We start from the raw sequence: 112,474 nt of genomic DNA on the forward strand, positions 1-112,474 counted from the left end.
CGCGCAATTCCTGCGCACGTACCCCAGCCTCGCAATCTCGCCGATCGAACAGGTCGAAGCGCTCGAACAACTGCGCGCGATGTGGCACGGCGAGCGCATCGCGGTGCTCGTCACGCACGACGTGCCGCTGCCCGGTGTCGACACACCCGCCGATCTCGCGCGCGTGCAGGCTTTATTCGGGTCTTGAGCGGAAAAACCCATGGCATAATCGGACGGTTGTGCGCGCCTCCCGCTACACGCGAGAGTCAGGGTTTGCCCGGTCGCGCCGTCGCCGTCTTGCAGCGCCGTCGTCTTCGACGTGCAGCGCGAGACCTGGAACGGCAGCCGATGCGGGTCCCCTCGACGCATCGTGGGACGTCCGCAGCGCCACCAAAGAATTCACATAGATCTGGAGATATCACATGCGTTTGATCCTTTTGGGTGCGCCCGGCGCGGGCAAGGGCACTCAGGCGACCTTCATCAAGGAAAAGTTCGGCATTCCGCAAATTTCCACTGGCGACATGCTGCGCGCGGCCGTCAAGGCAGGCACGCCGCTCGGCCTTGAAGCCAAGCGCTTCATGGATGCCGGCGAACTGGTCACGGACGAACTGATCATCAACCTGGTGAAAGAGCGTCTGCAGCAGCCGGACTGCGCGAACGGCTATCTGTTCGACGGTTTTCCGCGCACCATTCCGCAAGCTGAAGCCATGAAGCAGGCCGGCGTTCCGATCGACTACGTGCTGGAAATCGACGTGCCGTTCGACGAGATCATCGTGCGCATGAGCGGCCGCCGCTCGCACGCGGCGTCGGGCCGTACGTATCACGTCAAGTTCAATCCGCCGAAGGTCGAAGGCGTGGACGACGTGACCGGCGAACCGCTGATCCAGCGCGACGACGACAAGGAAGAAACCGTCAAGAAGCGTCTGGAAGTGTACGAGGCGCAAACCAAACCGCTGATCGAGTACTACAACACCTGGGCGAAGAACGGCGATTCGTCGACCCCGTTGACCGCGCCGCAGTATCGGCGCATTTCAGGCCTCGGCAGCGTCGACGAAATTCGTGACCGTGCGTTCGAGGCGTTGAAGTAAGCTCGTTTGCGTCTGTCTGTGATCGCTTCTGAAAAAACCCGCCCCTTGCCGGCGGGTTTTTTTATGCAACGCGTGGCGCGAGTGCGGTGCTTCCTCTATCCGGCCGCGCTCCGTATTAATTAGCCATCCGTAACGGTTTGCTCTGCCTGCGCCCGCTGACAGCGCGTGAATCGGGCGCCTGCCGCTTCGCTTTCCGCATTGCAGCATAGCCGTTACAATCGATCATCGAAAAGATATTCGATCTAGACATTACTGAACCGTAGCAAAGGAGAAGACATGGAGATTCGTGACAACGTTTTCCTGATCACCGGTGGTGCATCGGGTCTAGGCGCAGCCACGGCGCGCCTGTTCGTCGAAAACGGCGGCAAAGTCGTGCTCGCCGATCTGAATGTGGATGCCGGCGAGGCGCTCGCGAAAGAACTCGGCGGCGTCTTCGTCAAATGCGATGTAAGCCGCGAAGACGACGCCACCCAAGCCGTCGAAGCCGCCACCAAGCTCGGCACGCTGCGCGGCCTCGTCAATTGCGCGGGCGTCGCGCCGGCCGTCAAAACGGTCGGCAAGGACGGCCCCCATCCGCTCGACTCGTTCGCGCGCACCGTCTCGATCAATCTGATCGGCACCTTCAACATGATCCGGCTCGCCGCCGCGGCTATGTCGAAGAACGAGCCGAACGCGAATGGCGAGCGCGGCGTGATCATCAACACGGCGTCGGTGGCCGCGTATGACGGCCAGATCGGCCAGGCGGCTTATGCAGCGTCCAAGGCCGGCGTGGTCGGCATGACGCTGCCGATCGCACGCGACCTGTCGCGCAACGCGATCCGCGTGATGACGATCGCACCGGGCATTTTCGAAACGCCCATGCTGCTCGGCATGCCGCAGGAAGTGCAGGACGCCTTGGGCGCGATGGTGCCGTTCCCGCCGCGTCTCGGCAAACCGGCGGAGTACGCGATGCTCGCCAAGCAGATCTTCGACAATCCGATGCTCAATGGCGAAGTGATTCGTCTGGACGGCGCGATTCGGATGCAGCCGAAGTAAGCCTGTGTGCGGCGCGGGGTTTCGTATAGCCCGCGCCAATGAAAAACGCCTGCACATGATCATCATGTGCAGGCGTTTTCTTTTGCGTGGTTCTGGCACGACGCGTGGCCGCTTGCTCGTTTACTCGCGGTCGTCGTGCTGTGTCCGCTGACGCAGCTCGTGCAATTGCGACTCCACCACGGTCGCGTCCTCGGCATCCGGCCGGTCGCCGAGATAGCGCTCGAGATCTTCGAGCGCGGGCCGCAGGTAATCGAGCCGCGCATAAGCGAAGCCACGATCGCGCACTTCCTCGATACTCTCCGGCAGCAGGATCACGAGACGCTGCTGCACCGCCAGCAGACGCTGCCAACGTTCCGTCTGAAGATACGTGGACTTCAGATTGCGCAGCATTCGCGCGATGATCTCGCGGCGCGTGGCCGGTTGCAGCAGCATGCGCAGCGCCCTGCTCACCGATTCGCCCGCCGACGCCACATACGGCTCCAGCATCTCCACCATCTCCGATTCGGACAGCGAGTGTCCGCTGGTCGGATCGAGCATGACGTCGCCGTCAGGCGTCGTCACGCGCAAAAGGAAGTGGCCGGGAAACGACACGCCGCGCGCTGGAACGCCGATCTGTTCGGCCATTTCCAGATACAGCACCGCCAGCGAAATCGGAATGCCGCGACGGCGCTTGAGCACCGCGTTCAGATGGCTGTTGTCGGGGTCGTAATAATCGTTGAGATTGCTGGCGAAGCCCAGCTCGCGAAAGAAGAACCGGTTCAGAATGCCGACCTTCTGCTTGATGTCGGCATCGTCCGGCATGCGACGCTGCAGGCGCACCACCAGTTCGTCGATCTCCGCGAGCGTGCCTTGCAGATCGAGATCGGGATAGGCGTCCTGCGCGAGCGAGAGCGCCGCCTCGGTCAGCGGAAGACTGTCGTCTTCGGCGACGAGCGTGCTGAAATAGTCGAGAACTCGCGTCATCGTGATCACTTCACTCGCCTTTTGAAATACGCGTACTTGAAGCCCATCAGCCAAAGCATACCGAAATATAGCGCGGCGAACAGAACGAGGCACGCTGCGAGCAACACCATGCGGTCGACCGGGCGGCTATGCATGCCGATCCAGTCGAAGCTGATGGCCAGCCAGTGCATCGTGCCGGCCAGCACCAGACAGGCGCCGAACAACTGCACAAAGAATTTGAGCCAGCCGCTCGACGGTCTATAGATGCCGCGCTTGCGCAGACCGAGAAACAGCAGCAGCGCATTACCGCAAGCGCCGAGCCCGACGCTCAGCGTCAAGCCCGCATGCGCGAAAATCGGCACGAACAGATAGTTGCTCAACTGCGTGAGGATCAGCACGCCGACCCCGATCTTCACCGGCGTCTTGATGTCCTGCTTCGCGTAGAAACCCGGCGCGAGGATCTTGATGAGGATCAGGCCGATCAGGCCGACGCCATACGCCGACAGCGCGCGGGAGACCATCACCACCGAATTGCCGTCGAACTTGCCGTAATGGAACAGCGTGGCGGTCAGCGGCTGCGCGAAGAAAAACAGCGCGACGGCGCTCGGCGCGGCCAGCAGGAAGGTGACGCGCAAGCCCCAGTCGAGCAGCGACGAGTATTCGTGCGGATCGGCATCGACGTGCGCCTTGGAGAGGCTCGGCAGCAGGATCGTGCCGAGCGCGACGCCCAGCAGCGCGGTCGGAAACTCCATCAGCCGGTCGGCGTAGTTGATCCACGACACGGCGCCCGGCCCGATGCGCGACGCGATATTCGTGTTGATGATCAGGCTGATCTGCGCGACCGAGACGGCGAACATCGCGGGCACCATCTTGGACAGCACGCGCTTGACGCCGCGATGCGCGAGCGCCTTCACCGGATTCAGGCCGATGCGCGGAATCATGTCGATCTTCTTCAGCCCCGGCAGCTGCACGATGAATTGCAGCACGCCGCCGGCGATCACCGCCCACGCGAGCGCATAAACCGGCGTTTGCAGACGCGGCGCGACGAACACCGCCGCGACGATGAACGCGACGTTCAGCAGAACCGGCGCGAACGCGGGCAGCGAGAAGTTCTTGTACGTGTTCAGCACGCCCGACGCCAGCGACGTCAGCGAAATGAAAATGATGTACGGGAACATGATGCGCGTCATGGTGACCGCGAGGGCATACGCTTGACCTTCATGCGCGAGGCCCGAGGCGACGATGAACACGACGCCCGACGCGCCCACCACGCCGATCAGCGAGAGGATTGCGAGCGCCCAGGCGAGCACCGTCGACGTGGCGTCGACCAGCGCTTTGGTGGCGTCGTGGCCTTGCTGGTTCTTGAATTCGGCGAGGATCGGCACGAAGGCCTGCGAGAACGCGCCCTCGGCGGAGATACGGCGCAGCAGGTTCGGAATGCGGAAGGCGACGTAGAACGCGTCAGTGTATTGACTGGCACCGAACGCGCGTGCGATCAGCGTTTCGCGGGCCAGTCCGGTCACGCGCGACAGCAGCGTGAAGCCGCTGACCGTCAGCAGGGCTCGGAATAGATTCATGGGGCGCTTATTATACGGGTGCCGCGAGTGCGGACGACGAGCCGGAACGCGATTCGGACCGATTTGCCGCGCGTACGTTCGATCCGATGAGTGGATCGGCGCGTTTTTTGTGGCTCGGCCGCGCCGTCCTGGGACCGCTGGACTCGCCCCGCGCCCGCCTTGTCCCCGGGGGGCGACACGCTCGCGCCCGCTGTGCTGCCGACTGGGGCGCAGGTCTTTACGCAACACGGCGGCGCAGCGTCATAGCGCTTTCCCGTTGCCACGTGCCTGATTTTGTTGCTATAATCGCCGGTTTCGAAGCTCGCTCAACTTTCGGACGGGGTTTGGAGCGGCGCCACAGCGCCTGCCAAGACCCTCGCACACCCCGAAAACACAGGCCTGCCTTCGCGTAGTCCGATCGATTTTTTTCGACACTTTTGCGCTCTTGGGCAATCGCTTCCAAGAGTTCGATCTAAAAGCAGCACCTCACCACTTGAAGGTCAGGTACTGGAAACAGGAACAGGATAAGGAACCGTCATGGCTAACTCCGCACAAGCACGCAAGCGCGCCCGCCAGGCCGCCAAGGCAAACTCGCACAACTCGGCACTGCGCTCGAAGTTCCGCACGGCTATCAAGGCTGTCCGCAAGGCGATCGACGCCGGCGACAAGGCCAAGGCCGCTGAGATCTTCCAGGCATCGTCGAAGACCATCGACATCATCGCCGACAAGAAAATCGTTCACAAGAACAAGGCTGCTCGCCATAAGAGCCGTCTCGCTGCAGCCATCAAGGGTCTGCAAGCGTCCGCAGCGCAGTAATTCCGGTCAGCCCGCTTCGGTGGGCTACCTCCTGTTTCCGCTGCACAGAAAAGCCCGCCTCGGCGGGCTTTTTTGCTTCGGACCGACAGATCCGCACTGTCTCGTGCAATTCGTCGCGCGCATGACTAACGGACTGCCCATAAAAAAACCCGCTGCCAGCGGGTTTTTGCTTTTTGCCTTCGCCAATCAAGCAAGTTCGCGCTAGATCACGTGTCTTTTCTCTTGCGGCGCGGCGTGCTCAAGTTGCAACTCGCACGCCTCGGTCACGACCAGGTCGTTGTCTTTCGCGAAGTTAAGGACGAAGTCGAAAGCCATGGGCTCGATGTCGCGCAAGCGCGAATCGAGAATCACGCACTTGAGGTCGCCGATCATGGTCGGCCGGACATACAGCGAGTACTGCAAATAGGCGTTCGGCCCCTTCCTTGCGCCGGGGCCGAAACAGGCCATGACGCCTGCGAGACGCTCCGACCAGTCGCTCGGCCGAAACTTTTTTCCCGTCGACGTGATGCCCTGAATGAAATATTCGGTTGGAGCTGCTTCGGCCATGTAGGAATACCTGTGTGACTGCCCAGCGGGATGACGGCAAAGCGGACGACGAAACGGCTCTGAATTGCCTGGGACTCGCCGACCGTGCCACGATGGCGAGCCGCATTGCCAGAAACCGCGAAGAGCCGGCCAAGCCGCCTTGTCGCTCGTCATGACGGCGCACCGCAAGCAGGTTGTTCCGAACCGCGCGAGCCGTGTCCCACAAGCGGAATACCGGCCTGCTGGGCTTTGGGATAACCCGTAGATTATAGCGCAGCGGACCTTTTTCCGCAGCGCACACAAGACATATGCGACGGTTCCAGGAGCGTTCCACAAGGCTTTCAGACAGCTTTCCCGGCCTTTTGGCCGACTCGTCAAACCGGGCGAAATCCTTTATGCTGCTTTGAGTTACCACAAACGACGGCGGCGCCGTCCGGCAATCCTGCCGGGTGAGACCGCCGTATTTGTTTCATGACCGCCAAGAAAATTCGCCACTACCTGCAGTTCAAGGATTTCTCGCTGGAAGACTACGAGTACGTGCTGGAACGCGCGCGCATTCTGAAACGCAAGTTCAAGAACTACGAGACCTACCATCCGCTGCACGATCGCACGCTGGCGATGATCTTCGAAAAGAATTCGACACGCACGCGCCTGTCGTTCGAAGCCGGCATCTTCCAGTTGGGCGGCCACGCCGTTTTCATGAGCACGCGTGACACGCAGCTCGGCCGCGGTGAACCGATCGAAGACGCAGCGCAAGTGATCTCGCGCATGGTCGACATCATCATGATCCGCACGTTCGGCCAGGACATACTCCAGCGCTTTTCCGAGAACTCGCGTGTGCCGGTGATCAACGGGCTGACCAACGAATATCACCCGTGCCAGGTGCTGGCGGATATCTTCACGTACTTCGAGCATCGCGGACCGATTCGCGGCAAGACGGTCGCGTGGGTCGGCGACGCCAACAACATGCTGTACACGTGGATCGAAGCCGCGCAGATTCTCGGCTTCAAGCTGCGCCTGTCCACGCCGCCGGGCTACAAGCTCGACCGCGCCATGGTCGCCACCGAAAGCGCGCCGTTCTACGAAGAATTCGACGATCCGAACGAGGCCTGCTCCGGCGCCGACCTCGTGACCACGGACGTCTGGACCAGCATGGGCTTCGAAGCCGAAAACGAAGCGCGCAAGAAAGCCTTCGCCGACTGGTGCGTCGACGCCGACATGATGGCGCGTGCCAATGCCGATGCGCTCTTCATGCACTGCCTGCCAGCCCACCGCGGCGAGGAAGTGAGCGCGGAAGTGATCGACGGCCCGCAAAGCGTCGTGTGGGACGAGGCGGAAAATCGTCTGCACGTGCAAAAGGCCTTGATGGAATACCTGCTGCTCGGCAAGCTGAATCACTGAGCGAGCCGCTGGCCGGCACGTTGAGCAGCATCTGCGTGAAGCGCGACGGGGCCTTGAATACGAGGCAAGGCATCCACGTTTAGCGCCACGCATCGAGCCGGCGTCCGAGGCGATAAGCGGACCCGGCTTGAATACCGCACTGTCCCAAAAACGCGGGCACCCTGCGGTTTAGTGTCAAAATAGTGGTTTTCCGCGCTCCGGGACCGCCGGCGCGCCTTGTTTTCCCGCTTCTCCAGCTACGAGTTCACCATGAGCGATATCAAGAAAGTCGTGCTCGCCTATTCGGGCGGCCTCGACACCTCCGTCATCCTGAAGTGGTTGCAGGACAATTACGACGCCGAAGTCGTCACGTTCACGGCCGACATCGGCCAGGGCGAAGAGCTGGAACCGGCGCGCAAGAAAGCCCTGCAACTCGGCATCAAGCAGGACAACATCTTTATCGAAGACCTGCGCGAAGAATTCGTGCGTGACTTCGTGTTCCCGATGTTCCGCGCCAACACGATCTATGAAGGCGAGTACCTGCTGGGCACGTCGATCGCGCGTCCGCTGATCGCCAAGCGTCAGATCGAAATCGCCCGCGCCAGCGGCGCACAGGCGGTGTCGCACGGCGCAACCGGCAAGGGCAACGACCAGGTTCGCTTCGAACTCGGTTACTACGCGCTGGAACCGGGCATCAAGGTGATCGCACCGTGGCGTGAATGGGACCTGCTGTCGCGCGAAAAGCTGCTCGCGTACGCGGAAAAGGCCGGCATTCCGATCGAAATGAAGCACAAGCAAGGCGGCGCGCCGTATTCGATGGACGCGAACCTGCTGCACATCTCATTCGAAGGCCGTCACCTGGAAGACCCGAAGGCGGAAGCCGAAGCCGATATGTGGCGTTGGACCGTGTCGCCGGAACAGGCGCCGGACCAGGCTGAATACATCGACATCGAATACGAGCACGGCGATCCGGTTGCGATCAACGGCAAGCGTCTGTCGGCTGCGGAAATGCTCACCGAACTGAACCGTTTGGGCGGCAAGCACGGCATCGGCCGTCTGGATCTGGTGGAAAACCGTTACGTCGGCATGAAGTCGCGCGGCTGTTATGAAACGCCGGGCGGCACGATCATGCTGAAGGCGCACCGCGGCATCGAGTCGATCACGCTCGACCGTGAAGTCGCTCACCTGAAAGACGACCTGATGGCTCGTTACGCGTCGCTGATTTATAACGGCTACTGGTGGAGCCCGGAGCGCCGCGCGATTCAGGTGCTGATCGACCATACGCAGGAGAAGGTCAACGGCTGGGTGCGTGTGAAGCTGTACAAGGGCAGCGTATCGGTGGTCGCGCGCGATTCGAAGGAAACGCTATTCGACAAGACCATCGCCACGTTCGACGACGACGGCGGCGCTTATAACCAGGCCGACGCTGGCGGGTTCATCAAGCTGAACGCGCTGCGTATGCGGATTGCGGAGAATGCGCGTCGTCAGCGCGGTTGACGGCGAGCGTTTTGGTGAAGGCTAACTTCGCGCAAGCGAAGTTAAGCGCCGCGAGGCTTGGCTGAAGCCAAAACGCAAATGCAAAAAAGGCGCCGGGAGGCAACTCCCGGCGCCTTTTTTATCATCAGCCAATCGTCACAAACAAACCGGCTCCGCCTCCAGCGCAACCCCAAACCGCTCCAGCACATCGCGCTGAATCGCTTTCGCAAGCGCCAGCACTTCCGCCCCGCTCGCGCCGCCGCGATTGACCAGCACCAGCGCCTGCCGCTCATGCACCGCCGCCGCGCCCATCGCGCGGCCTTTCCAGCCGCATCGATCGATCAGCCAGCCCGCGGCAAGTTTCACCCGCCCATCCGGCTGAGCGTACGACACGACGTCCGGCTCCCTGGCCTTCAGCGCGTCGAACTGCGCCGCGTCGATCACCGGGTTCTTGAAGAAGCTGCCGGCATTGCCGAGCTTCAGCGGATCAGGCAGCTTGGCGCGCCGCACCGCCACCACCGCATCGAAAATGGCCTGCGCGGTCGGCGGCGTCTCGGCATGGCCGTTGGCGGCCAGTTCGCGAGCGAGATCCGCGTAGCCGGCGCGCGGCTGCCACACCTTCGGCAAACGGAACGTCACCGACATAATCACGAACCGGTCGCGCCCTTCCCGCTTGAAAAAACTGTCGCGATAGCCGAAGCGGCACGCCTGCGCATCCATTTCGATCACGTCACCGGAAGCCAGCTCCACGGCCCGCAGCGACGCGAAGCGCTCGCACATCTCCAACCCGTACGCGCCGATGTTCTGAATCGGCGCCGCGCCCACCGTCCCCGGAATCAACGCGAGGTTTTCGAGCCCCGGCAGACCTTGCGACAAAGTCCAGCCGACGAACTCATGCCACGGCTCGCCACCGGCGGCCTCGACGTACCATGCGTCATCGTCCTCGCGCACGACGCGGCGGCCTTGCAGCGCGATCAGCAGCACCACACCGCCAAAGTCGCCGGTCAGCACGACATTGCTGCCGCCGCCCAGCACGAGCCGCGGCAAGCCGGCGGCGCGCGGGTCGCGCACCGCGGCCATCAGTTGCTCTTCACGCTCGATGCGGCACGCAAACTGCGCACGAACGTCGAAGCCGAAAGTGTTGTGCGCCTTCAGCGGATAACCGGCAATGAACGCGGCGGAGTCGGATTGGGACATCGGAATGAGAACAGTGAACGACCAATGAGACAACGAATAAAGCAGCCGATGAAACCGGCTTCGGGCCCCGGCCGGGCGACAATGCGCGGCGGCCTTGGGCAAAAGGGAGCGGCGTCGGTAAAATGACGTCCGGTCCGTGATTATAGCGAGTGCCCCGTGAGCAGCCGCCCGGTTGCGTCACGCACCGCAGCACTATTGGGAGAAAAAAATGCCATCGTTTGACGTCGTCTGCGAAGCGAACATGATCGAAGTCAAGAACGCGATCGAGCAGTCCAACAAGGAAATTTCAACGCGCTTCGACTTCAAAGGGTCGGACGCGCGCGTGGAACACAAGGAAAACGAGATCACGGCCTACGCGGACGATGATTTCAAACTCGGCCAGGTGAAAGACGTGCTGCTGTCGAAAATGGCCAAGCGCAACGTGGACGTGCGCTTTCTCGACTACGGCAAGATCGAGAAGATCGGCGGCGACAAGGTCAAGCAGGTCATCAAGATCAAGAAAGGCGTGTCGGGCGATCTGTCGAAGAAAATCGTGCGCCTCGTGAAGGACAGCAAGATCAAAGTCCAGGCGAGCATTCAAGGCGACGCGGTGCGCATCACCGGCGGCAAGCGCGACGACCTGCAAAACGTGATCGCCATGCTGCGCAAAGACGTGACGGACACGCCGCTCGACTTCAACAACTTCCGCGACTGATCTGCCGGGCGCGCGCTCCCGTCAAACGCGCGCGCGGCGATCCGAGCACGCGGCAGGCGGCGGGCGGCACCGCGCATGACGGGCGGACTGGCACACCGCGCACCGGAAGCACTGAAGCACCAGACCTCAAAGATCGCTGCCACCCGCCGCCTTCGCCGCCGCATCCGCCTTCTTCTTATCCCCGATGCGACTTTCCTGCCCGCGCATCAGCTTGGCGATGTTGCCGCGATGGCGCCACACCAGCAGCGAACTCATCACGACGATCGCCAGCGCGATGACATGCGGCCCGAACAGGAAACCGTCGAAGATCGGCGCGAACACCGCCGCGGCCAATGCCGCCAGCGACGAATAGCGCGTAAAGAACGCCACGATCAGCCACGTCAGCAAGGTCGCCACGCCGAGAATCGGGTTGATCGCGAGCAGAACGCCGGCCGCGGTCGCCACGCCCTTGCCGCCCTTGAAGCGGAAGAAAACCGGATACAGGTGGCCGAGAAACACGGCGACCGACGCAATCGCCACCGACGTCTCGTCGAGCCCGTAGCGCGCGCCGTAGTGCACGACGAACCACACCGGCAGCCAGCCCTTGAATGCGTCGCCGATCAGCGTGAGAATCGCGGCCTTCTTGCTGCCGCTGCGCAGCACGTTGGTGGCGCCCGGGTTGCCCGAGCCGTACGAGCGCGGGTCGTCGAGGCCCATTGCGGCGCTCACGATCACGGCGAACGACACCGAACCGATCAGGTAGGCAACCACAGCAACGATCAGGTTTTGCATCTGGGACTCTTATAAGGATCGGCGGTCTGAAACTCGATACCCCAACCGCAACAGGGCGCGCAACTCGGAACGAGGCGGCGCACATTCTACCGAACCCGCGCGCCCGCAAAACATTCAGGCAAACGTCAATCGACGCTCGCGCACTGCACCGCCTTCGCCGCCAGCAATTCCGTCAGCACCTTGGGGTCGATGCTGACCAGAAACCCGCGCCGGCCGCCGTTCAGCCAGATCTTGTCCATCTCCAGAATGCTCGACTCGACGTACACCGGCATCTGCTTCTTCGTGCCGAACGGCGAGGTGCCGCCGATCAGGTAGCCGGAATGGCGGTTCGCCACCTCGGGCTTGCACGGTTCGACGCGCTTCGCGCCGATCTGCCGCGCGAGGTTCTTGGTGCTGACGGTGCGGTCGCCGTGCATCAGCACGATCAGCGGCTTGGCGTGCTCGTCTTCCATCACCAGCGTCTTCACGACGTGATGTTCGTCCACGCCGAGCTGGCGCGCCGATTCCCCGGTGCCGCCGTGCTCGACATAATCATAAGGATGTTCGCCGAAAGTGACGCCGTGGCGGCGCAGAAACTGCGTGGCCGGCGTTTCGGAGACGTGTCTGGATTTGCTCATCGGCGCATTGTAATGGCGACTTTGCACAACGGCTATTTGCCGAATGGCCAATTGTGCGGGTCTGGCGATTGTGGCACGATCGTTCGAATATCTTCCGGCGCAACGCACGCCGGGCACCGCATTGTTCTTGCAAACTTGCATGGGACCGGAGTAAGGCGCCAAAGCGCCAACTCCGGTCGACAAAGGAGACAGCCTTGAGCTTCGATTCATCCGCCCGTTCCGCGATCGACATTCCCGCGCTGCTGGCTGCCCTGCCCGCGCGCATCGCCGACATTCCAGCGCTGGCCGCAGCCCGCGATCCGCAGCACGTCGCCTTGATCGAGGATGCGCGCCGCCTGACCAGCGCGCAACTGCTGGAGGCCGTCGACGCCGCCACCGCGCTGCTGCGCGAATGGGGCGTGCGCGGCGGCGATCGCGTGATGATCGTCGCGGAAAACAGCATCGTGCAGATCGTACTGCTGTTCGCGACCGCCCGACTCGACGCGTGGGCGCTGGTGTCGAACGCGCGCCTGTCCGCGGCCGAACTCGACTCGATCCGCGCGCACGCGCGGCCTCGCGTGGTCGCCTACGCCACAGACAGCTCGAGCGATGCCAAGCAGCACGCGCAGCGGCATCAAGCCACGGCAGCGCCGGCTATCACGCCGGCCATCGGCGCCTGGTCGTACACCGTGGACAGCGCGGCAATAGCCGAGCCCGTGGAAGCCGCAAACGACCGCCAATGCGCCGCGCTGATTTACACCACCGGCACCACCGGTGCGCCGAAGGGCGTGATGCTGTCGCATCGCAATCTGCTGTTCATTGCCGCGATCTCGAGCCGCTTGCGCAAAGTCGGCCCGGACGACGTCGTCTATGCCGTGCTGCCGATCTCGCACGTGTACGGCTTCGCGTCGGTGTGCCTGGGCAGCCTGCAGGCGGGCGCGACCTTGCGGCTCGTGCCGCGCTTCGCGCCGGAAGCCGTGCGCCGCGCCCTCGCTGAGGAACGCGTGTCGATCTTCCAGGGCGTGCCGGCCATGCACGCCAAACTGCTCGAACATCTGCAGACGCACGGCCACTCGTGGTCCGCGCCGCAATTGCGCTTCGCCTATTCAGGCGGCTCGCCGCTCGACGCCGCCTTGAAAGCGCAGGTGGAAAGCGTCTACGGTCTGCCGCTGCACAACGGCTATGGCATGACCGAGAGCAGCCCGACCGTGTCGCACACCATGCTCGATGCGCCGCGCAGCGATTGTTCCGTCGGCGACGTTATTCCGGGTATCGAGGTGCGCTTCGTCGGACTGGACGGCATTGACGCCGCGAAGGGCGAAATCGGCGAACTATGGGTGCGCGGTCCGAACGTGATGCTCGGCTACTACCGCAGCCCTGAGCAGACACGTGCGGTCGTAACCGAAGACGGCTGGCTCAAGACCGGCGATCTCGCGCGACAGGACGCGGACGGCGCGTTGCATATCGTCGGGCGCAGCAAGGAATTGATCATCCGCTCGGGCTTCAACGTGTACCCGGCCGAGGTCGAACATGTGCTGAACGCGCATCCGCAGGTCGTGCAGTCTGCGGTAATCGGGCGCGCGGTGGAAGGTAACGAGGAAGTGGTCGCGTTCGTCGAGTTGGTTGCGGGCGCGACGGTGACAGCCGCCGAATTGATCGACTGGTGCGGCGAGCGTCTGGCGCCGTACAAGCGGCCGGCCGAAGTCAAAGTGCTCGCCGCGCTGCCGGCTGCATCGACCGGCAAGATTCTCAAGCATCGGCTGCGTGAGTTTCTCTGACGGACGCGCAATCGCAAACCCAGCATCAGCCTCGCGGATGATGCTGCGCATGCAGCGACTTCAACCGTTCACGGGCCACGTGCGTGTAGATCTGCGTGGTCGAAATATCCGTGTGGCCGAGCAGCAGTTGCACGACACGCAGGTCGGCGCCGTGATTGAGCAGATGCGTCGCGAATGCGTGCCGCAATGTATGCGGCGAAAGAGGCGCATTCACGCCGGCCGCCGTCGCGTGACGCTTGATGATGTTCCAGAACTGCTGGCGCGTCATGCCTTCGGCGCGGCTCGTCACGAATAGCGCGTCTGTCGCGCGCGCGCCGAGCAACGCCGGCCGCGCTTCGCGCAGATAGCGCTCGATCCAGCTATGCGCTTCCTCGCCGAACGGAATCAGGCGCTCCTTCGAGCCCTTGCCCATGACGCGCACCACACCTTCGTTCAGGCCCACTTCCACCGTCTTCAACGTGACAAGCTCGGTCACGCGCAAACCGCTCGCGTACATCAACTCCAACATCGTGCGATCGCGCAGCCCTAAAGCCGTATCGACGTCGGGCGCGCCGAGCAGCGCTTCGACTTGCGCCTCGCTGAGCGTCGACGGAAAACGCGGCGGCTGTTTTGCCGAGCGGATGCGCACCGTCGGGTCGACCTTCGCGCGATGCTCACGCACGGCCCACCCGTAATAGCGGCGAAACACCGAGAGCCGCCGGTTCGCCGATGTCGATTTGTCTTTCTGGCGCACCGCGCTATACGCGTTCAGATCGGCTTCGCTCGCGGTGTCCAGTGAAGCCTTGCGGCTCTGCGCGAGCCATTCGCAAAAGAGACGCAGGTCGCGGCGGTACGCGTCGAGCGTGTTGCGCGACAGGCCGTGTTCGAGCCACAGCGCGTCGCAGAATGCATCGATCGACGCCGAACTGGCGACGAACAGAGGTGACGCGGCGGCCGCGTCGTCGATCAACGTATCGCTCATGCGTAGGGAATGCCTTCATGCGCCAGCAGCCAGCGCTTGATGTTGCGGAAGAAACCCTCTTCGGCGTGATTCGCGAAACCGCCGATGCCGCTCGAACTCACCACCCGATGACATGGAATCACAATCGGAAAGTAGTTGGCGCCGCACGCCTGACCGACCGCGCGCGGCGCGCTGCCGAGTTGTCTTGCCAATTGACCGTAGGTCCGCACGACGCCCGGCGGAATGTCGCTGATGGCCTGCCACACGCGCTTCTGAAACGCGGTGCCGACCGAAGCCAGCGGCAACTCGAACTTCGCGGACGCGCGCTCGAAATATCGCTCGATCTGTTCGGCGGCCTGTTTCGCCAACGGCGTGTCGGGCTCGATGTTTTGCATCGAATCCGGCAGATAGACGATCTCGCGCACGGCTGCGCCTTCAAGGCGGATGCCGACCTTGCCGAACGGCGCATCGATCACTGCATTGAACATGATTGCCTGCTCCTCACTGGCGCGGCGTTGCAACGCATCGCCAAGTTTGCCGCTACTTTACGCCGCTTCCAAAGCCCATTCCACATGCTCGCGCACGACGGCGGAAGCGTCATCGACCCGCATTCTCAGCGCCTGCACGATCGCCTCGCGCGCCGGCTCGCTCAAACTATCGGACGACGTACGCAGCGCGTTGCCCATGCCCACCGCGAGATTGCGCAGCCAGCACTCGTAGCCGATGCGGCGAATCGCGCTGCCCTGCATGCGCGTATCGAACTCGTCCGCGCTCCACGCGAACAACTCGACGAGCGACGCGCGATCCAGCCCGTGCCGCACGTCGAAATCGGCGACCGGCGCGGCCTGCGCGAACTTGTTCCATGGACACACGAGCTGGCAATCGTCGCAGCCATACACACGATTACCGATTAGCGGCCGCATTTCCAGGGGAATACTGCCCTTCAATTCGATCGTGAGATAGGAAATACAGAGGCGCGCATCAACCTTGTAAGGCGCGACGATCGCGCCGGTCGGACAGGCGCCGATACAGCGCGTGCAACTCCCGCAATGCGAGCCCGGCGTCTCGGGCGCGGCCTCGGGCAAGGTCTCGGTGTCGGTCGGCAAGGGCACATCGACATAGATTTCGCCGAGAAAAAACAGCGAACCCGCGTCGCGTTGCAGCAGCAACGTGTGCTTGCCGCGCCAGCCGATGCCGGCCTTCTGCGCAAGTTCTACTTCCAGCACTGGCGCCGAATCGGTAAATACGCGGTAGCCGAATGCGCCGATCTCGGCCTCGATCTTCTCGGCCAGATGTTGCAAACGGTTACGCATCACCTTGTGATAATCGCGGCCTCGCGCATAGACCGACACGACCGCCGCCGACGGGTCCGCGAGCCGCGCATGCTCGGCTGCGCGCCATTCTTGCGTGAGCGGACCGTCCTGCAAAGCGCTTTCGTGCGCCTTTCCGCTCAATGTCTGCGCGGGCAAATAAGCGATGCGCGCCGTAATCACACGTCGCGTGCCGGCCACAAGCTCGGCGGGCCGCGCGCGTTTCATGCCGTGTTTCGCCATATAATCCATCTCGCCGTGGCAACCCGCTTCCAGCCAGGCTGCAAGCGGCGCTTCGGCGGCGGAGAGATCGGTGTCGCTAATGCCGATCGCTCCGAAACCCAGTTCACGGCCCCACGTTTTGATGTTCAGCGCGAGCGCGTGCAGCGCCGCTTCATCGAAATGACGCTCGGCACGCGCATCGTCGTTAGACGCAGGCGTGCAGGAAACAGGGGACTCCGGACTTCGGTTCATCACGCCATTTTACGAGAATGCCTGTCAATCCCGATCTCGCGATCCAACCGCCCGCCAGTGTCCTGTTCGAACGCACCTTCGCGCTCGCGGACGAAGCCGCCACCATGGCCTTCGGCGAGCGCTTCGCGCAGGCGATCGAAAGCGTGCGCGAGGCCGCGCGGCACGCGCCTGGCGCGGACGGCGACAAGGCGTTCTACGGACTGCAAGTCCAACTCGTCGGCGATCTCGGCGCCGGCAAAACCACCCTCGTGCGCGCAACTTTGCGCGGCCTCGGCCACACCGGCCGCGTGCGCAGCCCCACTTACACTCTCGTCGAACCCTACGTGCTCGAGCGGCCCGCCGGGGAACTCGCGCTCTATCACTTCGATCTGTATAGATTCACCGATCCGGCCGAATGGGCCGACGCCGGCTTTCGCGAGTACTTCGACAGCGGCGCCGTCTGCCTCGTCGAATGGCCGCAACGCGCGGGGCGTCTCCTGGGCGTGCCGGATCTTGTCTTCTCGCTCGACCTCGACAACGACAATGATGGCGAGAACGAAGGCGACGGCCGTGTCCTCGTCGCACGGGCATACAGCGAATCAGGAAAGGCATGTCTCGAAAGATGTTGATCAAACCGTTCCGCTCGATCGAATCGGCGGCTACCGCAACGCATAACTGGCGGCGCCGGCAGATTCTGCGCGCGGGCGCGTCCACGCTCGTGCTCGGCCTCGTCGCGCCGCGTCTCGCGTGGGCAAGCTCGGTGCTCGGCGTGCGGGTCTGGCCGGCGCGCGACTACACGCGCGTGACGATCGAATCCGATCAGCCGCTGCAGAACGCCCAGCAGTTGCTGCAGGGACCGGACCGGCTGGTGGTCGACCTGAGCGGCCTCGATCTGGACCAGGCCTTGAAAGACCTCGTCTCGAAGATCACGCCGAACGATCCGCAGATCCAGTCGGTGCGGGTCGGGCAATATCAGCCGCATGTGGTGCGCATGGTGTTCGACCTGAAGGGTTCGGTGAAGCCGCAGGTGTTCACGCTGCCGCCGGTCGGCGCGTACAAGTACCGGCTGGTGTTCGACCTGTATCCCGCCGTCGCGCCTGATCCGTTGATGGATCTGCTCGCGCAGACGGAACACAAGCAGCAGACGTTGAACGAAGAGAACGCCGCGCCGCCGCCCGCCACGCTGAGCGGTCCGGGCACCACGCCGCCCACCGCCGATAACAGTGAGGCGTTCTTCGAGCGTTACGCGCAAAACAGCGGTAGCGGGTCCGCGCCGAGCGTGCCGCGTCCGCCGGTGCATGTCGCGCCCACACCCGTTCCGCCGATCCTCGGCAAGCCCGCCACGCCCGCTGCGCCGGTGGCGCCGCCCACGGCCATCGCCCGCAACAAGGGCAGCAGCGCCAGCACGCTGGGCGCGGACGATGCCGGCAGCGACGATACCTACGCCTTCACCAATCCCAAGTCCGGCAAGAGCAACACGGTGCGTCTGTTGACCGTCGCGATCGATCCGGGCCACGGCGGCGAAGACCCGGGCGCGATCGGCGGTTCGGGCACGTACGAGAAGCATGTCGCGCTCGACATCGCGAAGAAGCTGCGCGCCAAGATCGACGCGCAACCGAACATGCGCGCCATGATGACGCGCGACGCCGACTTCTTCGTGCCGCTGAACGTGCGCGTGCAGAAGGCGCGGCGCGTCGGCGCGGACCTGTTCGTGTCGATCCACGCCGACGCGTTCACCACGCCCGACGCGAAGGGTTCGTCGGTGTTCGCGCTGTCCGAGCATGGCGCCTCGAGTGCGGCGGCGCGCTGGATGGCGAACAAGGAGAACTCGTCGGATCAGATCGGCGGGATCAACATCAAGTCCGCCGACGCCACCGTGAACCGCGCGCTGTTCGATATGTCGACCACCGCGCAGATTCGCGACTCGATGCGTTACGGCAACTTCGTGCTGAAGGAAATCGGCGGCATCAACAAGCTGCACAAGGGCTCGGTCGAACAGGCCGGGTTCGCGGTGCTGAAGGCGCCGGACATTCCGTCGATCCTCGTGGAAACTGCCTTCATCAGCAACCCGGACGAAGAGCGCCGCCTGAACGACGACGCGTATCGCGAGAAGATGGCCGATGCGATCATGACCGGCATCAAGCGCTATTTCGCGGCGAATCCACCGCTTGCGAAGAATCGCATGACGTGATGCTCGCGTCTGCTTTGATGCAATGAAGAACGGCCGCTCGATGAGCGGCCGTTTTTTCGTCTTCATGCTCGTCCGCGTTTTTGTTCTCACTCGGACGTGCCGGTCGCGCGACGCGCGGGTGACAACCGTTGGACGACCCAGCCGCCGAACACGTTCACGGCCAAGCCCGCCATCACCAGCAAAGCGCCGGCGATCTGCGCCGCGGACAGTTGCTCGTCGAGAAACAGCGACGCCGACGCCAGGCCAACAATCGGCACCAGCAGCGAAAACGGCGCGACCTGACTCGCCGGATAGCGCGACAGCAGACGGCTCCACAACCCATAGCCGATCAGCGTGGCAATGAACGCGAGATACACGATGGCGAAGATCGACATCGCGCTGATGCCGGAAAGCGCGGCGACGATCCGCTGCGGACCCTCGAACGCGTACGACAGCGCGAAAAACGGCAGCGGCGGGATCAGGCTGCCCCACACCACCAGTCCGACGAGGTCGACCTGGCCGACCTTCTTCGTGACGATGTTGCCGAGCGCCCACGAACACGAGGCGCACAAGGTAAGGACAAAGCCGGCCAGCGTCATGGCGTGGCCGCCTTGCATGCCGATCACGGCAAGTCCGCCCGCCGCGATCAGCAAACCCACGACATTCGGCAAACGAAACCGCTCATGCAGGAACATCGCCGCGAAAATCAGCGTGAAAAACGCCTGCGCCTGCAACACCAGCGAGGCGAGTCCAGCCGGCATGCCGACATACATGGCGGAGAACAGAAACGCGAACTGCCCCAGCGAAATGGTCGCGCCGTACGCGATCAGCCAGCGCCACGGCAGGTTGGGCCGTTTGATGAAAAACACCGCCGGCACGGCGGCGAGCGTGAAGCGCAGCGCGCCGAGCAGCATCGGCGGCACGCCATGCAGACCCACCTTGATCACGACGAAGTTGACGCCCCACGCAACGACCACGACCAGCGCGAGCAGCAAATCCCTGGGCGACATCCCAGTCTCCAATTGATTGTTCGATCCGGCAGTTTAGCGGAGCCGGCAGCACGCGGTGACGGCCCGCGCTACGGAATCCCGGAGGTTGCCGGAGCGTCGACGTGTCGCCGAGCCGTCGTCATTGCGCCCACCGCAGTAGAATCGTCTATTAAGCCAAAATCCCCACCCACACTCCAGCCGAGCCTGCCCATGTCCTCCTCGATCAAAGCAGTCCTCAAACCGCATCTGCGCGACGTCGGCAGTCTGACCGTGCGGCGCGTGCTGCCGGCCATGGCGGCGCGCCTGATCGGCCCGTTCATCTTCTTCGACCACATGGGCCCGGCCATGCTTGAACCCGGCGTCGGCCTCGACGTGCGGCCGCATCCGCATATCGGCCTCGCCACGGTGACGTATCTGTTCGAAGGCGCGATCATGCATCGCGACAGCCTCGGCTCGGAGCAGAAAATCGTCCCCGGCGACGTCAACTGGATGACGGCCGGGCGCGGCATCGTCCACTCCGAGCGCACCCCGGACGAGGATCGCGCGAGCGGCCAGAGCATGCACGGCATTCAGACGTGGGTCGCGCTGCCGCTCGAAGACGAAGAGATCGAGCCGTCGTTCGCGCATCACGCGGCCGAAACGCTGCCGGCGGTCGAGCGCAACGGCGTCACGCTGCGGGTGATCGCGGGCACGGCGTTCGGCGAAACCTCGCCGGTCGCGACGTTTTCCGGCACGCTGTATGTGGCCGGCGAATTCGCGCCGGGCGGCGCCTTCGCGCTCGAACCGGAACACGAGGAACGCGGCGTCTATCTCGTCGACGGCGATCTGGAGATCGACGGCACGCCGCTCGAAGTCGGCCAGATGGCGGTGCTCGCGCTCGACGAAACGGTGACGCTGGCGAGCACCCACGGCGCGCGCGTCATGCTGCTCGGCGGCGAAAAACTGGATGGCGAACGCTTTATCGAGTGGAATTTCGTCGCCAGTTCGCGCGAGAAAATCGAAGCCGCGAAGCTCGCGTGGACCAATCAGGAAATGGGCAAGGTGCCGGGCGAAACCGAATGGATTCCGCTGCCCCAGCGCAAATAAGCACAGATGAGCGCAAGCGGCTTCGGGCGGCATTGATTCCGCAGTGTTCGGCCCCAAATAGTCAACAGACCGTTTTATCGACGAGGACGCAATGGACACCACTCTGGCCACTTTTGAACAGGACGTCATCGCGGCGTCGACACTGGCCCCCGTGCTGGTCGATTTCTGGGCGCCCTGGTGCGGCCCCTGCAAGACCCTCGGCCCGATGCTGGAAAAGCTCGAAGCCGAAGCCGCCGGCAAGTGGAAGCTCGTGAAGGTGAACGTGGACGAGAACCAGGAACTGGCCGCGCACTTCCAGGTGCGCAGCATTCCGCACGTCATGGCCTTTGCCGACGGACGGCCGGTCGATCAGTTCGTCGGCGTGCTGCCTGAAGGCCAGTTGCGCGAGTTTCTCGAACGGCTGGTGCCGCAAGGCGCGGACGCCGCGCGTCTCGAAGCGCACACCGCGCTGGACGAAGGCCGTCGCGAAGATGCGTACGACGCGCTGCAAGCCGCCCTCGCCTACGACCCGGGTTTCGACGAAGCGCGCATGGACCGCATTGAAATGCTGCTCGAAGACAATCGTATCGACGAAGCGCGCAACGAAGTCGATCTGCTGTCGCCGAAAACGACGCAAGGCATCGACGCGCGATTCAACGCGATCAAGACTCGCCTCGACGCGGTGGACGCCGCAGCCGACCTGCCGCCCACGGATGCGCTGGAGGCAAAGGTCGCCGCCGACCCGGCCGATCTCGAAGCGCGTTTCGATCTGGCTAGCGCGTTCATCGCCCGCCGCAAATACGCGGAAGCGCTCGAACATCTGCTCGCGATCGTGCAACGCGACCGCACGTTCCGCGACGATATCGGCCGCAAGACGATGCTGTCGGTGTTCGATCTGGCTGCGCATCAGCCGGAGCTGGTATCGCAATGGCGGCGCAAGCTGAGCGCTTCGTTGTTCTGATCTGATTGGCTCAATCGATATTCAGGCGCGGCGTCCCGGCAGCGCCTGAATGCGCCGCGGCATCCACCGCGGCGTGAATCACTTCAAACCGTCGCCTGCTTCGCCAACGCCCGCAACACATGCGCGGCCGCGGCAAAACCGAAGCTCGCCGTCACGCATACGCTCGAACCAAAACCCGCACAGTTCAAACCGACCGGCCCCGTGTGGCCCGGCGACGTGGTGACGTGCTCGGCTTCCTCGTCGATATCGCAGACCGCCGCTTCCGGGTAGATCAACGGTTCGTCGGAGTACACCGCGCTCACCTTGAACTTCGCTTTCGGGCCACGCGGAAAACCGTGCTGTTTGCGCAGTTGGCCGCGCACTTTCGACAGCAACGGGTCCTGGATCGTCAGCGCGAGATCGTCGATGCGAATGCGCGTCGGGTCCAGCTGGCCACCCGCGCCGCCGACCGTGATCAACGGCTGTTTCTTCTCCACGCACCATGCGATCAACGCGGTCTTGGTGCGCACGCTGTCGATCGCATCGATCACGTAATCGAAGCCGCCGCCGAGCGTCGCGTCGAAGTTGTCCGGCTCGACGAAGTCCTCGATCAAGCGCACGTCGCAAAACGGATTGATCGCCGCGATGCGTTCGGCCATGGCTTCGACCTTCGGTTTTCCGTAGTTGCCGTCGAGCGCGTGGATCTGCCGGTTCGTGTTGCTCTCGGCGACGTTGTCGAGATCGATCAGCGTCAACTTGCCGACCGCGCTGCGCGCCAGCGCCTCCGCCACCCACGACCCCACTCCGCCGATGCCGATCACCGCGACGTGCGCGCCTTCGAACGCGGCCAGCGCCGGCGCGCCGTACAGACGCGCGATGCCGCCGAAGCGCCGCGCGCGGTCGGCGGTTTCTTTCCCGTCGAGGCTGGTAGTAAGATCGGATTGCGCGGTGGTGCTGGACATGATGGCAGGGCTCGTTGGTCGGGCTAAAACACGAAGTGGCGACGCAAAGGCGTACGTAACCTCGTATTCTGCCTGAACGCGTCGAGTTGCATCGCCGCGAACAGCGCCACGCCGAGGGGCCACGCACGGGCCGGCATGCATGCAAGCACCGCGCGAGACCTTGACGTGGCCGCGGGCAAAAAATCAGCGCCTTAGCTATACTGATTGAACTGTAGCGTTCGCATAAGAACATGACCTCACTCGCCGAACTTCGAAAAAACTATTCGCTGGGTTCTTTGGACGTTGCCGATATCAACCGCAACCCGTTTCGTCAGTTCGATACGTGGTTTCAACAAGCGGTCGACGCCAAACTGCCCGAGCCGAATACCATGACGCTGGCCACGGTCGACTCGCGTGGCCGGCCGTCGGCGCGCATCGTGCTGATCAAGGGCGTCGACGAGCGTGGCTTCGTGTTCTTCACCAATTACGAAAGCCGTAAAGGCCGCGAACTGGCCGCCAATCCCTACGCCAGCCTGCTGTTCTACTGGATCGAACTGGAACGGCAGGTGCGCGTGGAAGGCCGCATCGTCAAAACCAGCGCGGAAGAAAGCGACGCGTATTTCGCGTCGCGCCCGCTCGATTCACGCATCGGTGCGTGGGCTTCGAATCAGAGTCAGCTAATTGAAAGCCGTTCGCAGCTCGAAACACGCGAACGCGAAATCAGACTGCAATACGGCGACCAGCCACCGCGTCCACCGCACTGGGGCGGTTATCGTTTGGTGCCCGAAGCAATCGAATTCTGGCAGGGCCGGCCGTCGCGATTGCACGACCGTTTGCTCTACACGCGTTCAGGCGAACACAGCGATTGGCAAATCTCCCGCCTATCGCCTTGAATCGGAATACAACGCCGCCACCGCGTTGCCAACGCAGCAGCGCGCGGCGGCCGGATGGCATCTCGCGGCATGGGAGTCGCGCCGCATTGAGTTGCGATCCACACAGGCTTTGCTTTAATTCAACGGACACGGAGAGATCACATGTTCTGGGAGAAGAAGCTGGCGCAGTGGGTGGAAGATGTAAAAACCAGGGCTAACGTTCCTGCACGCCTCGTGCTGTGGGATGGTCAGCAACATGACTTCGGGCAGTTCGCCGCGCCTCAGGTCACGCTACATGTCAAAAGCGCCACGGCGCTGCCCTATCTGCTCGAACCGAGCCTCGACAATCTCGGCGAGGCGTACGTGAAGGGCAAGATCGACATCGAGGGCAAGCTGTCGGACATCATCAATATCGGCTACCAGCTGGCGCGCAATACCGTCACGAGCGCGGGCAAGCTGGCGCGCGTGCGGCGCTACTTCAATCATTCGAAAGCGTCGGACAAGAAGGCGATCCAGTATCACTACGACGTCTCGAACGAGTTCTACAAACTGTGGCTCGACGAGAACATGGTGTACTCGTGCGCGTACTTCGAGAACGGCAACGAAGATCTCGCCACCGCGCAGATCAAGAAGATCGACCACATCCTCACCAAGATCCAGTTGCAGCCGGGACAGCGCCTGCTCGATATCGGCTGCGGCTGGGGCGCGCTCGTCCTGCGCGCGGCGCAGAAATTCGGCGCGAAGTGCGTGGGCGTGACGCTCTCGCAGAACCAGTTCGACCTCGCCACCGCGCGCGTCAAAGCGGCGGGGCTGGAAGGCCAGATCGAGATTCGTCTGCAGGATTACCGCGACGTCGAAGGGCAATTCGATCGCATCACGAGTGTCGGCATGTTCGAGCACGTGGGCCGCAAGAATCTGCCGGGCTACTTCGAGAAGATCCGCGACCTGCTGGTCGACGACGGCATCGCCATGAATCACGGCATTACGTCGAGCGATGCGGACAGCGGCGAGACCGCGCTCGGCGGCGGCGAATTCATCGACCGCTATGTGTTTCCGGACGGCGAGCTGCCGCATATCAGCCTTGCGCTCGAATCGATGCAGCGCGGCGGGCTCGAAGCGGTTGACGTCGAAAGCCTGCGCCGTCACTATGCGCACACGCTGGACATTTGGGCGGAGAATTTCGAAGCGCACGCGGAGGAAGCCCGCAAGCTCGTCGACGACGAAAAATTCCGCATCTGGCGCGTGTACCTCGCCGGTTGCGCCTACGCGTTCGAAAACGACGACGTGTCGATCTACCAGGTGGTGTGCCGCAGAGCCGGCCGCAGCGCGAAAACCTTGCCGTGGTCGCGCCGCTTCATGTACGACAAACCGCTGTGATATGGTTGCGCCGCGGCGCCGTGCATGAGCGGGCGACGCGGTGCAACCTTTGAACAGCAGGTCGAACACCGATGGACCAGAGCGGGACAAGCGAAGTTGATCAGCCGGTAGAAGGCGAGTCTCGCGCCGATGGCGAAGCCGTGCAGTTCGATCTGTTCGGGATGCCGGTGGAAGCCTCGGCGAAGGGCGATGGCGGTGTGAAGTTACCGCGTGGGACGGCTGGGGCAGATGCTGACACTGGTCAGCATCCAATGGAGCGGGCAACCTCGCCCGCTGATACAGCCGCCGCATCCGCAGCCGCGACACAGCCCGAGCGCCGGCGTCAGCCGCGCGCGAAGAACACCGCAAGCGCCGGTTCTCTGTGGCAGGAAGACGAAGCGGCGGCGCCAGAAGACGCCGTCACCGCACCCGAAGCCAACACCGCGCCCGCCGCCGACGCCCCCAAAAAACGCCGCACCCGCGAAATCCTCGCGGCCCCGCCCTCGCCGGAACTGCTCGCGCTTGCGGCGCAACTGCCGCCGCAGATCCACCTCGGCACCTCGACGTGGTCGTTTCCGGGCTGGAACGGCATCGTCTACGGCGACGAGTACAGCAACAGCAAACTGTCGCGCGAAGGTCTCACGGCCTACGGCGCGCATCCGCTACTGAAGACGGTCAGCATCGACCGGTCGTTTTATCAGGCGCTCACGGTCACCGAGTATTTGCGCTACGCGCAGCAAGTGCCCGAACACTTCCGCTTCATCGTCAAAGCGCCGATGACGATCACTGACGCCACCGTGCGTGCCGAACGCGGCGAGCCGGTCTCGATGAATCCGTGTTTTCTGAACGCGCAAATGGCGATCGACGATTTCGTCACGCCGTGTCTCGAAGGACTCGGCGCCAAGGCTGGCGCGCTGGTGTTCCAGCTTTCGCCGCTGCCGGATCAGATGCTTGCGCAGCCGGCGGTATTCATCGAACGGCTGGCTGAATTTTTGATGGCCTTGCCGAAGCTGCCGGACAGCGCCTGCTACGCGATTGAAATCCGTGACGCAAGCCTGCTCACGCCGCGCTTCATCCGCACGCTGAAAATGGCGGGCGTGCGTTATTGCGTCGGGATTCATGCGCGTATGCCCGATCCGCTGCGTCAGGCCGCGGCGCTCGCGTTGCTGGACGGCGAACCGGCTGGGCCGCTGATCGTGCGCTGGAGCCTGCACGGCGGCTTCAAATACGAACAGGCGAAGGCCAAGTACGAACCGTTCAACCAGTTGGTCGACCACGACCCGGCGACCCGCGCGTCGCTCGCCGAACTGGCCGCGCGCTACGCGCTGGCCGGCCAGCCGGTGGTGATCGCGATCAACAATAAAGCGGAAGGATCAGCGCCGCTCAGCTGCTTGGAGCTGGCGCGGGCGATTATCGAGGCGTATGCGCGACTCGCTCATGAGCATGAGCACGACAGTGAACCTCCGCCATCCGACGAAAACGGGCAGCCGCCTGACTCCGCCGTTTGAGCCACGCGCCAAGCAGCCGCTCATCCCATTAGCTCGCCTTGATCCGGTGAGCAAACTTCTGACGAAACTTCGCCACCTTCGGCGCCACTACGAACGAGCAGTACCCCTGATTCGGGTGCTGCGCAAAATAGTTCTGGTGATAAGCCTCGGCCGGCCAGTAATTGCCGTCGAGCGGCAGCACTTGCGTAACGATCTGAGCGTCGTAAATGCGCTGTTCGCCGATCTCGCGAATCGCCTGCAACGCCGTTTCCCGCTGCGCATCCGAATGGGTGAAGACCACCGAGCGGTATTGCGTGCCGACGTCATTGCCCTGCCGGTTCAACTGCGTCGGATCGTGGATCGCGAAGAAGATATCGAGAATCTCGCGATAGCTGATCCTCGCCGGATCGAAGTCGACCTTCACGACTTCGGCGTGGCCCGTCACGCCGTCGCACACCTGCTCGTAGGTCGGGCGCTGGGTCTGGCCGCCCGCATAGCCCGACTCCACCGCGCTCACGCCGTCGACGCCCAGGTACACCGCTTCGAGGCACCAGAAACACCCGCCACCGAGGGTGGCGACTTCGCCTGTCTGACTCATGCTGCTCGCTCCTTGAAACTCATAGTCGGCCGATGCCGGTCCACGGTTCACCGCAACGCTCATGCCACCATCCGAGCTTTCCAGCTTAGCGGCTTTTTCATGCGTCGGCTGGGGTCGCGGCCAATCCGCCGCGATTGCAGTTAAAATTGGGACAAATCGACGATTTTCACTATGACTTTCGAATCATTTGTTTCCAGCCGTGCGCGCGACGGGTTCAGTCCGGGATTCACCCGGTTTGCGCCAGGGGCTTGCGCCCGATGAAGCGCGCCAGCCCGCCTAATTTCGACCAGAACGCCTTCAAGCAGGCGCTCAGCCAATTTGCCACCGGCGTCACCGTCATTACAACGCGCGCGTCGTCCGGCCAGTTGATCGGCATCACGGCCAGCTCATTTAATTCAGTTTCGCTCAACCCGCCGTTGGTGTTGTGGAGTCTGGCCACGCGCTCGGCATCGATGCCGGTGTTCCGCGCCAACAGTCACTACGTGGTCAATGTGCTGGCCGCGTCGCAGCTCGAACTGTGCAAGCGCTTTGCGACCGTGAAGGGCGATCGCTTCGAAGGCGTGTCGCACGCGGAAGGCGACACCGGCATGCCGGTGCTCGACGGCGCGCTCGCCTGGTTCGAGTGCCATAACCGCAGCCGTTACGAAGAAGGCGACCACGTGATTTTCGTCGGTGAAGTGGAGCGCTGCGGCGTGCACGAAAATGCCGCGGAGACTTCGCCGCTGGTTTTTCAGAACGGTCGGTTTCACGGACTCAAACCGCTTTGAACGCGGTGCCGCGGTTGGATTCGGCGCGGGCGGTTCGAGCGGTTCAAGTGGTTTGGGAATGACGGGCGGCGCGAGGAATTCGCCGTCTAAAACAAATGCCCGCGCCCTTCTGCCGGCGCGGCCGTCCTCTCGGTCAGCGATCGTTATGCGCGGCGCTATGCCCACCGGTTTTCTTCACTAACGAAACCGGCACGCCCGAATCTTCCTTGAGCGTCTGCAGCACGATATTCGAACGAATATCCATCACACCCGGCGCCTTGTAGAGACGCTGCAGCACGAAATCCGAATAATGTTTGAGGTTGTGCGCGAGGACTCGCAGCAGATAGTGCGTTTCGCCGGTCACGACAAACGCGCCGACCACTTCCGGCCAGTCGCGCACCGCTTCCGCGAAGCGTTCGTGCCAATTCTCCTGGTCGTTGCGCATAGACACCTGCACGAACGCTTCCAGTTCGAAACCCAGCACTTCGCGGTTAAGACACGCGCGGTAATGTTCGATGACGCCCTGCTCCTCAAGCAGGCGCAGGCGTCGTAGACAGGCTGACGGCGAGAGCGAAATGCGCTCCGCGAGGTCGAGATTGCTGATCCGTCCTTCTTGCTGAAGCACCGTCAAGATACGGCAATCGGTGGCGTCGAGCGAGATCGCGTTCATATTCGGTCTCCCTTTCCCGTTTGTCTCAAATTATGTTCCAAGACACGGCTCAGAAGGAGATTTTTTCGCAATCACATTTCGCGGCAAGCCACCTATCATTCCCGGATAGACAATAAACTGCCGATGCGACTATGCCAACACTTTGGGACATCACCCCCGCCGTCGATACCGCCACGCCCGTCTGGCCGGGCGACACGCCGGTGGGCATCGAGCGCGTGTGGCGCATGGAGGCGGGCTCGCCCGTCAACGTCGCGCGGCTGACGCTGTCGCCGCACACCGGTGCGCACACCGACGCCCCGCTGCACTACGACGCCGAAGGCGCCGCCATCGGCGAAGTGCCGCTCGACGCGTACCTCGGCCGATGCCGCGTGATTCATTGCATCGGCGCATCGCCTGTTGTGACGCCACAACACCTCGTCGGCTCGCTCGACGACTTGCCGCCGCGAGTCTTACTGCGCACTTACAGAAACGCGCCGACCACCGCATGGGACAGTGCGTTCTGCGCGGTCGCGCCGGATACCATCGACCTACTGGCCGCGCGCGGCGTGAAGCTGATCGGCATCGACACGCCGTCGCTCGATCCGCAGGAGTCGAAGACGATGGACGCTCACCACCGGATTCGCGCGCATCGCATGGCGATTCTCGAAGGCATCGTGCTCGACGAAGTCGCGCCCGGCGACTACGAACTGATCGCGCTGCCGCTCAAGCTGACCACACTCGATGCAAGCCCGGTGCGCGCGATCCTGCGCGCGCTGCCCGAGTCTCAATGAACATTTCTGATCTGACTGACGGAATCACCATGAACCACCGTGACGAAGCACTGGCGCTCGACAGCGCCGACCCCCTCGCGACGTTGCGCGACCAGTTCGCGCTGTCGTCGACCACCATTTATCTCGACGGCAATTCCTTGGGCGTGCCGCCCGCGGCCGCCGCGCAGCGCGCACAGACCGTGATCGGCGCCGAATGGGGCGAAGGCCTGATCCGTAGCTGGAACACCGCCGGCTGGTTCGAGCTGCCGCGCCGCCTCGGCAACAAGCTCGCGCCGCTGATCGGCGCGGCGGAAAACGAAGTGGTCGTCACCGATACGATTTCGATCAATCTGTTCAAGCTGCTGTCGGCGGCCGTGCGGGTCGCGAATGCGCGTGATCCTAAACGTCGCGTGATCGTTTCCGAGCGCTCGAATTTCCCGACGGATCTGTACATCGCGCAGGGATTGATCGAGCAACTCGACCGCGGCTATGAACTGCGCCTCGTCGACGATCCTTCCGAACTGCCTGCCGCGATCGGCGACGACACCGCCATCGTGATGATCACGCATGTCAACTACCGCACCGGCTACATGCACGACATGGCCGCGCTCACGAAGCTGATCCACGACAAAGGCGCGCTCGCGCTGTGGGATCTGGCGCATTCGGCGGGCGCGGTGCCGGTCGATCTGAACGGCGTCGGCGCGGACTATGCGGTTGGCTGCACGTACAAGTATCTGAATGGCGGCCCGGGTTCGCCCGCGTTCGTGTGGGTGCCCAAGCGCCATCAAAATGACTTCGCGCAACCGCTGTCCGGCTGGTGGGGACATCGCGCGCCGTTCAAGATGGATCCGACGTATCAGCCGGATGACGGTATCGGACGCTTTCTGTGCGGCACGCAGCCGATGGTGTCGATGTCGCTCGTCGAGTGCGGGCTCGATGTGTTTTTGCAAACCGATATGCAGGCGGTTCGCCAGAAGTCGCTGGCGTTGACCGATCTGTTCATCGAACTGGTCGAAGCGCGTTGCAGCGAATTTCCGTTGAAGCTCGTTACGCCGCGTGAGCATGCGCAGCGTGGGTCGCATGCGAGTTTTGAACATCCGCATGGATACGAGGTGATGCAGGCGCTGATCGCGCGTGGGGTGATCGGCGATTATCGTGAGCCGCATGTGTTGCGGTTTGGATTTACGCCGCTGTATACGCGCTTTGTCGATGTGTGGGATGCGGTGGAAACGTTGCGCGAGGTGCTCGTGAAGGAGACCTGGCGGGCACCCGAATTCGCCGCACGCGGCGCCGTGACCTGAGGAGCGCGCGATGACCGATCACATGCAAACGCCGGGCCTGCCGGAAGAGAAGCCGGCGCAGGGATGTCCGTTTGGGCATGGGAGTGTTGCGGCTCCAGCGGCCTCCCCTGCCGCTGATTCCGGCGATGGCTGGCATGACGCTCAGCTCGATTTTTCGGAGTCGATGAGTTACGGCGATTATCTGTCGCTGGGGACGGTGCTGGATGCGCAGCATCCTTTGTCGCCGGATCACAACGAGATGCTGTTTATTATTCAGCATCAGACCAGCGAGTTGTGGATGAAGCTTGCGCTGTATGAGTTGCGCGCGGCGTTGCAGGCTGTGCATCGTGATGAATTGCCGCCGGCGTTCAAGATGCTTGCGCGTGTGTCGCGGATTATGGAGCAGCTCGTGCAGGCCTGGAGCGTTCTCGCGACGATGACGCCGTCTGAGTACACGGCGATGCGGCCTTATCTGGGAAGTTCTTCCGGGTTTCAGTCGTATCAGTATCGGCAGATTGAGTTTTTGCTTGGGAATAAGAATGAGCAGATGCTGAAGCCGCATGCACATCGGGCTGATGTACTTGCTGAGGTTAAGGCTTCGTTGGAAGCGCCTTCTTTTTATGATGAAGTTGTGCGGTTGCTCGCTCGGCGGGGGTTTGCGATTTCACCTTCTCGGTTGGAGCGGGATTGGAGTCAGCCTACTGTGCATGATGCTTCCGTTGAAGCGGCCTGGTTGGAGGTTTATCGGAATCCTTCTCAACATTGGGAGCTCTATGAGATGGCTGAGGAGCTTGTCGATCTCGAGGATGCTTTTCGGCAGTGGCGGTTCAGGCATGTCACTACCGTTGAGAGGATTATTGGGTTTAAGCAAGGGACTGGTGGCACCAGTGGGGCGACTTATCTTCGGAAGATGTTGGATGTGGTTTTGTTTCCGGAGCTTTGGCATGTGCGGACTATGCTGTAGATAGGTTTTTTTTGCCTGCGCGGCGCTTTCTTTTTCTGTGCTCTTTGGGTGTTGGCCTTTTCTTGATTTCTTATCGGTCTATTAGCGTTGCCCCTGTGCGGGGCGGCACCTACTTTCTTTGCCGCCGCAAAGAAAGTAGGCAAAGAAAGCGGCTTCACACCGCCAGCTTATAAGCGGGTCCCCCGCACAGTCGCAGTAGTGGCGCATCTGGAATCTGTGTTCTCGCACATTCCGCGCGAGTGACAAGGGCGTCATACTTCCCGCCTCGCGCTGCGCGCTCGCCGGAACGGTCCGCGTAAAACCCGCGGGTGCATGGCCCGGGCGGTTCTGTATCCCTCTCGCTGCGCCAATACGTTCGCGGCTTTCTGACGCCGTCCGCGTGGCCTTCACCAGTAGGTCCGTTGCATGGCGGCAGACCGGCGCGTAGTACCAGAAACCGGCGAGCCGTGAGGCTCCCCCACCAAGGCCCGCCCATCGGAGAAAGGCGCGCAAAGGCAGCCGCACATCTGCTTGCACAAACGTACGGGATACCACGCTCAACAGGCTGCTATACCTGTTTGCCGTGAAGCACACGACAAGAATGACTTTAATCACATCACCCCGCGAGTTATCACCTGACCAAGCTAAAACGCGCAAGCGATACTCTATTCTGAAATTTCCCACACACTCGCTTGAATAAAAGGCTACAGCGCCAAAGAAGTATCAGCGCTAAAACGCATTCATTGATGAGTAGCGTGACTGGCCATTTCGTGCGCGTGACGGTTCAGCTGAGCGCAACATCAATCCACCGCCAAGGACGCCTATGAAACGGCGTCTGCGGCATCGCCGAGGCGAAGCCGACGGCCCCGACGGCCCACGACCGAAGCCACTGGGCATAAGCAGACCGTTCCGGCGAGCGCGCAGCGCGAGGCGGGAAGTATGACGCCCTTGTCACTCGCGCCGAATGTGCGAAAACACAGATTCCAGATGCGCCACTACCGCGACTGTGCGGGGGGTCCGCTTATAAGCTGGCGGTGTGAAGCCGCTTTCTTTGCCTACTTTCTTTGCGGCGGCAAAGAAAGTAGGTGCCGCCCCGCACAGGGGCAACGCTAATAGACCGATAAGAAATCAAGAAAAGGCCAACACCTTAGGATCACAGACAAATCAGCAGCCGCACAGGCAAAAAACCTTACCTAGCCGTATACCCCCCATCAATAGCCAAACAAACCCCACTAATCATAGAAGCCGCATCACTCAACAAGAACAAAATCGGCGCAGCGACTTCAGCAGACTCAGCAAACCGCTGTAAAGGAATAGCCTTAAGCGCCGGCTCCCGCTTAACCGGATCACTCCAGGCCATCACCGCCATCGGCGTCAACGTAACCGTAGGATTAACACTATTAACCCGAATCCCAAACGGCCCCAACTCAACACACAAAGCCCGCGTGACAGCATCAAGCGCGGCCTTGGAAGCCGAATAACTCAAATGATCATCCAACGCAACGAGCGCAGCCTGACTGGAAACATTCACGATACTACCGGCGCGTTGAGCATCGATCATCCCGCGCGCCACGTGCTTGGCAACCAGCACCGCGCCACGCGCATTCACCGCCATCACACGATCAAAACTCGCACCAGTCGTATCCACAGCGCGCTCAAGCAGCGCAATCCCCGCGCAATTCACGAGCCCGTCGAACACATCGAGCGACCCCAACGCCTCATCGATAGCGGCTTCATCGCTCACATCGAGCTTTAAAGGCTCACAGCCCGTCTCCTCCGCCAACCGCGCAAGCTCATTCACATTCCGAGCCGCAGCAACCACATTCGCACCAGACGCACACAACGCTTCAACTGTGGCGCGCCCAATTCCACTCGAAGCCCCCGTCACGAGAATCGAGCGGCCAGAAAAATCAAAAGTGGCATTCATGATGTCTGCAACCGATGCATGACCGGCTTCAACGCCGGATACAAATCCGTATAAACGCCGAACCGTTGCTCATACAACGCCATCCGTTGCGCGTTCGGCTCCGCACGTTCAACCAGCGTGACCCATCCGCTCCGCGCCTCTTCACGCGATACCAGACCGACACCGACGCCCGCCAGCAACGCCGCCCCCATTGCCGCCTCCACGTCCTGCTCGATGGTATAGACCGGATAGCCGGTAATGTCCGCGATGATCTGCATCCACAAATCCGAATGCGCGGCGCCGCCCACCACGATCAACTTGTCATCCAGCGACTGCGCGCCTTTGCGTCCCGCTTCGATGTTGTGCTTCAGCGCGAACGACACGCCCTCCAACACCGCGCGATACAAATGTGCGCGCGTATGAAACAGGCTCAAGCCGACGAACGCCCCGCTCGCTTTCGCGTCCCACACTGGACTACGTTCGCCCATCAGATACGGAAGGAACATCACACCGTCAGAACCAGCCGGAATCCGAGAAGCGCTCTCTTCCAGCAAGCGATGCGGATCGCCATGCGGCGTCGCGCGCGCGGCCTCGATCTCCGCCTGACAGAACTGCTCGCGGTACCACGTCACCGACGCGCCCGCCGTAATCGCGCCGCCGAACACGTAGATATCGTGCTGCCCGTTGAACACATGCGGCATGCTGATCAACCCGTGCCGTGCGTCGACGGACTGGTTGATATAGCCCCAGCACATACTCGTGCCGATCATCGCGACATGCTGGCCAGCACGCGTGACGCCGGCCGCGAACGTCGCCACCGCTGCGTCAACGCCACCCGCGACGATCGCCGTGCCCGCATCTAGGCCAAGCTGCTCGACCCACTGCGACAGCAAGCCGCCTACCACTTCCGATGAGTCGACCAACCGCTCGGGCATCATCGTCGCGGGAATGCCGAGCATGTCGAGCGCTTCATCGGACCAATCACGTTTGGCAATGTCGTAGATGCCGCCGATATTGCCCGCCGAACTATGATCCACCGCCACCTCGCCGGTCAGCATGTAGATCACGTAAGCATTCGGCGGCAGAAAGTAGCGCGTATGCGACCACACATCCGGCTCGTGATCGCGCAGCCACAGCATCTTCGTGTAGCCGTAATAGCTATCCACGCCGTTGCCGGTGATCGTATAAAGCCGTTCGAGATCGACGTTGTTGCGCACCCATTCGACCTGTTCGGTGGCGCGCCGATCCATCCAGATCAAACACGGATAAAGCGGACGCATGTCGCTATCCACCGGAATACCGGAGCCGCCGTACAGGCTGCTTACGCACACGGCTTTGATCGAATTCGACGCGACGCCCGCCTCCTTCGCTTTAGCGACGCATGCGGCGATGCACTCCACCACCGCCTTCAACCAGACCGCGGGCCATTGTTCGGCCCACAGCGGCTTGGGCGTATCCGGCTGATAACTCGACGCATGCTGCGCGACGATCGCGCCGTGCTGATCGACCAGCAGCGCTTTGGTGCTCTGCGTGCCGATATCGACGCCGATGACGTAATCCATACTGTCTCCGTTTGTATGCCGCTCATTCTCCGCCCACGTTCGACGTTCAGGCGCGCGGCTTCAGCAACACCTTGATCGAATCGAGCGAGTTGGCGATCTCGATCGCCTCGTCCCATTCTTCCAGCGAAAAGCCGTGCGTGACAATGCCTTTCGACGTCACCAACCCGCGCGCCAGCAGATCGATCGCGATCGGGTAGCAGTACGGTCCAAGATGCGCGCCGCGCACGTCGAGTTCCTTGCGGTCGCCGATCACGGACCAGTCCAGTGTCGTATCCGCGCCGAACACCGAAAACTCGACAAACCGCCCGAGCTTGCGAATCAGGTCCATGCCCTGATTCACGCCGGTCGGCGCGCCGGTGGTTTCAATATACACATCGCAGCCGTAACCGTCCGTGAGCGAGCGAATGATCGCAAGCGCGTCGTCCTGTTTTGGGTTGATCGTCACGTCGGCGCCGTATTCGCGGGCGAGCGCGAGCCGCTCTCCGACCAGATCGATGACCACCAGCTTCTTGGGCGTTTTCAGGTGCGCGACTTGCGTCATCATCAGACCGAGCGGACCGGCGCCCGCGATCACCACTACGTCGTCGAGCTGCACGTCGCCACGGTTGACCGTATGGATCGCGCAGGCAAGCGGTTCGATGATCGCGGCATCTTCCAGCGAAATGCTGTCGGGAATCTTGTGAACAATCGCCGTCGGCGGAATGCGCATGTATTCGGCCATGCCGCCATCGGCGACTTCGCGCTGGAAGCCGAAGATGTTGTGCACTTCGCACATCCAGTACTGGCCGGATTTGCAATAGCGGCATTTGCCGCACGGCACGATCTGTTCGGCGATCACGCGGTCGCCCATCTTCACGCCGAAGTGATCGGCCGCCCCTTCGCCGATTTCCTCGACGAATCCGAAGAACTCGTGGCCCGGAATCACCGGCGCTTTCACCCAGGGGCTCGGGCCGCCCCAGAACATCTTCGCGCCCGAATGACATTTGCAGTCGCTCGCGCAAATGCCGCACGCGGCAATGCGGATCACCAGTTCGTGGGCGCCCGCGCGAGGCTTCGACACCTGTTCGACGCGATAGTCTTTCGGTGCATGACAGACGATGGCTGTCATGTTCCGCTTGTCGGATTGAGTCGTCATTGCATGGTCCTGCTAAAAAGTTGAAGTCAGTGGAGAGTTACTTTCTGCGGTCGCCGGAACACGGCGACGCGGTCGCACATGCCGACGATCTCCGGCAGTTCGGACGAGTTCCGTGCGCCCCGAGCCGACCAGTCCCACGAAGCCGAGAATCACGCCTTCACGCAGCGTGAAGCTCAACATCGGGCTGTCCTTGAGCAACTGTAGCTTGTCGACTTCGATCACGATCTTCGCATCCGCGCGCAGCGGTGACTTCGGCGGAAAGCTGTTTTCGATGCGGCGTCCCACCATCATCTCCACGAGATGCCCTACGTCGGATTGCGATACCTCGGTCATGCCGACGTACTGGCCATCACGTAGCACGGTAATGCGGTCACACACTTCGAATATCTCTTCGAGGTGGTGCGAGATGAAAATCATCGCGACGAACTGCTGCTGCGCCACCGAGAGTTCGCGAATCGGCACCGACAAATCGATCGTCACGTGTTGAAACGCGGGTGAAATAAAACGCTTCGCCTGGCAGCGTGGGCTGGGACTACGTCGGTGGATAAGCGGCGGCGGCGCTGCGCGGCAGACCCGGCGCGAGCACGATGGCCGGCGCGTCGGCGATCCCCACGCCGCGCGCCGCGGCTTCTTCGGAGGCGTCGCGGCTTGCGTCGTTCAGTTGCTGATAGTGGCGGAATTTCGAAGGCGCCATGCCCTTCACCGCGAGGAACTGCCGGTTGAAATTCGACAGGTTGTTGAAGCCCGCCTTGAAACAGATATCGGTGACGCTCAGATCGTCGTCGGTGAGCAGTTGGCACGCGAGGTTGATACGCATGCGGTTCACGTACTGCACGAACGGCAGCCCCGTGTGGCGGCGGAAATACCGCGAGAACGCGCTGACGCTCTGGCCCGCGAGCTGCGCCAGGTCCGATTCGCGCAACTCGTTCGCCAGGTTTTTGCCGATATACGACAGCACGTGATTGATGCGCGTCGACGCGAAGCTGGTCGGGTCGGCCTGATAAGCGGGACTCGCGAGCGTCTCGCGATCCTCCGCGTTCATCAGGATTTCGAGCATCGACATGAACAACACCAGCCGGCGCAGTCCGCGCGCCGCCAGCAATTCGAGGAACAGCGGCTGGATCGCCGCGCTCGTTTGCGCGCCGAACGAGATGCCTCGACGCGAATCGGCGAGCAGCGCTTCGACCTGACGCCACTCAGGAAAACTGTCGATGCAGCTCGATACGAACTCCTGTCCAAACTGCACGACCAGATTGCGCTGCGCGATCGTCTCGCCTTCCCGCACGTCGCTCACCCAGTTGTGCGGCAGGTTCGGCCCCATCAACACGAGGTTGCCAGGCGTGTAGCTGCTGATGTGATCGCCGACGAACATCTTGCCGGTCGTCGCCACGATCAGGTGAATTTCGTATTCCGGATGAAAGTGCCAGCGCACCGTGCGGTACGGATAGCCGTGCGACCATACTTTGAACGATTCGTCACGGCGTACGGCCACGAGTTCGAGATCGGGTTGCACTGTCTGCCTCCATGAAGCGGCCGTTTGGAGCGCCGCTGGTCTTCGTCTTGTATAGCGAAAAGTAGCCTTCCGGCGCGCTATTCACCACTAAAAATGAAACCGCGGACCGATACTTTTTTGCATTCGGGTTAGTCCTGGCGCGTTGAATGTCAAATTTGGTGCAATGCAATACGCTTGGCAACGCGCCTCCATCACGCTAAGACACACCGTGAGCCACGCCGAAAAGCCCCGCCACGCCGCGCTGCGCCACGAAAACCGTTCGCGGTCGCCTTGACTTTCGTTTCGCCGGGTACGATCATTCGCTCACATGCAGAGCAAATGCTCCAACTCTAGAAGAAACGCACGCTACCAGCCGTGCGAGCAAGGACATTCAGGAGACGCACATGAACAGCGGGCAAGACAGCGGCGCGGCCGCACACGTGATCCTGCACATCGGCGCGGGATCGTTTCATCGCGCCCATCAGGCGTGGTATCTCCACCGATTGAACGAGGCCAAGGTGCCGGGCGAGCCGCATTGGTCGCTAACGGTCGGCAATATCCGCAGCGACATGAATGCGGTGCTCGAAGCGCTCGCCGCGCAAAACGGCGTCTATACGCTCGAGACCGTCACGCCTCAAGGTGAGCGCGCCTACGAGACGATTCGTTCGATCGAGCGCGTCGTACCGTGGACCGAGAGCCTCGACGCGCTGATCGAAGCCGGCGCCGATCCGGCCTGCAAGATCATCGCGTTCACCGTCACCGAAGGCGGCTATTACCTCGACGAGCAGGACGAACTCGACACCGCCAACCCCGACCTCGCGGCCGACCTCAAAGGCGGCCACACCACCATTTATGGCGCGCTGGCTGCGATTCTCGACGCGCGCATGAAAGGCGACGCGGGCCCGGTCACGCTGCAGACCTGCGACAACCTGCGCCGCAACGGTGAACGCTTCCATGCGGGCATGAGCGAGTTTCTCGAACGGCGCGGCGCTGCGGACCTCGCGCAATGGTTCGACGACAACACCGCCTGTCCGAGCTCGATGGTCGACCGCATCACGCCGCGTCCCACGCCGGACGTGCGTGAGCGCGTCAAGGCCGCCACCGGCGTCGACGACGCCGCTCCGGTGATGGGCGAAGCGTTCATCCAATGGGTGATCGAAGACAGCTTCATTGCGGGACGTCCGGCATGGGAAAACGTCGGCGCGGAACTGGTCGACTCGGTGATGCCGTATGAAGAAGCCAAGATCCGCATCCTCAATGCGACACATAGCTGCATCGCGTGGGCGGGTACGCTGGTCGGACTGAACTACATTCACGAAGGCACGCTCGACGCCGACATCAACAAATTCGCCTACGAATACGTGACCGAAGACGTGATTCCGTGCCTCACGCCGAGTCCGCTCGATCTCGAACGCTATCGCGACGTGGTGCTCGAGCGCTTCAGCAATCCGTATATCCAGGACACGAACCAGCGCGTCGCGGCGGACGGCTTTTCGAAGCTGCCCGGCTTTATCGCGCCGACGATGTCGGAGTGTTTCGAACGCGGCGTCACGCCCGCGGCGACGGCGATGCTGCCCGCCCTCTTCTTCCGCTTTCTCGAGCGCTGGAATACCGGCGAACTGCCCTACGCGTATCAGGACGGTGTGATGGATGAGCGCGCCGCGCGCGCTTTCTTCGAGGCGCCCGATCCGTTGAAAGCGTTCGCCGCCGACCGGCTGCTGTGGGGCAGCATGGCCCAAACGCCGGAACTCGAATCGGCGCTGGAAGGCGCGCTGGCGCGCGTCGATGTATGGCTCGCCAAACGCGGCGCGGTTTGAGCGCCGCAGACTTCACGATTAAGAAGGGCCGCGCATCGCGCGGCATCGAAGCGCGTCGGTGCCAGGCTTAATGCGCATGGCACCGCGCGCCATGTGCGGCTAAAGTAGCGCATCTCCAACGACGAAGGTTCCGCGCCCATGTATCTCGGCATCGACCTCGGCACGTCCGAAGTAAAAGTTCTGCTGCTCGCATCCGACGGACGCGTGATCGGCACCGCAGGCTCACCGTTTACCGTTTCGCGCCCGCATCAGCGCTGGGCCGAGCAGAATCCCGAAGATTGGTGGGCCGGCACGCGTACCGCGCTCGCCGCATTGCGCGCCAAACATCCCGACGAGTTCGCGCAGATTCGCGGCATCGGCCTGTCGGGTCAGATGCACGGCGCCGTGCTGCTGGATGCGCAGGACCGCGTGCTGCGTCCGGCGATTTTGTGGAACGACATGCGCAGCGACAAGGAATGCGCGGAACTGACCGAGCGCGCGCCGGAGCTGCACAGCGTCGCCGGCAATCTCGCCATGCCCGGCTTCACCGCGCCGAAGCTGCTGTGGGTCGCGCGCCACGAACCCGAGATTTTTGCGCAAACCGCCTGCGTATTGCTGCCGAAAGATTACTTGCGCCTGCAACTGACCCGCGGCAAGGTGTCCGATCCATCGGATGCGGCCGGCACGCTGTGGCTCGATGTCGCCAAACGCGACTGGTCGGACTCGCTGCTCGCGGCCTGCAACATGTCGCGCGCGCAGATGCCGAGCCTGTGCGAAGGCAGCGAGCCGTCCGGCACGCTGCTGCCCGAAGTCGCGCGCGAGTTCGGTTTGAGCGACGGCGTGATCGTCGCGGCCGGTGGCGGCGATAACGCCACCAGCGCAATCGGCATCGGCGCGACGCAACCCGGCGACGGCTTCGTCTCGCTCGGCACGTCGGGCGTGCTGTGCGTGGTCGGCGACAGCTTCCGGCCGAATCCGGCTTCGGCCGTGCACGCGTTCTGTCACGCGATTCCGGATCGCTGGCACCAGATGAGCGTGGTGCTCTCGGCTGCAAGCTGTCTGCGCTGGGTCTGCAAGCTCACCTCCACCGACGAGCCGACCCTGCTCGCCGAAATCGAGGCGCTGCCCGCGGACGCGTTGAACACGGCGCCGCTTTTCCTGCCCTATCTGTCCGGCGAACGTACTCCGCACAACGACCCGTACGCGCAAGGCGTGTTCTTCGGCATGACTCACGCAACCGATCGCGCGCTGCTCGGCTACGCGGTGCTCGAAGGCGTCACGCTCGCGCTAACCGACGGCCTCGACGCGCTGCGCGCGGCCGGTACCGAAGCAAAGGCGCTGTCCCTGCTCGGTGGCGGCGCCCGCAGCGACTACTGGGCCCAGTTGCTCGCCGACGCACTCGACACCGCCACCCGCAAGCACGGCGGCGGCGAGACCGGCGCGGCGCTCGGCGCGGCACGCCTCGGCTGGCTGGCCGCGGGCGGCGATCCGGCCACGGTGCTGACCAAGCCGCCCATCGCCAAGGAGTTCACGCCGAACCCACGCCGCCATGCCGAACTGCGCGCGCGACTCGAAGCGTATCGCGCGCTCTACCGCCACGTACGGCCGTTGTTCGACCCCGCGCGGCAACCGCTTGCCTGACCGGCAATCCGCAGCCTGTTTCAGCGCCGGGTTGAGTTAAGGCGCCGGGACCGGCTGCTATCATCGGCGCACTTCAAGCGAACCGTCACCGTGCCCAAGTCCACAGAAAAATTAGATCTTGCTACCCGCGCCGCGTGGCTTTACTACGTCGCCGGCAACACCCAGAACGAGATCGCCGAGAAGCTCCAGGTGTCGCGCCCGGTCGCGCAACGGCTGGTCGCCTTCGCGGTGGAAAAGAATCTGATTCGCGTGCGCGTCGATCACAAACTGGCGGACTGCCTCGCGCTCGCCGATCAACTGTCGAAGCGCTATGGCCTCAGCATGTGCGAAGTGGTGCCGATCGACAGCGATACATCCGAAGAAGTCGACCGCAAGCTGGCGGTGGCCGGCGCGCAGGTGATGGAGCGCTATCTCAGCGAGGAAAAACCCATGGTGGTCGCGGTGAGCAGCGGCCGGACGCTGAAGGCCGCAGTCGATCAGATCGCGCAACTGGACCGTCCGCAGCACCGGCTGGTATCGATGGTCGGAGCGATCGCCCAGGACGGCTCCTCGAACCGCTATGACGTCGCGCTGCACATTTCGGAGAAGACGGGTGGCAAGCATTTTCTGCTGCCCGCGCCGCTGCTCGCCGATAGCGAAGCGGAACGCGCGCAGTGGTGCAATCACCGGCTTTACCGGATCGTCGAATCGCTGTCGGCGCAGGCCGACGTGGCGTTCGTCGGCATCGGTAATATCGGGCCGAAATGTCCGCTGCACGAAGACGGCTTCATTACGTCGGCGGAAGTGAAAGAGTTGATGCAGAACGGCGCGGTGGCTGAAATGCTCGGCCTGCCGATCGATGCAGCCGGCGCGCACGTCGAATCGCCGACCGGCCGGCGCGTGACGAGCATCGCGCTCGACTCGCCGCCGCGGCGCCCGACCATCGGTTTCGCCGGCGGCCAACGCAAGCATGAGGCGCTGATCGCGGTGCTCAAAGGCGGCTGGCTGTCGGGACTCGTGACTGACGAATCGTGCGCAAGGGCCGCGCTCGAGGCGTGAGCCGGCGGCCTTGCCGCGCTACATCGCCGTCAAGCCTTCGGTGATGATGATCCGATATTCCCCGCCCTGCAGACGCGTCTCGCTGACGGCCTGATACTCCGGACTGCGATACCAGGTGAGCGCTTCGTCGTAACTGGCGAATTCGAGGATCAGGATTTCGTCGAGCGGCGGACCCTCCACCACTTCTTTGCGCCCGTGGCTCGCCAGCATCATGACCGGATGCCGCTCGAAGGTTGCAGGCGCAACCTGTTTGTATTCGTCCAGCTTCGCGGGGTCGAGCGTTTTCTCGCGCGTAATGACGACGTAGGCAGCCATGAGCGTTTCCGGAGCGTGATTGAAAGGAAAGCGGCGCGCCCGCCGCTTTCCCAAATCATCACGCGGCCAGCACTTCGACGATCTTACGCTGGAATGCTTTCCCTGCGCTGTCGAACAAATGGCAATGCTCCGGCGTGGCGCCGAGTTTTTGCGTCTCGCCTTTGGTATGACGTTCGAGCGGCGGAATCCGCGCGATCAGTCCGTCCGGCGCGACGCTCGATTCCGCATACAGATACGCCGCGTCGCCGAGCGATTCGACCGCCATCGTGCGGGCCGTTATGCCGTCGTCGGCCATGCCGACATGCAGATGCTCGGGGCGAATGCCGACCGTCACTTTGTCGCCCTGCTTCACCGCGGCCGGTTCCACCGCGACGCGCTGCGTCTCGCCGGTTTCATACCGCACCGTGACGCCGTCGTGCGTGACCGACTGCACCACGCCTTCCATGAAGTTCATCTTCGGCGAACCGATGAATCCTGCGACGAAACGATTGGCCGGCGCGTGATACAGCATGGTCGGGCTGCCGACCTGTTCCAGATTGCCCGCCGACAGCACCACGATCTTGTCCGCCAGCGTCATCGCCTCGACCTGATCGTGCGTCACGTAGATCATCGTGGTCTTCAGTTCGTCATGCAGACGCGCGAATTCGAGGCGCATCTTCACCCGCAAGGCAGCGTCGAGATTCGACAGCGGTTCGTCGAACAGGAACACCTTCGGCTTGCGCGTAATCGCGCGGCCGATCGCCACGCGCTGACGCTGGCCGCCGGACAACTGCTTCGGCTTGCGATCGAGCAGATGGTCGATATGCAGGATCTTCGCCGCGTTGCGCACGGCCGAATCGATTTCCGGCTTCTTGGTGCCGGCAAGTTTCAGGCCGAACGCCATGTTGTCGTACAGGGTCATGTGCGGATACAGCGCGTACGACTGGAACACCATCGCGATGCCGCGCTTGGCGGGTGCGACGTCGTTCACACGCATGCCGTCGATGGTCAGATCGCCGCCGCTGATATCTTCGAGGCCGGCGATCATCCGCATCAGCGTCGATTTACCGCAACCGCTCGGGCCCACGAACACGACGAACTCGCCGTCCGCGATATCGAGGTTGATGTCGCGCATCACTTCGTTTTCGTCGTACGCCTTCCTGATGTTGCGCAGAGTTACGCTTGCCATGATGTGTCTCCGTGTAATGCTATGTGTTGCTTGTCGGATGTTTCGGTTGCCTGAGCTGTTTGAGACGCTCAGGCTGCTACGTTGATTCGCTTTTCGCTGCCGTGCCTACGGTGCCGCCGCCGTCGCGCTCAGCGTCCATTGCGCGACCAGTTCCGGCAACTGCTGCATGTCGTCGAATACGTGACGCGCGCCGGCTGCATGCAGCCTGTCGATCTGCGCATCGCTCGCATGACCGCCGCCGATGAAGCCGAGCACCGTCATGCCCGCCGCGCTCGCCGCCGTCACTCCGGTGACGCTGTCCTCCACCACGAGGCACGCCGCGGGCGCGAGTCCGAGGCCCTTGGCCGCCGCCAGATAGACGTCGGGCGCGGGCTTCGGATTCGGCACCGCATCGGCGCAGAACAGGCGGTCGCCGAAAAACCTCACGAGGCCCGTGCGCGTCAGCACCGTTTCCACATACGGGCGATAACTGTTGCTCGCGCAGCCCTTGGTGATCGGCACCTGAGCCAGCGCGGCTTCGATGCCTTCGACCGTCGGCGCCTGCATCGCCGCTGCTTCCACCGCGCTGCGGATCGCATCGATATCGTCGACGCTAAGGCTTTTGCCGAGTTGCGTCGCGGTGCCCTGCAGCACTTTCTCGATGCGTAGGCCGAGCAGCGGCAGCACCACCGGTTCGACGTCGGTGTTGGGCCAGCGCGCTTCGAGTTCGAGCACCAGCATGCGCGCCGCCACGGCTTCGCTGTCGATCAGCACGCCGTCGCAATCGCAGATCAGTGCGAAATTGCCGGCGAGCGTGCTTCCACTCGTGCCTGCCGTCATTTGACCGCCCCGAAGGTAAGGCCGCGCACCAGTTGCTTCTGCGACAGCCAGCCGACGATCAGAATCGGCGCGACCGCCAGCAGCGAAGCGGCCGACAGCTTGGCCCAGAACAGACCTTCGGGACTCGAATACGAGGCGATGAACACAGTCAGCGGCGCGGCGTTCGAACTCGACAGGTTGATGCTCCAGAACGCTTCGTTCCACGACAGGATCACGAGCAGCAGCGCCGTCGATGCGAGCCCGGGCAGCGACATCGGCATCAGCAGATAGACGATTTCCTGCCACGTCGCGGCGCCGTCGATCCGCCCGGCCTCGAGAATGTCGCGTGGTATTTCGGCGAAGTACGTGAACGACATCCACACCGCGATCGGCAGATTGATCAGCGTGTAGACGATCACGAGACCCGATACCGAATCCAGCAACCCGCTGTTTTTCCACAGCAGATAGATCGGCACCAGCACGCCGACCGACGGCATCATCTTGGTCGACAGCATCCACAGCAATACTTTTTGCGTGCGACGGGTCGGGAAGAACGCCATCGCATATGCAGCCGGCACCGCGAGAATCAGGCACAGAATCGTCACGCCCGCGGAGATCAGTATCGAATTCCACGCGAACGAAAAGTAATTGCTGCGCGCGAACACCTCGCGGAAGCTATCGAGCGTCGGGATGAAAAACAGCGACGACGCATAGGCTTGCTGCTCCGTCTTGAATGCGGTGATCGTCATCCAGAAGATCGGAAAGAACAGCAGCAAGGCGACGAGCCAGGCGATCACGCCGGGAATGCCGCGGCGAATCGCCGCGAACGGCGACTTCGCCGGCACGGTCATGGCAGTCGAGTTCGACACCGGGGTAGAGGCAACTTGGCTCATTTTTCGTACTCCCCTTTCAGGTTCTTCGCGAGCATCCGCACGAGGAAGAACGACACGATATTGGCCAGCACGACAGCGAGAATGCCGCCCGCCGACGCGAGACCGACGTCGAACTGTTGCAGGCCCAGCGAATAGATCAGGTACGACAGGTTGGTGGTCGCAGTGCCCGGACCGCCGCCCGTGGTCGTATAGATTTCGGCGAAGATCGACAGCAGGAAAATCGTCTCCATCATCACCACCACCGCGATCGCCCGTTTCAGGTGAGGCAGCGTGATGTAGAAGAACATCGAGAACGGACCCGCGCCGTCGATGCGCGCCGCCTCCTTCTGCTCCTGATCGAGCGACTGGATCGCCGTGAACAGAATCAGGAAAGCGAACGGCAGCCACTGCCACGCGACGATCATGATCACGGCTGTCAGCGGATATTCCGCGAACCAGTCGATCGGCGTCATGCCCATGGCGCGCATGCCCTGCGCGATCAGGCCATACACCGGATGCAGAATCATGTTCTTCCAGATCAGCGCGCTCACGGTCGGCATCACGAAGAACGGCGCGATGGCGAGCAGCCGCGCGACACCCTGGCCGTAGAACTTGCGGTCGAACAGAATCGCCATCAGCACGCCACCGACCACCGTGATCACGAGGACCGAGATGATCAGTTCGAGCGTGTGACCGATCGAAGGGCCGAACGACGGATCGCTGGCCAGGTATTTATAGTTGTCGAAACCCGCGAAGCCTTTCAGATCCGGATTCAACAGGTTGTAGCGCGAGAACGAAAACCAGATCGTCATCGCGAGCGGAATCGCCATCCACAGCACCAGGACCGCGACCGACGGCGAGACTAGCCAGCGGGCGGAATTGGCCTTGCGGATTTCACGTTCTTTTTCTGTCTGGGGATGGGCATGCATGATAGGTAGGCGCAGAGGACGCATGATTGACCACCTGTTCGGTAATGCGCGGACCGCCGCCCGAAACCGCATGAACGCCGCGGCGACACTTTGCGATGTCGCGGCGCATGCGCGGCGGGGACGGCCCGCTGTGCTGCGTGGGCCGGCTGACGGGCGTCAGCCGGCGCGTGCCACATGACTGCCGTGGCTTACTTCTGGTAGCCGGCCTGCTTCACCGCGCGATCCGCGGTGGCGTTGCCGGCTGCCAGCGCCTGATCGATCGTCATCTGACCGGCAATCGCGCCGGAGATGCTCTGACCGACCACGGTACCGAACGACTGGAACTCAGGAATCCCGACGAACTGCACACCGGTGTACGGCACCGGCTTGAGCGTCGGATGCTCCGGATCCGCCGTTTCGATCGCCTTCAGCACGAAGTCGCCGAACGGAGCTGCCTGCTTGTACTCCGGTCGCGCGTACGTGGACCTGCGCGTTCCCGGCGGCACCGAGGCCCAGCCTTCGTCCTTCGCGACCAGTTCGATGTATTGCTTCGACGTGGCCCACGTGATGAACTTCTTCGCCGCGTCAGGCTGCTTCGACGACTTCGGAATCGCCAGCGCCCAGGCCCACAGCCAATGCGAACCCTTCGGCGTGACCGCGATCGGCGCCGCGGCGAAACCGACCTTGTCCGCGATCTGCGATTGCTGCTTGTTGTAGAGCATGCCAGCGGCAACCGTGGCGTCGATCCACATGCCGCACTTGCCGGAGGACATCAGCGTGAGGTTCTCGTTGAAGCCGTTCGAACTCGCTCCCGGAGGGCCGTCCTTCTTCAGCAGATCGACGTAGAAAGTCATCGCCTTCTTCCATTCCGGCGAGGTGAGCTGCGCGTTCCACTTCTCGTCGAACCAGCGGCCGCCGAAGGTGTTCACCACCGTCGTGCCGTAGGCCATGTTCTCGCCCCAGCCCGCCTTGCCGCGCAGACAGATGCCGTAAATGCCGTTGGCCTTGTCGGTGAGCTTGTCGGCGAATTGCGCGATCTGTTCGTAGGTCGGCTGATCGGGCATCTTCAGACCCTTGGCCGCGAACAGATCCTTGCGGTAATACGTCATCGAGCTTTCTACATAGAACGGCAGCGCGTACAACTGGCCGCCGCTCGAGAGGCCGTCGCGGGCCGTCTTCACGACGTCGTTCAGATCGTAGTCGGCGGGCAGATTGGTGAGCGGCGTGAGCCAGCCGCGCTTGCCCCATTGCGGCGTTTCGTACGCGCCGATCGTCATCACGTCGAACTGGCCGCTGCCGGTCGTGATGTCAGTGGTGGCGCGCTGACGCAGCACGTTTTCTTCGAGAATCACCCAGTTAAGCTTGATGTCCGGATTCGCCTTTTCGAATTCGGGCGAGAGCTTCTTCAGCTCGATCATGTCTGGATTGTTCAGCGTGGCGATCGTCACCGTGGCCGCCGACGCGTTCAATGCAAAGCATGCGACAGCGCCGGCACTGACCGCCTTTAGCGTGGATTTGAGAGCTGGCTTCATGTGTTGTCTCCTTTCTCGTACGTTATGTAGTGCAGCGTTTGTTCTACGAAAATGACGATGAACGGCGCGGACTCAGCTCATCCAGTTGCCGCCGTCGACGTTCAGGGTTTGCGCGGTGATGTAGTCGGCGTCGGCCGACGCGAGAAACAGGGCGGCGCCGGTCAGATCGTCCGGCACGCCCATGCGGCCGAGCGGCACCGCTTCACCGACGAGGCGTTTCTTCTCGCCGAGCGGCCGGTTTTCATAGCGGGCGAAGAGCGCGTCGACTTCGTTCCACATCGGCGTATCGACGACACCCGGCGCGATGCCGTTCACATTGATCTTGTGCGGCGCGAGTGCCAATGCCGCGGATTGCGTGTAGCTCAGCACGGCCGCCTTGGTCGCGCAGTAGTGCGACACGAGCGCCTCACCGCGCCGTCCGGCTTGCGACGACATATTGATGATCTTGCCGCCGCGGCCTTGCTCGACCATCTTTTGCGCAACGGCCTGCATCAGAAAGAACATGCCCTTCACGTTGACCGCGAAGAGACGGTCGAACACGTCCCAGGATTCGTCGAGGATTGGGCGCATGTCGAAGAGCGCCGCGTTGTTGAAGAGAATGTCGATTTGCCCGAAGCGCTCCAGCGTGCTCGCCACGATGCGCTGGATATCGTCGCGGCGCGTGACGTCGGCGCTCACGGTCAGCACGCGCTCGCCGTTAGCGGCGCGCAATGTGTCGCCGAAACTGTCCGCCGGCTTCACATCGACCAGCACGCAGCGCGCGCCTTCGTCCAGATACCGGCGGGCTACGGCTTCACCGATTCCGCTTGCCGCGCCCGTCAGAATGGCCACCTTGTCTTGCAATCGTGCCGCCACTGCTCGTCTCCGGTTCGTTTCGCATCTTGAGGCGCGGTGAGCGAACGCTCATTGCGCGAACAATTGCTCTGTTGGTGATCGAATGATCGGATACGCACAGGGCCATGTCAAGGCGCCCGAGCAGATTTCGATGGTGCAGCGCGGCAGGACATGCGCCCCACTCATCTGCCTAGAACAACACTAATACGAGAAATCGAATACAGCCAAAGTGCTTTCTGCTCGCCTTGCTGACAAAAATTAGAGATACGTTATATCATTGCGACCTCGCTTCACTTCGAAGCCGCTTGATCGCTATTTCGTTTGATTGCTGTTTCGTCAGGAGCATCCGCCGATGGCCACATCGATTGCAGAACACCACGCCGTGCGGCTCGCGCATGCCGAAGCGCATGCCGCGTTGCACGGGCTTGCGCTCACGCCGCTGCGTCGTCAGGTGTATGCGGCGATCGTCGCCAGCGAGCGGCCAATCGGCGCTTACGAACTGCTTGACGCGCTCGAGCCGGCACGTGGTCGCGTGCCGCCCACGACCGTTTATCGCGCGCTGGATTTTCTGCTCGCGCATGGCTTCGTGCATCGGATCGAATCGAAGAACGCGTTCGTAGCCTGCTGCGAAGTCGGCGTGCCGCATCGCAGCCAGTTTCTAATGTGCGACGGCTGCGGCGCGACCGTCGAGATTCCCGGCAACGACCTCGCCGAACAGTTGTCGCATAGCGCGCCGGCGCACGGCTTCGAAGTGCATCGGCAGGTGGTCGAACTGAGCGGTCTGTGCGCGCTGTGTGCCCGCGCGGCGCGGCCCGCGGGTGCTTGCGCCGGCACAAAACCGGCGTAGCACCGGCGCGCCCTTCCTAACGTCTGTGATTCATTCAACTCTCACGCAGCAGGACACAACAATGAAGAATTCTGGCTCGATGTTGAACGGCGCGCAGCGTGCGCTGAAGCTGTCCAAGTACCTCGCCGTGAGCGCCGCCGTGCTCGCATTTGGCCACGTCGCGATGGCCGCGGATGCAAAAATTCCGGTGGTCGCGGCGGAAAATTTTTACGGCGACGTGGTGCAGCAACTCGGCGGCGATCGCGTCGACGTGACGAGCATCCTCAGCAATCCGGACCAGGATCCGCATCTGTTCGAAGCCAGTCCGAAGACGGCGCGTGCGTTGCAGCATGCGAGCCTTGTGGTCTACAACGGCGCCGACTACGATCCGTGGATGGCAAAATTGCTCGCGGCGTCGAAGGGCTCGAAGCGCGTCACGATCGTCGCAGCCGATCTCACCGGCAAGAAGGGCGGCGACAATCCGCACCTCTGGTACGACCCGGCGACCATGCCGAAAGTGGCGCGCGCCGTGAGTGAGGCGCTCGTCGCGGCTGACCCGGCGCACAAGTCGGCGTACGATGCGAACCTCGCGAAGTTTCTCGATTCGCTGAAACCGGTCGACGCCAAGGTCGCCGAGTTGCATGGCCGCTACGCGGGCGTGCCGGTCACGGCGACCGAGCCGGTGTTCGGCTATATGTCCGACGCGGTGGGCCTGAGCATGCGCAATCTGCGCTTCCAGCTCGCCACCATGAACGACACCGAAGCCAGCGCGGCCGATATCGCCGCATTCGAACGCGATCTGCGCGAGAAGCGCGTCCGTGTTCTGATCTATAACAGCCAGGCAACCGAGGCCCTGACCAAACGCATGTTGAAGCTCGCGCAGCAATCGAAGGTGCCGACCATGAGCGTCACCGAGACCGAACCGGCCGGCAAGACCTATCAGACGTGGATGCTGACGCAGCTCGACGCGTTGGGCACGGCGCTGGCCGCGGGCGACGCGAATGGCGCGAACGCCGCGGCTTCAGGTGCGAAAGGAAAAACCCCATGACTGAGACTGGCCGCAGCGCGCCTGCGCATTCCCCCAGCACCGCGCTCGTGCTCGAACTCGAGCAGGTGACGCTCGAACTCGGCGACCGCACGATTCTGCGCGACACCGGCTTCGTGGTGAACCAGGGCGAATTCATCGGCGTGCTCGGGCCGAACGGCGCGGGCAAGACGACGCTGATGCGCGCCGTGCTCGGTCTCGTGCCCGCCGCTCAGGGCGCGATCCGCGTCCTGGGACAACCGGTCGAGCGCGGCAACGCGTCGATTGGCTATATGCCGCAGACGCGCAGTGCGCTCGCCGGACGTCGCGTGCGTGGCCGCGATTTCGTCGCGATGGCCGCCGACGGCCATCGCTGGGGTTTGCCGCATGCGGACGCCGCCACTCGCGCCGATGTCGAGCGCGTGCTGGATCTGGTGGGCGGCCGCAAGCTGGCCGAGCGGCCGTTGTCGGAACTGTCGGGCGGCGAGCGTCAGCGGCTCCTGCTCGCGCAATGCCTGCTCGGCAACCCGAAGCTGCTGTTGCTCGACGAGCCGCTGATCAGCCTCGACCCGCATCATCAGAAGAGCGTGGTCGAACTGGTGCGGCGCGTGCAGCAGGAACTCGGCATCGCCGTGCTGTTTTCGGCGCATGAACTGAACCCGCTGCTGCACGCGCTCGATCGCGTGCTGTATCTCGGCAGCGGCGTGGCGGCGCTCGGCACCGTCGACGAAGTGATCACCCGGCCGGTACTGTCGCGCCTCTACGGCTCGCCGATCGACGTGATGCGTGTGAACGGCCGCATCTTCGTGATGTCGGGCGACGTCGAAGTGGAAAAGCACGATCACGAGCACGAACACGACGAGAGCGGCGGCCACAGCCACTCGCATTCGCATTCGCATGGCCACTCGCACGGCCACTCACATCAGCACGACTCGCACGACGGACACACGCACGATGTTTGAATACGATTTCATGGTGAACGCATTCGCGGCGTCGGGGATCGTCGCGGTGCTGGCAGGCGTGGTGGGCTATTTTCTGGTGATGCGCGGACAGACCTTCGCGGGCCACGCGCTCTCGCACGTCGGCTTCACCGGCGCGACCGGCGCGGTGCTGATCGGCATCTCGCCGATCTGGGGGATGATCGGCTTCACGCTCGCGGCGGGCGTCGGCATGGGCGCGCTCGGCGAACGTCTTGCCGGACGCGATGTGGCGATCGGCGTGATCCTCTCGCTGTCGCTCGGCTTCGGCTTGTTGTTCCTGCACTTCTTCACCGCGTACGCGACCCAGGTCACCGCGCTGCTGTTCGGCAACGTGCTCGGCGTGAATGCGTCGACGCTCGGCGTGCTGGCGGGTCTCGGCGTCGTGAGTTTGCTGGCGCTCGCGGCGATCATGCGGCCGTTGCTGTTCGCTTCGTTGCAGCCGGAACTGGCCGAAGCCAAGGGCGTGTCGTTGCGCCTCGTGTCCGTGCTGTTTCTCGCGATTGCCGCGCTGGCCGTGGCGGCGTGTACGCAGATCGTCGGCGTGCTGCTGGTGTTCACGCTGATGGTCGGCCCGGCTGCCGCCGCGCAAAACATGACGACGCGGTTATCAGCGGGCCTCGTGCTGGCCGCTGTGTTTGCGTTGCTGCAGGCGTGGCTCGGTTTGACGCTCGCGTTCTACACCGATTGGCCGACGAGCTTCTGGATCACCGTACTCTCGGCGGTGGTGTACGGCGCGAGTTTGTTGAGACGGCATTGAATCTCCAGGGACGATGGCGGCGTCGCATCTGCACACCACCATCGTCGTTCTGAGAGACTTCAGCCGAGCAGCACCTTCGCGTGATGCGCGAGATGATCCTCGATGAACGTCGAGATGAAGTAATACCCGTGGTCATAACCCGCGTGACGGCGCAACGTCAGCGGCTGACCCGCGGCCTGGCAAGCGGCTTCGAACACGTCCGGATTCAGTTGCTCGGCAAGGAACTGATCCGCGAGCCCCTGATCGACCAGAATCCCCGCCGAAAACTTGCGCGACGCATGCGCGACCAGTTCGCTCGCGTCGTACTGCTTCCACGCTTCCCGGTCTTCGCCCAGATAGCCGGTGAACGCCTTCACGCCCCACGGGCACAGTGAAGGCGCGGCAATCGGCGCGAACGCCGACACCGACCGATAAATCTCCGGATTGCGCAGCGCCAGCATCAACGCGCCGTGACCGCCCATCGAATGCCCGAAGATGCCCAGACGCGCGCCGTCCACCGGCAGATTCGCAAGCACCGTTTCGCGCAGCTCGTCCCGCACGTACGAGTACATCCGGTAGTGCTGCGCCCACGGCTGCTGCGTGGCGTCGACGTAAAAGCCCGCGCCCACGCCGAAGTCCCACGCCGCGCTTTCGCCCGGCACACCCGCACCGCGCGGACTGGTATCCGGCGCGATCAGCGCGATGCCGTGCTGCGCCGCGAAGCGCTGCGCTCCGGCTTTGACCGGGAAGGTCTCTTCTGTACTCGTGAGTCCCGCGAGATAGAACAGCGCGGGTACGTTCGCGTTGGCTTGCAAGGCCTGCGGCGGCAGATAGATGGAGAAGCGCATCGGCAGACCGATGGTCTGCGAGTCGTGCCGATAGATGCGCTGCTCGCCGCCATGACAGGCATGCGACGATAAGAGTTCAAGCATGGCGAAGCTCCCCGTTTAGTACAGCACGACCGAGCGGATCGACTCGCCCTTCTTCATCAGATCGAAGCCCTCGTTGATGCGTTCGAGCGGCAAACGGTGCGTGATCAGATCGTCGATATTGATCTTGCCTTCCATGTACCAGTCGACGATCTTCGGCACGTCGGTGCGGCCGCGTGCGCCGCCGAACGCCGAGCCTTTCCACTCGCGGCCCGTCACCAGCTGGAACGGACGCGTGCTGATCTCCTCGCCCGCCGCCGCCACGCCGATGATGAACGACTGGCCCCAGCCCTTGTGCGTGCACTCGAGCGCCTGACGCATCACCTTGGTGTTGCCGATGCATTCGAACGAATAGTCGGCCCCACCATCGGTGAGTTGCACGATGTGATCGACCACGTTCTCGACTTCATTCGGGTTGATGAAGTGCGTCATGCCGAACTTCTTCGCGAGTTCGACGCGGCCCGGATTGATGTCGACGCCGATGATCTTGTCCGCGCCGACCATCTTCGCGCCCTGGATCACATTCAACCCGATGCCGCCGAGACCGAACACCACCACGTTCGCGCCCGCCTCGACCTTCGCCGAATACACGACAGCACCGACACCTGTCGTCACACCGCAACCGATGTAGCAGATCTTGTCGAACGGCGCGTCTTCACGCACTTTCGCGACCGCGATTTCCGGCACGACGATGTAGTTCGAAAACGTGGACGTGCCCATGTAGTGAAACAGCGGCTTGCCATCCAGCGAGAAGCGTGAGGTCGAGTCCGGCATCAAACCCTTACCTTGCGTCGAACGAATCGCCTGACAGAGATTGGTCTTGCGCGACAGACAGAACTTGCACTGACGGCATTCGGGCGTGTAGAGCGGAATGACGTGATCGCCCTTCTTCAGCGTGCCGACGCCGGGACCAGTATCGACAATGACGCCCGCGCCTTCGTGGCCGAGAATCGCCGGGAAGATGCCTTCCGGGTCCGCGCCGGAGAGCGTGTAGTAATCGGTGTGGCAGATGCCCGTGGCCTTCACTTCGATCAGGACTTCACCGGCGCGCGGCCCTTCCAGATCGACTTCCTCGATCGTCAACGGCGCGCCGGCTTTCCATGCGATTGCTGCTTTGGTCTTCATCGTGAATGCTCCTGTGAGTCTGTCAAGGCTAGGCGCGCCGCGGCGGACTGCGTTGCGGCGCGCATGTGTTGCGATTCGGTGCTGCGGTTCATTTGTGCGCCACACGAAGGGCGCACGTGGTCGCGGCCAGTCGGCGCAGTGCGCCGGGCTATACCTTAGCGCGCGAGAAACGTCATGGTATTGCAAAGTGCGTCACGGCATTGTCTGAACCTGACATGACTTTCGCTCATCGCGACGGCCTGTCCGTGAACCATGTTTCGACTCGTGCGTAGAGATCGAGAAAGCGCGCATAGCGCTCGGCGAGCGCCGCGTCGCCTTGCGGACCCGCGACACGCGTCGCACCCGGCGCGAGCGCGGCGAGATCGCGCGCGTGCCAGTGCCCGCTCGCGAGGCCGCCCAGGATGGCCGCGCCACGCGGCGCCGCGTTCGGACAATCCACAGCGTGCAGTTCGACATCCAGTGCATCGGCGAGCAACTGGCGCCAACGTGCGTCGACGGAACCGCCTCCCGCGAGCTGCAACGCCGTCACCGTCGCGCCGCTCGCGCGAATCGCGTCGAGCCCGGCGCGCAGCGAGAACGCCACGCCTTCGAACGCGGCGCGCATCATCGTGCCGCGCGTGTGATCGAGGGCGAGCCCGAGCCAGCCGCCGCGCGCCATCGGGTTGAGCCAGGGCGTGCGTTCGCCTGTGAGGTAAGGCAAGAACGTGAGGCCGGATGCAGTCGTCGTATCGGCGAACGCATCACGATACGCATCGGTCCATTCATACGACAGCCACCCGCGCGCGCGTTCGAGCGCGATGCCGACGTTCTGCATCGCCGCCATCCGATACCAGTGATCGCTTGCCGCGCGATAACGATGCAAGCCCTTGACCGTCGCGGGCGCGTGCTCGGCCAGCACGACGATCTGTCCGCCAGTGCCGGTGGTAAGCAACGCGTCGCCGTCGTGCGCCAATCCACTGCCAAGTGCGGCGCAAGGCGTGTCGGCCGCGCCGGTCGCGAGCACGATGCCGGCACGCAAACCCAGCGCCTGCGCCGCACTCTCCGACAACACGCCACCCGCAGCATAAGATGGCGCCAACGGCGCGAACCACTCACGCGGAATCTCGAGTCGGTCGAGCAGCCCCACGTCCCACACGCCGGCTGGATCGGCAAGCGCGGTCGCGCAGGCGTCGGACGGATCGGTAGCCACCGCGCCGCCCAACGCGACGCGCAGCCAGTCTTTCGGTTGCAGCGCCCAACGCGTGCGGCTCGCGGACTGCGGTTCGTGCAGCACGATCCAGCGCAGCAGCGGACCGGCCATGCCGGGCGCAACCGGATTCGGTTGCGGCTCGGGCCACGCATCGAGCAAGGCCAGCGCGCGCGTGTCGGGCCATAGCATGGCGGGCCGCACGGCCTCGCCCGCTGCGTCGATCAGCACGACGCCGTGCATCTGTCCGGAAAAGCCGATGGCGAGCACATCGCGTCGCAATCCATCAGGTAAACGCGCGGCGGCTTCACATAGCGCGCGCCACCATGTTTGCACCGAGGTTTCCGCCCAACCCGCGTGCGGCGTTTCGATTGGATAAGCGACGCTCGCCACCGCCTGCTCGCGACCGTTCTCGTCGACGATTGCTACTTTGAGGGAACCGGTGCCGAGGTCGATGCCGAGAAAACTCATGGGCGATAGAGCGTCAAATTGAGGATGGATATGAGCACGCGAAAGCTGCCCGAAAAGCGTATTTTTCCGCGTGGGCGCAGCGCTTGGGAAACGCACGCAAACGCACGCCGAAAATCCCAAATCGCGGGTTAACCCGCCCGCGCCGCGAGCCGCATCAAAACAGCACTATGCGGTGAGCGAGATACACCTCATTGATTCTCACACATATCGCGTCAAGCCGGGCTCGAGCGACGCGCGGCCTCGCATCGCCACTGCAAGGGGCTGACCGCCGATGGACGAGGTCCGTACATTTCTTTTGGCTTTCAAACGGCCCCCACGCATATCGTCACCGGGAATGCCGGAATAGGCCCCAGTGGTCTTGTTGTGCTTTTTAGTCCCCGATACCTTGGAGCCATCCCAAAAACTCAGATGGTGGAGACAGACGATATGCAATCGAACACGGTTCACCCGTGCGACGAACGACTGCCCGCGGGCCAGTTGCTCACGCTCGGCATTCAGCACGTTCTGGTGATGTATGCCGGTGCAGTCGCGGTGCCGCTGATCATCGGCGCGGCACTCAAGTTGCCGAAAGACCAGATCGCGTTCCTGATCAGCGCCGATCTGTTCTCGTGCGGCATCGCCACGTTGATTCAGACGCTCGGGCTGTGGATTTTCGGCATCCGTCTGCCGGTCATCATGGGCTGCACGTTCGCGGCCGTCGGTCCGATGGTCGCGATCGGCACCAATCCCTCGCTCGGCATTCTCGACATCTTCGGCTCGACGATCGCGGCCGGTGTCGTCGGCATCCTGCTCGCGCCGGCGGTCGGCAAATTGCTGCGCTTCTTCCCGCCGGTCGTGATCGGCGTGGTGATCTCGGTGATCGGTTTGTCGCTGATGGAAGTCGGCATCAACTGGGCGGCCGGCGGCGTGGGCAATCCCGATTACGGCAACCCGGTCTATCTCGGCCTCTCGCTGATCGTGCTGATGCTGATTCTGCTGATCAACAAGTTCGCCAAGGGCTTCCTCGCCAATATCTCGGTGCTGCTCGGCATTGTCGCGGGCTTCGTGATTGCGCTGGCGCTCGGCCGCGTCAACATGGAAGGCGTCACGCACGCGCCGTGGGTCGGCTTCGTCATGCCGTTCCACTTCGGCCTGCCGCACTTCGATCCGCTGTCGATCGCGACGATGGTCACCGTGATGTTCGTCACCTTCATCGAATCGACCGGCATGTTCCTCGCGGTCGGCGACATGGTGGACCGTCCGGTGGATCAGAAGACGCTGGTGCGCGGTCTGCGCGTCGACGGCCTGGGCACGTTGATCGGCGGCATCTTCAACTCGTTCCCGCATACCTCGTTCTCGCAGAACGTCGGCCTGATCGGCGTGACCGGCGTGAAGAGCCGCTTCGTCTGCGCCATGGGCGGCGTGATCCTGGTGCTGCTGGGCCTGTTCCCGAAGATGGCGCAAGTGGTCGCGTCGGTGCCGGCCTTCGTGCTCGGCGGCGCGGGCATCGTGATGTTCGGCATGGTCGCGGCGAACGGCATCAAGGTGCTGTCGAAGGTCGACTTCGTGAAGAACCACCACAACCTGTTCATCGTCGCGGTCAGTATCGGCCTGGGTCTCGTGCCGGTGGTGTCGCCGCACTTCTTCTCGAAGCTGCCGCCGGCGCTCTCGCCGCTGCTGCACAGCGGGATTCTGCTGGCTTCGGTGTCGGCGGTCGTGTTGAACCTGATCTTCAACGGCGTGAAGAGCGAGAAGAAGGCACAGTGCGAAATTCGCAGCGCCGGGCATGATTTCGACGGACGCGGCGGCAACGAACCGCGAGGCGACGACATGCTGCGCGCCGCCGACGTGCACTGAGCGGCACGCAATGAGGCGCCGCGCGAGTGATATCGCGCGAGCGTCGCTGCATAAAAAAACGCCACGGCATGCCGTGGCGTTTTTTATTACCGGCTGCGTAGGGCGGCTTTCCTGAAACTGAGACCCGCCCTACGCGCCCGAAGCTACAACACGTCTTAACTCGCCGTGGCCGCCGAAGCCGCCACCGGCGCGCTCGCCGCACCGTAGTCGACCGGTGCGTCGGCCGGACGCGGCTGCTCGCCGTTGCGTTCGATCCAGCCGCCGCCGAGTGCCTGATACAACGTCACGAGGTTCTGCAGACGTTCCATGCGCGCAACCACCAGCAGCTGCTGCGCCTGATACAGATCGGTCTGCGCGATCAGCACCGCCAGATAACTGTCGACGCCGTTCGTGTAACGCAGATTCGACAGATCCAGCCGGCGCTGTTCCGCAAACGTATTGCGCTCCAGCGCCTGGATCTGCTGATCGTACGTACCGCGTGCCGCCAATCCGTCTGCCACATCGCGGAAGGCCGACTGGATCGCCTTTTCATACGTGGCGATCTGGACTTTCTTCTGGATGTTGGCGAGATCGAGGTTGGCGAGATTCTGTCCGCCCTCGAAGATCGGCAACGTGATCGACGGCGCGAAGCTCCACGCCGCCGAACCCGGCTTGAACAGACCGCCGAGCGACGGGCTCAGCGTACCGAAGCTGCCGGTCAGCGAGACCTTCGGGAAAAACGCCGCGCGCGCTGCGCCGATGTTCGCGTTGGCGGCCAGCAGATTCTCTTCGGCCTCCATGATGTCCGGACGACGCGTCAACAGATCGGACGGCAGACCCGCCGGAATATCCGTGAGGAGATTCTGGTTGTCCAGCGGCATGCCCGGCGGCAAATCGTCCGGCAGCGGCTCGCCAATCAGCAGCACGAGCGCGTTATCCGCCTGAGCCCGCAGACGTTGTTGCTGCTGCAGGTTGGCCAAAGCCTGCTCGACCACCGTTTGCGACTGACGCAGATCCAGTTCCGAACCCGTACCGTTGTCGAACTGCAGCTTGGCGATTCGATACGATTCCTGCGAGGTCTTCAGCGTGTTCTGCGTGACCTTCAACAGATCGTCGAGTTCGAGCACCGTCATGTACTGGTTCGCCACCTGCGAGACCAGCGAGATTTCTGCCGCCTTGCGCGCCTGAGCCGTGGCCAGGTACTGCGCCAACGCCTGGTCCTTCAGGCTCTGAATCCGCCCGAAGAAGTCGATTTCCCACGACGCGTTCAGACCGACCGAGTACGAGTTGGAAATCGTCTGGTCGAAGAACGACAGGTCTTTCGGCGTACGCGATTTGCTTTGCGAAGCCGCGGCGTCGAGCGTGGGCAGCAGACCGGCGCGAACGATCCGGAACTGCGCCGCCGACGCCTGCATGTTCAGCACCGACACGCGCAGATCGCGGTTGTTCTTCAGCGCGATCTCGATCAGCCGCTGCATGCGCGGATCGACGAAGAAATCGCGCCAACCGATATCCGCCGCGGCCTGGCCGTTGGCGCTGCGCGCAGCATTTGTCGCACCGGGCTGTTGGTTGCCCGCCGAGGTCGCGTCCGGCTGGGTCGCGCCCGGCTGCGTGTCGTACACGCCGCCGGTCGGGAAGGCGCTCGTCGTGGGCACGGGGGGGCGCTCGTACTTCGGCGCCATCGTGCAACCCGCGGCGAACAGCGCGACCGCCACTGCAATCAGAGAGTGTTTTTGCATCTCAATGTCCGTCCTTGCCCGAGCCTTCATCAGCCGACCCGCCAGCCGAACCGCCGCTTTGCGGATCATGCGGATGATGCTGGTTGTAGTGTGCGAGCGCCTCATCCGGGTCTTCCTTCTCACCGCCGAATTTCGCGCGGATCACGACGAAGAACATCGGGATCATGAAAATGGCGAGGAAGGTCGCCGTCAACATCCCGCCGATCACGCCGGTACCGATCGCGTGCTGGCTGGCCGAACCCGCGCCGTTACTGATCGCGAGAGGCATCACGCCGAGAATGAACGCGAGCGAGGTCATCAGAATCGGACGCAACCGCAGACGCGCTGCTTCCAGCGCGGCCTCGATCGGCCCCATGCCTTCACCCTGCTGCAGCTCGCGGGCGAATTCCACGATCAGAATCGCGTTCTTCGCCGACAGACCCACCGTGGTCAGGAGACCCACCTGGAAGAACACGTCGTTCTCGAGCCCGCGCAGCGTGGCGGCCAGCAGTGCGCCGATCACGCCGAGCGGCACCACCATGATCACCGAGAACGGGATCGACCAGCTTTCATACAGCGCCGCGAGACACAGGAACACGACCAGGATCGAGATGCCGTACAGAATCGGCGCCTGCGAACCGGACTGGCGTTCCTGCAACGACAGGCCCGTCCATTCGTAGCCGACACCCGCCGGCAGCTTCGCCACGAGTGCTTCCATGGCGGTCATGGCCTGACCGGTCGACTTGCCCGGTGCCGCCGCGCCCTGGATTTCCACCGCGGAAATACCGTTGTAGCGTTCCAGCTTCGGCGAACCGTAGGTCCACGTGCCGCTGGCGAACGACGAGAACGGCACCATGCCACCCGCGGTATTGCGCACGTACCACGCGTTCAGGTCTTCCGGCTTCATACGGAACGGAGCATCGCCTTGCAGATACACCTTCTTGATCCGGCCGTCGGTATCGAGGAAGTTGTTCACGTACTGCGACGCCCACGCGATCGAGAACGTCTGGTCGATCGCGGCCAGCGACACACCGAGCGCCGAAGCCTTCTCGTGGTCGATGTCCACCTTGAACTGCGGCGTGTCGTTCAGGCCGTTCGGACGCACCTGAGCCAGCGTCGGATCTTTCGCCGCCATGCCCAGCAACATGTTGCGTGCTTCCATCAGCTTTTCGTGACCGACGCCCGCGCGATCCTGCAATTCGAAGTCGAAGCCCGCGGCCGTACCGAGTTCAGGAATCGAAGGCGGATTCACCGGATACACCAGCGCGTTCTTGTAGCTGCCGAAGTGCATGAAGAGACGGCCCACCAGCGCCTGCACCTTCTGATCCGAGTGCTGGCGTTGCGAGTAATCCTTCATCCGCACGAAGACGAGACCCGCGTTCTGACCGCGACCGGCGAAGCTGAAGCCGTTCACCGTGAAGGTCGATTCGACGATGCTCTTCTCGGTATTGAGCAGGTAGTCGGACACGTCCTTGAGCGCGCGCGCCGTGGTTTCCTGCGTCGAGCCCGACGGCGTTTGCACCAGCACGAACATCGTGCCCTGGTCTTCGTCAGGCAGGAACGACTTCGGCAACTTCACGAACAGCAGGCCGACCGCGAAGATCACCACCATATAGATGATCAGCCAACGGCCCGAGCGCTTGATCACGTGGTGCACGCCCGAGTGATACTTGTCGCGGCTCTTGTTGAAGGTGCGGTTGAACCAGCCGAAGAAGCCGGTGGTTTTTTCCTCGTGACCCTTTTCGATCGGCTTGAGGATCGTCGCGCACAATGCCGGCGTCAGAATCAACGCGACCAGCACGGACAGCACCATCGCCGCCACGATCGTCAGCGAGAACTGCCGGTAAATTGCGCCGACCGAGCCGCCCGAGAACGCCACCGGCACGAACACCGCAGACAGCACGAGCGCCACGCCGACCAGCGCGCCGGTAATCTGATCCATTGCCTTGCGGGTTGCGTCACGAGGCGATAAGCCCTCCTCCTGCATCACCCGCTCGACGTTTTCCACCACCACGATCGCATCGTCCACCAGCAAGCCGATGGCGAGCACCAGCCCGAACATGGACAGCGTATTGATCGAGAAGCCCACCAGACCCATGATCGCGAACGTGCCCAGCAGCACCACCGGCACGGCGATCGTCGGGATCAGCGTGGCGCGCAGGTTCTGCAGGAACAGGTACATGACCAGGAACACCAGCACGATACCTTCGAGCAGCGTCTTGACCACTTCTTCGATCGACAGGCGCACGAACGGCGTGGTGTCGTACGGATACTGCACCACCAGACCGTGCGGGAAGTACTTCGACAGTTCGGCGACCTTCGCGCGCACCGCCTTGGCGGTGGCCAGCGCGTTCGCGCCGGTAGCGAGCTGAATACCGAAGCCTGCCGTCGGCTGACCGTTGTACTTGGTGTCGAAGTTGTAGTTTTCGCCACCCAGCTCGATGCGCGCCACGTCCTTGATGCGGACTTGCGAGCCGTCCGGGTTCACCTTCAGCAGCACGTTGCCGAACTGTTCAGGCGTGTTGAGCAGCGTGGCTTCCGTGATGGTGGCCTGCAGCACCTGGCCCGGCACCGACGGCGTGCCGCCGAGCGAACCGCCCGCGACCTGCACGTTCTGCGCCGTCAGCGCGGCTTCCACATCCACCGGCGTCAAACCGAAGTTGGTCAGCTTGTTCGCGTCCAGCCAGACCCGCATGGCGTACTGCGAACCGAACAGCGTCACCGTGCCCACGCCGTCGATACGGCTGACCGGATCCTGAATGTTCGACGCGACGTAGTTCGCCAGGTCGTACTTGCTCATGCTGCCGTCTTCGGACACGAACGCCATGACCAGCAGGAAGCTGCTGCTCGACTTCGTGACCTTGGTGCCCAACTGTTGCACGGCTTGCGGCAACAGCGGCGTGGCGAGCTGCAGCTTGTTCTGCACCTGCACCTGCGCGATGTCAGGATTGGTGCCGGCGGCGAACGTCAGCGTGATGGTTGCCGTACCCGAGTCGTCCGAGGTGGACGACAGATACAGCAAGTGGTCGAGACCACTCATCTGCTGCTCGATCACCTGCGTGACGGTGTTTTCCACCGTCTTCGCCGATGCGCCCGGGTACGTTGCGCTGATCTGCACGGCCGGCGGCGCGATGGTCGGGTATTGCGCGATCGGCAACGTGAAGACCGACGCGATACCCGCGAGCATCAGAATAATGGCGATCACCCATGCAAAAATCGGGCGATCAATGAAGAACTTTGCCATGTGGCGGGCTCCCTGTTATTACGCGCCCGATGCGGCGGAGGCAGGCTGTGCCGTCTGCGCAGCACCGCTGGCGGCCGGCGCGCCCTGAACAGCTGCGCCGGAAGCGGGTGTGGCGGGAAGTTGCGCGGCAACGGCCTTGACCTGCATGCCGGGTTTCGCCTTGTCGGTGCCCTGCACGATCACGCGGTCGCCCGGATTCAGGCCGCTTTCGACCACCCAGTTCGAACCGTACGTGCCCGAGGTCACCAGCTGACGCAACACGACCTTGTTGTCGTTACCGACGACGAGCGCGGTCGGCTGACCCTTCTGGTCGTGCGTGACGCCCACTTGCGGCACGACGAGCGCGTGGTCGTTGACGCCCTCTTCAATGCGCGCGCGCACGAACATGCCCGGCAGCAGCACGTTGTCCGCATTCTTGAAGAGCGCGCGCACCGTGACCGAACCGGTGCCCTGGTCGACCGTCACGTCGGTGAACTGCAGCTTGCCCTTCTCCGAATAGGTGCGGCCGTCTTCGAGAATCAGCGACACCTTGGCGGCGTCCGGACCCGTGGTCTTCAGGCGCCCTTCCTGCATGTCGCGGCGCAGCTTCAGACCGTCGAGGCTCGATTGCGTCAGGTCCACATAGACCGGATCGAGCGTCTGCACGGTGGCCATCAGCGTAGCGGCGCTTGCTTGCACATAAGCACCCGGCGTGACCTGCGAGATGCCGACCTGGCCGCTCACCGGCGACACGACATCCGTATAGCCGAGATTGATCTGCGCCGTGTCGACTGCCGCCTTGCCCGCGGCGACGTCAGCCGCGGCCTGGCCTTCCGAGGCCACTGCATTGTCGTAGTCCTGCTTGCTGACCGCGTTGGCGGCAACCAGCACCTTGAAGCGATTGGCCTGCGCGGTGGTCGACACGAGGTTGGCCTGCGCCTTCGCCAGCGTCGCCTTGGCGTTATTCAGCGTGGCGATGTACGGTGCCGGATCGATCTTGTACAGACGTTGGCCTGCTTTGACCTGGCTGCCTTCCGTAAACTCGCGGCGCAACACGATGCCGTCGACCCGTGCGCGCACTTGCGCGACGAGGAACGCACTGGTGCGGCCCGGCAATTCGGTGACGACGGGCACGGCCGTCGGCTGGACGGTGATGACCCCAACTTCGGGCGTTTGTTGCGGCGGAGCAGATTGTTTTGGTCCGCACGCTGCCAGCAATACGGCAGCCGTCGCGGCACTAATTAAGCGGAATGGAACCCGTTCGACGCGCATGGAGCGACCTCTGTCAAAGACTGAGAATGAAAAAGTGCGCGCATCCCTACCCCGGGGACGACAGCGCACACATGCGTCTTGCGACGCTTGACCGGACACCCGCGGAAGCACACCGAACCTGCAGGGCATCCTGAGCGAAATGCGCCATACCGGGGAAATGCCGCACGGCGCCGCCCGTCTGGGCACGGCGCGAAGAGCGTTTTGAAAGGCAACAGTGACGGATATTAACGTTTCGTCACGGCTTGGGCTATCCGATCGTGGGATGCTATTATATATACATTCACGAATGCATGTAAAAGTGCGTTTATATCTCTTGCTGGCGGGGGGCTTGCAAGAACGCTTCACAATTCGCTCAACGGGAGACGGATTGTCATCGGGCGTACTTAAAAACGCTCGGGAAAACCCCACAATCAGGGCAGGTCATTCCAACATGGTCAGAAGAACCAAAGAAGAGGCGCAGGAGACGCGCAACAGCATTCTCGACGCGGCCGAACGGGTTTTCTTCGAGAAAGGCGTATCGCGCACGTCGCTTGCCGACATCGCGCAGGCCGCCGGCGTCACACGCGGTGCCATCTACTGGCACTTCGCACATAAGAGCGATCTGTTCACGGAAATGTTCGACCGCGTGCTTTTGCCGCTGGACGAACTCAAAGCCGCTTCGCAAGATCCCAACGAGCCCGATCCGCTTGGGCGTTTGATGGAAATCTGCACGGTCTGTCTGCGCGACACCGCCAATGACCCGCGTCGCCGGCGGGTGTTCGACATCCTGTTTCTGAAATGCGAGCTGGTCGAGGAAATGGGCCCGGTGATGGTCCGCTATCAGACCAACATGCGCGAAGGGCTCAAGAAAATCGAGGGGGGTCTGCGCAACGCCATCTCCAAGGGGCAACTGCCCGTGGATCTGGATACGAAGCTGGCCGCGGCGATGGTGCATGCGTTTGTCAGCGGCTCGCTGCGCGACATGCTGTTTCTGCCCGACGCCACGGATTTCGGCGCCCATGCCGTGCAGATGGTCGAAGGGATGTTCGACGCGCTGAAGCTGAGCCCGGCGTTGCGCAACGGGCATGCACAGCGGACGGGCGGCGGTTAGTTATCTGTCTGGCGCACGGGGCCTATGCAAAAAAGGCGGTCGGGTGAGCAACCCGGCCGCCTTCGTTTCATGCGCAGCGGCGTGGTGCCGCGTCCTTATATAGCAGCCACTCGAAGCGGCCGCCGCCCGCGAGTTTTTACGCCGCGGCCCGCGTGGCTCGCGCCTTCTGGTTCGACGCATAGATATTGCCACGCTCCAGCGGCGCTCCGCTCTTCACCGCCGCGATCCACTCGTCCGTGCTCGCCACTGCCGCGAAGCGCGATTGCAGCACCACGCTGAACACCCGGTGGATGTCCTGCGCGCTGGCAAAACCCGCGCTGTTCTCATACGGCACCGAACCCGTCGCGTCGTGCAGGAATTCGACGGCAAGCCCCGAGTGAACCGCGTGGTTGATGGTCGACGCGTCGCAGTTGTGGGTCATGTAGCCGGTCACGGTCAGCGTGTCGATCTGGCGCGCGGCGAGCCAATCGGCCAGATCGGTGCCGGTGAAAGCGCTTGGCAGCGACTTCTCCACGTAATGATCGCGAGCCCGCTCGCCCACCACCGGATGCAGCTCCGCCGCGCTGCTGCCACGCGCGAACAACGGCGAGCTGGCCGGCGCGAAATTCTGCACGACCACCACCGGCACGCCGGCGGCCCGCGCGGCATCCATCGCGCGGCCGATGTTGGCGAGCGAGCTGTGCACGTCGGGGTATTCGATCGGCAGATCGCCGGTCACGTATTCGTTCTGCACATCGATGACGATCAGCGCGCGGCGCGGTGTGGTCATGGCAAGACTCCTCGGTCGGGTAAAGGGGCCGCGCGGACGGTTCCGGTTTGGACTCGGCAGAGCAGCGACGATGACTGCATTGTTCCTCCACGGCCCACTTCACGACAGCGACCCGAATGACAAGATTCGCTAGAATCGGGCCATCGACGGATTTCACGAGGTGATTGATGGCCACGCCCGCTTCCGCTTCCTCTGCCGCGGCACGCGGCGAACCGGCCCGCCACGTTGTCGCGGTGGTCGCGTTCGACCGCATCAGTCCCTTCCATCTTTCGGTACCGTGCGTGGTGTTCGGTGAGGACCGCAGCGGCGGCGGCGTGCCGGGCTTCGACTTCCGCGTCTGCGCCGCCGAAACGGGCGCGCTCACTACGACCGCCGGCTTTTCGATCGCCGTCACGCATGGACTCGAAGCGCTCGCCGACGCCGACACGATCATCGTGCCGAGCTGGCGCGACCCGGCCGAAACGCCGCCGGCCGCGCTGCTCGACGCGCTGCGCGCCGCCCATGCCCGCGGCGCGCAACTGGTCGGGCTTTGCCTGGGCGCGTTCGTACTCGCGGCCGCCGGCATCCTCGACGGCCGTCCGGCGTCGACGCACTGGGCGTGGGCCGACGACTTCGCGCGCCGCTACCCACGCGTGCGCCTAGACCCCAACGTGCTGTATGTCGACGACGGCAACGTGCTGACCTCGGCCGGCACAGCCGCCGGCCTCGACTGCTGCCTGCATGTGATGCGCAAGATGTGCGGCGCTGACGTCGCGAATCACGTGGCGCGCCGGCTGGTCGTGCCGCCGCATCGACAAGGCAATCAGGCGCAATACGTTCAGCAGCCAATGCCGCCGAACGTGCGCGGCGACCGGCTGTCGGGCCTGCTCGATTGGGTGAGCGGCAATCTGGCGTTGCCGCATACGCTCGACACGCTGGCCGGGCGCGCGCTGATGAGCCGCCGCACCTTCACGCGACGCTTCCGGCTCGCCACCGGCACGACCGTCGGCGCATGGCTGCTGGCCCAGCGGCTCGCTCGCGCGCAGCAATTGCTGGAGAGCACCGACGAGTCGGTGGAAGCGATCGCGGGGATTGCGGGCTTCGGCTCGACCGCTTCGTTACGGCAACATTTCGCGGAGGCGTTCCGCACGTCGCCGTCGGCATGGAGAAGGGAGTTTCGCGGCGTGTGAGTGCGAGTGCGAGTGCGCGAGTGCAACGCTACTCAGCCGACGACGTTTCGTAGCAAGCCACCGGGATTTCGTAGTCGCATCGGCGCGACAGCGGCGCAACCCACCGCGCGCGCCACAACTACGGCAAGCTCGAAAATCAATGCTCGCTAAGCCAGCGCGCCACATACAGCAGCAGCGCGACCAGAAAGATCATCGCGGCCCAGGCCCAGTTCGGGACCGCGTGCGGACTGGGCTCGTGATGCGGGACCCCGTGCGACACACCATGTGCGCTTCCGTGCGCCGCGCTGGCCGCACGCCCAGGCAGCGCATTGCCGTGATCCGACCGCACGCGCCGCGCCATGCTGCCGAGCGTGATAGGCCGCAAAAACACATGCTGGCGGCGCACCGCCGAACCCCGCGCGCGATTCGGACCTTGCCCATGCTTGGCGCGCACGACGGCGTCGAACTCGGTGAAAAAGTCGTCGGCCAGTTGATGCAGCGCGTTTTCGAGTTGCCGCGTCGGCAGTTCGGCGAGCGGGCCGGAGGAGGTCGCCCAGATCGTGTAATCGATCCGCGTGCCGCGCTCCCGGTCGGCGCCGTGCGTGCTTTCGTCCGCGCGCAAGCGCACTTCGATCTGGCCGCGTAATGCGCCGATGCCTTCGGCGCGGGCCTTGAAGTTGATCGTGCGGCGCTGCGCGTCCGCGGGCCCGGAATCCTGGCCGGCCACGTGGGCACGCGCCTGGTAGCGCGCGCGCAGCGGGCCGAGCGGCACGGTCATGATCAGTTCGTATTCGCCGTGCGCAAAGCGTGTGAACGACTCGCAGTTGTCGAGGCTGGCGCGCAGTAGCGCAAGGTCTTGCAACGCGTCCCAGACGTCGGACGGCGCAAGCGGAATCCGTAACGCGTCGTTCAGTTCCATGGCAGCCTCCCCGATGAACGCGCGACAGCGGGATCAAGACGTCTGATCGATGCGGTCGACGCGCGATGCGTAAAACGCGAGATACCCTTTGATCTTCATCGCCGACTCGAGCGGCGTTTCGTAACTCCACACGGCGTTCTCGATCAGGCCGTCTTCCGTGCGCAGATGGAAGTACGACGCGTCGCCTTTGAACGGACAGTGCGAGCTGTGCGTCGAGCGTTCGAGCCGGGCCATGTTCACATCCGAACGCGGGAAATAGAACACGTCCGGCAGACCGGTTTCCGACAGTGTCAGCCCCGCCTGCGTATCGGCCATGGTCACGCCGCCGTGGATCACGCGCACCCGGTGATTGTTGCCGGTGATCGCGATGGCGTGCCCGCCCGCGCTCGCGCCGGGGCTCCCGTGAGGTGTCAAGGCATCGCTCATGTCTCGGCTCCGTGATGGTGTGCGGTCGTGCAAACAGTAAAGCCACGGGGTGCGCCCGTGGCTTCATTATCGACCAAAGTCCGGCCGAGTGCGCGGCCTTCCTGCACGGCGTGCGGCGCTGACCACATCGCCGCGCAGAACGGCGTCGTGCTTATTGAGTGTTCCAGTAGAACGCGGTCTTGGCGGTGCCCTTGGCCGGGATCGTCACCGGTTTGGACTGGTCGCGATCCTTGTACTGCGCATGGACCGTGTAGCGGCCCGGCCGAAGTCTGACCAGCATGTACGGCCCACGCGACGTGGTGCTCAGCACTTCGCCGTTGTGCGCATCGACCACGCGCACGTGAACGTCGGCGAGAAAGTCGGAACCCGGCCCCGTGAAGCGCAGCGACAGCGGCCACTGGCTTTGCGCCTGCTGCAATGCCTTCGATTCGTCGAGACCGACGCCGCCCGACACGAACGAGACGTCGCCCTGCTGCTGGATTTGCGGCAGGCCGCCGCCATTGGCGTTGCCCGCGCTGGTTTCATCGGTGGTCGTGCCGCCGGTCGTATCGCTTGCCTGTGCATACGCGCCACCCGCCAGACCGAGCGTGAGCGCTGCGGTAACCGCAGCGGCTACGATCCTTCGCTGATTGCGTTGGGTTTTCATCGGTTTGCTCCTTGTTGAGGTCTTATCCCTGCTTCCCCGGGATCCCGCGATGGGCCCGGATCAGGGCAGACGCAACCTGCGTGCCAAGCTGCCGGCCGCGTCATCTGGAAACCGCCGTGCGCCGCACCGGGTGGCGCGCAGCGCCTTACTTCGATGCCAGGATCCAAATGAAAATTGCCGATCCGCTGGCAGTAACTGCAACGGACCGGCAAGCATTACTTCAATTCGCGGGCGGATGAGCGGAGCGTCGGTCAAACTGTCAGCCGGACGAGCGATCGGGCCATCCAGCCCGCGCGGTACATCAGCCGAGATCGACCGGCACGAAGATCTGCGCGTTGTCGCGCTGGATCAGCAACGCGATGCTGTTGCCGGCACTGGCGATCACCTGCTTCAGTTGATCGACGCTCGAAATGGGCCGGCCGTTGACCGCGAGAATCACGTCGCCCGGCTGGATGCCGGCGCTTTCCGCCGCGCCGCCCGATTGCTGCACCAGCAGACCATGCGAGACCGACGCGCCGCTCTTCTCTTCCGGCGTCAGCGGCCGCACCGCCACGCCGAGCCGGCCTTGCATCTGGGCCGGCTGATCGGCCTTGTCCGAGGCGACCTTCGCATCCGACAACGAGCCGATGGTCACCTTCAGGTCCTTGGTGGCCTTGTCGCGCCACACCTGCACGGTCGCCGAAGTGCCCGGCGCCAGACCCGCGACCTGCGACGGCAGATCGGACGAGTCGCCGACCGGTTCGCCGTTCACCGACAGGATCACGTCGCCCGGCTGCAAACCGCCCTTGGCCGCCGGGCCGCCCGGATCGACCGAGCTGACCAGCGCGCCTTGCGGCTTCTGCATGCCGAACGAATTGGCGAGCGTCTGATTCATGCCCTGCACCGCCACGCCGAGTCGGCCGCGGCTCACGTGGCCGGTCTTGACGATGTCGTCCTTGACCTTGATCGCCTCATTGATCGGGATGGCGAACGAAAGGCCCTGGAAGCCGCCCGTCTGCGAATAGATCATCGAATTGATACCGATCACTTCGCCTTGCAGATTGAAGAGCGGGCCGCCCGAATTGCCAGGGTTCACCGGCACGTCGGTCTGAATGAACGGCGTGTAGTTTTCGTTAGGCAGCGAGCGCGACTTCGCGCTGATGATGCCCGAGGTCACCGTGTTGTCGAAACCGTAAGGCGAGCCGATCGCGACGACCCACTGGCCGACCTTGCTCTGGCGCGGATCGCCGATCTTCACGGTCGGCAGATTGCTTGCGTCGATCTTCAGCACGGCAACGTCGGACTGCTTGTCGGCGCCGACCACCTTCGCGCGGAATTCGCGCTTGTCGGTCAGCTTCACGGTGACGACGTTGGCGCCGTCCACCACGTGCGCATTGGTCAGGATGTAACCGTCATTGCTGACGATGAATCCCGAGCCCAGGCTCGCGCTCGGCTGATCGGGCGCATCGCCGCCGTCGCCGCCGCCTTGCATGCCCGGCATGCCGCCGAAGAAGTGCTTGTAGAACTGGTAGAACGGATCGCTCGGATCGATCGGCAGCTGAGTGCCGCCGCCGTTGCCATTGCCGGGATTGCCGCGCAGCGCCGTCTGCTTGACGACGTGCTTCGCGCTGATGTTGACGACAGCCGGCCCGTAGGTTTCGACGAGGCCGGAGAAATCGGGAATGCCGGTTTTGGCGGCGGCTTCAGCGGGCATCATCGCGGCCTGCGCCGGCGAGATCACCTGCGGCGCGGGCACGTCGCGATGCCCCGCCACATAGCCGGCGGAAAGCGCTACAGCGACGGCTACGGCAACAGCGCTGCGGGACAAGGTTTTCGCGTTCATCGTGTACTCCTGACTGGGAGAAAGAGGCTTTGGATGTCTCGAAGCGTACGTGGCATCGCTTAAAAGAGTCTTAAGCAGCGACAGATCGCTTTCATCCTGGTTTTGAGGCCTGTTTAAGCCTCGTTTAAGCCTCTTTACGAACAGAACCCGTTGCCTTCAGAAACGCACGGTGACCTGCAAGCCACCCGCGGGTGATTCGTCGAGCGACACGGCAGCATGATGCTGCACGGCGATGCGGCGCACGATCGCCAGACCCAGACCGCTGCCCGCCACGTCGGTACGCACGCGATTCGCGCCGGCACCCGCGCGATAGAAACGGTCGAACACGCGATCGCGTTCGGCCGGCTCGATCCCCGGTCCGCTGTCGGCGATCCGCACGACCGGGTGGCCCTCTTCGACATGCAGGCCGACATCCACGCGTCCGCCGCGTGGCGTGTATTTGGTCGCGTTATCCACCAGATTGTTGAACATCACGCGCAGCGCGTCGGCATCGCCGATCACGGTGGCGGATTCGGTCGCCTCGATGCCGAGATCGACGCCGCGATTCAGCGCAAGCGGCGCGTAAGCCACCACGCACTCCTGCAGCAGCGCGCGCAGATCGATCGCGTTGGTGGCGGCGAGGCCGTCCGGTTCGGAACGCGCGAGCGCCAACAGTTGTTCGGCAAGACGCGTGGCGCGCGTCACGCCGGCTTGCAGATCGGCGAGCGCTTCGCTGCGGCCGGTGTCGTCCTTCGCGCGCGCCACCAGTTGCGCCTGAATCTGCACGGCGGCGAGCGGCGTACGCAATTCATGCGCGGCGTCGGCGACAAATGCTTTCTGAATATCGAGCGCGGTCGCGAGTCTTTCGAGCAGACCGTTCAGCGCGCGCACGAGCGGCTGCACTTCGAGCGGCAGACGCTGGTCCGGCAACGGATCGAGCGCCTCGGGGTGACGCGCGTCGAGCGCGCTGGTCACGCGTCGCAATGGCCTGAGTCCGCGGCCGATAACCACCCACACCGCGAGTCCCAGCAACGGCAGCAGCACGATCAACGGCCACAGCGTACGCAGCGCGACATTTGCCGCGAGCCGGTTGCGCACGGAAACCGGCTGCGCCAGCTGCACCACGTTATCGCCGACGATCGCGCCATACACGCGCCACTCGCCGCGCTCCGTGTGCTCGGTCGAAAAGCCGAGTTCGGCGCGCGGCGCGAGCGGCGCACGCGGACGCGAGTAGTACATCAGCACGCCGTTGCGATTCCAGATCTGCAGCACGATGCCTTCGTCGCCGGTGTCGCGCGAACCGAGCACTTGCGAGAACGGTTCCGACGGCAGCGCGGCGGCGATCTGCTCCAACTGGTAATCGAAGAGTTCGTTGGCTTCGGCAAGCGCTTGCCGGTAGATGAGCCAACCCGCGATGCCGACGCCGAGCAGCACCAGCGCCAGCAGCCAGACCAGCAATTGACGGCGAATCGAACGCATCGGCTCAGGCGTCCTTCGCGATCATGTAGCCCAGACCGCGCACGTTGCGGATCAGGTCCGCGCCGAGTTTCTTGCGCAGCGCATGAATGTAGACCTCGACGGTATTGCTGCCGATCTCCTCGCCCCAGCCGTACATTTTTTCTTCGAGCTGGCTCTTCGAGAGCACGGCGCCAGGCCGCGCGAGCAACGCCTCGAGCAGCGCGAATTCACGCGCCGACAACGCGACCGGCGCACCGTCGAGCGTCACCTGATGTGACGCGGGATCGAGCGTCAGGTTGCCGTGGCGGATGGTCGAATCGCTGCGCCCCGACTGACGCCGGATCAGTGCACGCATGCGGGCGCCGAGTTCGTCGAGATCGAAAGGTTTGACGAGGTAGTCGTCGGCGCCGGCGTCGAGGCCTTTGACGCGATCCGCCACGGCGTCGCGCGCGGTCACGATCAGCACCGGCAGCGCGTGGCCGCGCGCGCGCAGCGTGCGCAGCACGTCGAGACCGTCGCGTTTGGGCAGGCCCAGGTCGAGCAGCACGAGATCGTAAGGCTGGCTGCCCGCCGCGCTGAGCGCGGCTTCCCCGTCTTCCACCCAGTCGACCGCGAAGCCTTCGCCGCGCAGTGCCTTGCGCACGCCTTCGGCGATCATCCGGTCGTCTTCGACTAGCAAGATGCGCATGGTTATCCGTTCCGAATCGTTCGATGATGCCGCATTCTAGCGCCCGCCCCCGCCATGCGCGCCGCGTGGCGCATTTTCCACCGCAGCCTGGCGGCAACTCTCTACAATGGGCGCTTTGCTTCGCGCGGCCGGTATTTTTGTCCGCGCGCCAACGCGATCCTTCGGCGCCGCCGGGATTGCCGCGTGCCCCACGCCCTGACATTTTGCTTTTTCGCCCGTCCATGACGCACGCTTTTCTGTCTTCTCTCGCACGCCGCTTCAACACTGTCGCCCTACGTCCGCGCTCCGCTTCTGCTTTGACTGCTTCCACTACTCGTCTATCGCGCCGGTTCGCGCCGCGCGCGAGCGCCTGGCTGCTCGCTTGCGCCGCGCTCGGCTGCGGCGCGTCGCTGCCGCTTGCCGCGCAAGCTCGCGTCAAGGCCGCGCGTCCGAGCGTCAACGTCACCACTGTCTTGCCGCAATCGGTGATGGTCGGCTTGCAGCGCGCGCACGTGCCCTTGTCGTCGATCAGCGTGGTCGTGGAGAAAGTCGGCGATCGCACGCCGATCCTCGCACTGAACGCGGGCAAGCCGATGATGCCCGCCTCGACGATGAAACTCGTCACCACCTACTCGGGCCTGTCGATACTCGGCCCCGACTACCGCTGGCGCACGAGCGCCTACGCGGACGGCACCATCGACGCCAACGGCGTGCTGCATGGCAATCTCTACATTCAAGGCACGGGCGATCCGAAGCTCGTGCCGGAAGAACTGATCGACCTCGTGCAGAAGATCCACAAGGCGGGCATCAGCGGCATCGACGGCGCGCTGGTGCTCGACAAGCGCTACTTCGATTCGTCCACGCGCGACCTCCCGCCGTTCGACGACGACGCCACCGCGCCGTACAACGTCGGCCCCGATCCGCTGCTGTACGCGTTCAAATCGCTGTCGTTCACGCTGACGCCGTCGCCGGACGGCAGCGTTGCGATCGACGTGTTGCCCGCGCTTGCGCAATTGCAGATCGACAACCAGATGCATGCGGTGAACGGCCCGTGCCGCGGCGACGCGGCCTCGGTGTCGCCCACTGTCACGCCGCAGCCGAACGGCACCGTCGTGGCCTCGTTCAACGGCGACTATTCGATGCGCTGCGGCCCGCGCACGATCAACGTCGCGGTGCTCGATCACTCGGCGTTTTTCGCGGGCGGTTTTCTCGCACTGTGGCAGCAAACCGGCGGGACGTTCAGCGGCGCGACGCGCGAAGGCGCCGTGCCCGTCGGCGCCAAACTGGTGGCGACGCACCAGGGGCCGATGCTGTCCGACATCGTTCGCGACATCAACAAGTTCAGCAACAACACGATGGCGCGCAACCTGTTCCTGACGATCGGGGCGGCCGAGGAAAAAGGGCCCGCGACGACCGCCAAATCAGCGCGTGCAATCCAGGCGTTTCTGCGCCGCGACAGCATCGACATGGAGTATCTGACGCTCGACAATGGTTCGGGCCTCTCACGCGACGAGCACGTCACCGCGCTCGCGCTCGCCGATCTGCTGCAGCGGGCCAACGCGAGTCCGGTCGCGCAAGTGTTCGTGGAGTCGCTGCCGATCGCGGGCGTCGACGGCACCATGCGCAACCGCTTGACCAACCAGGGCGCGGGAGGCAATGCGCATATCAAGACCGGCACCTTGCGCGATGTGCGGGCGATCGCGGGCTATGTGGCGTCGGCTGACGGTAACAGTTACGTGGTCGTCAGCCTGATCAACGATCCGCATTCGGAAGCCGCGCGCGCCGCGCACGACGCGCTGCTCGAATGGGTGTATCAGGGGCCGTCGCAGGGCTTCACCAAGGTTTCCGATCCCGTCGTCGAACCGCGCAGCAGCAAGCCCAGGAAAAACCCGCACAAGCGTGGCGCTCACTGAGTGTTCCTTCTAGCGAAGCCGCGCGCGGCAACGTCCTAAGCGTGTACGCTGTCGGGCAGTGTTTGAGGCGCGCGTAAAACGCTGGACGTGGCGCCGGGGCCGTGCATCGGTTACGGTCCCGCTCGAACAATAACGACAACACCCGCTGCGCACAGCGCGGCGGCCAGGGACCACGGAGGAAGACACAATGCAATTCGATGCCGAATTGCTGCTGCTCGCCATGGCGCCAGTCTTTCTCGCATGCATCGGCTGGGAGGCGTGGCACCTGCGGCGCACGCAGCCGGGCGCGCAACTCTATAGCTGGCGCGACACGCTCTGCAACGCCGCGCTCGCACTGATGCAGCAAGCCGCCGACAAGCTCGCGTGGCTTGCCATCATCCCCGTCTACGCGTTTTTCTACGATCACTATCGCGTCTACACATGGCAGGCGAGCTGGGTCTCGTTCGTCGTGCTGTTTGTCGCTCAGGATCTGCTCTACTACGTGTTCCATCGTTGCAGTCATCGCGTGCGCTGGCTGTGGGCCGCGCATGTCGTGCATCACTCGTCGGAGCGCATGAATTTTTCGACCGCGTTCCGCCAGAGCCTGATGTATCCGATCGCGGGCATGTGGCTCTTCTGGACGCCGCTTGCCGTGCTCGGTTTTCCGCCGACGCAGATCGTCGCGATCGTGCTGATCAATCTCGGCTTTCAGTTTTTCGTGCATACGCAAGCCATCGGCAAACTCGGCTGGCTCGAATACGTGTTCAACACACCGTCGATCCATCGCGTGCATCACGCGCGCAACGACCGCTATATCGACCGCAACTATGCCGGCGTGCTGGTGATCTGGGATCGCCTGTTCGGCAGCTACGTCGACGAAGATCCGCGCGATGCGCCGGTCTACGGCATCGTCGAGCCGCTTCACACTTACAACCCGCTGAAGGCGACGTTTCACGAATGGGCGTCGATGGCCGTTGACTTCGCGAGCGTGCGCGGCTGGCGCAACAAGCTGCGCGCATTGTTCGCGCCGCCCGCATGGGCTGCGGATTATCACGCGCGGCGCGCCGCCGGTTTCATCGGTATCGCGCGTGGATTCAAGTGAAAATTCAGGCGAGGCAACTCGCGTGAAGCAAGACCATACGGCCGCGTTTCAAACACCACGCAGGCCGTAGAAGATTCTGTAAGCTGTCGTCACGCCGCTCAAGCGGTGGGCGCTGCCTGCAACACATGGCATAAGGGCCACACATACGAGGAGATGTAGTCAACATGAAGCAAACAGGATCGAGGAAACAACATTGGCTGCGCGTGACGCAGATCGCCATGGCCAGCACGGCGTTCGCCCTGCTCGCGGCTTGCGGCGGGGGTAGCGACAACAACAACAATGCGAGCAGCACGCCTGCGGGCGGCGTCAAATTGCAGGTCGTGTCGTTCGGCGACAGCTTGTCGGATGTCGGCACGTACGCGCCGGTGATTCAGGGGAGCTTCGGCGGCGGCCGCTTCACGACGAATCCGGGTGAAGTGTGGACCCAGAAGGTCGCTGAGTACTATGGCGACACGTTGACCGCAGCGTACCTCGGCGGCTTCGGCAAGCCGCTGGTCGCAACGGGTGGCTTGGGCTATGCGCAAGGCGGCTCGGACGTGGTCAATGCTCAAGGCCAAGGTTGGGCGCCCAATAACATGGCCGCGACGACCGTCCCGGTGGTGACGCAGGTGGCCAACTACCTGGGCGCGCATACGAGCTTCAACGCTAACCAGCTCGTGCTGATCAACGGCGGTGCGAACGACATCTTCCAGTTCGCGGGGACCACCGCCAATCTGACGGCGCTCGGCGCCGCGCTACAGACGCAATATCCACTGCTCGTGCAGGCCGGCAAACTGCCGAACTCGCAGGCAGGCCAGGTGGCGTTTATCGTCGGCTACCTGCAGCAGTTGGCCAATCCGCAGATCGCGCAGGCCGCCACCCAGCTCGCCGCGCAAGTCCAGAAAATCGTCAACTCGGGCGCGACTCACGTGGTGGTGTCGACGGTGCCGGACATCGGCAATACGCCGCTCGGCGTTGCAGCCAACGTGAGCACGCCTGGCACGGCTGCACTGCTGTCGGGGATTACCGCGGCGTATAACTACCTGCTGGTCCAGAACCTGACGGCACTCGGTCTGGTGGGTACGGGCAAGGTCATCGTGGCCGATGCGTTCACGTGGATTGATCAGCAGTTGCCGAACTACCAGGCGCTGGGCTTCACGGTATCCAACACCGGCACGGCTTGTAACCTGACGTCGATGCAGAACAACGCAACCGCGTACGCTACAGCTAATCCGAGCGCGACGAATGGGCTGACGCCGGCTCAGTATGGCGCGCAGTTCGGCTCGTCGCTGTTCTGCTCGCCGCAGACTTATACGGTGGCTGGTGCCGACCAGACTTATATGTTTGCGGATACGGTTCATCCGAGCACGCATCTGCACGCGTTGTTCGCGCAGTATGTGCAGCAGCAGATCGCTGCGACTGGGTTGGGGAAGTAAATTGAGGAGGGCCGCGCTGCGGGTGGGGGTTTGCGGCGTGGCCTTTTCTTGATCTGGGATTTTGGCCTTTTCTTGATTTGGGATTTTGGCCTTTCCTTGATTTGTTATTGGTCTATTAGCGTCGCCCCTGTGCGGGGCGGCACTTACTTTCTTTGCTTGCCGCAAAGAAAGTAAGCAAAGAAAGCGGCTTCACACCGCCAGCTCATAAGCGGATCCCTCGCACAGTCATGGTAGTGGCACATCTGGAATCCGTCGTGTCGCACTTTCCGCCCAAGTGACAAGGCAGTCATTCTTCCGGCGGCGCTGCGCGCGCCGATGGGCACTTCATAAACCGTCTGCTGGTTTTTGCTCTCGCGTATTGCCCGGCGGCAGGGACTGTCATTGCGGCCGTCGCGACTTCGACACACGGATTCGCGCAGAGTTGGGATTTGCCTATGAGCGCACTACCGACTCGGCGAACCGAAGCCGTTCGTCCCGCGACGCAAAGCGAAGCCTTGTTTTCCCATGCATACCCATCCGCGACGCACGTAGTGCGGAGTGGGAGCTGATGAGCGCATTGTCAGTCACGGTGAATATGCGAGAACACGGATTCCAGATGCACCACTACCGCGACTGCGCGAGAGACCCGCTTAAGAATTAGCGGTTTGGGCCGCTTTCTTTGCTTACTTTCTTTGCGGCAAGCAAAGAAAGTAAGTGCCGCCCCGCACAGGGGCAACGCTAATAGACCAATAACAAATCAAGGAAAGGCCAACACCGCAAGCAACCAGACATAAGCGCCCGACGAGCAAAAACCCCAACCCATCACCCTTGCGCCTCAAAAGCAGCCGCAGCGCGCCCTAACCGATCATTAACAGCAATCCACTCAATCGTATCCGGCAGCTTCTCAATCAGGATCCGCGTGACATTCGCGCGATCGAGAGCCCTCAACAAGCCATACAGTTCACGCGCATAGACATGCGGATCTTCAGGCGCGGCAATGAAATGCACGCCTTCAGCATCTGCCCAATGCCCGGCACGCGACACGCGCGCCACCAACGCCACGCGCTCATCCTCTTGCCGCGCGGCAAGCAAAGGCTCCAGCGCGACGAACGGCAATAGCGCCAACGGCGTGCGCGGCGCGTAGTGCGCCTTGAGCGTGCCGGAAGCCCGTGGCGCGGTCGCATCCGAGCCGTCCGGCAGGCGCGGCGCCTCGCCAAGCACGTCGGCGATATCTTGCGGGGTCACACGCCCCGGCCTCAACAGCGCCGGAAAGCCGCGCGACAAATCCAGAATGGTCGATTCGATACCGACGTCCGACGCGCCGCCGTCCAGCACATGAATCGCGTCGCCGAACTCGTCGCGCACATGTTGCGCCGTCGTCGGGCTCACATGTCCGAACCGATTCGCCGACGGCGCCGCCACGCCGCCATGCCCGTTGCGCAATGCGCTGAACGCCTCGAGCAATGCTTGCGCGACAGGATGCGACGGGCAGCGCAGCCCCACTGAATCCTGCCCGCCGCTAACCGCCGCGGGAATGCGCGCGGCGCGCTTGAGGATCAGCGTGAGCGGCCCTGGCCAGAACGCGTCGATCAGCCGCTGCGCCTCCGCGGGCAAATGTTCGACCCAGTAGTTCGGATCGCCTTGCGGCGCGAGATGCACGATCACCGGATGATTCGCCGGCCTGCCCTTCGCCGCGTAAATGCGCGCAACCGCGTCGGGACTCTCGGCGTCGCCGCCAAGGCCGTACACGGTCTCCGTAGGAAACGCGACCAGGCCTCCCGCGTCGAGCAGTGCCGCCGCGTGTTCGATCTGCGCGGCGCTCACAGGCAATGCGCCCTCGGCGGCTTTCTGTTGATCCGGCATGGCGCTCGTGTCAGCTCGTGAGGATGTGCAGCAGCCGCGCGCAATCGCGTCCGGCCGTGCGGGCTTCTTCGAGCGTGGCCGCCGTGAAGTTCACGTGACCCATCTTGCGGCCGCAGCGCGCCTCTTCCTTGCCATACAGATGCAGACGCGCTGCCGGCATAGCGGCGACTTCGTGCCACGGCGGCGTGACGGCCGCGCGCTTCGGGCCGTCCGGGAACCACACGTCGCCGAGAATGTTCAGCATGACGGCCGGCGAATGCTGGCGCGTGTCGCCGAGCGGCATGCCGGTCATGGCGCGCACCTGTTGTTCGAACTGGCTGGTCGCGCAGGCGTCGACCGTGTAGTGGCCGGAATTGTGCGGGCGCGGCGCCATTTCATTGGCCACCAGCGAACCATCTTCGAGAATGAAGAACTCGACGCACAGCACGCCCACATAACCGAGCTTGTCGGCGATTTGCAACGCAGCCTGTTGCGCTTGCTGGACCAGCGTGGGACTTGCGTCGGGTGCCGGGACGATGGTGTGCGACAGCACGCCGTCGCGATGCGTGTTCTGCGCGAGCGGATAGACCACCGACGCGCCGCTCGCCGCCCGCGCGATCAGCGCGGACACTTCGAACTTCAATGGCAAACGCTTTTCCAGCACGCACGGCACGCCGCCGAGCGACGCATGCGCCTCGCGTACTTCCTCCGCGTTGCGCACGCGAATCTGGCCTTTGCCGTCGTAGCCCATGCGGGCAGTCTTGAGAATGCCCGGCAGCACGGCTTCGAGCTTCGTGTCGTCGAGCGCGGCCAGCGCATCCGACGATTCGATCACCACGTGCGGCGCAACCGTCACGCCCGATGACGCAATGAAGCGTTTCTCGGCAATGCGGTCCTGGGCCACGGCGACGCAGCGTCCAGCCGGACTCACGAAGGTAGTCCGCGCGAGGAAGTCGAGGCTGGCGGCCGGCACGTTCTCGAATTCGGTCGACACCGCCGCGCACAGCCGCGCGAGTTCGGTCAGCGACGTTTCGTCGTCGTAGGCCGCGCGCAAATGGCGGTCGGCAACGGCGCCCGCCGGACTGTTTCCGTCCGGATCGAGCACGGCGACGCGGTAGCCCATGGCCTGAGCGGCGAAACAGAACATGCGGCCGAGCTGGCCGCCACCGACCATGCCAAGCCATGCGCCGGGCAGAATCGGTGAAACCGGTGTGTTGTCTGGGTTCATCTTAGTGGTCGGTCGCGGCCGGGTGCTGTGTGCAATGCGTGCGTGCAATGCGATGGCAGGCACCCGGCCGGGGGTCGGACAGGGGGACGTCTTCAAGCAATCAGTCTGTGCGCTTACAGCGCCGGCAACACCATGGCGTGGGCCGCTTCGTTCTGGCGCACGCGGAACGCAGCCAGTTTCTCCGCATACTCGTCGCTCGTGCCGCTCAACAACGACACCGCGAACAGCGCCGCGTTCGCCGCGCCTGCTTCGCCGATCGCAAACGTGGCGACCGGCACGCCCTTGGGCATCTGCACGATCGAATGCAACGAATCGACGCCCTTCAGGTACTTGCTCGCCACCGGCACACCGAGCACCGGCACCGTGGTCTTGGCGGCCAGCATGCCCGGCAGATGCGCCGCGCCGCCCGCGCCGGCGATGATCGCGCGAATGCCACGCTCACGCGCGCTTTCAGCATAGGCGAACATTTCGTCGGGCATGCGGTGCGCGGACACGACCTTCGCTTCGTAGGGCACGCCGAACTCCTGCAGAATGGCCACGGCGTTCTTCATGACTTCCCAGTCGGAACTTGAGCCCATCAGCACACCGATAACCGGCGCGCCATGCGTATGGGCGGTTTGTGCTTCACTCATCTTACGGCTTCCTTGTTTCTTGAGAGCGCCCCAGAACCTGTCGCTTCGCGCCCGGCCCCGAACGGGTGACCCGCAAAGGGGACTTACTGCGCGGCGGAAAATTTGCGGGCGGCCCCGCGCTTTCTCACGCGGAGCAGATCCAACCGGTGCGCGTAATCAGGCGAGCTTATGTCCGGTTAGGCGTTCGAGCGCTTCCTGGTACTTCTCGCCCGTCTTCGTGACCACGTCGTCCGGCAACTTCGGCGCCGGCGGCTCCTTTTTCCACGGCTGGGTTTCGAGCCAGTCGCGCACGAACTGCTTGTCGAACGACGGCGGATTGGTGCCGACCTGATACTGATCGGCCGGCCAGAAGCGCGACGAATCCGCGGTCAGCGCCTCGTCCATCAGATACAGCTTGCCGTGGTTGTCCAGACCGAATTCGAACTTCGTATCCGCGATGATGATGCCGCGCGTGGCTGCGTAATCAGCGGCTTCCTTGTACAGCTTGATCGAGATGTCGCGGATCGTCGCCGACAGTTCGGTGCCGATGCGGCGCTCCATCTCGTTGTAGGTGATGTTTTCGTCGTGATGGCCCATTTCGGCCTTGGCTGCCGGCGTGAAGATCGGCTCGGGCAGCTTCTGCGCGTTCTGCAGACCCGGCGGCAATTCCACGCCGCACACCGAACCGGTTGCCTGGTAGTCTTTCCAGCCGCTGCCGGCCAGATAGCCGCGCACCACGGCTTCGACGAGAATCGGCTCGAGGCGCTTCACGACGACCGCGCGGCCCTTGACCTGCTCGACTTCGTCCGCCGCCACCACGGATTCGGGCGCGACGCCCGTGAGGTGGTTCGGCACCACGTGCTTGAGTTTCTCGAACCAGAAGTTCGCCATTTCGTTGAGCACGCGTCCCTTATTCGGAATCGGCTCGCCCATGATGACGTCGAACGCCGACAGACGGTCGGTCGTGACGATCAGCAACTGGTCGTTGCCCACCGCATAGTTGTCGCGGACTTTACCGCGGCCGAGCAGCGGCAGCGAGCGGAGCGTGGATTCGTAGAGGGTAGACATCGTCGTGGTTCGCTAAAAGTGAGGCAAAAAGTGTGACCGGAACAAAAGGGAAACGCCGTTCCCCGGATGATGCGGGAACGGCGATCGAACGACAACCTGGCCAAACGGCCAGGTGCAGTGCATGTTGATAGCTTAGCGGACGACTTGCGCGAGCTCGCCCGATTTGTACTTCTCCGCGATTTTATCAAGCGTGACCGGCTTGATCTTGCCGGCCTGGCCTTCGCAGCCGAATTGCATGTAGCGCTCGACACAGATCTTCATCGCCGCTTCGCGCGCCGGCTTCAGGTAATCGCGCGGATCGAACTTGCCCGGGTTGGTCGCCATGTAGCGGCGGATCGCACCGGTGATGGCCAGCCGCAGGTCGGTGTCGATATTGACCTTGCGCACGCCGTTCTTGATGCCTTCCTGGATTTCCTCGACCGGCACGCCGTAAGTTTCCTTCATGTCGCCGCCGAATTCGCGGATTTCAGCCAGCAGTTCCTGCGGCACCGACGACGAACCGTGCATCACCAGGTGGGTGTTCGGAATGCGCTGGTGGATTTCCTTGATGCGCTGGATCGACAGAATGTCGCCCGTGGGCTTCTTGCTGAACTTGTAGGCGCCGTGCGACGTACCGATCGCGATGGCCAGCGCGTCGCACTGGGTCAGCTTCACGAAGTCGGCAGCCTGCTCCGGATCGGTCAACAGTTGCTCGCGCGTCATCGTACCTTCCGCGCCGTGACCGTCTTCCTTGTCGCCCTTCATGGTTTCCAGCGAACCGAGCACGCCCAGTTCCGCTTCCACCGTGATGCCGATCGAGTGCGCCGCTTCCACGACCTTGCGCGACACGTCCACGTTGTACTCGTACGAAGCGACCGTCTTGCCGTCGGCTTCGAGCGAACCGTCCATCATCACGCTGGTGAAACCGCTGCGGATTGCCGCCATGCAGACCGCCGGCGACTGCCCGTGGTCCTGGTGCATCACGACCGGAATATGCGGATACGACTCGACCGCGGCTTCGATCAGGTGGCGCAGAAACGCTTCGCCCGCGTACTTACGCGCGCCGGCCGACGCCTGCATGATAACCGGGGCGTTGACCTTGTCGGCCGCCGCCATGATTGCCTGCACTTGCTCCAGATTGTTCACGTTGAATGCCGGAAGGCCGTAGCCGTTTTCAGCGGCGTGGTCCAGCAGTTGACGCATTGATACGAGAGGCATGCTGTAACTCCATAGATTGAAACGAATTCTTGTGCCGTCGGCATCTTTTTGGGCGATTTTATCGCGAAGCAAGCTGCATACCCGTTCACACATTCTCTAAAGCGCGGCGCGGTCCTTGCCGCTGCAACGCGCGATTTGAGCCTGTGCGCCGCCTCTCGCGGAGCATGGCAGCTTGCTTCACCCAATCAACCCGTGCCGATCGAGCAGTCTGCTGTGTCGATCGGAGCTAGCGCTTCAGCGCTTTGTCGATCCGGAGTGAGTGCTTCAGCACTGAGTCCGGTCCCACGCAGCGCGCTCCGATCACACGCAGAATGGTTGCTGCATGGTCAATACGGTTCGCCGACCCGCACGATCTTCAGCGTATTCGTGCCGCCGGCCTGACCCATCGGCTCGCCGACGGTCAACACCACCATGTCGCCGCGCGACGCGTAGCCCTTGCTGACCACGGTCTCCAACGCCTGCTGCAACGCGGTGTCGCGGTCGGTGTTGGTGTCCAGATGCAGCGAAGTCACGTTGCGGTACAGCGCCATGGCCCGCTCGCTGCCGACCCGCGGCGTGAGCGCGAAAATCGGCACGTGGGTCCAATGGCGCGACATCCACAGCGCGGTCGAGCCGGATTCGGTCAACGCCACGATCGCCTTCGCGCCAAGATGAAACGCCGTGAACAGCGCACCCATCGCGATCGACTGGTCGATCCGCGTGAATGTGCGGTCCAGGAAATCCTTGTCCAGCTCGGACTGCTCCGACTTCTCGGCTTCGATACAGATCGCCGCCATGGTCTCGATGGTCTGCACCGGATACTTGCCCGCCGCCGATTCCGCCGACAGCATCACCGCGTCCGTGCCGTCCAGCACGGCGTTGGCGACGTCCGACACTTCGGCGCGGGTCGGCACCGGCGCGTGGATCATCGACTCCATCATCTGCGTGGCGGTGATCACGAACTTGTTCGATTCGCGCGCCATACGGATCATCCGCTTTTGCAGCGCGGGGACTGCGGCATTCCCCACTTCCACGGCCAAGTCGCCGCGCGCGACCATGATGCCGTCCGATGCGTCGAGGATGCCTTGCAGCGCCGGAATGGCTTCCGCGCGCTCGATTTTGGCGATCATCTTCGGCTTGATGCCGAACGGCGCGCCGGCGATGTTCGCCAACTGGCGGGCCATTTCCATGTCGGTGGCGTTCTTCGGGAACGACACCGCGACATAATCGACGCCGAGCGACATGGCGGTGCGAATGTCTTCCATGTCCTTGGCGGTCAGCGCCGGCGCGGACAAGCCGCCGCCCTGGCGGTTGATACCCTTGTTGTTCGACAGCTCGCCGCCGATCTTGACGACCGTGTGGATCTCATTGCCGATCACGCGCGAGACGTTCAGCACGATCAGGCCGTCGTTAAGCAACAGCACGTCGCCCGGTTTCAGGTCGCGCGGCAGGTCTTTGTAGTCGAGACCGGCGCGCTGCTCGTTGCCGAGTTCGCAGTCGGCGTCGAGGATGAACGGCTCGCCGGCGACGAGCATGATCTTGCCGTTTTCAAATTTGCCGACCCGGATTTTCGGGCCTTGCAGGTCCGCCATGATGGCGACTTCGCGGCCGGCCTGGCGGGCCGCCTCGCGCACGAAATCGGCGCGCTGGCGGTGGTCGTCGGCGGTGCCGTGCGAGAAATTGAGCCGCACCACGTCCAGCCCCGCCTGAATCATTTGCAGCAGGATTTCCGGCGTATTGGAAGCCGGGCCGATGGTGGCGACAATCTTGGTGGCGCGATGCATGAGTCTCCTCGTCTGGGTGAGATCGCTGGAAAGAGCGCTGCGAGTCGGATGCGGAGGCTGCGCACCGAAGGATGCTGCCGGGGGCTGCGCGCCGGTTGAAACCAGCGTCGCTTTATAGTGTGAAGCGGTGTTCGATACCAGCACGGGGGGCGCCGGTTGAGGGGCGAGTTCTTCGTCGGGGAGTTCTTCGTCGGGGAGTTCTGCCGATGGCGAGGCGGTCTGCACAGCATCTGCGCTGGACAATTCCGCCGCCTCACTGGCAGTGGTCAATTCCGCGAGCGCGAGGGGCGACCCGGATTCTTCTTGCTGCTGGCTAACTGAACCGACCGCGGCATCAACCGCAGATTCGGCCGCTGCCGGAGTGGCTGCGGAGCGCGCCGCGCGCTCCCCTGCCGTTGCTGCTGCGGTGTTGCGTGGCTTGCCGCCGCGCGCTTTTGCAGACTTTGCCGTTGGGGAGCGCGTCGCCACGTTAAGCCCGCGATTCCAGAACTTCGACGGCCGGCAGCTTCTTGCCTTCGAGGAACTCGAGGAAGGCGCCGCCGCCCGTCGAGATATAGCTGACCTTGTCGTGAATGCCGTACTTGGCGATCGCCGCAAGCGTATCGCCGCCGCCGGCAATCGAGAACGCCGACGACTTGGCGATGGCGTCCGCGAGCGTCTTCGTGCCGTTGCCGAACTGGTCGAATTCGAACACGCCGACCGGGCCGTTCCACACGATCGTGCCGGCCTTTTCCAGTTGCGCGGCGAGCACCTTGGCCGTTTCCGGTCCGATGTCGAGAATCATGTCGTCGTCTTGAACGTCGGCGACGGCCTTGACCTCGGCCTTGGCGGTCGGCGAAAACTCCTTGGCCGTAACCACGTCGGTCGGGATCGGCACAGAGGCGCCGCGCGCTTTCGCGGCGTCGATGATGGCTTTGGCTTCGTTCAGCAGATCGGCTTCGGCGAGCGACTTGCCGATCTTCAGGCCGGCGGCCAGCATGAACGTGTTGGCGATGCCGCCGCCCACGATCAGTTGATCGACCTTGTCGGCGAGCGACTTCAGAATGGTCAGTTTGGTCGACACCTTCGAGCCGGCGACGATCGCCACCAGCGGACGCTTCGGCGCGCCCAGCGCCTTGCCGAGCGCTTCGAGCTCGGCGGCCAGCAACGGGCCGGCGCACGCGATGGGCGCGTATTTGGCGATGCCATGCGTGGTCGCTTCAGCGCGGTGCGCGGTGCCGAACGCGTCGTTCACGTAGATGTCGCACAGCTTCGCCATTTTCTGCGCGAGCTCGTCGGAATCCTTCTTCTCGCCCTTGTTGACGCGGCAGTTTTCCAGCAGCACGACCGAGCCCGGCGCGACGTTCACGCCGTTTTCGACCCAGTTCGCCACCAGCGGCACGTCACGGCCGAGCAGTTCGGCCAGACGCTTCGCAACCGGCGCCAGCGAATCTTCCGGCTTGAAGTCGCCCTCGGTCGGACGGCCCAGGTGCGACGTGACCATCACGGCGGCGCCTGCGTCGAGCGCAGCCTTGATGGCCGGCACGGAGGCGCGGATACGGGTGTCTTCGGTGATGTTGCCTTGATCGTCCTGCGGCACGTTCAGATCGGCGCGGATGAACACGCGTTTGCCGGATAGCTTGCCTTCGGCGATCAGATCGGAGAGACGCAATACCTTGTTCATGGGCGTGTGTGTGCGAGTTGATGAGAAGGCGGTGGCGGACGACGCGCGGCACTCAAGCGCGGTGAACTCCAGCGCTCAGGCACGGCAGCGGCTCCACTGAATCGGGTGCCGGCGGCAGAGCCGCGGCCCGCGCGCCTTGCAGCGGCGCGCTCATCCCGGAAACAACCATTTTAACTGATCCACACAGCCTTCTGACCCGCGACCGGGCGAATGTCCCGTATTTGGCCGTTGCGGCGCCGATGCCGCGACGCAACATTTCCCGCTTCTTCAATCACATGAAGAGACGCAACAACGTGAACACAACCATTCCGACAACAATCGTGCCGAGCATGGTGCGCCGCCACAAAAACCACGCAAGACCTGACAGCGTGGCGTAGAACTCATGGTTCGACGGCGCGAAGGACAGGCCGTCGGGCGTTGCCAGCACGTCCGGCAGGACCACGGCGGCGAGCGCCGCGGCCGGCGCATAGCGGAGCATGCGCTGAACCCGCGCCGGCAAAACGGTGCGCTCGCCGCCGATTAGAAACATCGCGCGTGTCAGGGCGGTGACGAAAGTCATGCCGAAAATGGCCAGCCAGATCTGGGTGGATGTCATCGGGAATCTCCGGCGCTGTTACGGATGCGGCGCAAGTCGGCGCGCTCGACCATCAGGTCGGCGGCACTGCCGGCGACGATCGCCGCGATCACCGCGAGCGGCAGCGCGAGCCGGTACGGCAGGTCGAATGCGAGCAGCGACACCACGCCGGCGACGCTGACCGCGACCAGCGTGGAGCGCGTCGCGATCGCCGACACCATGATGGGCAGCAACGCCAGCGTGCCCGCCAGCGCGAGGCCCCAGTTATCGGGAATCAGGCTCGCGAGCAAAATGCCGGCGATCGACGACACCTGCCACGACAGCCAGCTGCATATCGCCATGCCCCAGAAATACGCTTCCTTGCCCGGCACATAGCCGGTCGGGAAGCTCTTCTTCTGGAACAGCAGGTAGATCACGTCGCCGTTGAAATAGCCGAGCACGATGCGCCGCCACATCGACAGATAGGAGAAATGCGGCGCGAGACCAACGCTGAAGATCACGAAACGCGTATTGACCATCGCGGCCGTGAGCAGCACGGTCCAGACCGGCAGCTTGGCGGCGAGCAGCGGCAGCACCGCCAGTTGCGACGAACCGGCGTAGCACAGCAGCGACATGGTGAGCGCCTGCGGCAACGTGAGCACCGATTTGCTCATGGCAATGCCGGTGACGAGGCCCCAGGAGAAAATCGCCATCAGCGTGGGCGAATAGTCGCGCGCGCCTTCGCGGAAGGCACGGCGATCGATATCTGACAGGCGAGCGAGCATGGGGGCGAAACGCGGGCGCGCAAGGGCGCAGCAACGATGGGAAGTCAGCGCCAGGTCGTCAAGCACCCGCTGGCGCATTCGGATTTGAATTATGCGTGTGCCGGATTATAGCGTCCGGAATACGGCCAAATGCCCGTTTCGTGTGCAAAAGACGCTAAAATGACGTCCTCGCTACGCCCCGAAGGAAGTCCCCTTGGGGCACACCTCACTGGAAAACACCGGGCCGTCCCAGGTTTTCCTGCCCCGTCGGGGCCTGACGCGAAGCGCCAGGTGTGGGGCACTCATAACGCACCAGTTGGAGAATCGTATGTCAATGGCCGACCGCGACGGCAAGATCTGGATGGATGGCAAGCTCATCGACTGGCGCGATGCCAAGATCCACGTGCTTACCCACACGCTGCATTACGGCATGGGCGTCTTCGAGGGCGTACGCGCCTACAAGGCGGCGGACGGCGGCACCGCGATTTTCCGGCTGCAGGAACACACCAAGCGTCTGCTGAACTCGGCCAAGATCTTTCAGATGGACGTGCCGTTCGACCACGAAACGCTCGCCGCCGCGCAATGCGAAGTGGTTCGCGAAAACAAGCTCGAGTCCTGCTACCTGCGCCCGATCATCTGGGTCGGCTCGGAAAAGCTCGGCGTGTCGGCCAAGGGCAACACCATCCACGTGGCGATCGCGGCCTGGCCGTGGGGCGCTTACCTTGGTGAAGACGGCATCGCCAAGGGCATCCGCGTGAAGACTTCGTCGTTCACGCGCCATCACGTGAACGTGTCGATGGTCCGCGCCAAGGCGTCGGGCTGGTACGTGAACTCGATCCTCGCCAACCAGGAAGCCATTGCCGACGGCTACGACGAAGCGCTGCTGCTCGACGTGGACGGCTACGTGTCGGAAGGCTCGGGCGAGAACTTCTTCCTCGTGAACAATGGCAAGCTGTACACGCCGGACCTGTCGTCGTGCCTCGACGGCATCACGCGCGACACAGTCATTACGCTGGCGCGCGACGCGGGCATCCAGGTGATCGAAAAGCGCATCACGCGCGACGAGGTCTATACCTGCGACGAAGCGTTCTTCACCGGCACCGCCGCCGAAGTCACGCCGATCCGCGAACTCGACAACCGCACGATCGGCTCGGGCGCACGCGGCCCGATCACCGAGAAGCTGCAAACAGGCTTCTTCGACATCGTGAACGGCAAGAGCGACAAGTACGCCCACTGGCTGACCAAGATCTAACGCGCGCTGCGCCGGGCTTCACCGGCGCGCCGCACGCACCCTGCATACAACGAGAACGTCTCATGAGCGAAATCAAGGAAATGCCGCTGGTCGAACTGTCGGCAAAAGACCTGCCTGCGTACTGCCCGAATCCGGCCATGCCGCGCTGGAGCGCGCATCCGCGCGTCTTCATCGACGTCACGCATGGCGAAGCCAAGTGCCCGTACTGCAGCACGCGTTACAAGCTGCGCGACGGCGAAGTGGTCAGAGGTCATTGAACACGGCGCATTGAGCACGGATTGCTTGTGGCGACGCTTACCGGGTCGGCTGCCCGCTTCGCCGCGAGTTGCGTTGCGGGGTTCGCTTCGTGATCGATTGCATGTTGCGCGGTCTGGTTTGTCGTGCGACGGACCAGCGGCGGTGACGCAGCAAACGGTGATCACACCAACGCGAACTCGCTGCCCGATCCGAAAGCAGGCACGTCACAGCAGGGCCGCCGCCGCGGCGTCTCCGGCCATCCCAGAAGCGCTTCACGCGGCGTGCGGCTTTTCCCCTTTTACTTATCCGAATGCCACGCGCAAGGCTTGCGCGGGGTTTCGTTTCGACACCGGACACTCACTCTGATGCGTCGCGCGTTGGTTATCGCACCGAACTGGATCGGTGACGCATTGATGGCGCAGCCGCTGTTTGCGCGCCTCGTGAAATTGCATCCGCGCATCGTCATCGACGCGGTCGCGCCCTCGTGGGTCGCGCCCGTGCTCGAACGCATGCCGGAAATCCGCGACGTCTACGCCACGGATCTGGCGCACGGCAAGCTGCAGATGCTGCGCCGCTGGCAGTTGGCGAGCGACTTGCGCGACGTGGGCTACGACGCCGCCTACGTGTTGCCGAACTCGCTCAAGTCAGCGCTGATTCCGTGGATGGCGGGCATTCCGCTGCGCATCGGCTATACCGGCGAAAGCCGCTACGGTCTGTTGAACGTGCGTCACGCGAATCCGCGCAAGGACGAGCGCCCGCCGATGGTTGGCCAATACGCCGCCCTCGCCTACGCGCCCGGCGCCAAGTTGCCCGACGACCTGCCGATGCCGCGCCTCGACGCGGACCTGAACGAAGCGTCGCGCGTCTCCGCGCGCTTCAATCTCGACACGCGCGTGCCGCTGCTGGTGTTCTGTCCCGGCGCCGAATACGGCCCGGCCAAGCGCTGGCCGCCCGAGCACTTCGCGTCGCTCGCGCAAATGGTCGGCCAGTCGTTCCCGTACACGCAGATCGTCGCGCTCGGTTCGCCGAAAGACGCACCGCTCGCGCAGGCCATCGCCGAGCGAGCGCCGAACGTGCGCAACCTGTGCGGCCAGACCGCGCTGGGCGAGGCGTGCGCGCTGATCTCGCGCGCCAACGCGGTCGTGACCAACGATTCCGGTCTGATGCACGTGGCCGCCGCGCTGCGCCGGCCGCTCGTGGCCGTGTACGGTTCGACCGATCCGCGCCACACGCCGCCCTTGTCCGAGCTTGCGAAGGTACAATGGCTTCATCTCGAATGCAGCCCCTGTTTTGAGCGCGAGTGTCCGCTTGGTCATCTGAACTGCCTGAAGCAGTTGAGCGCCGAGCAGGTATTCGGCGATTTGCGCGGCATGTTGCTCGCGCAACGCTAACAGCCGCTGACACTTGCACGCAACACCGCACGCCCCTGAGCGCGTCGCGTCATGTTCGCGCCTTGCGGCGCGGGCATTCTGGCGCTCGGGTGCGATTGTCCGGTGCCCCGGACTGTCCCGCTGACCGCTGTCCCGCAACCGCGCGCCGCGCACAAGAGACTGACGAGCCATGCCACGTTTTGCCCATATCTTCGAAGCCGCCGCCGATACCCTGAACGCCTATTACCAGGCCGTCGCCGAGGTCAATATCGACAGCTTGATGGGTCTGTGGATCGATGAAGAGTTCGTGAGCTGTATCTGCGCCGACGGCTCCCACCTGCACGGCCTCGACAGTATTCGCGCCGGCTTGCAGATCCAGCTCGAAACCGCGCCGGTTTTCATCGAACCGCTCGATATCCGCGTCTACGACAGCCTCGGCACCGTGGTCTACGCGATCGCCGAAGCGCACCGGCCGGCTGACCCGAAGGCCACGCCCGCCATGGTGTTCACGACTTATGTGATGGTCCACGAACGCGGCGAATGGCGCATCGCGCACATTCACGCGAGTCCGATGCCTAACGAGGCCGCCAGCCAGTTCGCCACGAAGATGCGGCACGGCCAGGGGTCGCTGCACTGACGCGCGCCGCGCGTTTCACTTATTTGTTTTGAAGCAGGCATGAGCACGCCCCGCAGGAAGTCCCTTTTGGGCACGACGCACGATCAATCCGCTCCTTCGGGCGCGGCACGCGCCGCGGCCGCCGTCGAGGCGACTGTCGAGGCCACCGTCGAGTTGCTCTACCGTGCGCCGCTCTGGCTGCCGAACCGGCATGCGCAGACCATCGTCCCATCGCTGTTCGCGCGCCGCCCCGCGGTCTCGTTTCGACGCGAGCGCTGGGACACGCCCGATGGCGATTTCATCGATCTCGACTGGGTGCAGCATGACGGCCAGCCCGGATCCGCGCTCACGCCCGGCGCTTCGCCTCACGTTCCCGCCGACACCGCCCCGCTCTTCGTGCTGTTTCACGGCCTCGAAGGCAGCTCGGGCTCGCACTATGCCGCCTCGTTGATGGCGGCCGCGCGCGAGTACGGCTGGCACGGCGTCGTGCCGCACTTTCGTAGTTGCAGCGGACCGTTGAACCGGCTGCCGCGCTTCTACCATCTCGCCGATAGCAACGAAGTCGACTGGGTGCTGCGACGTTTGCGCGCCGCGCATCGCGGGCCGATCGTGGCGGCCGGCGTGTCGCTCGGCGGCAATGTGCTGCTGCGCTGGCTGGGTGAACGCCGCGAGGACGCGGCGTCGGTGATCTCGGCCGCCGCGGCGATTTCGACGCCCATCGACGTGCATGCCGGCGGCCGCGCGTTGTCGCAGGGCTTCGGCCTCATCTACACGCGCAGTTTCCTGAAGACGCTCAAGCAGAAGGCCGAACAGAAGCTGGTGCAGTTTCCCGGCCTGTTCGACCGTGACGCGATGCTGGCGAGCCGCACCATGTACGAGTTCGACAACGTGGTCACAGCGCCGCTGCACGGCTTTCGCGATACCGACGACTACTGGAGCACGGCCACCACGCGTCCGCTGCTGCCGCACATTCAGGTGCCGACGCTGGTGCTGAACGCGCGCAACGATCCGTTCCTGCCGGCTGAGGCGTTGCCGTCGCGGCATGAAGTGTCGGCGGCCGTGGAACTCGACCAACCCAAGCACGGCGGCCACGCCGGCTTTATGACCGGGCCGTTTCCGGGCCGCATCGACTGGCTTTCGCGGCGCGTGTTCGGCTATCTGGAGCGACACGTCGATCATGGATGACATCGTCAAGCAGGCTTTGGCCAAGTGGCCGAATGTACCGAGTTGCACAGGGTGGCTGATGCTGGACAGGCGCGGCAACTGGCGCATGCGCGACGAGGCTGCGCAGGCGAGCGGTTCGCCCGGTGTGCCGATCCGCCACGAAGCGTTGCTCGGGTTCATCAACCGGAATTACGACGCCGACGAGCGCGGCCAGTGGTTTTTTCAGAACGGCCCGCAGCGCGTGTATGTCGAGTTGGGCTATACGCCGTGGGTGGTGAGGTTGTCGGCCAATGCCGATGCTGGCGGCGCGCTCGCCTTGCAGGATCAAGCGGGCGGCGCGTTCGAGCCCGCAGCCGTATTGATCGATGAAGAAGGCGGGATTCTGTTTACCGATAGCGCGACGCCGCCGAGAATCGCCGTCTTGCACGACCACGATCTCGAGGTGTTTTCCGACCATGCAACGCTGGCGGACGACGCCATGAGCGGTGAGTTTCGCTGGAACAATCAGCTCGTGTTGCCGCTGCAGGCTGTGCGGCGAGGCGATGTTGCTGCGCGGTTCAAGTTTGTGCCGAGTCCCGCAGCCGCTGGCGCTTAAGCACTAGCCTGCGCGCTGGGCTAACTCTTCTCGTCCAGCCGCTCCTCCTTATAGCGGCTCTCCATCTCATGCAGCCTCGCGTCGACGGTCGCGAGGTCGTAGTAGCCGATCGTCTTCAGATCTCGCGCGTCCTTCAATTGCCGGATCGCCGAAGGCCACGCTCCCTCGAGCGCGAATTTCTCGGCCATCGCACGATGCTGTGTCAACGCATCGCCCGTGCCCGCGCTAGCCTGGGCGAGATACAGCCACCAGGCCGGCTGATCGGGCTGGGCGCGAGTCTCCTTTTGCGCAAGCGACTGAGCACTGGCAAAGCGGCGCAAGGTCAGCAAGGTGCGGATATGCATGTCGATTGCGGCGTTCGATTGCGGCCAGCGCTTCTGCGCCAACTCGGCCAGACGCGCGGCCTCGTCGTCACGGCCGGCGCGCCGCGCGATGTCGGCGGCCAACACGTCGAGGCTCGGCGAACTGCGCGCCGTGCCGCCCTCGGCCTGCTCGCCCGTCGCGAACGCGGCGCGGGACGACGCCAGCGACGCTGCCGCGTCGTCGTAACGCTCAAGCAGCATCTGCCCATACGCGATGCCGTACCAGTTCGCCGCGACGTTGACCGCCGTGCGGTCCTCGATCTCTGAGCGCAAACGCGAAATCTCGTCGCCGTACTCGCTACGCGAACGATCCTGCAGCAGGCGCGCGCGCGCCCGCACAAAACCATATTCAGCCGATTGATGCGGTTGCCGGTAAGGCGCGCGGCGCGCACGGTCCTCCATATCGGCAATCCGTTCGCCCGTCAGCGGATGGGTGCGCGCGTACGCCGGGATGCCCGTGTCGCTCATCGCGGCACGATCGAGGCGGCCGAAGAAGGTCGTCATCGCGTAAGGATCGTAGCCGGCGCCGGCAAGCAGCAGAAAGCCGACGCGGTCGGCCTCGTGCTCGGCGGAACGTGAGAAACGCAACTGGTTGTCGACCGCGTACGCCTGGCCGCCGATCGCAATCGCGCTGCCCAGGTCGCCGCTGTGCGCGAGAACGCCGGCAAGCACGCCGAACAACAGGCCGGCGAGCGCCGCATAGGTGCTGCGTTCGCCGGTCGTGATCATGCGCGAGATGTGCCGTTGCAGGACGTGTCCCATTTCGTGACCCAGCACCGATGCCAACTCGGACTCGGTCTGCGTGGCCACGATCAGGCCGGTGTTCACGCCGATAAAACCGCCAGGCAGCGAGAAGGCGTTGATCTGCGGGTCGCGCACGGCAAATAGATCGAAGTCCGGACGATATCCGCCGATGTACAGCGCGCTCGCCGCCGCGGCAAGTTTCGCGGCAACCGAGTTCAGATAGTCGCGCACCAGCCAGTCGTCGAGATAGTCGGGGTCGCGGCGCAACTCGCGCATCACGCGTTCGCCGAGTTTGCGCTCGGCCTGCGGCGTGAGCGAGCCCGAGCCGCCGCTGCCCAGATCGGGCAATTGCTGCGTGACGATCGGTGCACGCCAATTGGTGGTCACACCGGTATTGCCGGAGAAGCGGCTCTGCGCGCCGCCGTACACGCCGAACACGCCTTGCGCGATCTCGGGCGGGACGAGCGGATCGGCGTAGGCATCGGCCGGGCCGCTGACCAGCGGTGGTTCGGCGGGCAACGTGTTGAGCGCCATGCTCGATACGCCGTGCGATTGCGCGAACGCGCCCGGCGGCGCTGCCAGCGCGACAGACAACAACGCAGCAAGGAACCGTTTCGCACGCATCGCGAGTCGATATGACGAAGTCGGAAAGCGACGCCCGCCGCTCGGACTAAGATAGCGGGCATAGGGCAATTGTAATCAGTCGTCGCGGGAATTCATGTGATTCGCGTCATTGCGATTCGGGCGTCCCCGGTGATGCCTCGCCGCCCACGCCGACGGCGGGTGATGACTGACCACGTTTTGGCCCGCGCAAACGCATTGCCGCCGCCGTGCGGCTTTACCGCACTGCTATGATAGGCGCCCTTTGAAGGAGCCCAACCATGCCTGAACTCACTCATTTCGACGCCGCCGGCCAGGCGCATATGGTGGACGTCGGCGGCAAGCAGGAGACCAAGCGCATTGCGATTGCGCGCGGCTCGATTCGCATGCTGCCGGAGACGTTCGCGCTGATTCGCGACGGCAACGCCAAGAAAGGCGACGTGATCGGCATCGCGCGGATCGCCGCCATTCAAGGTTCGAAGCGCACCGCCGATCTGATTCCGTTGTGTCATCCGCTCGCGCTGACGCGCGTCAAGGTGGATTTCGAACTCGATGACACGCTGCCGGGCGTGCATTGCACGGTTCAGGTCGAAACGCTGGGACGAACGGGCGTGGAGATGGAAGCGCTGACCGCCGTGCAGGTCGGGTTACTGACCGTGTACGACATGTGCAAGGCGGTGGATCGCGGCATGACGATCACCGATGTGAAGGTGCTGGAGAAGCACGGCGGGAAGTCGGGGGACTGGGTGGCGGATTGATGACCGTTTGCGTCATCACCCCGCTCCACCTTTAACGCTTTGAAGCAAACGCGGCGGCTCACTCCTCGTCGCTGTCGTCGTCCTCGTTGACGTCGCCCGACGGTATGCCGTAGCGCTTGACCAGTTCCGCCTTGAAACCGGTCAGCGTTTTCTGCTCGTCGCAAAGCTCGTACAGATAGCTCAGTTGCGACGGCCAGTCCTTCAGTTCCGTGGCGAAGATTTTCAGGCGTTCGACCGTATCGAGTGCCGCCGCCTGATCGCCGCTCAACGCCTGCAGCACCGCATACCGACGCAACACGGTTTCGCCCGGCAGCAGCGCCATCGCCTGTTTGTGCATGGCGAGCTTGTGTTGCAGATCCATCGAATTCATCGGCAAGAGCGTCGCGAGACCGTACTCGCCCCACGCCTGGAACAGGAACGACGGGTCCGCACGATACTGTTCGGCAGGACGCTGGCCGTAGTACAGCACCTCGGCGCGCGCGTAGTCGCGATAGACCGGATACAGCGCGGCCAGACCGCCGAACACCACCACGGCAAACGCGCCGAACGACAGGCGTGCCGGCACGAGGCGCAGCGGCCGCGTTTCCAGCAGGCCGAACACGAACATCGCCGGCAACAGGAAGAACATGTACTGCTGCGGATATTCGACTAGCGCGTGCATGACCAGCACGCCGATCAACGCAATGCCGAACACGCGCGCCGAGCTTTGCGGCGCGCGCACTACGCGTATGAGCCACGTAATCAGGCCAAACAGCACAATCGCGAGGCCGATCAAGCCGGTCTTCGCCAGCAGGTCGATAAAGATGTCGTGCGAATTGTTGGCAATCTCGACGCCGCCGAGCGTCTTCGCGAACTCGTACTGATAGCTCGGAAATTCGCCCCAACCGACGCCCAGCAACGGATGCGTCTTGAACATCGTCCAGCCGTACTTCCACAGCGCGAGGCGCGGCGCGATCTGGCCTGCATCCTGAAAGCGTTCCGCGGCGGACTGGCCGAGCTCCAGGTGATAGTGAACGTTGGCCCAGCGGATCAGCGCATTGATCACGAAAAACAGCACGGCCAGCACGATCGGAACGATCCATTCGCGATTGCTGCGGCGTAGCTGCAACTGATTGCGGGTCTGCGCGAACGCCATCCAGAAACCCGCCACGACGATCACGCCCATCTGCAGCCACGGACCACGCGACACGGTCAGCGCGAGGCCGACCGCGAAAATCGTCGACACGAGGAACCAGATGCTGACGGCAATCCGCCGCGTCTGCACGAGGAACAACGCCCCCGCCATCGCAAACGCGATATAGGTGGCGAGGTGATTGGCCTGCGCCATATTGCCAAACGGCCGGCGCTCGACGGTCACGTTATAGGCGACCACGAGCGGCGACACGCGCACTTCGAGGTGAAACAACTGGATGATCTGGCAGAACACCGCAAACAGCCCGCCGACGATCAACGCCCCGGCCGCCCAGCGCAACGCGGTCTCATTGAGCTTGGCGCGCGTGAAGCCGTAACCGGCGTGCGTCGCCATGAAGGCGGCCAGCAGATAGCCGCCGCCGAGCCAGTTCATCGACGGCTGCGACACCGGCAACACCACCGACTGCGCCACCAGCAGCAACCCGAACAGCAACGGCACCAGCGCGACCACCGGCGACGCGAACGTCACACGCGGCTTGGCGCTCGCCACCAGCAGCACGACGCCCGCGCCGGTCAGCAGATACAGCGCGAGCGCGGTGAATTCAGCGTAAAAGGTCGGAATCGGATACGTATGGTTGACAACTGCATAAGGCAGCACCAACGCGAGAGCCAACAGAATGAAAGACAGATAGCGCGCGAAAGGGGTGGGCATCGAGGAACCGGTGGGCGTCAGCAACCGGCGCACTATACAAAAAAATTCTCCCGCTGTGCGCCGGCCGGGCTGAAATATCCCGAAAATCAGCCTTTTACGTGTGGACGGATGCGACGCCGCCCCACTCTCGCGGTCATCGCGCTGATGTCGCAGTCGTTCATGAACGGCACTCCGGTGGGGCGAGATTCGACGGCAAAGTGGGCGCGTCGGCGGGTGCCGGCCCGGCGCCTGGCGCCGGCAGCGAGGACGTCGCCTTGCCGCCCGCGAAACATTCCCACGTAAGCGCGCCCGCCTGCACCCCGCCCTTGCTCAACGCGATGCGCGCAGTCGGCGCATCCACGTTGTCAGGCACCGATGGCACGAGCGTGAGCGTGTTCGAGCCCGCGGGCGCGACGCGCGTCGAGAAGGCGACAGTGATCTGGCCGGTGTCGTCGTCGACCCGAATGGACTGGACGTTGCGGGTGGCGGGCGGCGACGCATAACCACCGCTGAACGCGTTGCCGCTCGCGGCGTTTTCGGACACGGCCAGCCGCGCGGACGCCGCCAGCGACAGCCCTTCGCCGACGCGGCTGCGAGCCAGATAGTCCTGATACGCGGGAATCGCATACGCGGCGATCACGCCGACGATCGCCAGCACGATCATCAGTTCAATCAGCGTGAAACCGAAGCCAAGGCGTCGGCAGGCGCGCGCAAGCCGCGCGGACCAGCCCGCTCGGCACAATTTTGAGCGCGTGGACAGTGAGGATTGGGAGTAAGGGGAATAAGGCAAAGTGACGATCATCGGCAGGCTCCTGAAACGAAAAACGCCTGCCCCACGGATCGGGAACAGGCGTTTCAATCGTAGCCAGCGGCGTTCGCGTCAGACAGTCAGCCGAACGGCCAACGCTGCAGCGCAGTTCGATTCAAGCCGGCGGCGGCTCCTGTCTTAAGCCGCCGCGCGATGGGCGTTGCGGCGCTTGAGCAGGTAACCGAGTACCACCACGAACAACGCGCCCGCGATGCTCATGCCGTATTCGGCCCACGGCGAATCGAGGATCGGCCAACGGTCGCCGGCCGGGTCGTTGATGATCAGGCCGCCCGCGATCCAGCCCAGCAGCGCGGCGCCGAGCGTAATGACGATCGGAAAACGGTCGAGCAGCTTGAGAACCAACTGGCTGCCCCACACGATCAGCGGAATGCTCACCAAGAGGCCGAAAATCACCAGCGCGAGACGGTGCTCGGGATCGGCGGCCTCCGCCGCGCCCGCGATCGCGATCACGTTGTCGAGGCTCATCACCGCGTCCGCGACGATGATGGTCTTGATCGCCGACATCAGCTTGTCGGCCGGCTTGATGTTCTCATGCGGGTCGTGCGCTGGCGCCATCAGACGCACGCCGATCCACAGCAGCAGCAGGCCGCCCGCGAATTTCAGCAACGGCACATCGAGCAGGGCGACCGCGAACGCAATCAACGCCACGCGCAGCACGATGGCGCCCACCGTCCCCCACAGCACGCCCTTCGTGCGTTGGGACGGCGGCAAATTGCGGCAGGCCAGCGCGATCACGACGGCATTGTCGCCACCCAGCAGAATGTCGATGACGATAATCTGAATGACGGCGCCCCAATGGAGCGTGGCGAAGAACTCGAGCATGATTGAAAGAATAAGAAGAAATCCGACGCGCGGCCAATAAAAAAAGCGGAGGAGTCTACACTCCCCCGCTTTTTGAACCGCGCGCTCACGAAAGGGCTTCGTAAGCGTATCAAAAAACGCGCCGTGACAGCGCGCGAATTTCGATTTACAGCATTGCCTTCAGAAGACGCGCCATTTCCGACGGGTTCTTCGTGACCTTGATGCCACAAGCGTCCATGATTTCCAGCTTCGCTTCAGCGGTGTCGGCACCGCCCGAGATCAGCGCGCCGGCGTGACCCATACGCTTGCCCGGAGGCGCCGTGACGCCAGCGATGAAGCCGACCACCGGCTTCTTCATGTTGCCCTTGATCCACTCAGCAGCGTTCGCTTCGTCCGGACCACCGATCTCGCCGATCATGATGACGGCGTCCGTTTCCGGATCGTCGTTGAACATCTTCATCACGTCGATGTGCTTCAGACCGTTGATCGGGTCGCCGCCGATACCGACTGCCGACGACTGGCCGAGGCCGATCGCCGTCAATTGGCCGACTGCTTCGTACGTCAGCGTGCCCGAACGCGACACGACGCCGATGCGGCCCTTGCGGTGGATGTGACCCGGCATGATGCCGATCTTCAGTTCGTCCGGCGTGATCGTGCCCGGGCAGTTCGGTCCGAGCAGCAGCGTCTTGCGGTTTTCGGCACGCATACGAGCCTTGAGCTCGATCATGTCACGGACAGGAATGCCTTCCGTGATACAGATCGCCAGGTCCAGATCGGCTTCGACCGCTTCCCAGATCGCAGCAGCAGCGCCTGCCGGCGGAACGTAAATCACCGACACGGTCGCGCCCGTTTCAGCCTTGGCTTCAGCGACGCTAGCGTAGATAGGAATGCCTTCGAAATCTTCGCCGGCCCGCTTCGGGTTCACGCCTGCAACGTACGCTTCACGGCCGTTTGCATATTCACGGCAAGCACGCGTGTGGAACTGACCGGTCTTGCCGGTGATGCCCTGCGTGATGACCTTGGTGTCTTTGTTAATCAGAATCGACATGTATTGACCTCTGTTCGTTTGGCGTCGCGCTGTTGCGCCGCGCGGCGGGATGTTCTCCGCCCGCGTCGCTCACGCGCCGCCATTCGTAATCCTGGTTAATTCTGGCAAAAGCCCCGCGGACTCGGCTTACGCCTTGCCCGAAGCAGCCGCGACGACCTTCTGAGCCGCTTCTTCCATGCTGTCCGCCGCGATGATCGGCAGGCCGGATTCAGCGAGCATCTTCTTGCCGAGGTCTTCGTTCGTGCCCTTCATGCGGACCACGAGCGGCACCTTCAGCGAGACGGCCTTCGACGCCGCGATCACGCCTTCCGCGATCACGTCGCAGCGCATGATGCCACCGAAAATGTTGACCAGAATCGCGGTCAGGTTCGGGTTCTTCAGCATGATCTTGAACGCTTCCGTGACCTTCTCGGTCGTGGCGCCACCGCCCACGTCCAGGAAGTTCGCCGGTTCGCCGCCGAACAGCTTGATGGTGTCCATCGTTGCCATTGCGAGGCCAGCGCCGTTCACGAGGCAGCCGATGTTGCCGTCGAGCGAAATGTACGCGAGGTCGAACTTCGAGGCTTCGACTTCAGCCGGATCTTCTTCGTCCAGATCGCGATACGCGACGATTTCCGGGTGACGGAACAGTGCGTTCGAATCGAAGTTGAACTTGGCGTCGAGTGCGATAACCTTGCCGTCGCCGGTCAGGATCAGCGGGTTGATTTCGGCCAGCGATGCGTCGGTTTCCCAGAATGCCTTGTACAGGCCTTGCAGGATCGCGCGCGCTTGCGGGATCGATGCGTCGGGCACGCCGATTTTCTTCGCGAGGTCGTCAGCTTCGGCGTCCTTCAGGCCGGTCGACGGGTCGACCGCAACCTTGTGGATCAGCTCGGGCGTCTTTTCCGCGACTTCTTCGACGTCCATGCCGCCTTCGCTCGATGCCATCACGACGATCTTCTGCGACACGCGATCGATCACGAGGCCGACATACAGTTCCTTCTTGATGTCAGCGCCTTCTTCGATCAGCAGACGATTCACCTTCTGGCCTTCCGGGCCGGTCTGGTGCGTGACGAGCTGCATGCCGAGGATCTGGTTCGAGTACTCACGAACCTGTTCCAGCGACTTGGCAACCTTCACGCCGCCGCCCTTGCCACGGCCACCCGCGTGGATCTGAGCCTTCACGACCCATACCGGGCCGCCGAGCTCTTCCGCGGCCTTGACCGCATCATCCACCGAGAAGACCGGCTTGCCGCGCGGTACCGCGACGCCGAATTTCCGCAGGATTTCCTTACCCTGGTACTCGTGAATCTTCATGCGTGATTCCCTTCAGTCTGAGAGTTGGATTGAACTTCGTTTCCGCTGCCGTCGTTCATGCCGGACGCGTTGCCGCCCTCGCCTGTCTGGCGGACTGCCCCGTCGCCTGACGATGCCGCGCGATCCGCTGTATACGGAGCGCGGCCATACCAGCGCGGATAAAACTGCTGCACCGCCTCGCCGTCGAAACGCAGCGCGTGGCAGCGTCCCAGCTGGAATGGCGGTTTATCGTTGGAATGCTCGCCTGTGCTGCTAGGCGATCCGTCTCCTGAACCTGCGTTCGCGCCCGACGCGCCGTCACCGGTGTTCCACACTTCGCCGGCGAATGCCTGAATCGCGGCGGTCGGCAGGATCGCGCACAGCTCGGTGAGATGCGTGCAACCCGCCGTGCCGCCCAGCAAACGGGCAGACTCACGACGGAAGTTTTGGCGGAGATTGAGCCCGATGAGGGCACGGTAGGCGGGATTGCTGACTTGGCACAAACCAGGATAGGGCACCCAGTCGGACGACGCCTCGGCGTCGACGACATTGAGCTTGCGATCGATGGTGATGCGAAGCCAGAGTTCATGGATCGGCTGACCATTGGGCCGGACGCCCGACGCAAGCACCACATCGCGCGGTTTTTCGTCGGTCAAGCACGCTTCCACATCCCACAGGCCATCGGCTCGCTCATAGGCTTCCGCTCTGATTGCGCGACGATGGCGCAACTGACGGGACACTGGCGGGGAGAGCGGCATGCGGGAAGGAAAGGCCGGATTGGAAAACCCACGAATTTTAGCATACTGGGTATTTGGGACAGGTCCCGATTGCGCACGGCCGCGCCGCAGGCGGCTGAGCGCGGAAGTCGCTGTCTTAAAGGGCTTGCGCGCCAATAAAGCCGCCGCGCTTACTCGCCGGCCCAGTCTTCGTCGATTCCCTTGAGGATTTTGCCGATCGTGGCGCCCGAAAATCCGCGCGAGGCCAGAAAGCGCGTCTGCTTCGCCCGTTCGGCGGGCGTTTCGGGAAGCCGGCCGAATTTCTTCTGCCAGACGGCGAGCGCACGAGCCAGTTCCGTTTCGCGCAATTGCGCGCTGGCTTCTTCGACGAGCGTCTGGTCGACCGAATGCTGCTTCAATTCGCCGACGATCCGGCTCGCGCCCAATCGCGACGAGCGCCGATGAATCAGACTTTCGGCGAAACGCGAATCGGACAGCCAGTTTTCGGCTTCGAGTGCGTCGAGCAAGGTGTCGAGCGAGTCGGTTTCCTCGACGAACGGCTTCAGCTTGCGCGCCAGTTCGGTGCGGCTGTATTCACGGCGGGACAGATAGCCGAGCGCGCGGCCTTTTAGCGACCGTGCCGGACGTTGGGATTTTTTGGCTTCGTCTTGCCCGGGTTTCGCTTCGCCTGGGACGCGACGCGAGCGAGTGTAAGTGGTTTCGGAGGGATCCGAGCCTACGGGCGGGGAGGATTCAAACTGCGCGCGCTGCGGATTGCGGCCCGCAGCGCGGTCATGTGCGTCGAACGATTCGAATGGATCGAACGACTCGTCGTCTTCATCACGCGGGCCGTCCGCGTGGCGTCCGGAATCGGACAACGGCCGGCCCTTGCGTATCACGTGATGGTTACTCTTCTTCGTCCGCGACTTCAGCGCCTGCGCCGGTCACGGCTTCAGCCATGGCATTCACGCCCAGCGATTCACGGATACGGTTTTCGATCTCGCGGGCGATATCCGGATTTTCGCGCAGGAATTCACGCGCGTTGTCCTTGCCCTGACCGATACGTTCGCCGCTGTAGCTGTACCACGCGCCGGCCTTGTCGACGATCTTGGCCTGCACGCCCAGGTCGATGACTTCGCCCTGACGCGAAATACCTTCGCCGTACAGGATGTCGAAAATCGCTTCGCGGAAGGGTGGAGCAACCTTGTTCTTCACCACCTTCACGCGCGTTTCGTTGCCGATCACTTCGTCGTTCTTCTTGATCGAACCGATACGGCGAATGTCCAGACGCACCGACGCGTAGAACTTCAGCGCGTTACCGCCCGTGGTGGTTTCCGGGTTGCCGAACATCACGCCGATCTTCATACGGATCTGGTTGATGAAGATCACGAGGCAGTTCGTGCGCTTGATCGTGCCGGTGAGCTTGCGCAGCGCCTGCGACATGAGACGCGCTTGCAGACCCGGCAGCGAGTCGCCCATTTCGCCTTCGATTTCAGCCTTCGGCACGAGTGCCGCGACCGAGTCGATCACGATCATGTCGATCGAGCCCGAACGCACCAGCGCGTCGGCGATTTCGAGCGCCTGTTCGCCGGTGTCCGGCTGCGAAACCAGCAGGTCGTTCACATTCACGCCGAGCTTGCCCGCGTACTGGATGTCCAGCGCGTGTTCCGCGTCGATAAACGCCGCCGTGCCACCGAGCTTCTGCATTTCGGCGACGACCTGCAACGTCAGCGTGGTTTTACCGGACGACTCCGGGCCATAAATTTCGACCACCCGGCCACGCGGCAAACCGCCGACGCCCAACGCGATGTCGAGGCCGAGCGATCCGGTTGAGACCACCTGGATATCTTCGACCGCCTCACCTGCGCCGAGCCGCATGACCGACCCTTTGCCGAACTGCTTTTCGATCTGCGCGAGTGCGGCAGCGAGTGCCTTGCTCTTTTCAGCAGTCAGTCCAGCCGAGCCTTTCTTGCTTTCTTCCATGAATCGTCCTTTGCTATGATGAACGGCGTCTGAGGCGGATGTGCAGCCCCGAGTTTCAACCTACTCGTGAAGGACAGCACACGAAACCCAGACACTGTATAAAAAAACAGTAGTTTTGGCAAGCACGATTCTCATGCGAACGCGCATTTTTACTGTCGCGCTGCCCAACTACCCACAATAATTTTCGGAGACCGCTGTGCGCCGGGGGACACCCCGCGGTGCCGGCAAGGCCAGGCTTGCGCACCATGCGAATTCTGATTGCCGAAGACGACAGCATACTCGCGGACGGTCTGGTTCGATCACTCCGCCAATCGGCCTATGCCGTCGATCACGTGAAGACCGGCGTCGAGGCCGACACCGCGTTGTCGATGCAAACTTTCGACCTGCTGATTCTCGATCTGGGCCTGCCGCGCATGTCCGGCCTCGAGGTGCTGCGCCGCCTGCGCGCGCGCAATTCCAACCTGCCGGTGCTGATCCTGACCGCCGCGGACAGCGTCGACGAACGTGTCAAGGGTCTCGATCTCGGCGCCGACGATTACATGGCCAAGCCTTTCGCGCTGAACGAACTCGAAGCACGCGTGCGCGCCCTGACGCGGCGCGGCGCGGGCGGCGGCCCGACGGTCGTACGGCATGGCTCGCTGTCGTTCGACCAGGTCGGCCGGATCGCCTATGTCAACGAGCAGGTGATCGATCTGTCGGCACGCGAACTGGGTCTGCTCGAAGTGTTGCTGCAACGGATCGGCCGGCTGGTCTCGAAGGAACAGCTCGTCGATCACCTGTGCGAATGGGGTGAAGAAGTCAGCAACAACGCAATCGAGGTCTACGTGCACCGCCTGCGCAAGAAAATCGAACCGAGCGGCGTGCGCATCATCACCGTGCGCGGTCTTGGCTACTGCCTCGAGAAAGCGGCGTCGCCGACGAGCACGAGCGCGAACGCCACGACGACGCCCCCGCCCGCCGAGCCCGACCCGCGCTCCTCGCCGCCGTCCGGCGCGATGCCGGCGAGCCATCACTACAAATAGAGGACGCCCCATGTCCGCGCGCGCAGACCGCGCTACGGCGCACGCGGCGGACCTCGACGAGGCGCGCGACGAGCGCTACGCCAATCCGTTCGCCCCGCCCGACGAAACCGAAGCCGCCGCCGAGGCGCGCCCGCGCTCGCTGTTCGGCGAGATCCTCGACTGGATGCTGGCGCCGCTGCTGCTGCTTTGGCCGATGAGCCTCGCTGTCACGTATCTGGTCGCCAAGTCGATTGCAAACGGCCCGTTCGACCGCGCGCTGGAAACCGACGCGTACGTGCTCGCGCGCCAGATTCATCCGGTCAATGGCGTGGCGGAACTGACGCTGCCCGACTCCACGCGCGACTTTCTGCGCGCGGACAATGTGGACAGCGTGTTCTATCAGGTACTCGGCACGCGCGGCGAACTGGTGGGCGGCGAGCGCGACATGCCGCTGCCGCATGAGGAAGACCGGCCGCAGCCGGGGCTCGTCGAATTTCGTGACGACGTGCTGCGCGGCAACGATATCCGCGTCGCCTACACGACCGTCGAGTTTCCGCAGACGCCCGGCGCGCAGCCTGTGCTGGTGCAGGTCGCCGAAACGCTCGACAAGCGCAGCCAGCTCGCCAACGACATCATCAAAGGCGTGATCCTGCCGCAGTTCGTGATCCTGCCGCTCGCGATCCTGCTGGTGTGGTTCGGGCTCTCGCGCGGCCTCGCGCCGCTGCACGCGCTGCAGGCGCATATCCGCGCGCGCCGCCCGGACGACCTGTCGCCCCTCGAGGCACGCCGCGCGCCGCCGGAAATCGAGCCGCTCGTCACCTCGTTCAACGATCTGCTGACGCGCCTCGAACAGAACATGGAGCTGCAAAAGCGTTTTATCGCCGATGCCGCGCATCAGATGAAAACGCCGCTGGCCGGCCTGCGCACCCAGGCCGAACTGGCGCTGCGCCAGGACGCCTCCGCGGAAGTGCATCGCTCGCTGGAGCAGATCGCCACCAGCTCGGAGCAGGCCGCGCGGCTCGTCACGCAACTGCTGGCGCTGGCGCGCGCTGAGAACCGCATGTCGGGGCAGATTTTCACGCCAGTCGAGGTGACAGAAGTCGCGCGCCACGCCGTGCGCGACTGGGTTCAGGCCGCGCTCGCCAAGCAGATGGATCTGGGCTACGAAGCGCCCGAGGAGCCCGTCGAAGTGGACGGCAATCCGGTCATGTTGCGCGAAATGCTGTCGAATCTGATCGACAACGCCATCCGCTATACGCCGCCGGGCGGACGCATCACCGTCAGGGTCAGGCATGACGCGCCGGCGCGGCTCGTGTATCTGGAAGTCGAGGATACCGGCCTCGGCATTCCGGTCGCCGAGCGTTCGCGGGTGATCGAGCGCTTCTACCGGATTCTCGGCCGTGAAGGCGACGGTAGCGGCCTCGGACTCGCGATCGTCCGCGAGATCGCGACCATGCACGGCGGCGAGCTGACGATCGACGACAACGTCTACCAAACCTCGCCGCGGCTTGCCGGCACGCTCGTACGCGTCAGCTTGCATGTGCACGAACGGGCCGGGACTTACCCTAACGCAACTTGAACACGTAAACTTGCCATTTCGATATTGAGATAACTTGAGAGCAAATTAGCCGGTCTTGATGCCAGATCGCCGCGTGTTGGCCAAAAACCCACAACACACGCCAGGCTGCAATTTCACCCCGCCACGTCAGTACGCCGTAAGTTTCCACTCCAATAATCGGTTCCACGGGAACGCCGTTACCGGCGAACCGCGTGCATATCAATATTGGAGACGACATATGGCTACCGTTGGCGGGCAAATCTCGCACGTGCCGATGACGCGCGAAGAGAAGCGGGTGATCTTCGCATCGTCGCTGGGTACGGTTTTCGAGTGGTACGACTTCTATCTGGCCGGCTCGCTGGCGGCCTTCATCAGTAAGAGCTTCTTCTCCGGCGTCAATCCGACAGCCGCGTTCATCTTCACGCTGCTCAGCTTCGCGGCCGGCTTCGCGGTCCGGCCGTTCGGCGCGATCGTGTTCGGGCGCCTCGGCGATATGGTCGGGCGCAAGTACACGTTCCTCGTGACGATCGTGATCATGGGCCTGTCGACGTTCCTCGTCGGTTTTCTGCCGGGCTACGCGGCGATCGGCTTTGCTTCGCCGGTGATCTTCATCGCGATGCGCATGCTGCAAGGCCTCGCGCTCGGCGGCGAGTACGGCGGCGCCGCCACCTACGTGGCCGAACATGCGCCGCCCGGCCGCCGCGGCTTCTACACGGCCTGGATCCAGACGACCGCCACGCTCGGCCTGTTCCTGTCGCTGCTGGTGATTCTCGGCGTGCGCACGGCAATGGGCGAGGACGCGTTCGGCGCCTGGGGCTGGCGCATTCCGTTCATCGCCTCGATCATCCTGCTGGGCGTGTCGGTGTGGATTCGTCTGCAACTGCATGAATCGCCGGTGTTCGAGCGCATCAAGGCCGAAGGCAAGACCTCCAAGGCGCCGCTGACCGAAGCCTTCGGCCAGTGGAAGAACCTGAAGATCGTGATTCTCGCGCTGATCGGCCTCACCGCCGGCCAGGCCGTGGTCTGGTACACGGGCCAGTTCTACACGCTGTTCTTCCTGACGCAGACGCTGAAGGTCGACGGCAGCAGCGCCAATATCATGATCGCGATCGCGCTCCTGATCGGCACGCCGTTCTTCCTGTTCTTCGGCTCGCTGTCGGATCGCATCGGCCGCAAGCCGATCATCATGGCCGGCCTGCTGATCGCCGCGTGCACGTACTTCCCGCTGTTCAAGGCGCTGGCGCACTACACCAACCCGGCGCTGGAAACCGCGACCGCGAAGGCGCCGATCGTCGTGATCGCGAACCCGGACGAGTGCTCGTTCCAGTTCAACCCGGTCGGCACTTCGAAGTTCACGAGTTCCTGCGACATCGCCAAGAGCGCGCTCTCGAAGGCCGGCTTGAACTACGAGAACGTCGCCGCGCCGGCGGGCACGCTGGCGGAGATCAAGGTCGGCGATACGGTGATCAACACGTATGACGGCAAGGCCGCCGACGCCAAGGATCAAGGCAAAGCGTTCGACAAGACCCTCGCGACGACGCTGAAGACCGCGGGCTATTCGCCGAAGGCCGATCCCTCGCAGATCAACTGGCCAATGACCGTGGTGATCCTGACGATCATGATGATCTACGTGACGATGGTCTACGGACCGATCGCGGCGATGCTGGTGGAGATGTTCCCGACGCGCATCCGCTACACCTCGATGTCGCTGCCGTATCACATCGGCAATGGCTGGTTCGGCGGGTTCCTGCCGGCCACCGCCTTCGCGATCGTGGCGGCGAAGGGCAATATCTTTTCGGGACTGTGGTATCCGATCGTGATCGCGCTCATTACCTTCGTGATCGGCATGCTGTTCGTCCGGGAAACCAAGGACTCGGACATCTACGCGAAGGACTGAAACGTCTGATGACCGGAACAGCTTCTTGAAAAAGTTGTGCGCCGGGGGTTGACAGCCTCCGGTGCCATCCGCATAATCTCGCTTCTTTCGGCGAATTAGCTCAGTTGGTTAGAGCGACGGAATCATAATCCGCAGGTCCGGGGTTCGAGTCCCTGATTCGCCACCAGTTGCAAGAAAAAGCCGCTGATCCGCAAGGTTCAGCGGCTTTTTTGTTTTGGCTTTCCGAACTGCAACTACAGCAACTTCAAGGAGGTTTCTTGATGACGTTCCGCACCGCCACGCTTGCCGTGGCCACCGCTTCCATCGCGTTTCTCAGCGGCACCGCCGCACTCGCCGCTCAGGCTCAGACACCGCCCGACAGCCAATGGCGCGCGAGCGCGACCACGCTGTCCACGCTCTTGCAGGACGGCTACAAAATCGTCGCCGTCGTGAATGGCGCCCATGGCAGCGCGGGCCCGGCCGACACGATTTTCGTGCAGCGCGATCAGAGCGCCTTCAAATGTATCGACCCGCAGCAGCCCGACGCGAAAACGAGAACATCCGTCGCGCCGCCTGCATGTTTCGAGTTGGTGCCGCCGTCGGGAGCGTCGGGGACGCCCGAATCGAAGTAGTCGCCACGCGGCGTGCGGAAGCGCGCCGTCAACGCTCCCCACTTAACCCGATCGCGCGCCGGCTATCACCGATCCACCAGCCGGCTCAGATTGCCCCGTACGCGTTGCAACAACGCGATCAACTGCTTCGCTTCCTCTTCGGTGAAGCCGTTCAGCGCTTCGAGCGCGACTTCGTCGCCGACTTTGCGCGCCTTGCCGAGCGTGCGCTCGGCCTTCGGCGTCATGTGCACCTGGCGCTCGCGACGGTCCTGCGGATTGGCAGTCCGCTCGATCCAGCCGCCCTCTTCCATCCGGTCGAGCAGACGACCCGCCGAAATCGGCGCGACTTCGAGCAGGTCCGCGAGCCGCGCCTGATTGGTGTCGCCGTAATGCGCGAGATAGGCCAGCACGCGGCACTGCGCGCGCGTCAGATCGACTGAAGACTTCGCGAGGTCGTCGAAACGCTTGCCCGTCAGGCGGCCGACGTCGGAAATCAGAAAGCCGAAGCGCTCATCGAGTTGGGTTTTCATGCGCGGATTATACGAAAGGCTTTCGTTTTTCAGGGTTGAAACGGGCGCAATTCACGCTCCGCATAATTCCCGATGGCAGACGCGCGCGCAACCGATATACTAAGCATGCTTACTATATCGACGACCCCGCTCATTCATGTCTTCCGACAACCCGGCGGCCAGCGCCGCCGCGCCGCTCAACCGCCCGATGATCACCATCTCGATCATGCTGGCGACGTTGATCCAGACGCTCGACAGCACGATCGCCAACGTGGCCCTGCCGCATATGCAGGGCACGCTGTCAGCGTCGCAGGATGAGATTACGTGGGTGCTGACCTCGTACATCGTCGCCGCCGCGATCGCCACGCCACTCACCGGTTGGCTGTCCGACCGGCTCAGCGTCAAGCGCCTGCTGATCTTCGCGATCGGTGGCTTCACGGTGTCGTCGGCGCTGTGCGGTTTGTCGGAGACGCTCACGCAAATCGTCGCGTCGCGTTTGCTGCAAGGGATTTTCGGCGCGTCGCTGGTGCCGCTGTCGCAATCCATCCTGCTCGACATCAACCCGCGCGAGAAGCAGGGCCAGGCCATGGCGGTATGGGGCATGGGCGTGATGGTCGGGCCGATTCTCGGGCCGACGCTCGGCGGCTGGCTCACCGACAGCTACAACTGGCGCTGGGTGTTTTTCATCAACGTGCCGATCGGCGCGTTCGCGCTGTTCGGCGTGGCGACCTTCCTGCCTTCGCGCGAGCCGAGACACGACGCGAAGTTCGACGCGTTCGGCTTCGCCACGCTTGGTCTCGCCATCGGCGCATTGCAGGCCATGCTCGATCGCGGCGAGCAACTCGACTGGTTCGGCTCGAACGAAATCGTCATCGAGGCGCTGCTTGCGGCCATCAGCTTCGCGTTTTTCCTCGTGCACACGGCCACCGTCGGCAAGAAATCGTTCTTCAAATACGAGTTGCTGAAGGACCCGAACTTCGCCACGGGGACGTTTTTCATCTTCGTGATCGGCGCGGTGATGTATGCGACGCGCGCGTTGCTTCCGCCTATGCTGCAGAACCTGATGAATTATCCGGTCGCGACCACCGGCCTCGTCACCGCGCCGAGCGGCGCGGGCACGATGGTCGCGATGCTGATCGCCGGGCGCCTGCTGAGGCGGATCGACGCGCGGCTCCTGCTGCTCGCGGGCTTCCTGATCTCAGCGTTCGCGCTGTGGCAGATGATGCATTACACGATCGTGCTCTCGGCATCGGACATCGTCTGGCCTGGGGTGATTCAGGGCTTCGGACTCGGTCTCGTGTTCGTGCCGCTGAGCGCGCTGACCTTCTCGACGCTCACGCCGGAACTGCGCGCGGACGGCACCGCGACGTACAGCCTGATGCGCAATATCGGCAGCAGTATCGGCATTTCGATCGTGCAAACGCTGATGACGCGCAACACGCAGGTCTCGCATGCGGACCTCGCGGCGAATATCACGCCCTTCAATCCCGCTATCCAGCCGATGCTCAATAGCGGATCGAACTACGACATGGCCGCATTAAACGTGTCGATCACCCAGCAGGCGTCGATGATCGCCTATCTGAACGACTTCAAGCTGATGTTCATGGCGACGCTGCTGGTTATTCCGCTACTGCTGTTGATCCGCCCTGCACACAAGGCGGCGGATACATCGGTGGCGCACGCCGCGATGGATTGAAGCGCGGCGGCTGACGCGGCGCTGAACCGGATCGTCGCCGAGCCCCGCCGCGACGCCCACGCCTAAGCCTCGATCCGCCCGCGCGTCACACCCAACAGCCCCGCCATCGCCGCACGCGCCGCAGCCGCGTCGCGATCGCGAATCGCTTCGAACACCGCCGTATGCTCGGCCAGCGACGCATTGAACACGTCCGCGCGTTTCGCGTTCAGACGCAGTTGCGCTTCGAGCGTGCGCTCGATCAGCGTGCCGAGCGGAATCAGCAATTCATTGCTGCACGCGGTCAGCACGCTCAAATGAAACTGCAGATCGGCACGCACCCATTCGTCGACATTGCGCGCCGCCACCATCGCCGCATGGGCCGCGGCGAGTGCGTAGAAGGTCTCGTCCGTGTGCGAGGCAGCCGCCAGACTCGCGGCGTACGGCTCGATCATCTCGCGCATTTCCTGCAGTTTGAGCGCGAACGTCATTGGCTCGGCGACCCGCGAGTACCAGTCGAGCACGTCGACATCGAGCAGATTCCACGCGCGTTTCGGACGCACGCGCGTGCCCACGCGCGGACGCGATTCGATCAAGCCTTTCGAAGTCAGCGTACGCAACGCCTCGCGCAACACCGTGCGGCTCACGCCGAACGTCTCCATCAACTCCGCTTCGCGCGGCAGGATGGAATCGGGCGCATAGTCGCCGCGCAGAATCGCGGTCGCCAGCAGATGGGCGACACGCCCATGCAGATCGTGCTGAATAGCTTTCTCCTAGCGGCCTTGCGGCGCTATCGATATTGGAACCGAGGCCGGAACGAGCGCGATTATCCGGTATCTCAACCTTGAGATCACTGCTTGGACAACGCCATGCCGAGACGCCGGTCTTGCCACTATATGGCCAATAGTACTATTAATAGTACTTAAACGCGCTTTGTTGTAGCATGTGAATCCCCGGAATATTTCGCAGACGCCCAAGGCCGATGCTTTGCATGGGGCCGGAGTAAGCGCTAAAGCGCTAACTCCGGCCGACAAAGGAGACGTACACCATGAAAATCACCAAGCTCGAAACCTTCATCGTTCCGCCGCGCTGGTGCTTCCTGAAAATCGAAACCGACGAAGGCATCGTCGGCTGGGGCGAGCCGGTGGTCGAAGGCCGTGCGCACACGGTGGCGGCCGCGGTGGAGGAGCTGTCCGACTATCTGATCGGCAAAGACCCGCTTCTGATCGAAGACCATTGGCAAGTGATGTATCGGTCGGGCTTCTATCGCGGCGGCCCGATCACCATGAGCGCGATCGCCGGTGTCGACCAGGCGCTGTGGGACATCAAGGGCAAGCATCATGGCGTGCCGGTTCATGCGCTGCTCGGCGGCCAGGTGCGCGACAAGATCAAGGTGTATTCGTGGATCGGCGGCGACCGTCCGAGTGACG

Annotated in this window: 102 protein-coding genes, 1 tRNA gene and 1 pseudogene (2 of these 104 running past the window's edge); 46 read left to right on the plus strand and 58 right to left on the minus strand. The window is 63.4% G+C overall.

All coding sequences use genetic code 11. The annotated features are described in order from the left end of the window. The 3 genes from kdsB to ACQKRQ_RS20710 all read left to right on the plus strand — a co-directional run. Positions 1-187 carry the final stretch of a 3-deoxy-manno-octulosonate cytidylyltransferase gene (kdsB, locus tag ACQKRQ_RS20700; protein WP_408286769.1) on the plus strand. It extends 614 nt beyond the left edge of the window, so the window shows 187 of its 801 coding nt (coding positions 615-801); the start codon falls outside the window, past its left edge; its stop codon occupies positions 185-187. 214 nt (positions 188-401) lie between these two features. Continuing rightward, positions 402-1,067, plus strand: a complete 666-nt coding sequence (adk, locus tag ACQKRQ_RS20705) for an adenylate kinase (protein ID WP_132373356.1) — start codon at positions 402-404, stop codon at positions 1,065-1,067. A gap of 276 nt (positions 1,068-1,343) precedes the next feature. Continuing rightward, a complete protein-coding gene (locus tag ACQKRQ_RS20710; RefSeq protein ID WP_168795051.1) occupies positions 1,344-2,102 on the plus strand; it encodes a 3-hydroxyacyl-CoA dehydrogenase in 759 nt (252 codons plus the stop codon). Between the two features lie 120 nt (positions 2,103-2,222). On the opposite strand, the gene ACQKRQ_RS20715 is transcribed toward ACQKRQ_RS20710, so the two are convergent. Both ACQKRQ_RS20715 and murJ read right to left on the minus strand, forming a co-directional pair. Next, a complete protein-coding gene (locus tag ACQKRQ_RS20715; protein WP_132373354.1) occupies positions 2,223-3,065 on the minus strand; it encodes a SirB1 family protein in 843 nt (280 codons plus the stop codon). 5 nt (positions 3,066-3,070) lie between these two features. Beyond that, on the minus strand, positions 3,071-4,621 hold the full coding sequence (murJ, locus tag ACQKRQ_RS20720; protein ID WP_408286767.1) for a murein biosynthesis integral membrane protein MurJ: 1,551 nt from the start codon (positions 4,619-4,621) through the stop codon (positions 3,071-3,073). Positions 4,622-5,137: 516 nt separating this feature from the next. On the opposite strand from murJ, the gene rpsT reads away from it, so the two are divergent. Continuing rightward, positions 5,138-5,416: a 30S ribosomal protein S20 gene (gene rpsT, locus ACQKRQ_RS20725; RefSeq protein WP_020069158.1), complete on the plus strand. Its 279-nt coding sequence runs from the start codon at positions 5,138-5,140 to the stop codon at positions 5,414-5,416. A 201-nt stretch (positions 5,417-5,617) separates the two neighbouring features. On the opposite strand, the gene ACQKRQ_RS20730 is transcribed toward rpsT, so the two are convergent. After that, on the minus strand, positions 5,618-5,962 hold the full coding sequence (locus ACQKRQ_RS20730) for a DUF3579 domain-containing protein (RefSeq protein WP_132373352.1): 345 nt from the start codon (positions 5,960-5,962) through the stop codon (positions 5,618-5,620). A 450-nt stretch (positions 5,963-6,412) separates the two neighbouring features. On the opposite strand from ACQKRQ_RS20730, the gene argF reads away from it, so the two are divergent. Next, a complete protein-coding gene (gene argF, locus ACQKRQ_RS20735) occupies positions 6,413-7,342 on the plus strand; it encodes an ornithine carbamoyltransferase (protein WP_427479078.1) in 930 nt (309 codons plus the stop codon). A 249-nt stretch (positions 7,343-7,591) separates the two neighbouring features. Beyond that, positions 7,592-8,818, plus strand: a complete 1,227-nt coding sequence (locus ACQKRQ_RS20740; RefSeq protein WP_132373350.1) for an argininosuccinate synthase — start codon at positions 7,592-7,594, stop codon at positions 8,816-8,818. Positions 8,819-8,953: 135 nt separating this feature from the next. On the opposite strand, the gene murB is transcribed toward ACQKRQ_RS20740, so the two are convergent. Then, positions 8,954-9,994, minus strand: a complete 1,041-nt coding sequence (gene murB / locus ACQKRQ_RS20745) for a UDP-N-acetylmuramate dehydrogenase (protein WP_427479081.1) — start codon at positions 9,992-9,994, stop codon at positions 8,954-8,956. Between the two features lie 208 nt (positions 9,995-10,202). On the opposite strand from murB, the gene ACQKRQ_RS20750 reads away from it, so the two are divergent. Next, a complete protein-coding gene (locus ACQKRQ_RS20750; RefSeq protein WP_427479082.1) occupies positions 10,203-10,688 on the plus strand; it encodes a YajQ family cyclic di-GMP-binding protein in 486 nt (161 codons plus the stop codon). Positions 10,689-10,814: 126 nt separating this feature from the next. On the opposite strand, the gene plsY is transcribed toward ACQKRQ_RS20750, so the two are convergent. Both plsY and ybaK read right to left on the minus strand, forming a co-directional pair. After that, a complete protein-coding gene (gene plsY, locus ACQKRQ_RS20755) occupies positions 10,815-11,459 on the minus strand; it encodes a glycerol-3-phosphate 1-O-acyltransferase PlsY (RefSeq protein ID WP_132373348.1) in 645 nt (214 codons plus the stop codon). Between the two features lie 125 nt (positions 11,460-11,584). Continuing rightward, entirely contained in the window at positions 11,585-12,076 is a 492-nt protein-coding gene (ybaK, locus tag ACQKRQ_RS20760; RefSeq protein WP_408179826.1) for a Cys-tRNA(Pro) deacylase, read from the minus strand. 194 nt (positions 12,077-12,270) lie between these two features. On the opposite strand from ybaK, the gene ACQKRQ_RS20765 reads away from it, so the two are divergent. Continuing rightward, entirely contained in the window at positions 12,271-13,833 is a 1,563-nt protein-coding gene (locus ACQKRQ_RS20765; protein ID WP_427479084.1) for a class I adenylate-forming enzyme family protein, read from the plus strand. Between the two features lie 25 nt (positions 13,834-13,858). Here the strand turns inward: ACQKRQ_RS20765 and xerD are convergent, their stop codons facing one another. From xerD to queG, 3 genes are read right to left on the minus strand one after another with little or no spacing between them, the layout of a single operon-like run. Next, a complete protein-coding gene (xerD, locus tag ACQKRQ_RS20770) occupies positions 13,859-14,794 on the minus strand; it encodes a site-specific tyrosine recombinase XerD (RefSeq protein ID WP_427479086.1) in 936 nt (311 codons plus the stop codon). After that, a complete protein-coding gene (locus ACQKRQ_RS20775; protein WP_427479088.1) occupies positions 14,791-15,261 on the minus strand; it encodes a methylated-DNA--[protein]-cysteine S-methyltransferase in 471 nt (156 codons plus the stop codon). The genes xerD and ACQKRQ_RS20775 overlap by 4 nt, the downstream gene beginning before the upstream one ends. 57 nt (positions 15,262-15,318) lie before the next feature. Further along, positions 15,319-16,557: a tRNA epoxyqueuosine(34) reductase QueG gene (gene queG, locus ACQKRQ_RS20780; RefSeq protein WP_427479091.1), complete on the minus strand. Its 1,239-nt coding sequence runs from the start codon at positions 16,555-16,557 to the stop codon at positions 15,319-15,321. 17 nt (positions 16,558-16,574) lie between these two features. Here queG and tsaE point away from each other — a divergent pair, with 17 nt between their 5' ends. Together tsaE and ACQKRQ_RS20790 are read left to right on the plus strand one after the other, a co-directional pair. Continuing rightward, positions 16,575-17,165 carry a tRNA (adenosine(37)-N6)-threonylcarbamoyltransferase complex ATPase subunit type 1 TsaE gene (gene tsaE / locus ACQKRQ_RS20785; protein WP_427479092.1) on the plus strand — a complete coding sequence of 197 codons (591 nt, stop codon included), beginning with the start codon at positions 16,575-16,577 and terminating at the stop codon, positions 17,163-17,165. Beyond that, positions 17,147-18,727, plus strand: coding sequence for an N-acetylmuramoyl-L-alanine amidase (locus ACQKRQ_RS20790; RefSeq protein WP_427479094.1), 1,581 nt, complete (start codon positions 17,147-17,149; stop codon positions 18,725-18,727). Before tsaE ends, ACQKRQ_RS20790 begins: the two co-directional genes overlap by 19 nt. Before the next feature lie 86 nt (positions 18,728-18,813). Here ACQKRQ_RS20790 and ACQKRQ_RS20795 read toward each other — a convergent pair whose 3' ends face one another. Then, on the minus strand, positions 18,814-19,716 hold the full coding sequence (locus ACQKRQ_RS20795) for an EamA family transporter (RefSeq protein ID WP_408179831.1): 903 nt from the start codon (positions 19,714-19,716) through the stop codon (positions 18,814-18,816). A gap of 189 nt (positions 19,717-19,905) precedes the next feature. Between ACQKRQ_RS20795 and ACQKRQ_RS20800 the strand changes: the two genes are divergently transcribed. Both ACQKRQ_RS20800 and trxA read left to right on the plus strand, forming a co-directional pair. Next, a complete protein-coding gene (locus tag ACQKRQ_RS20800; RefSeq protein WP_427479096.1) occupies positions 19,906-20,781 on the plus strand; it encodes a pirin family protein in 876 nt (291 codons plus the stop codon). A gap of 91 nt (positions 20,782-20,872) precedes the next feature. Continuing rightward, entirely contained in the window at positions 20,873-21,721 is an 849-nt protein-coding gene (gene trxA, locus ACQKRQ_RS20805) for a thioredoxin (protein ID WP_132373338.1), read from the plus strand. An 83-nt stretch (positions 21,722-21,804) separates the two neighbouring features. Here the strand turns inward: trxA and tcdA are convergent, their stop codons facing one another. Further along, on the minus strand, positions 21,805-22,662 hold the full coding sequence (gene tcdA, locus ACQKRQ_RS20810; protein WP_408316414.1) for a tRNA cyclic N6-threonylcarbamoyladenosine(37) synthase TcdA: 858 nt from the start codon (positions 22,660-22,662) through the stop codon (positions 21,805-21,807). A 230-nt stretch (positions 22,663-22,892) separates the two neighbouring features. On the opposite strand from tcdA, the gene pdxH reads away from it, so the two are divergent. From pdxH to ACQKRQ_RS20825, 3 genes are all read left to right on the plus strand, one after another. After that, the gene (gene pdxH, locus ACQKRQ_RS20815) at positions 22,893-23,534 is read left to right on the plus strand and encodes a pyridoxamine 5'-phosphate oxidase (RefSeq protein WP_132373336.1); all 642 of its coding nucleotides are present in this window, start codon (positions 22,893-22,895) and stop codon (positions 23,532-23,534) included. A gap of 141 nt (positions 23,535-23,675) precedes the next feature. After that, entirely contained in the window at positions 23,676-24,890 is a 1,215-nt protein-coding gene (locus tag ACQKRQ_RS20820; protein ID WP_427479099.1) for a class I SAM-dependent methyltransferase, read from the plus strand. 71 nt (positions 24,891-24,961) lie between these two features. Next, positions 24,962-26,377, plus strand: a complete 1,416-nt coding sequence (locus tag ACQKRQ_RS20825; protein ID WP_427479101.1) for a DUF72 domain-containing protein — start codon at positions 24,962-24,964, stop codon at positions 26,375-26,377. 28 nt (positions 26,378-26,405) lie between these two features. Here the strand turns inward: ACQKRQ_RS20825 and msrA are convergent, their stop codons facing one another. Next, on the minus strand, positions 26,406-26,954 hold the full coding sequence (gene msrA, locus ACQKRQ_RS20830; protein WP_132373333.1) for a peptide-methionine (S)-S-oxide reductase MsrA: 549 nt from the start codon (positions 26,952-26,954) through the stop codon (positions 26,406-26,408). A gap of 257 nt (positions 26,955-27,211) precedes the next feature. On the opposite strand from msrA, the gene ACQKRQ_RS20835 reads away from it, so the two are divergent. Then, positions 27,212-27,721: a flavin reductase family protein gene (locus ACQKRQ_RS20835; protein ID WP_132373332.1), complete on the plus strand. Its 510-nt coding sequence runs from the start codon at positions 27,212-27,214 to the stop codon at positions 27,719-27,721. A 133-nt stretch (positions 27,722-27,854) separates the two neighbouring features. Here the strand turns inward: ACQKRQ_RS20835 and ACQKRQ_RS20840 are convergent, their stop codons facing one another. After that, positions 27,855-28,370, minus strand: coding sequence for an Lrp/AsnC family transcriptional regulator (locus ACQKRQ_RS20840; RefSeq protein ID WP_012434188.1), 516 nt, complete (start codon positions 28,368-28,370; stop codon positions 27,855-27,857). A gap of 131 nt (positions 28,371-28,501) precedes the next feature. Between ACQKRQ_RS20840 and kynB the strand changes: the two genes are divergently transcribed. From kynB to kynA, 3 genes are read left to right on the plus strand one after another with little or no spacing between them, the layout of a single operon-like run. Next, positions 28,502-29,140: an arylformamidase gene (gene kynB, locus ACQKRQ_RS20845; protein ID WP_427479104.1), complete on the plus strand. Its 639-nt coding sequence runs from the start codon at positions 28,502-28,504 to the stop codon at positions 29,138-29,140. 29 nt (positions 29,141-29,169) lie between these two features. Then, entirely contained in the window at positions 29,170-30,420 is a 1,251-nt protein-coding gene (kynU, locus tag ACQKRQ_RS20850; protein WP_427479106.1) for a kynureninase, read from the plus strand. Between the two features lie 10 nt (positions 30,421-30,430). Further along, complete coding sequence (kynA, locus tag ACQKRQ_RS20855) at positions 30,431-31,363, plus strand: tryptophan 2,3-dioxygenase (RefSeq protein WP_427479108.1); 933 nt, start codon at positions 30,431-30,433, stop codon at positions 31,361-31,363. A 1,168-nt stretch (positions 31,364-32,531) separates the two neighbouring features. Here kynA and ACQKRQ_RS20860 read toward each other — a convergent pair. The 5 genes and pseudogenes from ACQKRQ_RS20860 to ACQKRQ_RS20880 all read right to left on the minus strand — a co-directional run bounded on the left by ACQKRQ_RS20860 (position 32,532) and on the right by ACQKRQ_RS20880 (position 37,458). Further along, the gene (locus tag ACQKRQ_RS20860) at positions 32,532-33,269 is read right to left on the minus strand and encodes an SDR family oxidoreductase (protein ID WP_408182271.1); all 738 of its coding nucleotides are present in this window, start codon (positions 33,267-33,269) and stop codon (positions 32,532-32,534) included. Further along, positions 33,266-34,810, minus strand: coding sequence for an FGGY-family carbohydrate kinase (locus ACQKRQ_RS20865; RefSeq protein ID WP_427479110.1), 1,545 nt, complete (start codon positions 34,808-34,810; stop codon positions 33,266-33,268). Before ACQKRQ_RS20865 ends, ACQKRQ_RS20860 begins: the two co-directional genes overlap by 4 nt. Positions 34,811-34,856: 46 nt before the next feature. Continuing rightward, the gene (locus tag ACQKRQ_RS20870) at positions 34,857-35,945 is read right to left on the minus strand and encodes an alcohol dehydrogenase catalytic domain-containing protein (protein ID WP_427479112.1); all 1,089 of its coding nucleotides are present in this window, start codon (positions 35,943-35,945) and stop codon (positions 34,857-34,859) included. 108 nt (positions 35,946-36,053) lie between these two features. Then, positions 36,054-36,425: pseudogene (locus tag ACQKRQ_RS20875) on the minus strand (sugar ABC transporter ATP-binding protein); the annotation flags it as partial. A 52-nt stretch (positions 36,426-36,477) separates the two neighbouring features. Then, the gene (locus ACQKRQ_RS20880; RefSeq protein ID WP_427479114.1) at positions 36,478-37,458 is read right to left on the minus strand and encodes an AraC family transcriptional regulator; all 981 of its coding nucleotides are present in this window, start codon (positions 37,456-37,458) and stop codon (positions 36,478-36,480) included. 383 nt (positions 37,459-37,841) lie between these two features. Between ACQKRQ_RS20880 and dalD the strand changes: the two genes are divergently transcribed. From dalD to ACQKRQ_RS20895, 3 genes are all read left to right on the plus strand, one after another. Beyond that, positions 37,842-39,254 (plus strand): D-arabinitol 4-dehydrogenase, encoded by a 1,413-nt coding sequence (dalD, locus tag ACQKRQ_RS20885; protein ID WP_132373318.1) that lies wholly within the window; start codon positions 37,842-37,844, stop codon positions 39,252-39,254. Between the two features lie 138 nt (positions 39,255-39,392). After that, positions 39,393-40,874, plus strand: coding sequence for a xylulokinase (xylB, locus tag ACQKRQ_RS20890; protein ID WP_427479117.1), 1,482 nt, complete (start codon positions 39,393-39,395; stop codon positions 40,872-40,874). 90 nt (positions 40,875-40,964) lie between these two features. Then, a complete protein-coding gene (locus tag ACQKRQ_RS20895) occupies positions 40,965-41,912 on the plus strand; it encodes a sugar-binding transcriptional regulator (protein WP_132373314.1) in 948 nt (315 codons plus the stop codon). An 18-nt stretch (positions 41,913-41,930) separates the two neighbouring features. On the opposite strand, the gene ACQKRQ_RS20900 is transcribed toward ACQKRQ_RS20895, so the two are convergent. The 7 genes from ACQKRQ_RS20900 to ACQKRQ_RS20930 form a co-directional block, all read right to left on the minus strand. Next, positions 41,931-42,227, minus strand: a complete 297-nt coding sequence (locus ACQKRQ_RS20900; protein WP_427479119.1) for a DUF1330 domain-containing protein — start codon at positions 42,225-42,227, stop codon at positions 41,931-41,933. A 58-nt stretch (positions 42,228-42,285) separates the two neighbouring features. Next, positions 42,286-43,395, minus strand: a complete 1,110-nt coding sequence (locus ACQKRQ_RS20905; RefSeq protein WP_132373310.1) for an ABC transporter ATP-binding protein — start codon at positions 43,393-43,395, stop codon at positions 42,286-42,288. A 105-nt stretch (positions 43,396-43,500) separates the two neighbouring features. Beyond that, positions 43,501-44,214, minus strand: coding sequence for an HAD family hydrolase (locus ACQKRQ_RS20910; protein WP_427479122.1), 714 nt, complete (start codon positions 44,212-44,214; stop codon positions 43,501-43,503). Further along, positions 44,211-45,044 carry a carbohydrate ABC transporter permease gene (locus ACQKRQ_RS20915; protein ID WP_085966707.1) on the minus strand — a complete coding sequence of 278 codons (834 nt, stop codon included), beginning with the start codon at positions 45,042-45,044 and terminating at the stop codon, positions 44,211-44,213. The genes ACQKRQ_RS20910 and ACQKRQ_RS20915 overlap by 4 nt, the downstream gene beginning before the upstream one ends. 38 nt (positions 45,045-45,082) lie before the next feature. After that, positions 45,083-46,018 carry a carbohydrate ABC transporter permease gene (locus ACQKRQ_RS20920; RefSeq protein ID WP_132373304.1) on the minus strand — a complete coding sequence of 312 codons (936 nt, stop codon included), beginning with the start codon at positions 46,016-46,018 and terminating at the stop codon, positions 45,083-45,085. Between the two features lie 164 nt (positions 46,019-46,182). Then, positions 46,183-47,505 carry an ABC transporter substrate-binding protein gene (locus tag ACQKRQ_RS20925; protein ID WP_132373302.1) on the minus strand — a complete coding sequence of 441 codons (1,323 nt, stop codon included), beginning with the start codon at positions 47,503-47,505 and terminating at the stop codon, positions 46,183-46,185. A gap of 72 nt (positions 47,506-47,577) precedes the next feature. Next, entirely contained in the window at positions 47,578-48,360 is a 783-nt protein-coding gene (locus tag ACQKRQ_RS20930) for an L-iditol 2-dehydrogenase (protein ID WP_427479125.1), read from the minus strand. Positions 48,361-48,691: 331 nt separating this feature from the next. Between ACQKRQ_RS20930 and ACQKRQ_RS20935 the strand changes: the two genes are divergently transcribed. The 4 genes from ACQKRQ_RS20935 to ACQKRQ_RS20950 all read left to right on the plus strand — a co-directional run bounded on the left by ACQKRQ_RS20935 (position 48,692) and on the right by ACQKRQ_RS20950 (position 51,926). After that, entirely contained in the window at positions 48,692-49,186 is a 495-nt protein-coding gene (locus ACQKRQ_RS20935) for a Fur family transcriptional regulator (protein WP_427479127.1), read from the plus strand. Between the two features lie 61 nt (positions 49,187-49,247). Next, the gene (locus tag ACQKRQ_RS20940) at positions 49,248-50,213 is read left to right on the plus strand and encodes a metal ABC transporter solute-binding protein (RefSeq protein WP_427479129.1); all 966 of its coding nucleotides are present in this window, start codon (positions 49,248-49,250) and stop codon (positions 50,211-50,213) included. Next, entirely contained in the window at positions 50,210-51,151 is a 942-nt protein-coding gene (locus ACQKRQ_RS20945; protein ID WP_427479131.1) for an ABC transporter ATP-binding protein, read from the plus strand. The genes ACQKRQ_RS20940 and ACQKRQ_RS20945 overlap by 4 nt, the downstream gene beginning before the upstream one ends. After that, a complete protein-coding gene (locus ACQKRQ_RS20950; RefSeq protein WP_132373292.1) occupies positions 51,144-51,926 on the plus strand; it encodes a metal ABC transporter permease in 783 nt (260 codons plus the stop codon). Before ACQKRQ_RS20945 ends, ACQKRQ_RS20950 begins: the two co-directional genes overlap by 8 nt. 59 nt (positions 51,927-51,985) lie before the next feature. Here ACQKRQ_RS20950 and fghA read toward each other — a convergent pair whose 3' ends face one another. The 3 genes from fghA to ACQKRQ_RS20965 all read right to left on the minus strand — a co-directional run bounded on the left by fghA (position 51,986) and on the right by ACQKRQ_RS20965 (position 55,616). After that, a complete protein-coding gene (fghA, locus tag ACQKRQ_RS20955) occupies positions 51,986-52,837 on the minus strand; it encodes an S-formylglutathione hydrolase (protein WP_427479133.1) in 852 nt (283 codons plus the stop codon). Between the two features lie 15 nt (positions 52,838-52,852). After that, positions 52,853-53,959: an S-(hydroxymethyl)glutathione dehydrogenase/class III alcohol dehydrogenase gene (locus ACQKRQ_RS20960; RefSeq protein WP_132373288.1), complete on the minus strand. Its 1,107-nt coding sequence runs from the start codon at positions 53,957-53,959 to the stop codon at positions 52,853-52,855. A gap of 226 nt (positions 53,960-54,185) precedes the next feature. Next, positions 54,186-55,616 (minus strand): xylulokinase, encoded by a 1,431-nt coding sequence (locus tag ACQKRQ_RS20965; RefSeq protein WP_427479135.1) that lies wholly within the window; start codon positions 55,614-55,616, stop codon positions 54,186-54,188. 426 nt (positions 55,617-56,042) lie between these two features. On the opposite strand from ACQKRQ_RS20965, the gene ACQKRQ_RS20970 reads away from it, so the two are divergent. Continuing rightward, the gene (locus ACQKRQ_RS20970; RefSeq protein ID WP_132373284.1) at positions 56,043-57,452 is read left to right on the plus strand and encodes a nucleobase:cation symporter-2 family protein; all 1,410 of its coding nucleotides are present in this window, start codon (positions 56,043-56,045) and stop codon (positions 57,450-57,452) included. Between the two features lie 155 nt (positions 57,453-57,607). Here ACQKRQ_RS20970 and ACQKRQ_RS20975 read toward each other — a convergent pair whose 3' ends face one another. From ACQKRQ_RS20975 to ACQKRQ_RS20985, 3 genes are read right to left on the minus strand one after another with little or no spacing between them, the layout of a single operon-like run. Beyond that, positions 57,608-59,170 carry an efflux transporter outer membrane subunit gene (locus ACQKRQ_RS20975; RefSeq protein WP_427479136.1) on the minus strand — a complete coding sequence of 521 codons (1,563 nt, stop codon included), beginning with the start codon at positions 59,168-59,170 and terminating at the stop codon, positions 57,608-57,610. Position 59,171: 1 nt separating this feature from the next. Then, positions 59,172-62,393 carry an efflux RND transporter permease subunit gene (locus ACQKRQ_RS20980; RefSeq protein WP_132373280.1) on the minus strand — a complete coding sequence of 1,074 codons (3,222 nt, stop codon included), beginning with the start codon at positions 62,391-62,393 and terminating at the stop codon, positions 59,172-59,174. Between the two features lie 18 nt (positions 62,394-62,411). Further along, positions 62,412-63,644 carry an efflux RND transporter periplasmic adaptor subunit gene (locus tag ACQKRQ_RS20985; protein ID WP_427479138.1) on the minus strand — a complete coding sequence of 411 codons (1,233 nt, stop codon included), beginning with the start codon at positions 63,642-63,644 and terminating at the stop codon, positions 62,412-62,414. A 430-nt stretch (positions 63,645-64,074) separates the two neighbouring features. On the opposite strand from ACQKRQ_RS20985, the gene ACQKRQ_RS20990 reads away from it, so the two are divergent. Further along, complete coding sequence (locus ACQKRQ_RS20990) at positions 64,075-64,734, plus strand: TetR family transcriptional regulator (RefSeq protein WP_132376812.1); 660 nt, start codon at positions 64,075-64,077, stop codon at positions 64,732-64,734. Between the two features lie 136 nt (positions 64,735-64,870). Here ACQKRQ_RS20990 and ACQKRQ_RS20995 read toward each other — a convergent pair whose 3' ends face one another. Continuing rightward, a complete protein-coding gene (locus ACQKRQ_RS20995; RefSeq protein WP_427479139.1) occupies positions 64,871-65,503 on the minus strand; it encodes a cysteine hydrolase family protein in 633 nt (210 codons plus the stop codon). A 167-nt stretch (positions 65,504-65,670) separates the two neighbouring features. Between ACQKRQ_RS20995 and ACQKRQ_RS21000 the strand changes: the two genes are divergently transcribed. Then, positions 65,671-66,672, plus strand: a complete 1,002-nt coding sequence (locus ACQKRQ_RS21000) for a helix-turn-helix domain-containing protein (protein WP_427479141.1) — start codon at positions 65,671-65,673, stop codon at positions 66,670-66,672. Between the two features lie 136 nt (positions 66,673-66,808). Here the strand turns inward: ACQKRQ_RS21000 and ACQKRQ_RS21005 are convergent, their stop codons facing one another. From ACQKRQ_RS21005 to ACQKRQ_RS21030, 6 genes are all read right to left on the minus strand, one after another. Next, positions 66,809-67,570 (minus strand): CoxG family protein, encoded by a 762-nt coding sequence (locus tag ACQKRQ_RS21005; RefSeq protein ID WP_132373272.1) that lies wholly within the window; start codon positions 67,568-67,570, stop codon positions 66,809-66,811. A gap of 33 nt (positions 67,571-67,603) precedes the next feature. After that, positions 67,604-67,996, minus strand: coding sequence for a DUF427 domain-containing protein (locus tag ACQKRQ_RS21010; RefSeq protein WP_427479143.1), 393 nt, complete (start codon positions 67,994-67,996; stop codon positions 67,604-67,606). A 151-nt stretch (positions 67,997-68,147) separates the two neighbouring features. Further along, positions 68,148-68,642 carry a carboxypeptidase regulatory-like domain-containing protein gene (locus ACQKRQ_RS21015; protein WP_408317906.1) on the minus strand — a complete coding sequence of 165 codons (495 nt, stop codon included), beginning with the start codon at positions 68,640-68,642 and terminating at the stop codon, positions 68,148-68,150. A gap of 301 nt (positions 68,643-68,943) precedes the next feature. Continuing rightward, positions 68,944-70,464 (minus strand): DegQ family serine endoprotease, encoded by a 1,521-nt coding sequence (locus ACQKRQ_RS21020; protein WP_427479145.1) that lies wholly within the window; start codon positions 70,462-70,464, stop codon positions 68,944-68,946. 156 nt (positions 70,465-70,620) lie between these two features. Next, on the minus strand, positions 70,621-71,922 hold the full coding sequence (locus ACQKRQ_RS21025) for an ATP-binding protein (protein WP_408287674.1): 1,302 nt from the start codon (positions 71,920-71,922) through the stop codon (positions 70,621-70,623). Between the two features lie 4 nt (positions 71,923-71,926). Next, positions 71,927-72,589, minus strand: a complete 663-nt coding sequence (locus tag ACQKRQ_RS21030) for a response regulator (RefSeq protein ID WP_132373262.1) — start codon at positions 72,587-72,589, stop codon at positions 71,927-71,929. A 221-nt stretch (positions 72,590-72,810) separates the two neighbouring features. Between ACQKRQ_RS21030 and dacB the strand changes: the two genes are divergently transcribed. The 3 genes from dacB (at position 72,811) to ACQKRQ_RS21045 (ending at position 76,977) form a co-directional block, all read left to right on the plus strand. Beyond that, positions 72,811-74,481 carry a D-alanyl-D-alanine carboxypeptidase/D-alanyl-D-alanine endopeptidase gene (gene dacB / locus ACQKRQ_RS21035; protein WP_408182304.1) on the plus strand — a complete coding sequence of 557 codons (1,671 nt, stop codon included), beginning with the start codon at positions 72,811-72,813 and terminating at the stop codon, positions 74,479-74,481. Between the two features lie 187 nt (positions 74,482-74,668). Then, the gene (locus tag ACQKRQ_RS21040) at positions 74,669-75,562 is read left to right on the plus strand and encodes a sterol desaturase family protein (RefSeq protein WP_427479148.1); all 894 of its coding nucleotides are present in this window, start codon (positions 74,669-74,671) and stop codon (positions 75,560-75,562) included. Between the two features lie 164 nt (positions 75,563-75,726). Further along, positions 75,727-76,977 carry an SGNH/GDSL hydrolase family protein gene (locus tag ACQKRQ_RS21045; protein WP_408182307.1) on the plus strand — a complete coding sequence of 417 codons (1,251 nt, stop codon included), beginning with the start codon at positions 75,727-75,729 and terminating at the stop codon, positions 76,975-76,977. Positions 76,978-77,778: 801 nt separating this feature from the next. Here ACQKRQ_RS21045 and ACQKRQ_RS21050 read toward each other — a convergent pair. The 9 genes from ACQKRQ_RS21050 to ACQKRQ_RS21090 form a co-directional block, all read right to left on the minus strand. Beyond that, positions 77,779-78,819: an L-threonylcarbamoyladenylate synthase gene (locus tag ACQKRQ_RS21050; protein WP_427479150.1), complete on the minus strand. Its 1,041-nt coding sequence runs from the start codon at positions 78,817-78,819 to the stop codon at positions 77,779-77,781. 10 nt (positions 78,820-78,829) lie between these two features. Next, positions 78,830-80,026: a 5-(carboxyamino)imidazole ribonucleotide synthase gene (locus ACQKRQ_RS21055; RefSeq protein WP_427479152.1), complete on the minus strand. Its 1,197-nt coding sequence runs from the start codon at positions 80,024-80,026 to the stop codon at positions 78,830-78,832. Positions 80,027-80,139: 113 nt separating this feature from the next. After that, positions 80,140-80,658, minus strand: coding sequence for a 5-(carboxyamino)imidazole ribonucleotide mutase (gene purE / locus ACQKRQ_RS21060; RefSeq protein WP_132373250.1), 519 nt, complete (start codon positions 80,656-80,658; stop codon positions 80,140-80,142). Positions 80,659-80,814: 156 nt separating this feature from the next. After that, a complete protein-coding gene (locus ACQKRQ_RS21065; RefSeq protein ID WP_012434235.1) occupies positions 80,815-81,705 on the minus strand; it encodes a phosphoribosylaminoimidazolesuccinocarboxamide synthase in 891 nt (296 codons plus the stop codon). A 132-nt stretch (positions 81,706-81,837) separates the two neighbouring features. Next, positions 81,838-82,902 carry a class II fructose-bisphosphate aldolase gene (gene fba, locus ACQKRQ_RS21070; protein ID WP_132373248.1) on the minus strand — a complete coding sequence of 355 codons (1,065 nt, stop codon included), beginning with the start codon at positions 82,900-82,902 and terminating at the stop codon, positions 81,838-81,840. A gap of 326 nt (positions 82,903-83,228) precedes the next feature. After that, positions 83,229-84,665 carry a pyruvate kinase gene (gene pyk, locus ACQKRQ_RS21075; RefSeq protein WP_408181853.1) on the minus strand — a complete coding sequence of 479 codons (1,437 nt, stop codon included), beginning with the start codon at positions 84,663-84,665 and terminating at the stop codon, positions 83,229-83,231. A 469-nt stretch (positions 84,666-85,134) separates the two neighbouring features. After that, positions 85,135-86,328 (minus strand): phosphoglycerate kinase, encoded by a 1,194-nt coding sequence (locus tag ACQKRQ_RS21080; protein ID WP_408181851.1) that lies wholly within the window; start codon positions 86,326-86,328, stop codon positions 85,135-85,137. Positions 86,329-86,599: 271 nt separating this feature from the next. Further along, the gene (locus ACQKRQ_RS21085; RefSeq protein ID WP_132373242.1) at positions 86,600-86,923 is read right to left on the minus strand and encodes an AzlD domain-containing protein; all 324 of its coding nucleotides are present in this window, start codon (positions 86,921-86,923) and stop codon (positions 86,600-86,602) included. After that, complete coding sequence (locus ACQKRQ_RS21090) at positions 86,920-87,666, minus strand: AzlC family ABC transporter permease (RefSeq protein ID WP_132373240.1); 747 nt, start codon at positions 87,664-87,666, stop codon at positions 86,920-86,922. Before ACQKRQ_RS21090 ends, ACQKRQ_RS21085 begins: the two co-directional genes overlap by 4 nt. 307 nt (positions 87,667-87,973) lie before the next feature. Here ACQKRQ_RS21090 and ACQKRQ_RS21095 point away from each other — a divergent pair, with 307 nt between their 5' ends. The 6 genes from ACQKRQ_RS21095 (at position 87,974) to ACQKRQ_RS21120 (ending at position 92,879) form a co-directional block, all read left to right on the plus strand. Further along, positions 87,974-88,897, plus strand: a complete 924-nt coding sequence (locus ACQKRQ_RS21095; protein ID WP_427479156.1) for a branched-chain amino acid transaminase — start codon at positions 87,974-87,976, stop codon at positions 88,895-88,897. Between the two features lie 62 nt (positions 88,898-88,959). Continuing rightward, entirely contained in the window at positions 88,960-89,154 is a 195-nt protein-coding gene (locus tag ACQKRQ_RS21100) for a zinc-finger domain-containing protein (protein WP_042321180.1), read from the plus strand. Positions 89,155-89,499: 345 nt separating this feature from the next. Then, positions 89,500-90,525 (plus strand): lipopolysaccharide heptosyltransferase II, encoded by a 1,026-nt coding sequence (waaF, locus tag ACQKRQ_RS21105; RefSeq protein WP_012434242.1) that lies wholly within the window; start codon positions 89,500-89,502, stop codon positions 90,523-90,525. Between the two features lie 169 nt (positions 90,526-90,694). Continuing rightward, on the plus strand, positions 90,695-91,141 hold the full coding sequence (locus ACQKRQ_RS21110; RefSeq protein ID WP_408181847.1) for a nuclear transport factor 2 family protein: 447 nt from the start codon (positions 90,695-90,697) through the stop codon (positions 91,139-91,141). 39 nt (positions 91,142-91,180) lie between these two features. After that, positions 91,181-92,305: a YheT family hydrolase gene (locus ACQKRQ_RS21115; RefSeq protein WP_427479159.1), complete on the plus strand. Its 1,125-nt coding sequence runs from the start codon at positions 91,181-91,183 to the stop codon at positions 92,303-92,305. Then, positions 92,298-92,879: a DUF2946 family protein gene (locus ACQKRQ_RS21120; RefSeq protein ID WP_427479161.1), complete on the plus strand. Its 582-nt coding sequence runs from the start codon at positions 92,298-92,300 to the stop codon at positions 92,877-92,879. The genes ACQKRQ_RS21115 and ACQKRQ_RS21120 overlap by 8 nt, the downstream gene beginning before the upstream one ends. 20 nt (positions 92,880-92,899) lie before the next feature. Here ACQKRQ_RS21120 and ACQKRQ_RS21125 read toward each other — a convergent pair whose 3' ends face one another. Further along, entirely contained in the window at positions 92,900-94,609 is a 1,710-nt protein-coding gene (locus ACQKRQ_RS21125) for a M48 family metalloprotease (RefSeq protein ID WP_427479163.1), read from the minus strand. 257 nt (positions 94,610-94,866) lie between these two features. Between ACQKRQ_RS21125 and moaC the strand changes: the two genes are divergently transcribed. After that, positions 94,867-95,343 carry a cyclic pyranopterin monophosphate synthase MoaC gene (gene moaC, locus ACQKRQ_RS21130; RefSeq protein WP_132373228.1) on the plus strand — a complete coding sequence of 159 codons (477 nt, stop codon included), beginning with the start codon at positions 94,867-94,869 and terminating at the stop codon, positions 95,341-95,343. A gap of 58 nt (positions 95,344-95,401) precedes the next feature. Here moaC and ACQKRQ_RS21135 read toward each other — a convergent pair whose 3' ends face one another. From ACQKRQ_RS21135 to recA, 8 genes are all read right to left on the minus strand, one after another. Then, positions 95,402-97,186: a PglL family O-oligosaccharyltransferase gene (locus tag ACQKRQ_RS21135; RefSeq protein WP_427479165.1), complete on the minus strand. Its 1,785-nt coding sequence runs from the start codon at positions 97,184-97,186 to the stop codon at positions 95,402-95,404. Between the two features lie 157 nt (positions 97,187-97,343). Next, positions 97,344-97,967 (minus strand): pilin, encoded by a 624-nt coding sequence (locus ACQKRQ_RS21140; RefSeq protein ID WP_427479167.1) that lies wholly within the window; start codon positions 97,965-97,967, stop codon positions 97,344-97,346. A 144-nt stretch (positions 97,968-98,111) separates the two neighbouring features. Beyond that, complete coding sequence (locus ACQKRQ_RS21145; protein WP_132373222.1) at positions 98,112-98,816, minus strand: TerC family protein; 705 nt, start codon at positions 98,814-98,816, stop codon at positions 98,112-98,114. Positions 98,817-98,961: 145 nt separating this feature from the next. Then, positions 98,962-99,843, minus strand: a complete 882-nt coding sequence (sucD, locus tag ACQKRQ_RS21150; protein WP_085487621.1) for a succinate--CoA ligase subunit alpha — start codon at positions 99,841-99,843, stop codon at positions 98,962-98,964. 126 nt (positions 99,844-99,969) lie between these two features. Beyond that, positions 99,970-101,139 (minus strand): ADP-forming succinate--CoA ligase subunit beta, encoded by a 1,170-nt coding sequence (gene sucC, locus ACQKRQ_RS21155; RefSeq protein ID WP_020069250.1) that lies wholly within the window; start codon positions 101,137-101,139, stop codon positions 99,970-99,972. Further along, on the minus strand, positions 101,136-101,876 hold the full coding sequence (locus tag ACQKRQ_RS21160; RefSeq protein ID WP_427479170.1) for a DUF2889 domain-containing protein: 741 nt from the start codon (positions 101,874-101,876) through the stop codon (positions 101,136-101,138). The genes sucC and ACQKRQ_RS21160 overlap by 4 nt, the downstream gene beginning before the upstream one ends. A gap of 149 nt (positions 101,877-102,025) precedes the next feature. After that, positions 102,026-102,733, minus strand: coding sequence for a recombination regulator RecX (gene recX / locus ACQKRQ_RS21165; RefSeq protein ID WP_408181821.1), 708 nt, complete (start codon positions 102,731-102,733; stop codon positions 102,026-102,028). Positions 102,734-102,740: 7 nt separating this feature from the next. Continuing rightward, positions 102,741-103,817, minus strand: a complete 1,077-nt coding sequence (gene recA / locus ACQKRQ_RS21170; RefSeq protein WP_132373216.1) for a recombinase RecA — start codon at positions 103,815-103,817, stop codon at positions 102,741-102,743. A gap of 245 nt (positions 103,818-104,062) precedes the next feature. Here recA and ACQKRQ_RS21175 point away from each other — a divergent pair, with 245 nt between their 5' ends. The 5 genes from ACQKRQ_RS21175 to ACQKRQ_RS21195 all read left to right on the plus strand — a co-directional run bounded on the left by ACQKRQ_RS21175 (position 104,063) and on the right by ACQKRQ_RS21195 (position 108,884). Continuing rightward, on the plus strand, positions 104,063-104,839 hold the full coding sequence (locus tag ACQKRQ_RS21175; RefSeq protein WP_427479172.1) for a response regulator: 777 nt from the start codon (positions 104,063-104,065) through the stop codon (positions 104,837-104,839). Positions 104,840-104,849: 10 nt separating this feature from the next. Continuing rightward, a complete protein-coding gene (locus ACQKRQ_RS21180; RefSeq protein WP_408181818.1) occupies positions 104,850-106,397 on the plus strand; it encodes a sensor histidine kinase in 1,548 nt (515 codons plus the stop codon). Positions 106,398-106,614: 217 nt separating this feature from the next. Next, positions 106,615-108,273 carry an MFS transporter gene (locus ACQKRQ_RS21185; RefSeq protein ID WP_132373210.1) on the plus strand — a complete coding sequence of 553 codons (1,659 nt, stop codon included), beginning with the start codon at positions 106,615-106,617 and terminating at the stop codon, positions 108,271-108,273. Positions 108,274-108,362: 89 nt separating this feature from the next. After that, a tRNA-Met gene (locus ACQKRQ_RS21190) sits at positions 108,363-108,439 on the plus strand. A gap of 94 nt (positions 108,440-108,533) precedes the next feature. Continuing rightward, on the plus strand, positions 108,534-108,884 hold the full coding sequence (locus ACQKRQ_RS21195) for a hypothetical protein (protein WP_132373208.1): 351 nt from the start codon (positions 108,534-108,536) through the stop codon (positions 108,882-108,884). Positions 108,885-108,949: 65 nt separating this feature from the next. Here the strand turns inward: ACQKRQ_RS21195 and ACQKRQ_RS21200 are convergent, their stop codons facing one another. After that, a complete protein-coding gene (locus ACQKRQ_RS21200) occupies positions 108,950-109,393 on the minus strand; it encodes a MarR family winged helix-turn-helix transcriptional regulator (protein WP_132373206.1) in 444 nt (147 codons plus the stop codon). Between the two features lie 136 nt (positions 109,394-109,529). On the opposite strand from ACQKRQ_RS21200, the gene ACQKRQ_RS21205 reads away from it, so the two are divergent. Further along, on the plus strand, positions 109,530-111,068 hold the full coding sequence (locus tag ACQKRQ_RS21205) for a DHA2 family efflux MFS transporter permease subunit (RefSeq protein ID WP_427479176.1): 1,539 nt from the start codon (positions 109,530-109,532) through the stop codon (positions 111,066-111,068). A 62-nt stretch (positions 111,069-111,130) separates the two neighbouring features. Here the strand turns inward: ACQKRQ_RS21205 and ACQKRQ_RS21210 are convergent, their stop codons facing one another. Beyond that, positions 111,131-111,808: a FadR/GntR family transcriptional regulator gene (locus ACQKRQ_RS21210; RefSeq protein WP_408434382.1), complete on the minus strand. Its 678-nt coding sequence runs from the start codon at positions 111,806-111,808 to the stop codon at positions 111,131-111,133. 284 nt (positions 111,809-112,092) lie between these two features. Here ACQKRQ_RS21210 and dgoD point away from each other — a divergent pair, with 284 nt between their 5' ends. Beyond that, positions 112,093-112,474: the beginning of a galactonate dehydratase gene (gene dgoD / locus ACQKRQ_RS21215; protein WP_116139217.1), read on the plus strand. It continues 767 nt past the right edge of the window; 382 of the gene's 1,149 nt are visible here — the first part of the coding sequence; it begins with the start codon at positions 112,093-112,095; its stop codon lies off the right edge, out of view.

It is taken from the genome of Paraburkholderia sp. NPDC080076 (genome assembly GCF_050281145.1).
In the GTDB taxonomy this organism is placed as follows: Bacteria; Pseudomonadota; Gammaproteobacteria; order Burkholderiales; family Burkholderiaceae; genus Paraburkholderia.

What these genes read in the sequence shown, in the direction of transcription:
- adk (WP_132373356.1), top strand. Translation starts at nt 402, where the DNA reads ATGCGTTTGATCCTTTTGGGTGCGCCCGGCGCGGGCAAGGGCACTCAG.
- ACQKRQ_RS20710 (WP_168795051.1), top strand. Translation starts at nt 1,344, where the DNA reads ATGGAGATTCGTGACAACGTTTTCCTGATCACCGGTGGTGCATCGGGT.
- ACQKRQ_RS20715 (WP_132373354.1), bottom strand. Translation starts at nt 3,065, where the DNA reads ATGACGCGAGTTCTCGACTATTTCAGCACGCTCGTCGCCGAAGACGAC.
- murJ (WP_408286767.1), bottom strand. Translation starts at nt 4,621, where the DNA reads ATGAATCTATTCCGAGCCCTGCTGACGGTCAGCGGCTTCACGCTGCTG.
- rpsT (WP_020069158.1), top strand. Translation starts at nt 5,138, where the DNA reads ATGGCTAACTCCGCACAAGCACGCAAGCGCGCCCGCCAGGCCGCCAAG.
- ACQKRQ_RS20730 (WP_132373352.1), bottom strand. Translation starts at nt 5,962, where the DNA reads ATGGCCGAAGCAGCTCCAACCGAATATTTCATTCAGGGCATCACGTCG.
- argF (WP_427479078.1), top strand. Translation starts at nt 6,413, where the DNA reads ATGACCGCCAAGAAAATTCGCCACTACCTGCAGTTCAAGGATTTCTCG.
- ACQKRQ_RS20740 (WP_132373350.1), top strand. Translation starts at nt 7,592, where the DNA reads ATGAGCGATATCAAGAAAGTCGTGCTCGCCTATTCGGGCGGCCTCGAC.
- murB (WP_427479081.1), bottom strand. Translation starts at nt 9,994, where the DNA reads ATGTCCCAATCCGACTCCGCCGCGTTCATTGCCGGTTATCCGCTGAAG.
- ACQKRQ_RS20750 (WP_427479082.1), top strand. Translation starts at nt 10,203, where the DNA reads ATGCCATCGTTTGACGTCGTCTGCGAAGCGAACATGATCGAAGTCAAG.
- plsY (WP_132373348.1), bottom strand. Translation starts at nt 11,459, where the DNA reads ATGCAAAACCTGATCGTTGCTGTGGTTGCCTACCTGATCGGTTCGGTG.
- ybaK (WP_408179826.1), bottom strand. Translation starts at nt 12,076, where the DNA reads ATGAGCAAATCCAGACACGTCTCCGAAACGCCGGCCACGCAGTTTCTG.
- xerD (WP_427479086.1), bottom strand. Translation starts at nt 14,794, where the DNA reads ATGAGCGATACGTTGATCGACGACGCGGCCGCCGCGTCACCTCTGTTC.
- ACQKRQ_RS20775 (WP_427479088.1), bottom strand. Translation starts at nt 15,261, where the DNA reads ATGTTCAATGCAGTGATCGATGCGCCGTTCGGCAAGGTCGGCATCCGC.
- queG (WP_427479091.1), bottom strand. Translation starts at nt 16,557, where the DNA reads ATGAACCGAAGTCCGGAGTCCCCTGTTTCCTGCACGCCTGCGTCTAAC.
- tsaE (WP_427479092.1), top strand. Translation starts at nt 16,575, where the DNA reads ATGCCTGTCAATCCCGATCTCGCGATCCAACCGCCCGCCAGTGTCCTG.
- ACQKRQ_RS20790 (WP_427479094.1), top strand. Translation starts at nt 17,147, where the DNA reads ATGTCTCGAAAGATGTTGATCAAACCGTTCCGCTCGATCGAATCGGCG.
- ACQKRQ_RS20795 (WP_408179831.1), bottom strand. Translation starts at nt 19,716, where the DNA reads ATGTCGCCCAGGGATTTGCTGCTCGCGCTGGTCGTGGTCGTTGCGTGG.
- ACQKRQ_RS20800 (WP_427479096.1), top strand. Translation starts at nt 19,906, where the DNA reads ATGTCCTCCTCGATCAAAGCAGTCCTCAAACCGCATCTGCGCGACGTC.
- trxA (WP_132373338.1), top strand. Translation starts at nt 20,873, where the DNA reads ATGGACACCACTCTGGCCACTTTTGAACAGGACGTCATCGCGGCGTCG.
- tcdA (WP_408316414.1), bottom strand. Translation starts at nt 22,662, where the DNA reads ATGTCCAGCACCACCGCGCAATCCGATCTTACTACCAGCCTCGACGGG.
- pdxH (WP_132373336.1), top strand. Translation starts at nt 22,893, where the DNA reads ATGACCTCACTCGCCGAACTTCGAAAAAACTATTCGCTGGGTTCTTTG.
- ACQKRQ_RS20820 (WP_427479099.1), top strand. Translation starts at nt 23,676, where the DNA reads ATGTTCTGGGAGAAGAAGCTGGCGCAGTGGGTGGAAGATGTAAAAACC.
- ACQKRQ_RS20825 (WP_427479101.1), top strand. Translation starts at nt 24,962, where the DNA reads ATGGACCAGAGCGGGACAAGCGAAGTTGATCAGCCGGTAGAAGGCGAG.
- msrA (WP_132373333.1), bottom strand. Translation starts at nt 26,954, where the DNA reads ATGAGTCAGACAGGCGAAGTCGCCACCCTCGGTGGCGGGTGTTTCTGG.
- ACQKRQ_RS20835 (WP_132373332.1), top strand. Translation starts at nt 27,212, where the DNA reads ATGAAGCGCGCCAGCCCGCCTAATTTCGACCAGAACGCCTTCAAGCAG.
- ACQKRQ_RS20840 (WP_012434188.1), bottom strand. Translation starts at nt 28,370, where the DNA reads ATGAACGCGATCTCGCTCGACGCCACCGATTGCCGTATCTTGACGGTG.
- kynB (WP_427479104.1), top strand. Translation starts at nt 28,502, where the DNA reads ATGCCAACACTTTGGGACATCACCCCCGCCGTCGATACCGCCACGCCC.
- kynU (WP_427479106.1), top strand. Translation starts at nt 29,170, where the DNA reads ATGAACCACCGTGACGAAGCACTGGCGCTCGACAGCGCCGACCCCCTC.
- kynA (WP_427479108.1), top strand. Translation starts at nt 30,431, where the DNA reads ATGACCGATCACATGCAAACGCCGGGCCTGCCGGAAGAGAAGCCGGCG.
- ACQKRQ_RS20860 (WP_408182271.1), bottom strand. Translation starts at nt 33,269, where the DNA reads ATGAATGCCACTTTTGATTTTTCTGGCCGCTCGATTCTCGTGACGGGG.
- ACQKRQ_RS20865 (WP_427479110.1), bottom strand. Translation starts at nt 34,810, where the DNA reads ATGGATTACGTCATCGGCGTCGATATCGGCACGCAGAGCACCAAAGCG.
- ACQKRQ_RS20870 (WP_427479112.1), bottom strand. Translation starts at nt 35,945, where the DNA reads ATGACGACTCAATCCGACAAGCGGAACATGACAGCCATCGTCTGTCAT.
- dalD (WP_132373318.1), top strand. Translation starts at nt 37,842, where the DNA reads ATGAACAGCGGGCAAGACAGCGGCGCGGCCGCACACGTGATCCTGCAC.
- xylB (WP_427479117.1), top strand. Translation starts at nt 39,393, where the DNA reads ATGTATCTCGGCATCGACCTCGGCACGTCCGAAGTAAAAGTTCTGCTG.
- ACQKRQ_RS20900 (WP_427479119.1), bottom strand. Translation starts at nt 42,227, where the DNA reads ATGGCTGCCTACGTCGTCATTACGCGCGAGAAAACGCTCGACCCCGCG.
- ACQKRQ_RS20905 (WP_132373310.1), bottom strand. Translation starts at nt 43,395, where the DNA reads ATGGCAAGCGTAACTCTGCGCAACATCAGGAAGGCGTACGACGAAAAC.
- ACQKRQ_RS20910 (WP_427479122.1), bottom strand. Translation starts at nt 44,214, where the DNA reads ATGACGGCAGGCACGAGTGGAAGCACGCTCGCCGGCAATTTCGCACTG.
- ACQKRQ_RS20915 (WP_085966707.1), bottom strand. Translation starts at nt 45,044, where the DNA reads ATGACCGTGCCGGCGAAGTCGCCGTTCGCGGCGATTCGCCGCGGCATT.
- ACQKRQ_RS20920 (WP_132373304.1), bottom strand. Translation starts at nt 46,018, where the DNA reads ATGCGTCCTCTGCGCCTACCTATCATGCATGCCCATCCCCAGACAGAA.
- ACQKRQ_RS20925 (WP_132373302.1), bottom strand. Translation starts at nt 47,505, where the DNA reads ATGAAGCCAGCTCTCAAATCCACGCTAAAGGCGGTCAGTGCCGGCGCT.
- ACQKRQ_RS20935 (WP_427479127.1), top strand. Translation starts at nt 48,692, where the DNA reads ATGGCCACATCGATTGCAGAACACCACGCCGTGCGGCTCGCGCATGCC.
- ACQKRQ_RS20940 (WP_427479129.1), top strand. Translation starts at nt 49,248, where the DNA reads ATGAAGAATTCTGGCTCGATGTTGAACGGCGCGCAGCGTGCGCTGAAG.
- ACQKRQ_RS20945 (WP_427479131.1), top strand. Translation starts at nt 50,210, where the DNA reads ATGACTGAGACTGGCCGCAGCGCGCCTGCGCATTCCCCCAGCACCGCG.
- ACQKRQ_RS20950 (WP_132373292.1), top strand. Translation starts at nt 51,144, where the DNA reads ATGTTTGAATACGATTTCATGGTGAACGCATTCGCGGCGTCGGGGATC.
- fghA (WP_427479133.1), bottom strand. Translation starts at nt 52,837, where the DNA reads ATGCTTGAACTCTTATCGTCGCATGCCTGTCATGGCGGCGAGCAGCGC.
- ACQKRQ_RS20960 (WP_132373288.1), bottom strand. Translation starts at nt 53,959, where the DNA reads ATGAAGACCAAAGCAGCAATCGCATGGAAAGCCGGCGCGCCGTTGACG.
- ACQKRQ_RS20965 (WP_427479135.1), bottom strand. Translation starts at nt 55,616, where the DNA reads ATGAGTTTTCTCGGCATCGACCTCGGCACCGGTTCCCTCAAAGTAGCA.
- ACQKRQ_RS20970 (WP_132373284.1), top strand. Translation starts at nt 56,043, where the DNA reads ATGCAATCGAACACGGTTCACCCGTGCGACGAACGACTGCCCGCGGGC.
- ACQKRQ_RS20975 (WP_427479136.1), bottom strand. Translation starts at nt 59,170, where the DNA reads ATGCAAAAACACTCTCTGATTGCAGTGGCGGTCGCGCTGTTCGCCGCG.
- ACQKRQ_RS20980 (WP_132373280.1), bottom strand. Translation starts at nt 62,393, where the DNA reads ATGGCAAAGTTCTTCATTGATCGCCCGATTTTTGCATGGGTGATCGCC.
- ACQKRQ_RS20985 (WP_427479138.1), bottom strand. Translation starts at nt 63,644, where the DNA reads ATGCGCGTCGAACGGGTTCCATTCCGCTTAATTAGTGCCGCGACGGCT.
- ACQKRQ_RS20990 (WP_132376812.1), top strand. Translation starts at nt 64,075, where the DNA reads ATGGTCAGAAGAACCAAAGAAGAGGCGCAGGAGACGCGCAACAGCATT.
- ACQKRQ_RS20995 (WP_427479139.1), bottom strand. Translation starts at nt 65,503, where the DNA reads ATGACCACACCGCGCCGCGCGCTGATCGTCATCGATGTGCAGAACGAA.
- ACQKRQ_RS21000 (WP_427479141.1), top strand. Translation starts at nt 65,671, where the DNA reads ATGGCCACGCCCGCTTCCGCTTCCTCTGCCGCGGCACGCGGCGAACCG.
- ACQKRQ_RS21005 (WP_132373272.1), bottom strand. Translation starts at nt 67,570, where the DNA reads ATGGAACTGAACGACGCGTTACGGATTCCGCTTGCGCCGTCCGACGTC.
- ACQKRQ_RS21010 (WP_427479143.1), bottom strand. Translation starts at nt 67,996, where the DNA reads ATGAGCGATGCCTTGACACCTCACGGGAGCCCCGGCGCGAGCGCGGGC.
- ACQKRQ_RS21015 (WP_408317906.1), bottom strand. Translation starts at nt 68,642, where the DNA reads ATGAAAACCCAACGCAATCAGCGAAGGATCGTAGCCGCTGCGGTTACC.
- ACQKRQ_RS21020 (WP_427479145.1), bottom strand. Translation starts at nt 70,464, where the DNA reads ATGAACGCGAAAACCTTGTCCCGCAGCGCTGTTGCCGTAGCCGTCGCT.
- ACQKRQ_RS21025 (WP_408287674.1), bottom strand. Translation starts at nt 71,922, where the DNA reads ATGCGTTCGATTCGCCGTCAATTGCTGGTCTGGCTGCTGGCGCTGGTG.
- ACQKRQ_RS21030 (WP_132373262.1), bottom strand. Translation starts at nt 72,589, where the DNA reads ATGCGCATCTTGCTAGTCGAAGACGACCGGATGATCGCCGAAGGCGTG.
- dacB (WP_408182304.1), top strand. Translation starts at nt 72,811, where the DNA reads ATGACGCACGCTTTTCTGTCTTCTCTCGCACGCCGCTTCAACACTGTC.
- ACQKRQ_RS21040 (WP_427479148.1), top strand. Translation starts at nt 74,669, where the DNA reads ATGCAATTCGATGCCGAATTGCTGCTGCTCGCCATGGCGCCAGTCTTT.
- ACQKRQ_RS21045 (WP_408182307.1), top strand. Translation starts at nt 75,727, where the DNA reads ATGAAGCAAACAGGATCGAGGAAACAACATTGGCTGCGCGTGACGCAG.
- ACQKRQ_RS21050 (WP_427479150.1), bottom strand. Translation starts at nt 78,819, where the DNA reads ATGCCGGATCAACAGAAAGCCGCCGAGGGCGCATTGCCTGTGAGCGCC.
- ACQKRQ_RS21055 (WP_427479152.1), bottom strand. Translation starts at nt 80,026, where the DNA reads ATGAACCCAGACAACACACCGGTTTCACCGATTCTGCCCGGCGCATGG.
- purE (WP_132373250.1), bottom strand. Translation starts at nt 80,658, where the DNA reads ATGAGTGAAGCACAAACCGCCCATACGCATGGCGCGCCGGTTATCGGT.
- ACQKRQ_RS21065 (WP_012434235.1), bottom strand. Translation starts at nt 81,705, where the DNA reads ATGTCTACCCTCTACGAATCCACGCTCCGCTCGCTGCCGCTGCTCGGC.
- fba (WP_132373248.1), bottom strand. Translation starts at nt 82,902, where the DNA reads ATGCCTCTCGTATCAATGCGTCAACTGCTGGACCACGCCGCTGAAAAC.
- pyk (WP_408181853.1), bottom strand. Translation starts at nt 84,665, where the DNA reads ATGCATCGCGCCACCAAGATTGTCGCCACCATCGGCCCGGCTTCCAAT.
- ACQKRQ_RS21080 (WP_408181851.1), bottom strand. Translation starts at nt 86,328, where the DNA reads ATGAACAAGGTATTGCGTCTCTCCGATCTGATCGCCGAAGGCAAGCTA.
- ACQKRQ_RS21085 (WP_132373242.1), bottom strand. Translation starts at nt 86,923, where the DNA reads ATGACATCCACCCAGATCTGGCTGGCCATTTTCGGCATGACTTTCGTC.
- ACQKRQ_RS21090 (WP_132373240.1), bottom strand. Translation starts at nt 87,666, where the DNA reads ATGCTCGCTCGCCTGTCAGATATCGATCGCCGTGCCTTCCGCGAAGGC.
- ACQKRQ_RS21095 (WP_427479156.1), top strand. Translation starts at nt 87,974, where the DNA reads ATGTCAATGGCCGACCGCGACGGCAAGATCTGGATGGATGGCAAGCTC.
- ACQKRQ_RS21100 (WP_042321180.1), top strand. Translation starts at nt 88,960, where the DNA reads ATGAGCGAAATCAAGGAAATGCCGCTGGTCGAACTGTCGGCAAAAGAC.
- waaF (WP_012434242.1), top strand. Translation starts at nt 89,500, where the DNA reads ATGCGTCGCGCGTTGGTTATCGCACCGAACTGGATCGGTGACGCATTG.
- ACQKRQ_RS21110 (WP_408181847.1), top strand. Translation starts at nt 90,695, where the DNA reads ATGCCACGTTTTGCCCATATCTTCGAAGCCGCCGCCGATACCCTGAAC.
- ACQKRQ_RS21115 (WP_427479159.1), top strand. Translation starts at nt 91,181, where the DNA reads ATGAGCACGCCCCGCAGGAAGTCCCTTTTGGGCACGACGCACGATCAA.
- ACQKRQ_RS21120 (WP_427479161.1), top strand. Translation starts at nt 92,298, where the DNA reads ATGGATGACATCGTCAAGCAGGCTTTGGCCAAGTGGCCGAATGTACCG.
- ACQKRQ_RS21125 (WP_427479163.1), bottom strand. Translation starts at nt 94,609, where the DNA reads ATGCGTGCGAAACGGTTCCTTGCTGCGTTGTTGTCTGTCGCGCTGGCA.
- moaC (WP_132373228.1), top strand. Translation starts at nt 94,867, where the DNA reads ATGCCTGAACTCACTCATTTCGACGCCGCCGGCCAGGCGCATATGGTG.
- ACQKRQ_RS21135 (WP_427479165.1), bottom strand. Translation starts at nt 97,186, where the DNA reads ATGCCCACCCCTTTCGCGCGCTATCTGTCTTTCATTCTGTTGGCTCTC.
- ACQKRQ_RS21140 (WP_427479167.1), bottom strand. Translation starts at nt 97,967, where the DNA reads ATGATCGTCACTTTGCCTTATTCCCCTTACTCCCAATCCTCACTGTCC.
- ACQKRQ_RS21145 (WP_132373222.1), bottom strand. Translation starts at nt 98,816, where the DNA reads ATGCTCGAGTTCTTCGCCACGCTCCATTGGGGCGCCGTCATTCAGATT.
- sucD (WP_085487621.1), bottom strand. Translation starts at nt 99,843, where the DNA reads ATGTCGATTCTGATTAACAAAGACACCAAGGTCATCACGCAGGGCATC.
- sucC (WP_020069250.1), bottom strand. Translation starts at nt 101,139, where the DNA reads ATGAAGATTCACGAGTACCAGGGTAAGGAAATCCTGCGGAAATTCGGC.
- ACQKRQ_RS21160 (WP_427479170.1), bottom strand. Translation starts at nt 101,876, where the DNA reads ATGCCGCTCTCCCCGCCAGTGTCCCGTCAGTTGCGCCATCGTCGCGCA.
- recA (WP_132373216.1), bottom strand. Translation starts at nt 103,817, where the DNA reads ATGGAAGAAAGCAAGAAAGGCTCGGCTGGACTGACTGCTGAAAAGAGC.
- ACQKRQ_RS21175 (WP_427479172.1), top strand. Translation starts at nt 104,063, where the DNA reads ATGCGAATTCTGATTGCCGAAGACGACAGCATACTCGCGGACGGTCTG.
- ACQKRQ_RS21180 (WP_408181818.1), top strand. Translation starts at nt 104,850, where the DNA reads ATGTCCGCGCGCGCAGACCGCGCTACGGCGCACGCGGCGGACCTCGAC.
- ACQKRQ_RS21185 (WP_132373210.1), top strand. Translation starts at nt 106,615, where the DNA reads ATGGCTACCGTTGGCGGGCAAATCTCGCACGTGCCGATGACGCGCGAA.
- ACQKRQ_RS21195 (WP_132373208.1), top strand. Translation starts at nt 108,534, where the DNA reads ATGACGTTCCGCACCGCCACGCTTGCCGTGGCCACCGCTTCCATCGCG.
- ACQKRQ_RS21200 (WP_132373206.1), bottom strand. Translation starts at nt 109,393, where the DNA reads ATGAAAACCCAACTCGATGAGCGCTTCGGCTTTCTGATTTCCGACGTC.
- ACQKRQ_RS21205 (WP_427479176.1), top strand. Translation starts at nt 109,530, where the DNA reads ATGTCTTCCGACAACCCGGCGGCCAGCGCCGCCGCGCCGCTCAACCGC.